At 46.3% G+C, this 113,281-nt stretch carries 118 protein-coding genes and 6 tRNA genes (2 of these 124 cut by a window edge); 77 read left to right on the plus strand and 47 right to left on the minus strand.

Annotated elements, in window-relative coordinates; genetic code table 11:
- Positions 1-233, plus strand: the final stretch of a protein-coding gene (arsB, locus tag ICN27_RS03565; RefSeq protein WP_216269001.1) for an ACR3 family arsenite efflux transporter. 817 nt of this gene lie to the left of the window's left edge; 233 of the gene's 1,050 nt are visible here — the last part of the coding sequence; its start codon lies off the left edge, out of view; the stop codon is at positions 231-233.
- A 34-nt stretch (positions 234-267) separates the two neighbouring features.
- On the opposite strand, the gene ICN27_RS03570 is transcribed toward arsB, so the two are convergent.
- The 3 genes from ICN27_RS03570 to ICN27_RS03580 all read right to left on the minus strand — a co-directional run bounded on the left by ICN27_RS03570 (position 268) and on the right by ICN27_RS03580 (position 1,899).
- On the minus strand, positions 268-504 hold the full coding sequence (locus ICN27_RS03570) for a hypothetical protein (protein ID WP_215309728.1): 237 nt from the start codon (positions 502-504) through the stop codon (positions 268-270).
- A gap of 71 nt (positions 505-575) precedes the next feature.
- A complete protein-coding gene (locus tag ICN27_RS03575) occupies positions 576-1,001 on the minus strand; it encodes a universal stress protein (protein WP_216269002.1) in 426 nt (141 codons plus the stop codon).
- Between the two features lie 124 nt (positions 1,002-1,125).
- Positions 1,126-1,899, minus strand: a complete 774-nt coding sequence (locus ICN27_RS03580) for a TSUP family transporter (RefSeq protein ID WP_216269003.1) — start codon at positions 1,897-1,899, stop codon at positions 1,126-1,128.
- A 115-nt stretch (positions 1,900-2,014) separates the two neighbouring features.
- Between ICN27_RS03580 and ICN27_RS03585 the strand changes: the two genes are divergently transcribed.
- From ICN27_RS03585 to ICN27_RS03595, 3 genes are all read left to right on the plus strand, one after another.
- Complete coding sequence (locus tag ICN27_RS03585; protein WP_216269004.1) at positions 2,015-2,926, plus strand: pseudouridine synthase; 912 nt, start codon at positions 2,015-2,017, stop codon at positions 2,924-2,926.
- Positions 2,916-3,998: a tRNA dihydrouridine(20/20a) synthase DusA gene (gene dusA / locus ICN27_RS03590; protein ID WP_216269005.1), complete on the plus strand. Its 1,083-nt coding sequence runs from the start codon at positions 2,916-2,918 to the stop codon at positions 3,996-3,998. Before ICN27_RS03585 ends, dusA begins: the two co-directional genes overlap by 11 nt.
- A gap of 64 nt (positions 3,999-4,062) precedes the next feature.
- Positions 4,063-4,138: transfer RNA gene (locus ICN27_RS03595), tRNA-His, on the plus strand.
- A gap of 65 nt (positions 4,139-4,203) precedes the next feature.
- Here the strand turns inward: ICN27_RS03595 and ICN27_RS03600 are convergent.
- From ICN27_RS03600 to ICN27_RS03615, 4 genes are all read right to left on the minus strand, one after another.
- Positions 4,204-5,223 carry a tyrosine-type recombinase/integrase gene (locus ICN27_RS03600; RefSeq protein ID WP_216269006.1) on the minus strand — a complete coding sequence of 340 codons (1,020 nt, stop codon included), beginning with the start codon at positions 5,221-5,223 and terminating at the stop codon, positions 4,204-4,206.
- A gap of 207 nt (positions 5,224-5,430) precedes the next feature.
- Complete coding sequence (locus ICN27_RS03605; protein WP_216269007.1) at positions 5,431-6,549, minus strand: hypothetical protein; 1,119 nt, start codon at positions 6,547-6,549, stop codon at positions 5,431-5,433.
- 79 nt (positions 6,550-6,628) lie between these two features.
- Entirely contained in the window at positions 6,629-6,874 is a 246-nt protein-coding gene (locus ICN27_RS03610) for a hypothetical protein (protein WP_216269008.1), read from the minus strand.
- Complete coding sequence (locus ICN27_RS03615) at positions 6,871-7,143, minus strand: hypothetical protein (protein WP_216269009.1); 273 nt, start codon at positions 7,141-7,143, stop codon at positions 6,871-6,873. Before ICN27_RS03615 ends, ICN27_RS03610 begins: the two co-directional genes overlap by 4 nt.
- Positions 7,144-7,221: 78 nt before the next feature.
- On the opposite strand from ICN27_RS03615, the gene ICN27_RS03620 reads away from it, so the two are divergent.
- Positions 7,222-7,467, plus strand: a complete 246-nt coding sequence (locus tag ICN27_RS03620; RefSeq protein WP_216269010.1) for a helix-turn-helix domain-containing protein — start codon at positions 7,222-7,224, stop codon at positions 7,465-7,467.
- Here the strand turns inward: ICN27_RS03620 and ICN27_RS03625 are convergent.
- The 9 genes from ICN27_RS03625 to ICN27_RS03670 form a co-directional block, all read right to left on the minus strand.
- Positions 7,464-7,664 carry a hypothetical protein gene (locus tag ICN27_RS03625; protein WP_216269011.1) on the minus strand — a complete coding sequence of 67 codons (201 nt, stop codon included), beginning with the start codon at positions 7,662-7,664 and terminating at the stop codon, positions 7,464-7,466. The two genes, ICN27_RS03620 and ICN27_RS03625, sit on opposite strands and share 4 nt — an antisense overlap.
- Positions 7,665-7,700: 36 nt before the next feature.
- The gene (locus ICN27_RS03630; RefSeq protein ID WP_216269012.1) at positions 7,701-8,066 is read right to left on the minus strand and encodes a hypothetical protein; all 366 of its coding nucleotides are present in this window, start codon (positions 8,064-8,066) and stop codon (positions 7,701-7,703) included.
- A 19-nt stretch (positions 8,067-8,085) separates the two neighbouring features.
- Entirely contained in the window at positions 8,086-8,259 is a 174-nt protein-coding gene (locus tag ICN27_RS03635) for a sigma factor-like helix-turn-helix DNA-binding protein (protein ID WP_216269013.1), read from the minus strand.
- Between the two features lie 148 nt (positions 8,260-8,407).
- Positions 8,408-8,734 (minus strand): DUF1810 domain-containing protein, encoded by a 327-nt coding sequence (locus tag ICN27_RS03640; RefSeq protein ID WP_216269014.1) that lies wholly within the window; start codon positions 8,732-8,734, stop codon positions 8,408-8,410.
- 2 nt (positions 8,735-8,736) lie between these two features.
- Positions 8,737-9,303 carry a hypothetical protein gene (locus tag ICN27_RS03645; RefSeq protein WP_216269015.1) on the minus strand — a complete coding sequence of 189 codons (567 nt, stop codon included), beginning with the start codon at positions 9,301-9,303 and terminating at the stop codon, positions 8,737-8,739.
- A 5-nt stretch (positions 9,304-9,308) separates the two neighbouring features.
- Positions 9,309-9,650, minus strand: coding sequence for a hypothetical protein (locus ICN27_RS03650; protein WP_216269016.1), 342 nt, complete (start codon positions 9,648-9,650; stop codon positions 9,309-9,311).
- A complete protein-coding gene (locus tag ICN27_RS03655; protein WP_216269017.1) occupies positions 9,643-9,885 on the minus strand; it encodes a hypothetical protein in 243 nt (80 codons plus the stop codon). Before ICN27_RS03655 ends, ICN27_RS03650 begins: the two co-directional genes overlap by 8 nt.
- Before the next feature lie 17 nt (positions 9,886-9,902).
- Positions 9,903-11,237: a primase-helicase family protein gene (locus ICN27_RS03660; RefSeq protein WP_216269018.1), complete on the minus strand. Its 1,335-nt coding sequence runs from the start codon at positions 11,235-11,237 to the stop codon at positions 9,903-9,905.
- A gap of 739 nt (positions 11,238-11,976) precedes the next feature.
- Positions 11,977-13,005 carry a tripartite tricarboxylate transporter substrate binding protein gene (locus tag ICN27_RS03670; protein WP_215309737.1) on the minus strand — a complete coding sequence of 343 codons (1,029 nt, stop codon included), beginning with the start codon at positions 13,003-13,005 and terminating at the stop codon, positions 11,977-11,979.
- Between the two features lie 158 nt (positions 13,006-13,163).
- Here ICN27_RS03670 and araD point away from each other — a divergent pair, with 158 nt between their 5' ends.
- The 5 genes from araD to ICN27_RS03695 all read left to right on the plus strand — a co-directional run bounded on the left by araD (position 13,164) and on the right by ICN27_RS03695 (position 17,826).
- Complete coding sequence (araD, locus tag ICN27_RS03675) at positions 13,164-14,903, plus strand: L-arabinonate dehydratase (protein ID WP_216269020.1); 1,740 nt, start codon at positions 13,164-13,166, stop codon at positions 14,901-14,903.
- A gap of 169 nt (positions 14,904-15,072) precedes the next feature.
- Positions 15,073-15,858, plus strand: coding sequence for an SUMF1/EgtB/PvdO family nonheme iron enzyme (locus tag ICN27_RS03680; protein ID WP_215309741.1), 786 nt, complete (start codon positions 15,073-15,075; stop codon positions 15,856-15,858).
- 3 nt (positions 15,859-15,861) lie between these two features.
- Positions 15,862-17,187, plus strand: a complete 1,326-nt coding sequence (locus ICN27_RS10460; protein WP_215309743.1) for an ATP-dependent RecD-like DNA helicase — start codon at positions 15,862-15,864, stop codon at positions 17,185-17,187.
- A 52-nt stretch (positions 17,188-17,239) separates the two neighbouring features.
- Positions 17,240-17,500 (plus strand): AbrB/MazE/SpoVT family DNA-binding domain-containing protein, encoded by a 261-nt coding sequence (locus ICN27_RS03690; RefSeq protein WP_255534970.1) that lies wholly within the window; start codon positions 17,240-17,242, stop codon positions 17,498-17,500.
- Positions 17,488-17,826 (plus strand): type II toxin-antitoxin system PemK/MazF family toxin, encoded by a 339-nt coding sequence (locus tag ICN27_RS03695; protein WP_255534971.1) that lies wholly within the window; start codon positions 17,488-17,490, stop codon positions 17,824-17,826. The genes ICN27_RS03690 and ICN27_RS03695 overlap by 13 nt, the downstream gene beginning before the upstream one ends.
- Positions 17,827-17,833: 7 nt before the next feature.
- On the opposite strand, the gene ICN27_RS03700 is transcribed toward ICN27_RS03695, so the two are convergent.
- Both ICN27_RS03700 and ICN27_RS03705 read right to left on the minus strand, forming a co-directional pair.
- Positions 17,834-19,423, minus strand: coding sequence for a gamma-glutamyltransferase family protein (locus ICN27_RS03700; RefSeq protein ID WP_216269021.1), 1,590 nt, complete (start codon positions 19,421-19,423; stop codon positions 17,834-17,836).
- Positions 19,424-19,470: 47 nt separating this feature from the next.
- Positions 19,471-20,460, minus strand: coding sequence for a tripartite tricarboxylate transporter substrate binding protein (locus ICN27_RS03705; RefSeq protein ID WP_216269022.1), 990 nt, complete (start codon positions 20,458-20,460; stop codon positions 19,471-19,473).
- A gap of 89 nt (positions 20,461-20,549) precedes the next feature.
- Here ICN27_RS03705 and ICN27_RS03710 point away from each other — a divergent pair, with 89 nt between their 5' ends.
- Complete coding sequence (locus ICN27_RS03710; RefSeq protein ID WP_216269023.1) at positions 20,550-21,899, plus strand: aminotransferase class III-fold pyridoxal phosphate-dependent enzyme; 1,350 nt, start codon at positions 20,550-20,552, stop codon at positions 21,897-21,899.
- A 20-nt stretch (positions 21,900-21,919) separates the two neighbouring features.
- Here ICN27_RS03710 and ICN27_RS03715 read toward each other — a convergent pair whose 3' ends face one another.
- Together ICN27_RS03715 and ICN27_RS03720 are read right to left on the minus strand one after the other, a co-directional pair.
- Complete coding sequence (locus ICN27_RS03715; protein ID WP_216269024.1) at positions 21,920-22,645, minus strand: LrgB family protein; 726 nt, start codon at positions 22,643-22,645, stop codon at positions 21,920-21,922.
- A complete protein-coding gene (locus tag ICN27_RS03720) occupies positions 22,642-22,995 on the minus strand; it encodes a CidA/LrgA family protein (RefSeq protein ID WP_215309752.1) in 354 nt (117 codons plus the stop codon). The genes ICN27_RS03715 and ICN27_RS03720 overlap by 4 nt, the downstream gene beginning before the upstream one ends.
- Positions 22,996-23,127: 132 nt before the next feature.
- On the opposite strand from ICN27_RS03720, the gene ICN27_RS03725 reads away from it, so the two are divergent.
- Genes ICN27_RS03725 through soxA form a run of 6 tightly spaced genes read left to right on the plus strand, consistent with a single transcriptional unit; the run spans position 23,128 to position 27,898 of the window.
- Positions 23,128-23,577 carry a (2Fe-2S)-binding protein gene (locus tag ICN27_RS03725; protein ID WP_215309754.1) on the plus strand — a complete coding sequence of 150 codons (450 nt, stop codon included), beginning with the start codon at positions 23,128-23,130 and terminating at the stop codon, positions 23,575-23,577.
- A gap of 9 nt (positions 23,578-23,586) precedes the next feature.
- On the plus strand, positions 23,587-25,827 hold the full coding sequence (locus ICN27_RS03730; protein WP_216269025.1) for a xanthine dehydrogenase family protein molybdopterin-binding subunit: 2,241 nt from the start codon (positions 23,587-23,589) through the stop codon (positions 25,825-25,827).
- A gap of 19 nt (positions 25,828-25,846) precedes the next feature.
- Positions 25,847-26,281, plus strand: a complete 435-nt coding sequence (gene soxX / locus ICN27_RS03735; RefSeq protein ID WP_216269026.1) for a sulfur oxidation c-type cytochrome SoxX — start codon at positions 25,847-25,849, stop codon at positions 26,279-26,281.
- Between the two features lie 23 nt (positions 26,282-26,304).
- Positions 26,305-26,790, plus strand: coding sequence for a SoxY-related AACIE arm protein (locus tag ICN27_RS03740; protein WP_216269027.1), 486 nt, complete (start codon positions 26,305-26,307; stop codon positions 26,788-26,790).
- Entirely contained in the window at positions 26,787-27,116 is a 330-nt protein-coding gene (locus ICN27_RS03745) for a thiosulfate oxidation carrier complex protein SoxZ (RefSeq protein WP_216269028.1), read from the plus strand. Before ICN27_RS03740 ends, ICN27_RS03745 begins: the two co-directional genes overlap by 4 nt.
- Positions 27,113-27,898, plus strand: coding sequence for a sulfur oxidation c-type cytochrome SoxA (soxA, locus tag ICN27_RS03750; RefSeq protein WP_370624469.1), 786 nt, complete (start codon positions 27,113-27,115; stop codon positions 27,896-27,898). Before ICN27_RS03745 ends, soxA begins: the two co-directional genes overlap by 4 nt.
- A gap of 7 nt (positions 27,899-27,905) precedes the next feature.
- Here the strand turns inward: soxA and purU are convergent, their stop codons facing one another.
- From purU to ICN27_RS03770, 4 genes are all read right to left on the minus strand, one after another.
- On the minus strand, positions 27,906-28,760 hold the full coding sequence (gene purU / locus ICN27_RS03755) for a formyltetrahydrofolate deformylase (RefSeq protein ID WP_216269029.1): 855 nt from the start codon (positions 28,758-28,760) through the stop codon (positions 27,906-27,908).
- A 48-nt stretch (positions 28,761-28,808) separates the two neighbouring features.
- Complete coding sequence (locus tag ICN27_RS03760) at positions 28,809-29,216, minus strand: hypothetical protein (RefSeq protein ID WP_216269030.1); 408 nt, start codon at positions 29,214-29,216, stop codon at positions 28,809-28,811.
- Positions 29,197-29,604: a surface-adhesin E family protein gene (locus tag ICN27_RS03765; RefSeq protein ID WP_216269031.1), complete on the minus strand. Its 408-nt coding sequence runs from the start codon at positions 29,602-29,604 to the stop codon at positions 29,197-29,199. Before ICN27_RS03765 ends, ICN27_RS03760 begins: the two co-directional genes overlap by 20 nt.
- 71 nt (positions 29,605-29,675) lie before the next feature.
- A complete protein-coding gene (locus tag ICN27_RS03770) occupies positions 29,676-32,141 on the minus strand; it encodes a penicillin acylase family protein (RefSeq protein ID WP_216269032.1) in 2,466 nt (821 codons plus the stop codon).
- 133 nt (positions 32,142-32,274) lie between these two features.
- Here ICN27_RS03770 and ICN27_RS03775 point away from each other — a divergent pair.
- Positions 32,275-32,363: transfer RNA gene (locus ICN27_RS03775), tRNA-Leu, on the plus strand.
- Positions 32,364-32,384: 21 nt separating this feature from the next.
- Positions 32,385-32,831, plus strand: a complete 447-nt coding sequence (locus ICN27_RS03780) for a hypothetical protein (RefSeq protein WP_216269033.1) — start codon at positions 32,385-32,387, stop codon at positions 32,829-32,831.
- On the opposite strand, the gene ICN27_RS03785 is transcribed toward ICN27_RS03780, so the two are convergent.
- Genes ICN27_RS03785 through ICN27_RS03805 form a run of 5 tightly spaced genes read right to left on the minus strand, consistent with a single transcriptional unit; the run spans position 32,828 to position 37,017 of the window.
- Complete coding sequence (locus ICN27_RS03785) at positions 32,828-33,241, minus strand: biopolymer transporter ExbD (protein WP_216269034.1); 414 nt, start codon at positions 33,239-33,241, stop codon at positions 32,828-32,830. The genes ICN27_RS03780 and ICN27_RS03785 overlap by 4 nt on opposite strands.
- Before the next feature lie 2 nt (positions 33,242-33,243).
- Positions 33,244-33,936, minus strand: a complete 693-nt coding sequence (locus ICN27_RS03790) for a MotA/TolQ/ExbB proton channel family protein (RefSeq protein ID WP_215309774.1) — start codon at positions 33,934-33,936, stop codon at positions 33,244-33,246.
- Positions 33,937-33,940: 4 nt separating this feature from the next.
- Positions 33,941-34,633 carry an energy transducer TonB gene (locus ICN27_RS03795; RefSeq protein ID WP_216269035.1) on the minus strand — a complete coding sequence of 231 codons (693 nt, stop codon included), beginning with the start codon at positions 34,631-34,633 and terminating at the stop codon, positions 33,941-33,943.
- Positions 34,630-35,436 carry a glutamate racemase gene (gene murI / locus ICN27_RS03800; protein WP_216269036.1) on the minus strand — a complete coding sequence of 269 codons (807 nt, stop codon included), beginning with the start codon at positions 35,434-35,436 and terminating at the stop codon, positions 34,630-34,632. Before murI ends, ICN27_RS03795 begins: the two co-directional genes overlap by 4 nt.
- Positions 35,437-35,493: 57 nt before the next feature.
- Positions 35,494-37,017, minus strand: coding sequence for a fumarate hydratase (locus ICN27_RS03805; protein WP_216269037.1), 1,524 nt, complete (start codon positions 37,015-37,017; stop codon positions 35,494-35,496).
- Positions 37,018-37,183: 166 nt separating this feature from the next.
- On the opposite strand from ICN27_RS03805, the gene acs reads away from it, so the two are divergent.
- The 4 genes from acs to ICN27_RS03825 all read left to right on the plus strand — a co-directional run bounded on the left by acs (position 37,184) and on the right by ICN27_RS03825 (position 40,516).
- Positions 37,184-39,157, plus strand: a complete 1,974-nt coding sequence (acs, locus tag ICN27_RS03810) for an acetate--CoA ligase (RefSeq protein ID WP_216269038.1) — start codon at positions 37,184-37,186, stop codon at positions 39,155-39,157.
- 60 nt (positions 39,158-39,217) lie between these two features.
- Positions 39,218-39,308, plus strand: a tRNA-Ser gene (locus tag ICN27_RS03815).
- Positions 39,309-39,543: 235 nt separating this feature from the next.
- The gene (locus ICN27_RS03820; protein WP_215309834.1) at positions 39,544-40,116 is read left to right on the plus strand and encodes a phasin family protein; all 573 of its coding nucleotides are present in this window, start codon (positions 39,544-39,546) and stop codon (positions 40,114-40,116) included.
- 97 nt (positions 40,117-40,213) lie between these two features.
- A complete protein-coding gene (locus tag ICN27_RS03825) occupies positions 40,214-40,516 on the plus strand; it encodes a YciI family protein (protein WP_215309836.1) in 303 nt (100 codons plus the stop codon).
- Between the two features lie 58 nt (positions 40,517-40,574).
- On the opposite strand, the gene ICN27_RS03830 is transcribed toward ICN27_RS03825, so the two are convergent.
- Positions 40,575-41,171, minus strand: coding sequence for a DUF1080 domain-containing protein (locus ICN27_RS03830; protein ID WP_251370904.1), 597 nt, complete (start codon positions 41,169-41,171; stop codon positions 40,575-40,577).
- 126 nt (positions 41,172-41,297) lie between these two features.
- Here ICN27_RS03830 and ICN27_RS03835 point away from each other — a divergent pair, with 126 nt between their 5' ends.
- The 4 genes from ICN27_RS03835 to nadB all read left to right on the plus strand — a co-directional run bounded on the left by ICN27_RS03835 (position 41,298) and on the right by nadB (position 48,214).
- The gene (locus ICN27_RS03835; protein ID WP_215309838.1) at positions 41,298-41,522 is read left to right on the plus strand and encodes a hypothetical protein; all 225 of its coding nucleotides are present in this window, start codon (positions 41,298-41,300) and stop codon (positions 41,520-41,522) included.
- 198 nt (positions 41,523-41,720) lie between these two features.
- Positions 41,721-43,523, plus strand: a complete 1,803-nt coding sequence (locus tag ICN27_RS03840; protein WP_216269039.1) for an NAD(P)H-dependent oxidoreductase subunit E — start codon at positions 41,721-41,723, stop codon at positions 43,521-43,523.
- 37 nt (positions 43,524-43,560) lie between these two features.
- Positions 43,561-46,455, plus strand: coding sequence for a formate dehydrogenase subunit alpha (gene fdhF, locus ICN27_RS03845; RefSeq protein WP_216269040.1), 2,895 nt, complete (start codon positions 43,561-43,563; stop codon positions 46,453-46,455).
- A 97-nt stretch (positions 46,456-46,552) separates the two neighbouring features.
- Entirely contained in the window at positions 46,553-48,214 is a 1,662-nt protein-coding gene (nadB, locus tag ICN27_RS03850) for an L-aspartate oxidase (RefSeq protein WP_216269041.1), read from the plus strand.
- Positions 48,215-48,224: 10 nt separating this feature from the next.
- Here nadB and nadC read toward each other — a convergent pair whose 3' ends face one another.
- The 6 genes from nadC to pgi all read right to left on the minus strand — a co-directional run bounded on the left by nadC (position 48,225) and on the right by pgi (position 53,915).
- A complete protein-coding gene (gene nadC / locus ICN27_RS03855; RefSeq protein ID WP_216269042.1) occupies positions 48,225-49,082 on the minus strand; it encodes a carboxylating nicotinate-nucleotide diphosphorylase in 858 nt (285 codons plus the stop codon).
- Positions 49,083-49,127: 45 nt separating this feature from the next.
- Positions 49,128-50,255, minus strand: coding sequence for a quinolinate synthase NadA (nadA, locus tag ICN27_RS03860; RefSeq protein ID WP_216269043.1), 1,128 nt, complete (start codon positions 50,253-50,255; stop codon positions 49,128-49,130).
- A 50-nt stretch (positions 50,256-50,305) separates the two neighbouring features.
- Positions 50,306-51,691 (minus strand): phosphomannomutase/phosphoglucomutase, encoded by a 1,386-nt coding sequence (locus ICN27_RS03865; protein ID WP_216269044.1) that lies wholly within the window; start codon positions 51,689-51,691, stop codon positions 50,306-50,308.
- Positions 51,692-51,708: 17 nt separating this feature from the next.
- On the minus strand, positions 51,709-52,077 hold the full coding sequence (locus ICN27_RS03870) for a type II toxin-antitoxin system PemK/MazF family toxin (protein WP_216269045.1): 369 nt from the start codon (positions 52,075-52,077) through the stop codon (positions 51,709-51,711).
- Positions 52,077-52,337 carry a PbsX family transcriptional regulator gene (locus tag ICN27_RS03875; protein WP_215329646.1) on the minus strand — a complete coding sequence of 87 codons (261 nt, stop codon included), beginning with the start codon at positions 52,335-52,337 and terminating at the stop codon, positions 52,077-52,079. The genes ICN27_RS03870 and ICN27_RS03875 overlap by 1 nt, the downstream gene beginning before the upstream one ends.
- 87 nt (positions 52,338-52,424) lie before the next feature.
- Complete coding sequence (gene pgi, locus ICN27_RS03880) at positions 52,425-53,915, minus strand: glucose-6-phosphate isomerase (RefSeq protein WP_216269046.1); 1,491 nt, start codon at positions 53,913-53,915, stop codon at positions 52,425-52,427.
- A 139-nt stretch (positions 53,916-54,054) separates the two neighbouring features.
- On the opposite strand from pgi, the gene ICN27_RS03885 reads away from it, so the two are divergent.
- The 6 genes from ICN27_RS03885 to ICN27_RS03910 all read left to right on the plus strand — a co-directional run bounded on the left by ICN27_RS03885 (position 54,055) and on the right by ICN27_RS03910 (position 60,198).
- A complete protein-coding gene (locus ICN27_RS03885; protein WP_215309852.1) occupies positions 54,055-55,191 on the plus strand; it encodes an NAD(P)/FAD-dependent oxidoreductase in 1,137 nt (378 codons plus the stop codon).
- A gap of 20 nt (positions 55,192-55,211) precedes the next feature.
- Positions 55,212-55,301: transfer RNA gene (locus tag ICN27_RS03890), tRNA-Ser, on the plus strand.
- A 291-nt stretch (positions 55,302-55,592) separates the two neighbouring features.
- Positions 55,593-56,393, plus strand: coding sequence for a hypothetical protein (locus ICN27_RS03895; protein WP_216269047.1), 801 nt, complete (start codon positions 55,593-55,595; stop codon positions 56,391-56,393).
- Positions 56,394-56,411: 18 nt separating this feature from the next.
- Positions 56,412-57,242, plus strand: a complete 831-nt coding sequence (locus ICN27_RS03900) for a hypothetical protein (protein WP_216269048.1) — start codon at positions 56,412-56,414, stop codon at positions 57,240-57,242.
- 46 nt (positions 57,243-57,288) lie between these two features.
- Positions 57,289-58,410, plus strand: a complete 1,122-nt coding sequence (locus ICN27_RS03905; RefSeq protein ID WP_216269049.1) for a choloylglycine hydrolase family protein — start codon at positions 57,289-57,291, stop codon at positions 58,408-58,410.
- Between the two features lie 99 nt (positions 58,411-58,509).
- Positions 58,510-60,198 carry an amidohydrolase gene (locus ICN27_RS03910; RefSeq protein ID WP_216269050.1) on the plus strand — a complete coding sequence of 563 codons (1,689 nt, stop codon included), beginning with the start codon at positions 58,510-58,512 and terminating at the stop codon, positions 60,196-60,198.
- A gap of 131 nt (positions 60,199-60,329) precedes the next feature.
- On the opposite strand, the gene ICN27_RS03915 is transcribed toward ICN27_RS03910, so the two are convergent.
- Positions 60,330-60,911, minus strand: a complete 582-nt coding sequence (locus ICN27_RS03915) for a hypothetical protein (RefSeq protein ID WP_215309884.1) — start codon at positions 60,909-60,911, stop codon at positions 60,330-60,332.
- A gap of 237 nt (positions 60,912-61,148) precedes the next feature.
- Between ICN27_RS03915 and ICN27_RS03920 the strand changes: the two genes are divergently transcribed.
- The 5 genes from ICN27_RS03920 to ICN27_RS03940 all read left to right on the plus strand — a co-directional run bounded on the left by ICN27_RS03920 (position 61,149) and on the right by ICN27_RS03940 (position 66,364).
- Positions 61,149-61,532 (plus strand): DUF1924 domain-containing protein, encoded by a 384-nt coding sequence (locus tag ICN27_RS03920; protein ID WP_255534973.1) that lies wholly within the window; start codon positions 61,149-61,151, stop codon positions 61,530-61,532.
- Between the two features lie 11 nt (positions 61,533-61,543).
- Positions 61,544-62,005, plus strand: coding sequence for a diheme cytochrome c (locus tag ICN27_RS03925; RefSeq protein WP_255534974.1), 462 nt, complete (start codon positions 61,544-61,546; stop codon positions 62,003-62,005).
- The gene (locus tag ICN27_RS03930) at positions 62,002-62,676 is read left to right on the plus strand and encodes a cytochrome b/b6 domain-containing protein (protein ID WP_216269052.1); all 675 of its coding nucleotides are present in this window, start codon (positions 62,002-62,004) and stop codon (positions 62,674-62,676) included. The genes ICN27_RS03925 and ICN27_RS03930 overlap by 4 nt, the downstream gene beginning before the upstream one ends.
- Before the next feature lie 47 nt (positions 62,677-62,723).
- On the plus strand, positions 62,724-64,166 hold the full coding sequence (locus tag ICN27_RS03935; protein WP_216269053.1) for a sensor histidine kinase: 1,443 nt from the start codon (positions 62,724-62,726) through the stop codon (positions 64,164-64,166).
- A 95-nt stretch (positions 64,167-64,261) separates the two neighbouring features.
- Positions 64,262-66,364 carry an alkyl/aryl-sulfatase gene (locus tag ICN27_RS03940; RefSeq protein WP_216269054.1) on the plus strand — a complete coding sequence of 701 codons (2,103 nt, stop codon included), beginning with the start codon at positions 64,262-64,264 and terminating at the stop codon, positions 66,362-66,364.
- A 71-nt stretch (positions 66,365-66,435) separates the two neighbouring features.
- On the opposite strand, the gene ICN27_RS03945 is transcribed toward ICN27_RS03940, so the two are convergent.
- Positions 66,436-67,650: a CaiB/BaiF CoA transferase family protein gene (locus ICN27_RS03945; protein WP_370624480.1), complete on the minus strand. Its 1,215-nt coding sequence runs from the start codon at positions 67,648-67,650 to the stop codon at positions 66,436-66,438.
- An 80-nt stretch (positions 67,651-67,730) separates the two neighbouring features.
- Here ICN27_RS03945 and ICN27_RS03950 point away from each other — a divergent pair, with 80 nt between their 5' ends.
- Positions 67,731-68,729 carry a tripartite tricarboxylate transporter substrate binding protein gene (locus ICN27_RS03950; RefSeq protein ID WP_216269056.1) on the plus strand — a complete coding sequence of 333 codons (999 nt, stop codon included), beginning with the start codon at positions 67,731-67,733 and terminating at the stop codon, positions 68,727-68,729.
- A gap of 94 nt (positions 68,730-68,823) precedes the next feature.
- Positions 68,824-69,627 carry an enoyl-CoA hydratase/isomerase family protein gene (locus ICN27_RS03955; protein WP_216269057.1) on the plus strand — a complete coding sequence of 268 codons (804 nt, stop codon included), beginning with the start codon at positions 68,824-68,826 and terminating at the stop codon, positions 69,625-69,627.
- 28 nt (positions 69,628-69,655) lie between these two features.
- On the opposite strand, the gene hemW is transcribed toward ICN27_RS03955, so the two are convergent.
- The 3 genes from hemW to rph are packed head-to-tail and all read right to left on the minus strand — an operon-like array spanning position 69,656 to position 72,178.
- Complete coding sequence (gene hemW / locus ICN27_RS03960) at positions 69,656-70,873, minus strand: radical SAM family heme chaperone HemW (protein WP_370624470.1); 1,218 nt, start codon at positions 70,871-70,873, stop codon at positions 69,656-69,658.
- Positions 70,830-71,429 (minus strand): RdgB/HAM1 family non-canonical purine NTP pyrophosphatase, encoded by a 600-nt coding sequence (gene rdgB, locus ICN27_RS03965; RefSeq protein WP_216269260.1) that lies wholly within the window; start codon positions 71,427-71,429, stop codon positions 70,830-70,832. Before rdgB ends, hemW begins: the two co-directional genes overlap by 44 nt.
- Before the next feature lie 17 nt (positions 71,430-71,446).
- Entirely contained in the window at positions 71,447-72,178 is a 732-nt protein-coding gene (gene rph, locus ICN27_RS03970; RefSeq protein WP_216269058.1) for a ribonuclease PH, read from the minus strand.
- Positions 72,179-72,210: 32 nt separating this feature from the next.
- On the opposite strand from rph, the gene ICN27_RS03975 reads away from it, so the two are divergent.
- From ICN27_RS03975 to ICN27_RS03990, 4 genes are all read left to right on the plus strand, one after another.
- Positions 72,211-73,152: a YicC/YloC family endoribonuclease gene (locus ICN27_RS03975; RefSeq protein ID WP_215309902.1), complete on the plus strand. Its 942-nt coding sequence runs from the start codon at positions 72,211-72,213 to the stop codon at positions 73,150-73,152.
- A 20-nt stretch (positions 73,153-73,172) separates the two neighbouring features.
- Entirely contained in the window at positions 73,173-73,823 is a 651-nt protein-coding gene (gene gmk / locus ICN27_RS03980) for a guanylate kinase (protein WP_215309903.1), read from the plus strand.
- A gap of 45 nt (positions 73,824-73,868) precedes the next feature.
- Entirely contained in the window at positions 73,869-74,072 is a 204-nt protein-coding gene (rpoZ, locus tag ICN27_RS03985; RefSeq protein ID WP_011902918.1) for a DNA-directed RNA polymerase subunit omega, read from the plus strand.
- A gap of 63 nt (positions 74,073-74,135) precedes the next feature.
- Positions 74,136-76,433, plus strand: a complete 2,298-nt coding sequence (locus tag ICN27_RS03990) for a bifunctional (p)ppGpp synthetase/guanosine-3',5'-bis(diphosphate) 3'-pyrophosphohydrolase (RefSeq protein WP_370624481.1) — start codon at positions 74,136-74,138, stop codon at positions 76,431-76,433.
- Between the two features lie 17 nt (positions 76,434-76,450).
- On the opposite strand, the gene greB is transcribed toward ICN27_RS03990, so the two are convergent.
- A complete protein-coding gene (greB, locus tag ICN27_RS03995) occupies positions 76,451-76,951 on the minus strand; it encodes a transcription elongation factor GreB (protein WP_215309907.1) in 501 nt (166 codons plus the stop codon).
- An 18-nt stretch (positions 76,952-76,969) separates the two neighbouring features.
- On the opposite strand from greB, the gene ICN27_RS04000 reads away from it, so the two are divergent.
- From ICN27_RS04000 to ICN27_RS04030, 7 genes are all read left to right on the plus strand, one after another.
- A tRNA-Arg gene (locus tag ICN27_RS04000) sits at positions 76,970-77,046 on the plus strand.
- An 89-nt stretch (positions 77,047-77,135) separates the two neighbouring features.
- Positions 77,136-78,308, plus strand: coding sequence for an ABC transporter permease (locus tag ICN27_RS04005; protein ID WP_216269060.1), 1,173 nt, complete (start codon positions 77,136-77,138; stop codon positions 78,306-78,308).
- The gene (locus ICN27_RS04010; RefSeq protein ID WP_216269061.1) at positions 78,308-79,075 is read left to right on the plus strand and encodes an ABC transporter ATP-binding protein; all 768 of its coding nucleotides are present in this window, start codon (positions 78,308-78,310) and stop codon (positions 79,073-79,075) included. The genes ICN27_RS04005 and ICN27_RS04010 overlap by 1 nt, the downstream gene beginning before the upstream one ends.
- Positions 79,072-79,986 (plus strand): MlaD family protein, encoded by a 915-nt coding sequence (locus tag ICN27_RS04015; protein ID WP_216269062.1) that lies wholly within the window; start codon positions 79,072-79,074, stop codon positions 79,984-79,986. Before ICN27_RS04010 ends, ICN27_RS04015 begins: the two co-directional genes overlap by 4 nt.
- An 8-nt stretch (positions 79,987-79,994) precedes the next feature.
- Positions 79,995-80,639 (plus strand): membrane integrity-associated transporter subunit PqiC, encoded by a 645-nt coding sequence (locus ICN27_RS04020; RefSeq protein ID WP_216269063.1) that lies wholly within the window; start codon positions 79,995-79,997, stop codon positions 80,637-80,639.
- A gap of 42 nt (positions 80,640-80,681) precedes the next feature.
- Complete coding sequence (locus tag ICN27_RS04025; protein ID WP_216269064.1) at positions 80,682-81,467, plus strand: SDR family oxidoreductase; 786 nt, start codon at positions 80,682-80,684, stop codon at positions 81,465-81,467.
- Positions 81,468-81,471: 4 nt separating this feature from the next.
- Entirely contained in the window at positions 81,472-83,949 is a 2,478-nt protein-coding gene (locus ICN27_RS04030) for an ABC transporter permease (RefSeq protein WP_370624471.1), read from the plus strand.
- A gap of 23 nt (positions 83,950-83,972) precedes the next feature.
- Here ICN27_RS04030 and ICN27_RS04035 read toward each other — a convergent pair whose 3' ends face one another.
- Genes ICN27_RS04035 through ICN27_RS04050 form a run of 4 tightly spaced genes read right to left on the minus strand, consistent with a single transcriptional unit; the run spans position 83,973 to position 86,204 of the window.
- The gene (locus tag ICN27_RS04035) at positions 83,973-84,512 is read right to left on the minus strand and encodes an RDD family protein (RefSeq protein WP_370624472.1); all 540 of its coding nucleotides are present in this window, start codon (positions 84,510-84,512) and stop codon (positions 83,973-83,975) included.
- Positions 84,513-84,515: 3 nt separating this feature from the next.
- Positions 84,516-85,127: a DUF3106 domain-containing protein gene (locus ICN27_RS04040; protein ID WP_255534975.1), complete on the minus strand. Its 612-nt coding sequence runs from the start codon at positions 85,125-85,127 to the stop codon at positions 84,516-84,518.
- 46 nt (positions 85,128-85,173) lie between these two features.
- Complete coding sequence (locus ICN27_RS04045) at positions 85,174-85,638, minus strand: DUF3619 family protein (protein WP_216269067.1); 465 nt, start codon at positions 85,636-85,638, stop codon at positions 85,174-85,176.
- On the minus strand, positions 85,635-86,204 hold the full coding sequence (locus tag ICN27_RS04050) for an RNA polymerase sigma factor (protein ID WP_215309932.1): 570 nt from the start codon (positions 86,202-86,204) through the stop codon (positions 85,635-85,637). The genes ICN27_RS04045 and ICN27_RS04050 overlap by 4 nt, the downstream gene beginning before the upstream one ends.
- 193 nt (positions 86,205-86,397) lie before the next feature.
- Between ICN27_RS04050 and ICN27_RS04055 the strand changes: the two genes are divergently transcribed.
- The 6 genes from ICN27_RS04055 to ICN27_RS04080 all read left to right on the plus strand — a co-directional run bounded on the left by ICN27_RS04055 (position 86,398) and on the right by ICN27_RS04080 (position 93,105).
- Entirely contained in the window at positions 86,398-88,185 is a 1,788-nt protein-coding gene (locus ICN27_RS04055) for an acetolactate synthase 3 catalytic subunit (protein ID WP_216269068.1), read from the plus strand.
- Positions 88,185-88,676, plus strand: coding sequence for an acetolactate synthase small subunit (ilvN, locus tag ICN27_RS04060; RefSeq protein WP_216269069.1), 492 nt, complete (start codon positions 88,185-88,187; stop codon positions 88,674-88,676). Before ICN27_RS04055 ends, ilvN begins: the two co-directional genes overlap by 1 nt.
- 50 nt (positions 88,677-88,726) lie before the next feature.
- Positions 88,727-89,743 carry a ketol-acid reductoisomerase gene (ilvC, locus tag ICN27_RS04065; RefSeq protein ID WP_215309936.1) on the plus strand — a complete coding sequence of 339 codons (1,017 nt, stop codon included), beginning with the start codon at positions 88,727-88,729 and terminating at the stop codon, positions 89,741-89,743.
- A 32-nt stretch (positions 89,744-89,775) separates the two neighbouring features.
- Positions 89,776-90,423: a phosphatidylserine decarboxylase gene (locus ICN27_RS04070; protein WP_215309938.1), complete on the plus strand. Its 648-nt coding sequence runs from the start codon at positions 89,776-89,778 to the stop codon at positions 90,421-90,423.
- Between the two features lie 27 nt (positions 90,424-90,450).
- On the plus strand, positions 90,451-91,314 hold the full coding sequence (pssA, locus tag ICN27_RS04075) for a CDP-diacylglycerol--serine O-phosphatidyltransferase (RefSeq protein ID WP_216269070.1): 864 nt from the start codon (positions 90,451-90,453) through the stop codon (positions 91,312-91,314).
- A gap of 243 nt (positions 91,315-91,557) precedes the next feature.
- Complete coding sequence (locus tag ICN27_RS04080) at positions 91,558-93,105, plus strand: 2-isopropylmalate synthase (RefSeq protein WP_216269071.1); 1,548 nt, start codon at positions 91,558-91,560, stop codon at positions 93,103-93,105.
- Positions 93,106-93,145: 40 nt separating this feature from the next.
- Here the strand turns inward: ICN27_RS04080 and ICN27_RS04085 are convergent, their stop codons facing one another.
- Positions 93,146-93,739 carry a YSC84-related protein gene (locus ICN27_RS04085; RefSeq protein ID WP_215309943.1) on the minus strand — a complete coding sequence of 198 codons (594 nt, stop codon included), beginning with the start codon at positions 93,737-93,739 and terminating at the stop codon, positions 93,146-93,148.
- Between the two features lie 85 nt (positions 93,740-93,824).
- On the opposite strand from ICN27_RS04085, the gene ICN27_RS04090 reads away from it, so the two are divergent.
- From ICN27_RS04090 to ICN27_RS04185, 20 genes are all read left to right on the plus strand, one after another.
- Positions 93,825-95,030, plus strand: a complete 1,206-nt coding sequence (locus ICN27_RS04090) for a patatin-like phospholipase family protein (protein ID WP_216269072.1) — start codon at positions 93,825-93,827, stop codon at positions 95,028-95,030.
- Between the two features lie 226 nt (positions 95,031-95,256).
- Complete coding sequence (gene rpsO / locus ICN27_RS04095) at positions 95,257-95,526, plus strand: 30S ribosomal protein S15 (RefSeq protein WP_112204355.1); 270 nt, start codon at positions 95,257-95,259, stop codon at positions 95,524-95,526.
- Between the two features lie 271 nt (positions 95,527-95,797).
- A complete protein-coding gene (pnp, locus tag ICN27_RS04100) occupies positions 95,798-97,951 on the plus strand; it encodes a polyribonucleotide nucleotidyltransferase (RefSeq protein ID WP_215309947.1) in 2,154 nt (717 codons plus the stop codon).
- Positions 97,952-97,978: 27 nt separating this feature from the next.
- Positions 97,979-98,977 carry an NAD(P)H-quinone oxidoreductase gene (locus ICN27_RS04105; RefSeq protein WP_216269073.1) on the plus strand — a complete coding sequence of 333 codons (999 nt, stop codon included), beginning with the start codon at positions 97,979-97,981 and terminating at the stop codon, positions 98,975-98,977.
- 17 nt (positions 98,978-98,994) lie between these two features.
- On the plus strand, positions 98,995-99,753 hold the full coding sequence (gene tpiA / locus ICN27_RS04110; protein ID WP_215309950.1) for a triose-phosphate isomerase: 759 nt from the start codon (positions 98,995-98,997) through the stop codon (positions 99,751-99,753).
- A 22-nt stretch (positions 99,754-99,775) separates the two neighbouring features.
- On the plus strand, positions 99,776-100,123 hold the full coding sequence (gene secG, locus ICN27_RS04115; RefSeq protein ID WP_216269074.1) for a preprotein translocase subunit SecG: 348 nt from the start codon (positions 99,776-99,778) through the stop codon (positions 100,121-100,123).
- An 85-nt stretch (positions 100,124-100,208) separates the two neighbouring features.
- Positions 100,209-100,293, plus strand: a tRNA-Leu gene (locus ICN27_RS04120).
- 110 nt (positions 100,294-100,403) lie between these two features.
- On the plus strand, positions 100,404-100,763 hold the full coding sequence (locus tag ICN27_RS04125) for an NADH-quinone oxidoreductase subunit A (protein ID WP_011902892.1): 360 nt from the start codon (positions 100,404-100,406) through the stop codon (positions 100,761-100,763).
- A gap of 5 nt (positions 100,764-100,768) precedes the next feature.
- The gene (locus ICN27_RS04130) at positions 100,769-101,251 is read left to right on the plus strand and encodes an NADH-quinone oxidoreductase subunit B family protein (RefSeq protein ID WP_011902891.1); all 483 of its coding nucleotides are present in this window, start codon (positions 100,769-100,771) and stop codon (positions 101,249-101,251) included.
- Between the two features lie 3 nt (positions 101,252-101,254).
- The gene (locus ICN27_RS04135) at positions 101,255-101,854 is read left to right on the plus strand and encodes an NADH-quinone oxidoreductase subunit C (protein ID WP_216269075.1); all 600 of its coding nucleotides are present in this window, start codon (positions 101,255-101,257) and stop codon (positions 101,852-101,854) included.
- 3 nt (positions 101,855-101,857) lie between these two features.
- Complete coding sequence (locus ICN27_RS04140; RefSeq protein ID WP_215309955.1) at positions 101,858-103,111, plus strand: NADH-quinone oxidoreductase subunit D; 1,254 nt, start codon at positions 101,858-101,860, stop codon at positions 103,109-103,111.
- Positions 103,112-103,134: 23 nt separating this feature from the next.
- On the plus strand, positions 103,135-103,641 hold the full coding sequence (gene nuoE, locus ICN27_RS04145) for an NADH-quinone oxidoreductase subunit NuoE (RefSeq protein WP_216269076.1): 507 nt from the start codon (positions 103,135-103,137) through the stop codon (positions 103,639-103,641).
- Complete coding sequence (gene nuoF, locus ICN27_RS04150) at positions 103,638-104,936, plus strand: NADH-quinone oxidoreductase subunit NuoF (protein ID WP_215309959.1); 1,299 nt, start codon at positions 103,638-103,640, stop codon at positions 104,934-104,936. The genes nuoE and nuoF overlap by 4 nt, the downstream gene beginning before the upstream one ends.
- A 31-nt stretch (positions 104,937-104,967) precedes the next feature.
- Entirely contained in the window at positions 104,968-107,283 is a 2,316-nt protein-coding gene (gene nuoG / locus ICN27_RS04155) for an NADH-quinone oxidoreductase subunit NuoG (protein ID WP_216269077.1), read from the plus strand.
- A gap of 8 nt (positions 107,284-107,291) precedes the next feature.
- Positions 107,292-108,365 carry an NADH-quinone oxidoreductase subunit NuoH gene (gene nuoH / locus ICN27_RS04160; RefSeq protein WP_216269078.1) on the plus strand — a complete coding sequence of 358 codons (1,074 nt, stop codon included), beginning with the start codon at positions 107,292-107,294 and terminating at the stop codon, positions 108,363-108,365.
- A gap of 11 nt (positions 108,366-108,376) precedes the next feature.
- The gene (nuoI, locus tag ICN27_RS04165; protein ID WP_215306593.1) at positions 108,377-108,868 is read left to right on the plus strand and encodes an NADH-quinone oxidoreductase subunit NuoI; all 492 of its coding nucleotides are present in this window, start codon (positions 108,377-108,379) and stop codon (positions 108,866-108,868) included.
- A 21-nt stretch (positions 108,869-108,889) separates the two neighbouring features.
- Positions 108,890-109,537: an NADH-quinone oxidoreductase subunit J gene (locus tag ICN27_RS04170; protein WP_216269079.1), complete on the plus strand. Its 648-nt coding sequence runs from the start codon at positions 108,890-108,892 to the stop codon at positions 109,535-109,537.
- Positions 109,534-109,842, plus strand: a complete 309-nt coding sequence (nuoK, locus tag ICN27_RS04175) for an NADH-quinone oxidoreductase subunit NuoK (RefSeq protein WP_015420930.1) — start codon at positions 109,534-109,536, stop codon at positions 109,840-109,842. The genes ICN27_RS04170 and nuoK overlap by 4 nt, the downstream gene beginning before the upstream one ends.
- Before the next feature lie 2 nt (positions 109,843-109,844).
- Positions 109,845-111,905, plus strand: a complete 2,061-nt coding sequence (gene nuoL, locus ICN27_RS04180) for an NADH-quinone oxidoreductase subunit L (RefSeq protein ID WP_216269080.1) — start codon at positions 109,845-109,847, stop codon at positions 111,903-111,905.
- 24 nt (positions 111,906-111,929) lie between these two features.
- Positions 111,930-113,281 carry the 5' portion of an NADH-quinone oxidoreductase subunit M gene (locus ICN27_RS04185; protein ID WP_216269081.1) on the plus strand. The gene runs 115 nt beyond the window's last position, so the window shows 1,352 of its 1,467 coding nt (coding positions 1-1,352); the start codon lies at positions 111,930-111,932; the stop codon falls past the right edge of the window.

The raw sequence follows: 113,281 nt of genomic DNA on the forward strand, positions 1-113,281 counted from the left end.
TCTTTGTCACTGGCAAGATGGGGATCGATTACCAGCGTTGCTGCACGCTCTCATTTACTGCTTCGAGTAATAACTTTGAATTGGCGATTGCTGTAGCGATTGCGGTATTTGGAATTAATTCTGGAGCAGCCTTTGCAGCGGTCATAGGGCCCTTAGTAGAGGTGCCCATCATGATTGGCTTAGTGACTGTGGCCTTATGGTTTAAAGAGCGCTATTTCTCAAGAAGCGTTTAAGTTGCAGGATTCGCAGACCTCATTCGGCATGCTTTTATGCCCTATAAGGTCTGACTAGATTCTCTAAACCAAAGGCATCATTTGCATGCCTGAGTTGGTCAATGGACTCTCTCAGCGCTTTTACTTCTTTGCATTTGAGTTTTTGAAGTTTCTGACGATCCATGCCGTAGGTATCGACTAGGTAGCGAATTCTAGATAAGCATATTTGTAGACGAATAAGCCAGTAGATGGCAAATATCCCCGGTGCGAATAAGAGCAGCAAAATACTCATTGAAGAATCCATAAAAAAGACCGTCACTTAGACGGCCTATTGAAAATAATCTAGCGATGCACTTTTTAAGCTTACTTGACTAATAAAACAGCTTGCTTGGCTGTATTGCTGACTCTCTGAGCAACAGAACCCATCATGGTATCGACAATACCACTACGACCTTTTGAGCCCATGACGATCAGATCAAACTTTTCTTTATTGGCAAGTGCAATGATCTCGTTGGCAATATTGCCGCGCTTAATGACCATACTATGTTTTACGCCAGCCGAATCTAATATCTTCTGGGATCCCTTGAGTTCTTTCTCACTCACTTCGCGCAGGTAGTCATCAATGACGCTATTTGCCACAAATTGTTTCACATGACCAAGGCCAATATCATCATGAACGCTAATTAATGTCACCGTGCACTTGCTGCGCAAATCTTTTGCTAATTTCACAACATACTTAGCTGCATTAAGTGAAGATTTGGAGCCGTCAACCGGCAATAGAATTTTCATAACACCCTTATTTTTATAGTAAACAAATTAGAACCTCATGGATTCAATTTACTCTCTATATCCTCGTAAATCCACAAAGCTTTTTAATACCCTACTAATTTATGCATCTATTTCTTGAAAAGATTTATTTCAAAAAGGCATCGTAGAAGGTTTTGATAATGAGAATGGTGACCAAAATGAAGAAGCCTTTACGAATAAAGGAGTTGCCATGCTTGATCGCAATCCTAGTGCCAATTTGACCGCCTACCAGATTGGCGCTGGCCATGAGTAAGCCGAGTTTCCAGTCAAAGTAACCTAGATAGAAAAATACGCAGAGCGCACCTAGATTGGAAGCAATATTGAGAAACTTGGCAGGCGCTGCAGAGCGCAAAAAATCAAATCCTAAAACACGGGTGTAAAAGAGTTTGTAAAAGGCGCCAGCTCCAGGCCCTAGGAAGCCATCATAAAAACCAATGATGCCGGCGCCTGTTGAGGCAATGGCTTTTTGTTTATGGTGATGATGCTTGGGAGCGTGAACCAGACCAGCGCTCGATTTGATATTAAAGATCAGTAGTGCTAGCAATAAAAAAGGCAGGGCGCCTCTGAGCCATTCGGTTGGTAGGCGAGTCACGAGGTAGGCCCCTGCAACTGAGGCAAAAAAGGCAAAAGTAGAAGAGATGATCACAAGGCCCCAAGGGCTTTTATTGACTCGGCTGTACTGAATGGCTGAGCCAATCGTACCTACGATAGAACCAAACTTATTGACTGAGAGTAGCGTGGCTGGTGGAAAGCCCGGTAGGGCTGCAAACAGTGCTGGAACCTGAATCATCCCCCCGCCACCAATAATGGAGTCGACCAATCCCGCAAATAATGCGAAGGCAAACAATAAGCCAAGGTCGAATACGGAGAGTTCAAGCATGCTGTCTATTCATTTTCTAGTTCTAATGGGCGCTACTACCCCATTTTAGAGGGTTTCATTTGGGTGTACTTGGATTGCCTTGCCTAGCTTGGTGGGAGTGGATAATCTAGTGCAAATGAAAGTCAATTCTGAAGGAGTCTCCTCTTCAAGGGTGTATTTACCTGCTGGGCAGAGCCATGCTTCATTGCTGGATTTTTTCACAAGTAATTTCCCGCATATCGATAGAGCTGAATGGGAATCTCGTTTTGCAGAGGGTCTCATCATGACTACGGAGGGAGAGGCACTTGCAGCTAGTGATGCTTACCTACCTAATACCCATTTACTGTATTTCAGGCGCTTAGCTCGTGAACCAGAAATTCCTTTCGAAGAAGTCATCCTCTTTCAAGATGAGCATATTTTGGTTGCTGATAAACCCCATTTTTTACCAGTGACTCCAAGCGGTCTTTATCTTCATCAAACCCTATTGAATCGCCTAAAGAAAAAAACAGGCATTCAAGACTTAAGTCCTATTCATCGTATTGATCGCGATACTGCAGGACTAGTCATTTTTTCAGTCAAACCTCAAGAGCGGGCTCAATATCAAAATCTGTTTAGAGACCGAGAAGTCAAGAAAGTATACGAAGCCATAGCACCGTATTCAGAAGAGTTGATCAAAAAACTGCCAATGACTTATGAGAGCAATATCAAAGAGTCAGAACATTTCTTGCAAATGGAGGAAGTCGGGGGCATAGCAAATACAGATACCTACATTGAACTGATTGAAGTAAATATGCCTTGGGCTAAATATCGCTTAACTCCGGGTAGTGGCAAGAAGCATCAATTACGCTGCCACCTTAATGCCCTCGGGGTTCCAATACGTCATGATCAGATCTATCCAATCCTGACCCCTTATCAAGAGTATGATTTGGACTTTTCTAAACCCCTACAGCTCTTAGCAAAAGAGATTCATTTCAAAGACCCGGTAACGGGGCATGAACGATTTTTCATGAGTGAAAGAGTATTAGCTTTAATTCCGTATGACTGTTAAGCCCGCCAAACGATTAGCTGTAGCCCCAATGATGGAATGGACTGACCGTCATTGCCGCTCTTTTCATCGCTCGCTCACTAAGGATGCTGTTCTCTATACCGAGATGGTGACGACAGGCGCTCTGATTCATGGAGATGTACCCCGACATTTAGATTATTCGCAGGATCAGCATCCAGTCGTATTGCAACTTGGTGGCTCTGAGCCTTCTGATCTAGCAAAAGCTTCAGAATTAGCCCGGCAGTGGGGCTACGACGAGATTGATCTTAATTGTGGTTGCCCATCTGAGCGCGTGCAACGTGGGGCATTTGGTGCTTGTTTAATGGCTGAGCCACAACTGGTTTCCGATTGTGTCAAAGCCATGAAAGCTGCTGTTGATATCCCGATCACAGTAAAGCATCGCTTGGGCTTAGATTCGATGGATGCTGCAAACTCTGAGAAAGATTATCAATTTGCTTTGAACTTTATTCTTGCGGTAGCGGATGCGGGTGCTAGCCAAGTTACCATTCATGCTCGCAATGCTGTTCTCAAGGGTTTATCCCCAAAAGAGAATCGTAGTAAACCACCATTGCATTATGAAGTCGCCGCAAAACTTCGTCTAGATGCGCAAAAACAATTTCCTAATCTCAAAGTCCTGCTCAATGGTGGCCTAGAAACTAATGAGCAAATTGCTGGCCATTGGGATGACTTTGATGGCTTTATGGTGGGTAGGGTGGCATATCATTTTCCGGCGATGTTGCTTGGTTGGGATGATTTGATTAAGACTAATGGTGAAGCTGCTGGATATCTATTTAGTGAGACCGAGTGGCATCGCATACAGATTGCATTAGTGAGGCAGGTGCAGGCATGGTTTGACGAGTGCCAATCTAAAGGCAAACCGTTTTATATCGGCGCATTTACAAGACATATTCTTGGTCTAGCCCATGGTAGAGCGGGATCGCGTTATTGGCGCCAGCGCCTTTCTGATCACCATGCCTTGGCTAAAGTACAGAGTAAGGCAGCTATTTTGGACTTCTTTATCGATGCTAGCCTCACCTTGGGGGATTGGGCTGCCTTTGAGTTTGATGAGGCTTAAATCACTTATCTAAGCCATTTTTGACAGGGTTTTGTCTCAAAAGCTATAATCTATGTCTTCAGTGGCGGACGTAGCTCAGTTGGTAGAGTCCCAGATTGTGATTCTGGTTGTCGCGGGTTCGAGCCCCGTCGTTCGCCCCACCGAATAAACGGCAAATTGCTGCTTAGTGATTCGAGACCCTCATAAATTGCCATCTTGGCAATTCTCATAAAGAATTCCTTTTAAATTCCTTGCTGCGGTCATAGACCCTCGCTGTTGTCTCAGGGTTGGCATGAAGATTTGGTAGCAGTCCAGTGGTTTGCCTATGTTTTGTGGCGTAGTAGGCTCTTAGATCATGAAACGTGGCATTAAAGTCTACCCCAACTATTTTGGCTTCAGTTTTCAGCTTCCCCCAAAAACCTTTGAAGCCACTTGATGTGTACGGCATCTTGCGTTCAGTTGGGAATACGTAAATCTCATTTGTATTTGTAGATCTGATCGTTTGAAGTAATTCTCGGAGCTGAGGGCTGATACTCACTACATCGATAACCATGCCTTTCTTATTTCCTCGTTGTTTGGCTCTGATCATCTTGATGGAGCCAGATTCCATGTCTACCTGTTGCCAGGTGAGATTAAGAAATTCGATTCTTCGACCGCCAGAAAAGGCGCAGAATTCTGCCATTTGAGCGACTGCCAATCTTCGACCACCTTGATTTTTTAGCCAGCCAATAAATGCATCAAAACTCTCCGTATTTGGGCTTTGTGTTCTAGGCTGCTCTTTATTTCGTCTCACCTCTCGGCATGGGTTTGTATGAGCTTCACCTCTGCGAATGGCTAGGTCTATTAAATTTGAGAGTAGGGATTTTTCACGATTTGCCCTGATTAGTGCAGTTGATCTAGTATGGGTGATGTACCCATAGATCATTGGCGCTGTTATTAGTGCGGCAGGAGTAGAGCCAAATGCCTCCAGAAGAGGCTTAGCACATTGCTTGTAATCAGATTGGGTTCCTAGAGCCAACCCTTTAAAGTCAGCGCTGCCTATGTATATATCCCATAGTGTCGATAACTTTCCGATGTTGGAATGGCTTTGGGTTAGCCCTAATACTTTTTTTATTGCCTCATTAAGATCGGTGCCAAGAGGAATTGGGGCTCCTTTTTTGGGGATGTATCGATATGAGACTTTGAGGCCATTCTTCCATGCCCGTGCCTGCATTCTTGGCAGCAATCCATCTCGTTTATTCCCCATGTACCTAACTCTTAAATAGTATTGGGTGACCAAGAAAATCTATCACCTATATAAGCCCTTGAAGGGTTTATCTACAGCATCAAGTAAAGGGGTGGGCTGGTATGGGGGCTGGACAGATGGGCTCATGCTACCGGGGGTATCTTTAGGTATGCCGTGTAGAGCGCCCATTAAAAAAGATGCATACACACGTTCATGAATCTCAGATTCTCAGTGAAGACTAGAGGCCTTATATGCGCAGTATCTTGCAATTAGATCTAGGAGATCCGGTCCAAAACTCTCGCCGAGTGTCTCACTTGTAGTCTCAAGCATTGCATTTGGCAGTCTCTTGTCGTTAGATCTTAGATTAATTACCGCATGTGTTGTATACAGCGCAATACAACCAATCAAGTGGATTCCAAATGCATTGATATCTTCTTGGGAAATCTCAACAGAGTCATTTGATCGTTTTTCGCTCAAAAGCATTGAGTAGGTGTGATCAAAAACTTTATCGATGAGGTTAATTAAGTCTGCTCCAAACACCTTCTGATCCTCTTCAGAGATGTAATTTCTATAGAGGGTATCGTTTTCATGGACTGTGTGTACATCGATCTTAGATTGAAGAAGATGATTGAGACCAAGATCTCTGCAGTATGAATGAAAGGAGTCATCAAAGTTAAGCTCTAGCCTAAGATTTTTCCCCAACAAGCCATCATTTATCCCATCATCAAGAGTACTCTTTAAGGCTGCATCATGGACGGTGAAGCAGTAAGCTGAAAATAAAGTTTGATCTGATTGAATACTCATGTACCGTAATGCCATTTCTGTTACGGCATCCATATCCTTATGCTCAAGGTTCGGAAACTGAGTTTTTTCTGAAAGATAGCTGTTAAAACACAAGATGAGGCGGACTGCCATTTCAACTGCGGTTTTATTTAGGCCACTCTCTGTCTTATCAGGAATAACCTCATAGAGTGATTCAAAATCATAAGAAGTAGAAGTTCCAGGCCAAATAATGTCTCCATTACCCTCATTGCGAAATGTATTAATTGCACTTTTAATCATCATGTCGTCAACCTGAGATCCAGTGGCATATGGATTTTTTATCCGCTCCCAATATGAGTTTTTAAAAGGCGGCTGTATACGAAGATTATCGCAAGCTAATGCTACAAAATTCATTTGAACCACTCTTGATTCTTGGTTCAATTCAGACAAAATAGATTCCTTGCTTAGTTTTCCATATCGAGCACTTGAAATAATTTTGGTAATCTCATCCGCGATCATTACTTTAGTTGAATGACCAGAATTTTCCATTACATAGCTACCCATGATTGCATTGATTGCTGCCATGGATTTATCCCATCCAGTCAAAATCCCAAGTAAGCTCATTATTTTACCTTTTGCTTAACTTAGTCTGAGCTGCCATAGATTACTTACATCTATATGTAAGAACCCTTACAGGTAGATCGACATCAGCCATAAATTGCTCTTTGTCAACGATCTCAAAACCAGCTGGGCAAGACTCCTTGGCTTTTGCATAGCAGGTATTCCATGAGTTTGCAGATCCTACACATCGAATCTGCAAAGCAGTCTTCCCATCAGCCGTGACTACACTTTTTGGAGCAAGACCACATCCAAATAAAAAGAAGCATGAAAGTAACAATAAGTATTTCATTGTTGGCACTCGATAATTAAACTTCTGTTAACAATTGGTCCGTGAGCAGTAGGTGTAGATGTATCGCTCTTATCAATCACTTTATATTTCCCACCGCATGCTTGGGTTGAATTTGAATAGCAAGATGCCCATGTTTCAGTACCTCCGTTACATGAGACAAAGAAACCTTTTTTGTTATCAGGTGTGGTGATTGGCTGTATGGATGCCGCACAGCCAGTTAATAAGGCTTGGCTTGTCATAAGAATTGCCAGCAGAAATTTTTTCATCATTAATCCATTAGTTATAAATCTTATATTGGGTATCTTATCCCGTGGTATTAAAAAGGTCTATAGGCAAAGATCATGCCTATGGCAAAACCTTCTCCTACCTATGCAGGATCTAAAGAATTAAAGGTGATTGGGGCTGCAATCCGCAAAATGAGAAAAGACCAAGGCTTTTCCCAAGAGGCATTTGCTGATGAGGTTGGGATTGATCGCAGCTACATGGGCGGGATAGAGCGGGGTGAGCACAACCTTGCATTGATGAATCTCCTTAAAATTTCAAAAGCCCTTAAATTGCCGCTTAGTCAGTTGCTTGCAGTCGCAAAACTTTAATCAGCGGCTTTACCAAACAATTTACTTATTGACCCGCTGGGCGTAAATCTACAAATAATTTTTTCTGGCTTGTATGTCCCATCTGTAATTTTTGCCTGAGTAATAGCATTTAATATGGCTCGTCGAGCTGTAAATCTTGCTGATAGAGTAGGAATGTTCTCTATGTACTCTGAGGCTGTTTGATAGGATTTATTCATTTTTACTTCCTTTGTTGGTTATGAATTGGCGGCTAATTATTTGGATTCGTACTGCTCAAGAATTGCAACCAAACGATCTCGCCTCTTTTGAGGAAGCCCAAGCGACCCGCAGATGTCATTGTTTATCTGTAATCTGGCGGCAATAGTGTCGTCAAAAATTAAGGCGCCCGATTTGTCTACGTATGAATCACCGTAGCCTTGCAATAGCTCAAGCAGAGTTATTAAGCGTAAATCCAGTAAGCTGATTAGCCTCGCCTTATCTTCCTTGCTCGGAATCTGCTCAAGGGCATCTAGGGCTAGTTTTTGGTATTGCCCCTGACTTTCCATGATGTTTTCAATGGAGAAAAACTCATCAAAAGCATCCCATGAAAATACGTTGACTTGATTGGCATGGTTATTCATTAATTTGATTCCAATAAGGTCAGAGAATGTGGTTAATGCGTCCAATGTTTCGAGTGTTTAGCTTTTTGCGTAATTCGATAAGTGCTTTAGCTTCGATCTGACGAACTCGCTCACGAGTGACGCCCATAACCTCTCCAACTTCTTTGAGTGTTAAGCCATCGGATAGGGGTGTTAGTTTGATCTGGTGTTCCATATGCCAGGCAGATTCCTAAGTGCTTATAAAAATTATCTCTATAACCAGCATACGCTATCTTCATTTCACTATATGAGATAGAGAATAAACTTATCAATAGGCCTCACATCGCTAGCCGTAGAGAGGTGTAGTAAGGATTGCGGAGTTTTTAACCCATAAATTGGCTAAATAGAGCTTTGCAGCTTCGGTATTTCAATGCATCAATCGGGCTAAATATTAGCTCTGGAGCTTTCCCACTTTGCTCCACTAGATTGAAGCATTCCCGAAGGCGGTTCCCAAGGATAGGGTGATTCCAATACTCGTTAGCTTGTAACTCATCTTGTATTGCATAACGGATTGATATGGGGCTAGTGCCCAAGCCTTTTAATTGGGGGAAGATAAACCACATCCAGTGTGTTTTCTTATATCCATTGCGTAGCTCCTCAAGAACCTGGTCATAAATTGGATTTTGGGCTTCTATGAAGTGATCTAACATCTTTAAATATATTCCTCATTATGACAATAGTACTGGAGAAGTGTTTCAATAAGGCTATTGATATCATCGAGATAGATTACTAAAGCTGGGGCTAGAGCTTTTAACCGATTTTTATTGCAACCCTTTTTACTTGGATATAAATTTTCTATCTGTCCAACAGTTGAATAAAATTCTAAGTTCCTTTGTCGCCATGTAGCTCCGATAACTGGATCTATATTTTCAAGTGTTTTAATTGCAGCGTTCATCTGTCTCCCAATAAAAATAGGCGCATTTTTAAAAATGCCATACCTTTCCTGATCATTGATTCCCACCCCCATATTTATTCCATTTGCAGATCCCTTAAATTGCCAGGTTCTGATATCGCTTTTAGCCTTATTTAATTGATGTTCGGCAGCGATGATTTGCCCTTCAATGGGCAGATGATCCATTTGGTAAGAAGGTAAATCTCCACTATCGATTCCGGTCTTTCGATCATATCGGTCGCTAAGTGGCAGATTGTTAAGTGTTATGCCTTCCATTCTCGCTGCAACTCTATGCTTGGTGATCTGTGCCTGTGTATTTTTTGACATAATTATCATTCTGATCCTTTAAATTTCCAGTAGCGGCGGTTGTATGAGCTGGCGACCCAAGACCTCTTGGACTCAAAACCATGTTTTCTGAGTAGTTGAGCTACCTCTTGCAGTGCGGGATTGCTTCGATGCCTACCTGTGAGCGAGGCTAGCTTGATGACTTCTTTGGTCGTGTAAGGTTTTTTTATCTGCGCTGGTGAGAGCAAAGAAATCCAATCCAGGAGGCGTTGTTCCAGTGTTGGTAATGCTGGCTTTTCAAGCCTTGTACTTTTTCTTGCTTGATCCTTTAGGCGCCGGATCTGCTGATATAGTGGCTCATCAACTGGTGGCGGCAATGAATTATTCATTTTCAAATCCTTTAGTAGCCGTGTTTGCCCGGTTTGACCAGTTTTGCCAGCCGCCAAATAGAAGGTTATTAACAATCCTCATGGCAAAAGTAATCTTGAAGAGTATTAATTGCCATGAGGTATTTAATATTTTTCCTAAAAGAGGGTGGGTTGAGTGGTCGAGCTGGTTAAAGCCATCAGCGGATTGGTCTAGCGGATGACCGGCGTAACTCTGTTGGCGGTCAATTTGGATCAAGGGTCTAAATCCCTGCATCATTCACTCCAATCAATTTTGTCACCCAAGGTTTCTTCAAATTCTCGTCTTGCCGTTTCAAGGCTTGGAAGTAAATAGCCACGAGATCGGGATTTATCTTTATCTCTTCCTTGTGAGCTCGATTTACACCACCTATTCATCAGATGTTTTGCCTGGGCTGCCGAGCTAACTCCAAATCTTCTTCCAGATCTTTGCCTGTAGTCCTCAATTTTTCTTTCGATATTTTGTGTCTTGATAAAGTCAGGCCACCTGTCATTGCTGATGCCAGCAATGTAGCCATCTTGAAGGCATTCAAGCCACCATGTTTCATCAGGGGATAGGCTATTAATCTTTTGATTAGTTAATTCATTAGTATTGGGCTTGTTAAAAACAATAAAATTACTAAGATCCCTATGTGCTAGTTCATGCATGAATGCGCAGATTTCAAGAGGAATTGAGTTATTTAATATCTCCCAGTAATCGTGGTCACCTTTCTTCTTATCTGACACCTTTAACGTCAGGTCTCTGCGGTCATCAAAATCACGATTCCCCACATGTAATTGGTTTGTGGCCGATAAAATTCTATGCAGACTTGGAATTACCCGTTGAGGTTGATTCTTCGGATTGATGCTGACTGTACGTTCAGTGACTACAGACTTTAGTGCCTCAGAAGCTTGTCTATCACCGGCAAATTGAGCCTCATCCAAGAGTACCCAGTAGGATCCCTCCAATGGAGAATTAAAGTCCCCAGTTACATCCTTAATGCGGTTTGTTTTATAAGTAGTTGCCGACCATATAAGTTCTATGATGGTCATCAAGGTACCTTTACCAACACCTTGGCCGCCCAGGAGGGTGATCATTACCCCAGGTTTTTGTTCCGGCTTTTGGAGGGCATGGGCAAGAAAATTAACTAGGTATTCGTATACAGCTCTATTGCCGCAACATATTATCTCTAGTAAAAAATTGTGAATCTGATGCCAGGTTCCCGGTATAGGAATAAGTGTCGGCTCAACCCAAAGATTTAGGCAGCCGGACTTTGGTTTTGATGGAGAAAAATCTACCCCGATATACACACTGGTGTTTTTCTCTATCAGAAATTTTTTAATAACTGCTTTTGCGTCAGCCCCACTAAAGTTTTCTGAAAGATATCTCTCTAGTAAGATCTTTCCACTTGCCATTTGCATGACTTTTAATCGGTGGTATGCAGGTATATCCGCATTGCCTAGGGCTCTCTTATCAATAATGCCTAGAGCAGAGCTTTGGTAGAGGGCAAAGTTCTTCTGTAAATTTTCCAGTGGGTCTGGAATATCTGCGAAAAATGTGCCTTCACTTGATGGGGTAGTTATTACGCTCATAAAACCTCCATGTTTCTGGAGTCTTGAGCTGCCCGCTCTAAAAAATTTTCAATGTCTGCTCTGCGCCAGAGGGCAGTGCCTCCGATACGTATTGGCTTTGGCCATAAATGAAGCTTGATCCACCTATCAAGCGTTGACTTTGAGATTCCAAATTCGGAACGGATGTCAGATTTACTGATTAAAGAAAACAAAAGGCTCATATTGGGCTTTCACAAAAATGTCTGTAAAAACCCAGTCTGGAAGCGCCCCACTAGCTAGGCTAGCTGCATCTATGCTCAGTCACTGGTTTCGAGGGATCAGATCAATACCTATGTTCTCGGATCAAGAGGCGCTGCATTAAGACCCGTACATAACCAACTCGGCTGATACTGCTCTAACTACTGCCTATATTTTATGAGAATGATTCAAAATGCGCAAGTTTATTCATATAAATCAATAGGTTAACGTGCGTATGGTGTGTATATCCAGTTGCATATAAATTCTAAATATCCGCATCCATCTATTTAAAGTTTTTTCAGGTAAGAAGTAAAACTCATGGCAATATTAGATCTGGAGACCATTGTTTTATATAGCTTTTTAATAACTTATAGATTGCCAGGATAAGCCTCTTGTCCGCTGTAGCATTTGATTGCTGTCCCAGATTGTGATTCTGGTTGTCGCGGGTTCGAGCCCCGTCGTTCGCCCCACTTAGCGCTAGATCCTAAATTTTTATTGTCGAATAGCTGAAAATCTTAATGCGCTACTCTGGCTTGATACCAGACTTCTTAATCAAATTTGTCCAAAGCTCAATTTCAGATTTCAAGAAATTGTTATAAGCGTTAGTACCCAAAGGCGGAATCACAAAGCCGACGGACTCAATACGTTGTCGAACTTCTGGTGTTTGCAAAGCTTGAATCATGGCAGCTTCTAACTTATCCACAATAGGCTTAGGAGTTCCCTTAGGGGCGCTAATGCCGGCCCAAGATAGCGCCTGAAATCCTGGATAGCCACTTTCTGCCACAGTCGGAATGGTTGGGTAGAGCGGATTGCGCTGCAAACTGCTCACCGCAATCGGACGCAATTTACCAGCCGCAACATAAGGTAGTGCCGCATCTTGATTGATAAAGATCATCGGGATTTCATTGGCGAGAATAGCGTTCATAAGTGGGCCACCGCCACGATAGGGTATGCCAACAATCGGGAGTGGATTGCAATTGGTTTTGTTCTTCACATCTTTACAGGTGTTGGTTGCTTGTCGCAGAAGCTCCATCGCCATGTGGCCTGAAGAGGCATAGGTATATCCATAGTCAAGTTTGCCAGGATCTTTGCGCGCAAAATCCACAATATCTTTTAGGGTTTTAAATGGGCGCTCTGGGTTCACTACTAATACGTTGGGGCCTAAATCAATTAAAGAGATATGGGCAAAGTCTTTCATGGAATCGTATTTAAGATTGGGATCTAAACCATGAGCCACCGCATTCTGACCAACACCTGTCATCACTAAAGTGTAGCCATCAGCTTGCGCACCAGCAGCTCGCTCAGCACCAATGACACCACCACCACCGCTAATGTTTTCAATCACAAAAGCCTGCTTAAATATTTTGGTTAACTGTTCTGCAGAAATACGTGCCATAAGATCCGTGGTTCCTCCAGGCGGGAAGGGCACAATGATTTTGACGGGCTTGCTTGGATAATCGGACTGGGCTAATACTGGAAGATGACTTGCGTAACAGAGGGCGCTAATCAGAAATATCTTAGTGAGCTGAGTGAAGAAAGAAAGCCTAGTCATGTATCGATTCCTATTAACAAATTCTGAAGGTAATAAATGCCTAAAGTAAGGTTAAATGTAAGGGTAATTAAATAAGAATCAGAAAACAAGTGCAGGTATACCCTTTCCTGCATATCAAGCATTAATATAGGGATATTCACAGTTGCACCTAATTTACTATGCCCAAAAAGACTAAAGAATCTCTGCGAAGTGCCCGTTGGTTTGAGCCTGATGATCTCAGGTCATTTGGGCACCGATCTCGCGCCATGCAAATGGGCTACGGCCCTGATGATTGGTCTGGTAAACCTGTGATTGCTATTGTGAATACATGGTCAGACATTAACCCTTGTCATACACACTTTAAGCAACGTGTTGATGATGTGAAGCGTGGCGTATTACAAGCCGGTGGATTTCCAATTGAGTTACCAGCGATTTCGCTTGCAGAGCAATATGTCAAACCAACGACCATGCTCTATCGAAATATGCTCGCCATGGAAACCGAAGAGCTGATTCGTTCTCATCCAGTCGATGGCGCAGTTCTCATGGGTGGCTGCGATAAAACTACGCCAGGCCTAGTGATGGGCGCTCTTTCAGCTAGCCTGCCATTCGTATATTTACCCGCTGGCCCAATGCTGCGTGGTAACTGGAAAGGCAAGATTCTCGGCTCTGGTTCTGATGCTTGGAAGTATTGGGATGAACGCCGTGCTGGGAATATCTCTGAAGCCCAGTGGTTAGAGATGGAGGGTGGTATTGCGCGGAGCCACGGTACCTGTATGACCATGGGTACCGCCGCAACGATGATGGGCATCTCTGAAGCATTGGGTCTTACATTGCCAGGTGCATCAAGTATTCCGGCAGCAGATGCCAGCCATCCGCGCATGGCTGCAGCTTGCGGAAGAAGAATCGTCGAGATGGTTTGGGAGGACTTGACCCCCGCAAAGATTCTCAACAAGACTAGCTTCATCAATGCAATCCATGCTGCCATGGCCATGGGTTGTAGTACCAATGCCATCATTCACTTAATTGCCATGTCACGCCGTGCTGGAAAAGAATGCACGGTAACCTTAGAAGATTTTGATCTAGCGAGTAGGAAGGTACCCGTGATTGCCAATATCAGACCGAGTGGCGATCAATACTTAATGGAAGACTTCTATTATGCCGGCGGCATGCCTGCGCTACTCAAGCAGATGGGCGACCATCTGGACCCAAGTGCGCTGACCATCACCGGTAAAACGATTGGTGAGAACATTCAACACGCCGAAGTCAATAACGAAGATGTCATTAGGCCACTGCACAAAGCGATTTATAAAGAGGGTGCGCTAGCAGTACTCAAAGGCAATATTGCTCCAGGTGGAGCAGTGATTAAGCCAAGCGCCTGTGCTGATAAATTCTTAAAACACACTGGCCCAGCGCTGGTGTTTGATAGTTACCCAGAAATGAAAAAAGCCGTTGAAGATGAAAATCTGGATGTCACTGAAAATCATATTCTTGTATTAAGAAATGCGGGGCCTAAAGGTGGTCCAGGTATGCCAGAGTGGGGGATGTTGCCGATTCCGGTAAAGCTAGTCAAACAAGGTGTAAGAGATATGCTCCGCTTATCTGATGCACGTATGAGCGGTACGAGCTATGGCGCCTGCATTTTGCATGTATCGCCAGAATCCTATATCGGTGGACCACTAGCCCTTGTGAAGACAGGTGACCTCATCACAGTAGATGTGCCCAACAGAAAGATTCATCTAGAGATCAGTGATGAAGAGCTTGATCAAAGAAAAGCAGCATGGACGCCACCAGAACCTAAATACGAACGTGGTTATGGATGGATGTTTAGCAAACACATCTTGCAAGCAGAAGATGGTTGCGACTTTGACTTCCTAGAAACCAGCTTTGGGAAACCAGTGCCAGAGCCAGATATTTTTTAAAGATCAAGAGATGTTGGTGGGGTAGGGCGAGATTCGACCTCGCGACCAATGATTTAAAGTTGGTGAGCGCTGCTAGCCATATTTGCCGTTAGCAGTAATCTAATGCACAGTATTGATCTATTCATTAGAATTAGCTCACCTCATTTAATGCTTTAGCCCATCGCTATTTATGAAAAAATTCGACATTCTCCCAATCCTATTTGGTGTTTTGCTATCAGTCATTGCGCTGTATTTCATGTTGAGACCCTCAACTGCTGCTAGTGCGCCTGAGTCAACCATCCCCGTGGTTAAAGTGGGTAATGTATCTTGGGATCAAACTGAGATGACGATTGGCGATATGAAAACGTTTGCGACTGCTACAGGCTTTGTGAGCCAGGCTGAGAAAAATGGTGGCGGACTGAATTACGAATCTGGATTTGTCAAAAAGTCGGGCTGGACCTGGAAAACCCCCTACGGCGTTCCTGCAAAGGATACTGAGCCCGCAGTTCACCTCAATCAATCTGAAGCGGCATCTGCTTGTCGTTATTTCGGTAAACGTCTGCCTACTGAAGCTGAGTGGACTTCTGCAGCATTTGTAGAGCAACGGGCTAACCCACCTGCAGGCTTTGTCAAGGGTGAGCGTTATCCGTTCCCCGGTGGAAGCACGCCTGCGGTCTCTCATTGCTTAAGTGGCTGTGGTGACTACAAAGGTGTTGCTCCAGCAGGTGCATTAAACCGAGGTACTGGTCATGTCCCTGCGGGCACCACTAAGCCTGGAGTCAATGGTCTATTGGATATGGGCGGTAATGTTTGGGAGTGGACGGCTACTGAGCGCAATGGTGGCTTTATTACTCGTGGCGCTTCCTGGTGGTATGGCCCGGAGAGACAAAAAGAATCTGATGTGGAATCTAAGTCAGCAGATATTGGGGTGGTTTACATTGGATTTCGGTGTGTGGCTGATGCCGTGAAACAATAAGGAATGACCAATCTTGCAGTTGACCCGGCCGCCATTGAAATCACCCCTGAATACCAGGAGGTAATCGATGCCATCGAGCGTCACGACCCTTATATTTTTGTCAGTGGTAAAGCAGGTACTGGTAAAACTACTTTAATTGGCTATCTACGTGAGAACATTCACGGCAACGTAGTGGTCGTTGCACCAACTGGCGTTGCTGCATTGCAAGTGAAGGGTGTCACGATTCACTCCTTTTTTCGCTTGCCACCTCGCTTGATCTTCCCAGAAGAGGATATCAAGCCTCTCAAAGATAAGCGACTGTACAAAGATATTCGGCTCCTGATCATTGATGAGATCTCGATGGTCAGAGTAGATGTAGTAGATGCCATTGATCTATTCCTGCGCGCTAACGGACCTCAAAAGAGTGAACCCTTCGGCGGCATACAGGTGATGTTTGTAGGAGACTTGTTTCAGCTGCCGCCGGTGGTATCTCAAACGGATATGCAAGTGCTCTCAGAGCGCGGTTACGAAGGTCCTTACTTCTTTTGCGCTAATGCGCTGCACCGTAAAGATGTCACGATGGTAGAACTGTCTAAGATCTTCCGCCAAAAAGACGCGCACTTTGCTAGCTTACTTAATCAGATCCGCATCAATCAAGACATTGATGAAGCGCTCAGTACTTTAAATGCCGTCTGCTATGAAACCAAAAAAGAAATTGATGAGCAAACCATCACGCTAACCACCACTAACGCCCGTGCGGACCAAATTAATGGTGCAGGATTACGAGCACTTACAAGCGATGCCAAGGTCTATATGGGAAATAGCACTGGTAAGTTCAATGTGGATGATCGCAATCTACCATCACCCAATCAGCTCACTCTCAAGGTGGGTGCCAAGGTTATGTTTACGGCAACCGATAGCAATTTTCCGAAGCGCTGGGTGAACGGTACTATTGGTGTCGTGCGCGAACTACTACCCAACACTGTAAAAGTGATGGTGCAAAACGGTCCTTACTCCAATACGGTAGAGGTCAAGGGACATCAGTGGGAATCGTATCGCTATGACCATGACATGATGTCTGGCAAGATTTCACCAAACATCATTGGCACCTTTGTGCAGATTCCGCTAATGCTCGCTTGGGCTGTCACCATTCACAAGAGTCAGGGTAAGACTCTGGATAAGATCAAAGTAGATTTATCTTCAGGGGCTTTTGCCTCAGGGCAAGTTTATGTCGCCTTGAGTCGCTGCACATCCATCGAAGGTATTACTCTCGAGCGCCCCATACAACCCAAGGATGTCAGCTGTGACCAAGAGGTGAAGCGTTTCTATCTGAATTGCTTGCCAAGTTAGATTTTCTATCGGCTTGACTCCGCGTTAAAATAGTTATAACATTGTTATTACTATGAAAAAACAGTTGCACCTTCAAATCCGTCAAATAGGTAACTCTCGTGGAGTGGTTATTCCTAAGGCTATTCTTGAGCAGGTAGGTTTTGACGATCAGGCTGATTTGGTGATTGAGGGCGACAAACTCGTCTTAAGTAAACCCAAAAAAAATCCCCGTGAGGGTTGGGCTGAGGATTCAAAAGCAATTGCCGCGGCTGGTGAAGATGGGTTAGTGCTGGGCGACTTTATGAATGAGGGTGATGAGGATTGGGTTTGGTAAAAAGTGTCGTTTCTCGTGGAGATATTTGGCTAATTAACTTAGATCCAACCATAGGCAGTGAAATTAAAAAGACTCGACCATGTGTTGTTGTATCTCCACAGGAGATGCATGACTTTTTGCGAACCGTCATTATTGCGCCAATGACTACAAAAGGTAGGTCAGCATCCTATCGCGTGCCAATTACACATGATGGTAAAAAAGGTTTGGTACTTTTAGACCAGATTCGCACTATAGATAAAGCACGCCTAGTCAAGCGATTAGGTGCCGTTAGTAACAAAACATTGGGGGCTACCCTCGATATTCTCCAGGCAACTTTTGCCCCTTAGTGAAAAATTAAAAGCCAGCCGCCAAGCCATCCCGACGATGATCACTTCCGGCAATATAAGCATCCTGAGTTTGTTCACCTAATAGGGCAATCGCTTGAGCGCTTCCAAAGTCTAGGCTGTTCGCTGGCATGACAGTCACTTCATGTCCCATTGCTTTAAGTCCATCGACGACTGCTGTTGGCATGGATGCTTCAACAGTGAGCTTACCCACATCATCAATTCTCCAGCGCGGCGCATCTGAACAGGCCTGAGGATTGAGGTATTCATCTACAAAGCGCATCACAAACTGCAGATGTCCTTGTGGCTGCATATTGCCACCCATCACACCAAATGCCATAGTGGGTTGATTACCCTTGGTAAGGAATGCGGGGATGATGGTGTGAAAAGGACGCTTACCTGGTGCCACTTGATTCGGATGGCCATCGACCAAACTAAAGCTCATGCCACGGTTATGAAAGGCAATGCCACCCGGGGCAACGACACCAGAACCAAAGCCTTTGAAGTTCGACTGAATATAAGAAATCATCATGCCGCTCTCATCCGCAGCGCACAAGTAAACGGTGCCTCCAGCATGTGGATCTCCAGCGCCGTAGCTGCCTGCTTGATTGTGATTAATCAGAGCAGCACGGCTAGCCAAATAATCTCTGTCTAATAGGGCGCTCGCTGGCACTTTCATGGTGCTGGCATCGGATACATGAGCGTAAGCATCAGCAAAGGCGATACGCATGGCTTCTACTTGCAGGTGGATGCGCTGCGCAGAATTCGCTGGATATTGTTTTGCATTTGCCGCTTGTAAAATACCGAGTGCCATCTGGGCTGCAATGCCAGAACCATTGGGAGGAATCTCATGCAATGTGTAATCGCCATAATCAAACGCCAATGGCTCAACCCAGTCCGTTTGATTGGCAGCAAAATCTGCCATGGTGAAACAGCCGCCTGTGCTTTGAGCAAAGTCGACCATGCTTTGGGCTAATTTACCGGTGTAAAAAGATTCACCTTCAGTGTTGGCGATCTCACGCAAAGTATTGGCTTGGGCGGGGTAGCGCCAAAGTTGACCAGCAGTAGGTGCCTTGCCATCAATCAAAAAGGATTCACTAAAACCAGGTTCATTCTTCAAAATGGGAATGGCTTCGCGCCATTGACGAGCGATTACTGGTGAGACTGGAAAGCCATTTTCAGCATAGTCAATAGCGCGCTTGAAGAGTTGCGCAAAAGGCAGCTTGCCAAATTTACGAGATAACTCAATCCAACCCGAAACCATTCCAGGCACAGTTACGGTATTCCAGCCAATCAAATCCATGGCAGTTTTGCCAGAAAAATATTCCGGCGTCCAAGCAGCTGGGGCACGACCGGAGGCGTTCATACCATGGAGTTTTTTTCCATCCCAAATGAGAGCAAAGCCATCGCCACCAAGACCATTCATGGTGGGTTCAACTACGGTCAGTGTGATCGCGGTCGCTAGGGCTGCATCAACCGCATTGCCGCCGCTTTGCAAAGCTTCAATGCCCGCTTGTGTAGCCAATGGCTGTGAACTAGCAACTGCATTTTTAGCAAGGACTGGGGCACGGCCGCCACCAAAGGGAGGGGAAATTAACATGGATCTGATCTATTCAATAAGAAGGTGTGAGCAAAAGGAATGGGCAATTAGTCAATTTTAACGTTGGCTGCTTTCACTGCCTTCGCCCACTTGTCCTGCTCGCTTTGTGTGATCACAGTTAATTGCTCGGAGTTAGCAAATTGTGGATGAATACCTTGGGTTGCTAAGCGTGCTTTGAAGTCGGGGTTAGTCAGAATCTTACGGATCTCCCTTTCCAGCTTGGCAATGATTGCTGGAGAAGTGCCCTTGGGTACATAAACTGCATAAAAGTTTTCCACATCAAATTGCTTCATACCATCTTGTCCTAAGGTGGGGACATTGGGCATTAATGGTGAGCGCTCTGCTGCAGCAATAGCAATAGGACGTAACTTACCACTCTGAATATGTGGCAGTGATGCTGTCACGCTATCAAACATCATGAGCGTGTTACCAGCAATTAAATCAGGTAAGGCGAAAGAACTACCTTTGTAAGGAATATGTGTACCGGTGGCTCCGATACGTTGCATAAATAGAGTGGACTCTAAGTGAGAGAGACTGCCATTACCTTGAGACGCATAATTGAAGTCACCTTTTTTCGATTTAATGAAAGTAATTAACTCCGACAGGTTTTTAGCTGGAACTGTGGGATTGACAACAATCAGGTGAGGAATAGTACCAACGAGAGCAACAGGTGCAAAATCCTTTGTAAGGTCTGCTGGCGGATTTTTGAAGAGTGCTTGTGAAATAGACTGATTAGTCATTGCACTGAAGTGAATGGTGTAGCCATCTGGAGCGGCTTTGGCTGCTGCACCCAAGCCAATCATGCCACCTGCACCAGGTTTATTTTCAATCACAATCGCTTGTCCGAGAGCCTCGCCCAAGGGAGCCATAACGGCACGAGCAAATACGTCGGTAGAACCACCTGCAGGAAATGACAAAACTGCGACGATTGGTTTTTTAGGCCAATCCGTATCTGGTGCAGCTAGCACTTGTCCACACAAGCTTGAAATGATTGCAAGCCCGAGGAATGGTTTTGAAAAACGATTCAAGAAGTTCATGACATTGTCCAGTGAGTAAGTAGGTAATATAGTATTGGAAACCACCCAAGGGGTGTAAAGCGAATAATAAAAGTTAAATTGAGACAACTATGACTGCAGCACTTCAAACACCTTCAGCTATTGATATGTCGGCCTATTGGTTGCCATACACGCCAAATCGTTACTTTCATCAGCATCCAAAAGTAATGCAGTCAGCCAAAGGAGCTTACTACTTTGATGACCATGGTCGTAAGTTATTCGATGGATTATCGGGCTTGTGGTGCTCACCTTTGGGGCATGCTGATCCACGAATTGGTGCAGCCATTCAAAAGCAGTATGAAACCATGGACTATTGCCCTGCATTTCAAATGGCGAGTGAGGCTACTTTTACTTTGGCCAGTCGCATTGTTGATCTGGCGCCAACAGGCTTAGATAAAGTATTTTTTACCAACTCTGGATCTGAAGCCGTTGATACTGCACTCAAAATGGCGGTTGCCTATCATCGTTGCATGGGTAATGCCTCACGCTTTCGGATGATTGGGCGCGAGCGCGCTTATCACGGTGTTGGTATTGGTGGCATCTCCGTTGGCGGCATTGTGGCCAATCGCAAGGCATTTGCTGGAATGATGATGCCTGGAGTAGATCACCTACCGCACACATTCAATCTCTCACAAATGGCTTACTCAAAAGGGCAGCCTACGTGGGGGGCACACTTAGCTGATGAGCTAGAAAATATTGTCACTTTGCATGATGCCAACACGATTGCTGCAGTAATCCTAGAGCCAGTGCAGGGATCGACGGGGGTGATTGTGCCCCCACAAGGTTATTTACAGAAGATTCGGGATATTTGCACAAAGCACGGCATCTTGTTGATCTTTGATGAAGTCATTACGGGCTTCGGGCGCTTAGGAGCGAACTTTGGTGCAGATCGTTTTGGTGTGACGCCAGATATGATTACCTTTGCAAAAGCCATTACCAATGGTGTGATTCCGATGGGCGGTGTATTGGTGCGCGGAGATATTTACGATGCCATCATGTCGCAAGGCGGGCAAGAGCAAGCGATTGAATTCTTTCACGGCTACACTTACTCTGGCCATCCCATTCCTACAGCGGCTGCTCATGCTGTATTGGATATTTTTGAATCCGATGATTTAGTCAATCGCGCTAAAGCACTGGAACCGGTCTTAGAAAATTCCCTGCACGCCCTCAAGGGAAAAACAGGCTTACTGGATATTCGTAACTTTGGTCTTTCTGGCGCGGTCGATTTAGTGCCCATTGCTGGTAAGCCAGGACTACGAGCCATGAAGACTTTAGAGGCTTGTATTGAAAGAGGTGCCTTAGTGCGCATTACGAACGACACGATTGCAGTTGGCCCTCCATTTATTTCAACGCCAGCCGAAGTCGAGTTCTTAGTGAGCGTTCTGAGTGATGCGATTGATGATGCTATGAAGATCAGCTAATGACGAGAGCTTGCAGATTGCTAGTTAAATAAGTGATACAGAATGGGGATGGCTACCGCGCTAATGACCCCATTCATTCCCATAGCAAGACTGGCATAAGTTCCGGCCTCAGGATGAATGCTAAATGCACGCGAGGTGCCAATGCCGTGAGCGCCAATGCCAATAGCAAAACCACGCTGCCACCAAGCTTTCATTCCCAGCGCATTCAGAATAAAGGGGGCCAGAATAGCTCCGAGGATGCCGGTGGTCACGGCAAAGATGGCGGTTAAGGTCGGGGACACGCCGATACGCTCGGCGATACCCATAGCAATAGGTGCGGTAACTGATTTGGGATACATGGCACCCGTAATGCTGGAGTCGGCGCCGAGTAATTTAGCAATGTTTACTGCGCCCACAATGGATACCAAGCCACCCGCAATTAAAGAGGCCAACAAAGGAATAGATCGGCCCTTTAGGCTACTTAAACCTCTATAGATCGGTATGGCCAAAGAGACGGTTGCTGAGCCTAATAAGAAGTGAATAAATTGCGCACCTTCAAAGTAGGTGACATAGGGCATTTCAACAAATTGAATGATGCTGGCGACCAGAATGATCGCAATTGCTACTGGGTTGGCTAAGGGATTCTGTTTGGCAGCTTTATAAATCGAGAGACCTACTTGATAGGCCGCCAAAGTAATAAAGAGGGCGAATAAAGGGCTGCCCGAGAGATAAACCCAAATCTCCACAATCGAGTGTTTTTCGTTCATTGCCCTGTCTCTTTTGGCTTTGCGCTCAAAAAGCGGACCACTATCGCGCTCGTGGCAATGGTGAGAATCACGCTACCGACCAAGGCGCTGATGATTGCTAGGGCATTGGCCTTCAGTTGGGGTAAAAATAGCACCACCCCAACGGCCGCCGGAACAAATAAGAGGCCGAGGTATTGGCTAAAGCCATCGGCCACCAATGCGAGTTCATGATTAATCCCTTTGCGGAGCACCAGCCAAATAATCAGTAGCACCAAGCCAATCACGGGACCAGGGAGGGTGGGTAGGGCAAATTTGGAGACAAGCTCACCCAGGCTTTGAAAGAGAAGGATTTGGACAAGGCCCGAGATCATGACTTGATCTTACTGCTCTGCAATATATGTTGCAAAGCAATAAATTATTTCTTCGTTAAGATAATCACTACAACAAGAGGGTCTTTGTCTCTTGGATGAGGCTTGATATAAAAAACACTAAGGAGAATGGGCATGGCTGACTTAAACGTCAACGGTAAAAAGTACAAGGTGGATGTTGATCCAGAAACCCCTTTGTTGTGGGCGATTCGTGATCATGTTGGATTAACGGGTACTAAATATGGTTGCGGTGTGGGTCAGTGTGGTGCATGTACTGTTTTGTTTGATGGCCAAGCAATCCGCAGTTGCGCTATTCCGGTGAGTGCAGCCGTAGGTAAAAAGATTGAAACTATCGAGAGCCTAGAGAAAAATGGCCAGCTCTCTAAAGTGCAAAAAGCGTGGGTTGACAATCAGGTGCCGCAATGTGGCTACTGCCAGTCTGGCATGGTGATGGCAACTACGGCCTTGTTGCGCAATACCCCAAAACCAACTGATGCTCAGATTGATGCTGCGGTCACCAATATCTGCCGCTGCGGAACCTTCCAACAAGTGCGTGATGCTATTCATGCTGTGAGCAAGGCATAAGGAGCAATCATGACAAAAACGATTAATACAAACACTACCAACGCTACCAACACTTCACGTCGCCACTTTATTGTTGGATCAAGCGCTATCGCAACTGGCCTGGCAATTGGCTTTGACTTCTCCTTCATCTCATCAGCAAATGCTGCTATGGGTACTGGCACAACTGCTATGGCCCCACTCGCAACACCAGAGATTGGTGTTTGGGTGGTGATTAAGCCAAACGATGACATCGTTGTGCGTATCGTCCGCTCGGAGATGGGTCAGGGAACTATTACTGGCTTAGCCCAAATGGTTGCAGAAGAATTACAGTGCGACTGGAAAAAAGTATCTTACGAGTACCCATCGCCAGCTGAGAGTCTCAAGCGTAAGCAAGCATGGGGTAGTTACTCTACTGGTGGTAGTCGCGGTATTCGTACTTCTGAGCAGTATGTTCGTAAGGGTGGAGCAGCTGCTCGCATCATGTTGGTACAGGCTGCAGCTAATCAATGGAATGTCCCAGCGTCTGAGTGCGTAGCTAAAGATAGCGTTATTACACACACCCCATCTGGTCGCAAAACTACTTTTGGAAAAGTATCAGTTGCTGCATCTCAGTTAGAAGTGCCAAAGGAGATTGCTCTCAAAGATCCTAAAGAGTGGACTGTGATCGGCAAGTCATTGAATCGTATTGATGGCACGGCTGACAAGGTCACTGGTAAGCAAATCTATGCCATTGACCTCAAGTTGCCCGGCATGCTGGTTGCCACTATTAAAGAGTCTCCAGTATTTGGCGGTAAGGTCAAAAGCTACGATGCCACTAAGGCTAGCAGTATCAAAGGGGTGAAGAAGGTCATTCAAGTAAATGATTCTTCGATTGCCGTGATTGCTGATACTTTCTGGCAGGCAAAGACGGGTTTAGATGCTGTCAATATTGTTTGGGATAACGGTAGCAATGGGGATGTCTCTAGCGCATCGATTAAGAAAATGCTCGAAGAGGGGCTGACAGCTAACGATACTTTTGTAGGCAACTCCAATGGTGATGCCAAGGAAGCGATTGCTAAGGCATCTAAAAAGATTGAGGCAACCTATTTCTATCCATTCTTAAACCATGCAACGCTAGAGCCACAAACTGCAACGGCAAAGTGGACGCCAGATTCTTGCGAAGCTTGGGTTCCAACCCAAGATGGTGAAGCATCCTTGGCTGCGGTAATTGCTGCTTCAGGCTTGCCTTCAGAAAAATGTAATGTGTATAAGGTCAACCTCGGTGGTGGATTTGGTCGTCGCGGCGCCTTCCAGGATTACACAACTCAGGCTGTCAATATCGCCAAGCAAATGCCGGGCACACCAATCAAATTGATTTGGACTCGCGAAGAGGATATGACGCAGGGTCGTTATCACCCGGTGATGATGTGCAAAATGACTGCCGCGATTGACGATAAGAAAAATATTACTGGCCTAGATATGCGTTTGTCCGGCCAATCTATTTTGGCAACAGTGCGTCCAGCAGTAGTGGCGGCTAATAAGGGTAAGGATCCTGTAGTGTTTCAGGGATTAGATCCTGCGGGTGAGCACGGCATTACTTATAGCTTTCCGAATTTGATGGTTGACCATGCAATGCGAAATACCCATGTGCCACCAGGTTTCTGGCGTGGCGTGAACGTCAATCAAAATGCGGTCTTCCTGGAAACCTTTATGGATGAAATGGCTGAAGCTACCGGTGTTGACGCTGTGGAATTCCGTCGCAAGCATATGGAGAAATTCCCTCGTGCAATCGCCGTTCTCAATGCCGTAGCAGATGGCATTGGTTGGAATAAGCCAGCTAAGCCAGGTGTTTTCCGCGGTGTCGCCCAAATGCGCTCATTTGGAAGTTATGTAGCTGCCGCTTGCGAGTTATCAGTCACCAATGGGAATGAAGTAAAAATTCATCGCATTGTGGCTGCAACCGACCCTGGTTATGTAGTCAATCCAGCGCAAGTTGCTCGTCAAGTTTCTGGTTCGTTTGTGTACGGCTTATCCGCTCTCTTCGAAGAAGAAATTACGATCGAGAAGGGCGCGGTTGTGCAGAAGAACTTTGATACCTTCAATTCCATTCGCCTGTCTCAGATGCCTAAGGTAGAGACGATCATCATTCAAGGTGGTGGTAAGGATTGGGGTGGTGTTGGAGAGCCAACGATTGCCGTGGCAGCACCAGCGGTTCTCAATGCGATCTACCGTGCCACAGGCAAGCGCTTGCGCACAGTCCCATTGAAAAACAGCGGCATTAAGTTGGTTTAATGATGATAGGCAAGCAGGAATGAGACGAACGCTAGCAGCTTTATTGCTAGGGACCTCGACTCTTTTCCTGCCTTGCTTAGCGCACTCTCAAACCTGGGTGGGGGATTCGATTGTGAATCCCCTTACTTCTTCCCCGGGGGATGCTGTGAAGGGGCGTGCAATAGTAGCTAGTCGTCAAGTCGGTTTATGTTTGCTGTGCCATAGTGGACCATTTCCGGAAGAGCGCTTTCAGGGCAATCTAGCGCCGGACTTAATTGCTAGCGTCGGCCAATCCACTCCAGCTCAATTACGGGCTCGATTAGTTGATCCAAGCCGCTTGAACCCAGCAAGTATCATGCCGGCGTACTATCGTACTTCTGGTCTGAGTCGTGTGGCCCCCAAGTTTGCTGATCAGACCATTCTGACTGGCCAAGAGATAGAAGATGTTGTGGCTTTTTTAGTGAGCCTTCAATAACCAACTGAAATTATGAAATCAATATGACTGAGTTCAATCCGAGTTCAAACCCCATCAAACTGAGTCGGCGTATGTATTTGTCTGCGCTGGGTCTTTTAGGTCTATCCACTTGGATGGCTCCGAGTTTGACGATGGCTAAAAAGCCAGAGGCAATGGAAGCGATCGCAAAAATCGCTGGCTCGAACACTATTCGTGATGGCCGAGTGAAGTTGGTGATTCCGCCTTTGGTGGAGAGTGGCAACTTGGTGGTTCTCAAGCTCTCCATAGAAAGCCCCATGACAGCAAATGATTACGTTAAGGCGGTGCATGTGATTGCTGAAGAGAATCCATCCCCCAATATATTCACTGCGTATTTCACACCCCGATCCGGCCGCGCTGAGTTAACTACTCGGGTGAGGTTGGCTGACTCACAACGAGTATGGGCTATTGCACAAATGAGTGATGGTAGCTTTTGGCAGGGATATGCCGATACGCTAGTCACTCTTTCAGCTTGCACGGAGATGATATGAGTAAGACCTCCCGCACTGGTATCACAATGCCAGCCCAAGCAAAAAAAGGTGCCATTATTGAAATTCGGGCCATTGCTCAACATGATATGGAAACAGGCTATCGATATACAGAGGATGGAAAGCGGATCCCACGCGACATCATTCGCCTCTTTACCTGTCAATACAACGGCGAGGAAGTATTCAGAGCGGATTTTTATCCAGGCATCGGCGCTAACCCCCTTATTATTTTCACTACCGTAGCAGTAGCCTCTGGCACGTTCGTATTCAAATGGGTGGGGGATGGTGGTTATGAGGCAGTAAACCAGGCGCAAATTACCGTCTCGTGAATCTGTTCGTTTTCTGCCTTCGTGTATTACCGCTATTGCTCATTCTGATTGGAGTTGATTCTAGTCAGGCACTTGAAGTCTCAAAAGATACTCGGCAATCAAGCTATTACTTGATGACACCAGAAAATCGGGCAATGCAAGATGACGCTAATCTTAACCCCGCTTTATTTTGGGTCATGGATGGTCAGAGCCTCTGGAAAGAAAAGACCGGAAAAAAGAACATCGCTTGTGCATCCTGTCATGGTGATAGTGGGCAAAAAATGGCTGGTGTAGCCACACAGTTTCCTAAGATGCAGAAAGGCAAGTTACAGACCTTGGAGGGGCAAATTAATCAGTGTCGTACATCACGACAAGAGGCCCCGGTACTCGCTTATGAGAGTAAAGAACTCCTAGCCTTAACAACATGGGTAGCAAGCCAATCCAAGGGTATGCCAATCGCCGTTCAAGAAACGCCTCAGAATAAAAAAGATCTACAACAAGGCCGTCAGTTCTTTAATGAAAGAATGGGTCAACTCAATTTATCTTGCGCCCAATGTCATCAAGATCGCGCTGGCTTGAAATTAGGAGGAAGTCTCATTCCTCAGGGACACCCAACTGCCTACCCAATTTACCGAATTGAATGGCAGACCATGGGGTCTTTACAAAGACGTTTACGCAACTGTATGAGTGGGGTGCGCGCTCAGCAGTTTGAGTACGGCTCGCAAGAGATGGCTCAGTTAGAGTTGTTTCTGATGTGGCGGGCTAGAGGCATGCCCCTAGAAACTCCAGGGGTCCGGCCTTGAGCGCAGCTTAGTCTGAGAAGACGACTGAAGTTGCGCCATTAATCAAAACACGGTCATGCAAATAGTAGCGCAGGGCGCGTGAGAGTACGGTGCGCTCTAGATCTCGACCCTTGCGAACTAAGTCTTCAGGCGTATCGCCATGCGTGACACGAGTCACGTCTTGCTCAATGATTGGGCCTTCATCTAAATCACTGGTCACAAAGTGTGCGGTCGCGCCAATCAACTTGATGCCGCGAGCATGGGCTTGATGGTAAGGCTTGGCGCCTTTAAAGCTCGGCAAGAATGAGTGGTGAACGTTGATGCAGCGTCCAGATAATTTGGTGGATAAATCATCCGACAGAATTTGCATGTAGCGCGCCAAAATAACCATGTCGACTTTTGCATCAGCAACAATCTCAAGGAGCTTTGCTTCTTGCTTTGCCTTCGTCTCTGGCGTCACCGGTAAGTGATAAAACGGAATATCCGCAAAATCAATACTGGAGTAAACCTCACGCGGATGATTGGAAACAATTCCACTAATAATCATTGGCAACTCACCAATACGCCATCGATAGAGAAGATCTACCAAGCAATGATCAAGCTTGGATGCCATGATCAGCACTCGCTTTAAATCTTTTACAGCGCGCAAGTCCCAAGTGAGATCAAAGCGCTTAGCAATGTCTACAAAGCCAGCTTTGAGAGATTTGGTATCAGCGCCACAGCTAAAGCTCACGCGCATGAAGAAGCGTTTAGAAGCTTTGTCATCAAATTGCTGAGCTTCCTCAATATCACCACCTAATTCAAAGATGTAGGTTGAAACGGCTGCAACAATGCCCGGTCTATTAGGGCAAGTAAGTGTGAGGTAGTAGTTTTCTGTGGTCATGACTTTAAAAAGGGGAAAGATTGCTTATAGGACGTAATTTTAGACTGCTTATTTGGTGGTAGTGAGGCTATCTGCTGGACCTAGGTAGGGCTCGCTCATATCTTTAATTTTGGGAACGGGGATATCCGAACAAATCGGCTTTGGTCCTAAGGCATTCAGAAAATTGCAATCTTGCTTGGTTGCTGCGGAGGCGGCGTGTTCCAAAGGGGACTTGCCAGTGGTTACAGTAGAGATAGCACTAGCTGCAGTTGAAGGGTTGGCTACTGCTGCCGATACCGCTACTGAGCCTGCAGAGCTTGCAGCGGTAGTGGCAGATCCTCCTAAAGCCATTAATGGCGCTGCACAAGCACCCAAATTGAAGCAAAGAACGATGCATCCAAGAGCAGTCCAGCCCGATGGGTTTGGTCTGCTTTGACGGACATTCAAAATGGGACGTTTATTTGCGCTGGCAAACAACGTTGAACACTCCGGCTGCCCAAGACTCGCTTACTACAGGCTCAAATTCACTATTGGGAGTTTTGTTATCTGAAACCACCTTGCCGCTACCTTTATTGCCAGCGAACTCTTTGTATTCGATTGGTCGGTAGCTAATGGCTGGGCAGTCGTACTCATTGATACCGATGATTGAGCTAACAGGCTGTTTTGTTTTTGGGTTAACGCCAGGCTTCTTCAAGTCGAGCATAGACATGATTTGTGCTTTTTCGCCAGATGCGCTGACCGTATCAAGATCAACATACACCACCATCACCGCATTAGATCCTAATTCTTTCCATTCAGCGAAGCTGCTAGAAAACGGTAGTAAGGAGAGGGTAGTAAAAAGAGTTAGTAAATATATTTTTTTCATAATCAATAGCATTGTCAGTGAGTAGTTTGAGTCTCAACAGGGCTCTTAGGAATCATTCTAAACGCCCCAGCTTATTTTTCCTTAATACTCAGATCCAGTTGTCGGCTGATCTTTTGGGGTTTCATTTGTAAGGGAAGATATTCATTTCGAGCCCAAAGCGCGCTCATGTTACGGTACAGCTTATTCTGTACCCAGCCAGATTGTCCAGTTTGGTACACAAAGAGGGACTGCTCTAAGTCAGCGAGGTCATAGAGTGTGCGCAGACTGGGAGCCTGCTTAGTTTCAAAGGGATTGTCAGCTCTCAGCAGTTCGAGACGCCCCACATTGATGCTAAAGCTGTCGCCAGGAAACGGTTGCGTTAAATTGAAGAAATTCCCAAGCAGTGGCACCTTGCTTAAAGGGCGATGCTCGGAGACTGCAATATGCGCGTTACCCCATACCCAATTTTTAGGGTTGCTACCAAATTGGGAGCTCAGTTGCTCAAGTGCTTTATTAAACGCTGCATTCGAAGCATCTACACAACTCTCAATCTGTTCAGTTTTGGGGTCGTTACACCATGGGCTGTTGGGGTTTTGTAATTGCAATATCAGCGCATGTCTAAAGCTGCGCGTACCGTAATTCTCTGTGAATAAATAAGTTAAGCGTGAGAAGAGTTTGCGTGTGAGTTGGTCAGCCCAAGCATTAAATATGAGCGCACCACTACTATCAGTTTTCATATCCCCATCAAAGTTCTTGCTAAGCTCAATTGCTTGTTGGGCTAGTGGATGTGTTGACTGTACCGATCTAAATAATTCTAATAATGGGGTGGCACCCAAAGACAAGGTATCTGCTTGCATGGTTTTCATGGAGGCGAGGTCATGTGTTGACTTGCCCTGAATGAGATCCACAATTCTGTCATAGCGGGTTGGTAGATCCCAATCGCCGGTCAATGGATTTGGATCATTATTGGCTAATATTTTCTGGTTGGCCGTAGCGATCCAATGAGCCTCTGGGTTATTGCTGCTAGGCAGTTGCTCGAAGGGGACGTAGCCAGTCCAATCATATTGCTTCTCCCAGCCTAAGGCTGGGGCGACGCCATACAAACCTTGATGCAAGGTGCGTTTTGGGGCGACCCCAGTAGTTTGAAGCGAAATGTTCCCATCTACATCCGCCATCACCACGTTTTGCATGGGCGCATAGTTTTTGCGTAGCGCCTGCTTGAATGTATTTAAATCTTTGGCGTGATTCATATCCAGCAAACCGGCAACGGACTGGTTTTCAATATCCAGCGCTGTCCAGCGTAAAGACAAAACAAAGCGATCGGTATCGATGGCTCGTTTTGCACGTGCATAGGATTCAGAAATCACTGGACCATGCCTCGTCTCTTTGACTAAAAAGCGCACGGAGGGCTCGCCTTTAATGTCGATGATTTCTTGACGAACTTTAAAGGGTAGCGGGCCGTCTGGTCCTCGATACACTCCAGGATTTTTTGGATCTAGCTGCTCAATATATAAATCCTGAACATCTGGGCCGGTATTCGTAAAGCTCCAGGCAAACTTATCGGTCCTGCCCAGTACCACTGCCGGAATGCCAGGGAGGGTCGCACCAATGACATTGAGACCTGGCGCCTCTAAGTGAGCCATATACCAAATTGCTGGCGCCGATAAGCCTAGATGCGGATCGTTTGCCAGCAAGGGCTTTCCAGAGGCTGTCAGCTTTCCACTAAGCGCCCAGTTATTTGATCCAATACCTTCCTTGCCACCCGGCACTTCATTGATAGTCAATTCGGTTGCTGGTAGCTTTTTGGACTTTTGATCTCTTGTGAGTGGGTTTGGATTAAATACATCAATTTCTTGATACATTTTGGCAAAGTCAACGTTGCTCACAGGCTCACCAGGTGTATATGGTGGCATTACTTCCCATACTTGCTTAGTTGTTAAAAACTGCGATAGTTCGAGGCGTTGTAATTCTTTTTGCCAGTTACCGCCAAGATCGAGCGCCATCATGAGCATCCACGCCACGCTATCAGTAGGTGACCAATGCCCTGGTTTGGACCCAGTTAAAAAGTATTCAACTGGAAGGGCCCAGCCTAAGTGGGCATTACCAGCGTTAACTCCATCTGCATAAGACTGAAGTAATCTCTTGGTAGCAATAGGGTAGTGATCAAACTGTTTCTCAGCGGCACGCTTAATACCCAGCGTCCGAATAAAGCGATCAATTGCGAAGGTTTCTTTACCAAGAATTTCAGAGAGTCGCCCACTAGCTAGTCGGCGATTAATTTCCATTTGCCAGGAACGCTCACTAGCATGCAAATAGCCCAAGGCAAAGAGTGCATCAGTAGAACTCTTTGCTTGAATATGGGGAATGTCACTCTCATCAAAGGTAATCGAAACAGAATCCCCGAGAGACTTGATGATCCGCTTGCCAGAAGGATTAGTTTGAGCTGAGATGAGGTAGATTGTTCCAGCGGCGATGATCAAGACTAGGACTGCAGAACCAAGCCAAAAGATACCTTTGAGGGCTGATTTCAGGCCTGAACGTTGCGTGGGTATTTTCATGGGGATAGTTTAGTGGGTTTGCCTAAACTAGACCCTAAGCTTGATGAAAGCAGGCTTCCCACCTACGATAGGGCTCACATGCTAAAATTTTGCTTGTCTTGGTTTATTTAGTACGGCTTTATTGCTCGTGCGAGCCCGAGTGGTGAAATCGGTAGACACAGCAGATTTAAAATCTGCCGACTCAAAAAAGTCGTGCCGGTTCGATTCCGGCCTCGGGCACCAATCGATTGATTTCAGACATCCTTGAAATATCTTTACTTTCTCTCCCTACTTTTATTTGCCGCCCCTAGTTTGGCTGCAGATTCCTTGGTTTTTACTTGTGAGCGTTCGGAAAACAACTACACCGAAACTTATCAACTCAAAGTCACAGCGGCCTCAAAAAATCAGAAAGCCAAAGTCTTTGTTGATAACCGAGATTTAGATCGGGCTAGCGAGTTGGGTCGGCAAACCATCAGGAGTGTTCTTATTTCTGAATTTACAGTCCTCATTTCAATGGAAGCCCAGTTTCCCCCGGAAAATTATGATGGTGTTCAGTATGGTGCTGGCTCTGTCATCACGGTGATTGCGATTAATCGCCCAACAGGCCAGTTGAGAAAGGCGGAGACAGTAAAAGGGGGAATTCTCTCTGCAACCCTAGGTGAGGGTACCAAGACTTACCAAGAGCAATGTCAGGTTGCCAATAAGTCTTAATTAGGTTCAGTCACAAATCCTAGCTTCGTTAAGCCAGCACGACGTGAGGCTGCCAATACCTGAGCAACATATTCATACTTCACCGACTTATCAGCACGTAAATTGATTTCTGGTTGCGGCTCCTTCTGAGCAGCTTTTTCTGCATAGCCATCAAAAGTTTTTAAATCAATTGGTGTGCTATTCCAAAATATTTGACCCTGAGCATCAATCGAGAGTTGAACTGACTCTGGCTTGATTTCATTGCGTACGCTATTGGCTTTTGGCAACTCAACCTTCACCGCTTGCTGAATGACTGGCAGGGTAATGATGAAGATAATGAGGAGTACCAACATGACATCCACCATCGGAGTCATGTTGATTTCGGCCATGATGCCGCTTTCTTCTGGATCGTTCTGAAGATTAAAAGACATGTTTATTCTCCAGACTTCACGCGGGCACCAGTGACAAAGTAAGCGAGAAGATCATTGCCAAAGCGATTCAGATCAGCGACCAATAACTTGTTGGCACGATTAATCGCATTAAAGCCCAACACTGCTGGAATCGCTACAGCCAAGCCTAAAGCAGTCATGATGAGTGCTTCGCCAATGGGACCAGCAACCTGATCAATCTGCGCGCTACCTGAGCTGCTGATGGCGATCAAAGCATGGTAGATGCCCCACACCGTTCCGAACAAGCCAATAAACGGTGCAGTCGCGCCGGTCGAGCCAAGGAAGGTCAGTCCTTTTTGGAGTTGGGCTGCAACACCATCAATACTATTCTTAAGACTTCTCGCCATCCATTCGGAGTAGTTCAGCGTTTGCAAAAGTTCACGATGATTAGTAGATTGGCTTTGGTGATGGGTAGAGGCGCCATTTGCCGCTTTAGCAATCTGAAAGTAGGGATTACTTGCATGGCTGGTAAATGCATTCAGACCCTGGTCATAGGAGGTGGCGCGCCAAAACTGATCGAGCTCAGGTTGGAGTTTGCGTAAATTACGCAAATCCCAAAAACGGGAAAGCAAAATTACCCAAGTCACAATAGAGCAGATCAGAAGTGCGATGGCAACAAAGCGGGTAACTGCATCGCCCTCAAGCCATAAATTTGCTAAGCCAAATGGTGTATTCATAATATTAATTCTTTAAATTAAATTTAATTAAAAGGTTGGTAGAAATTCTTTGGGGCGAACCATTGACTAAAAATGGTTTAAAGCGATAACGACGACCAATCTCCGTTGCTGCTCTGTCTAATCTTGGAAATGAGCTAGAACGCAATAAGGCAACATCCTCAACACTACCTGATTCATCAATAATCAATCTCACCACTACCTCACCTTGTTCTCCAGATCTTTTAGAGAAGGAAGGGTAGTAAGCATCTGCATCTGGTTGATATACGACGACTAGTTTACCAATGTCAGTCTGAATCGGTGTGCCACTGGATCCCGAGGTTGTGGCTGGTGCAACTGTCGCATTGGGAGCCTGTGATTCACTTTTAGATGGATTTGCTGGCGGTGTCTGCGCCTGTTGTTGGGTTTGTGGTGGTGTTGGTGCCTGCGTGGATTTTTCATCCACAGTTTTCTTCTTTTGTTCTTGCTGAGGTTTTGGGGGAGGCGCGGCCGGGGCAGCCTGTGGTTGTTTGGCAGCCTCAGGACTTACCAGATTGGCCATCACTCGCGCATCATCTTGATTGTTATCGTTGTCAGGCTTCATGCCACTCTGAAAGCCAATCAGAAATAATAAATGCAAGGCAATAACAATGCCAATGATGATGCGTTCGGTCTTATCGAATGGTAGAAGCGCATTCATCCGATTTAAAAAGGTGCTCATGTGAATGAACTCACTAACTGAGATTCAATACTGTGTTTATCAAGATCTGATTGCATGAGCTCGTGTGCCATCTGCTGCAATTTCTGCGCATCTTTACTGCTGATGAATGTGATGGAGCCATATTCATCATGATCTAAGCGCCTACCCTGCGACTCTAGTTTTCGTTTGAGTTGGCGTACTACTGCCTCGCTGGTATCAATGAGATTGATTGAATCTCCCAATAATTTACGTATGGATTTTCGCAAGAAAGGATAGTGTGTGCATCCTAGAACAAGCGTATCTGCTCCCGCCTCCTGAATGGGCTCTAGATGTTCAGCAAGTAGCTCAAGCGTTTCTTCACCATGAGCTTGGCCCGCTTCAATCAGAGGCACTAAACCGGCACCCGCTTGTTTAACAAACTGACAATTCGGAAGGGTGGCTAGTAAAGCGCTAAATTTATCGCTCTTGAGCGTAGCCTCAGTTGCGAGTACTCCAACAATGCCATTACTTGACTGCATTGCTGCAGGCTTGATGCCTGGCTCTACGCCGATAATTGGAATATTGCTGAGCTCATGACGAATATCTGCAATGGCCTCGGCGGTAGCAGTATTACAGGCAACCATAATGGCATCACAACCTTGCGCTGCTAAGTATTGGCATAGCTCCATGCTGCGGGAAGCTATCCACTCGCTAGACTTTTCTCCATAAGGGGCATTGAGGGAGTCGGCTAGATATATGAAGTCATGCTCAGGAAGTTGGCGTAAAGCCTCATCCAAAATGGATAAGCCTCCAACGCCAGAATCAAAAACTCCGATGAGTGCCAAGTCAGGTCACTTAACTAAGGGCGGTTGATTCAATGAATAAATGACGCACTAATTGACTCAAGCAACCATGACTGGAATGCCGGCAATCTTTGCTTGCCACTCTTTGGGGCCTGTCTCATGCATAGAGATGCCGGCAGAACTGACCGCTACTGTTACTGGCATGTCTTTGACATCGAATTCATAAATCGCTTCCATGCCAAGGTCAGCAAAGCCCACTACCTTCGCTGTTTGAATTGCTTTAGAAACCAAGTAAGCAGCGCCACCAACGGCCATCAAGTAAGCAGACCGATGTTTTTTAATTGCTTCAATTGCAGTGGGGCCACGTTCCGCTTTGCCAATCATGGAGATCAATCCAGTTTGAGCCAGCATCATCTCGGTGAACTTATCCATACGGGTGGAGGTTGTTGGGCCTGCCGGACCAACTGCTTCGGCTCCCACTGGGTCTACTGGGCCAACGTAATAGATCACACGGTTCTTAAAGCTCACTGGCAATTCTTCGCCTTTCGCAAGCATGTCGGCAATGCGCTTATGTGCTGCATCGCGACCAGTCAAAATTTTGCCGTTCAGGAGAAGCGTCTCACCTTCTTTCCAGCCAGCTACTTCTTCAGCAGTTAAGGTATTCAAGTTCACACGCTTCGATTTTTTGGTGTCTGGAGTCCAAGTAACGTCTGGCCAATCGGATAGTGAGGGCGCCTCTAGTTTGGCAGGGCCATCACCATGCAGATGGAAATGAACGTGGCGGGTAGCAGCGCAGTTTGGAATCATGGCTACCGGCAATGAGGCTGCATGGGTTGGGTAGTCCATGATCTTGATGTCGAGCACAGTGGCTAAGCCACCAAGACCTTGTGCGCCAATGCCTAACTTATTTACTTTGTCGAAAATTTCTAAACGGAGTTCTTCAATGCGGTTTTGTGGGCCCCGAGCAATCAGCTCCTGAATATCTACTGGGCCCATCAAGGACTCTTTAGCCATCAACATGGCTTTCTCTGGGGTTCCGCCAATACCAATACCTAAGATACCGGGAGGGCACCAACCCGCACCCATCGTTGGGACTGTCTTGACTACCCAGTCAACGATTGAATCAGAGGGGTTGAGCATAACCATCTTGGCCTTGTTCTCAGAGCCACCACCTTTGGCCGCGCAAATGACTTCAACATCATCGCCAGGGACGATTTCATAATGAATCACCGCCGGGGTATTGTCACCCGTGTTCTTACGCTTACCCGCTGGATCAGTCAAAACAGACGCGCGTAGCGGGTTATCTGGGTTCATGTAGGCTCGACGAACACCTTCATTCACCATTTCAGTCACGCTCATGGTGGCATCACCCCACTGAACATTCATACCAATTTTGAGGAAAACGACTGCAATACCGGTGTCCTGGCACATGGGACGGTGACCTTCTGCGCACATCCGGCTATTGGTCAAAATCTGTGCAATGGCATCCTTTGCTGCGGCACCTTGCTCAAGCTCATAAGCCTTGCCCATGGCGGAGATAAAGTCTTTAGGGTGGTAGTAAGAGATGAATTGGAATGCATCTGCCACGCTCTGAATGAGGTCGTTTTGTTTGATATTTGTCATGTTTTGGGCTTAATTATGTAAGGTTTAATCTATTTTAAGGGTTTGCCATAGAGCAAATCTAGCGTGTTTTCACTTATCTTATTAGCTCTTGGGGATGCGTTTCCCTAACTCTGCGCTATTTTTGCAGAAAAAGACGACTGATTATTGAATAGAAGGGCTGTAAAGCATGGAACCATTGATGCAAGAAAACCGCGTATTTAACCCCCCTGCAGACTTCATAAAGTCCGCCGCCATTCCGGGAATGGAGGCTTACAACAAGCTCTGTGCTGAAGCTAACAGCGATTATGACGGTTTCTGGAGTCGTCTTGCTAAAGAAAATGTTTTCTGGAAAAAGCCCTTTACTAAAGTCCTTGATGAATCCAAAGCACCTTTTTACAAGTGGTTTGAAGATGGCACTACTAATGCTTCCTATAACTGCTTAGATCGCCAAGTTGAAAATGGCCTTGGCAAAAAGACTGCGATTATTTTTGAAGCGGATGATGGATCTGTTACCAACGTAAGCTATCAAGAGTTGCTGGAGCGTGTTTGCAAAATGGCAAATGCACTTCGCAAAATGGGTATTAAGTCTGGTGACCGCGTCATCATTTACATGGCGATGACTATTGAAGGCGTTGTTGCGATGCAAGCTTGTGCTCGTATCGGCGCAATACACTCTGTTGTGTTTGGCGGATTTTCTGCTCAAGCGCTGCGCGATCGCATCATTGACGTTGGTGCTGTTGCAGTCATTACTGCTGACGGACAGTTCCGCGGCGGCAAATCATTGCCCTTAAAGGCGATTTGCGATGAGGCCCTCTCAACAGGTGAGTGCGGCAATGTAAAGCATGTCATCGTGAGCAAACGCACCGGATCAGATGTCACTATGACACCGGGTCGTGATGTTTGGATGCAAGAAATCGTAGCTAATGAATCCACTACTTGCGAGCCAGAGTGGGTGAGTGCTGAGCACCCACTATTTATTCTGTATACCTCCGGCTCAACAGGCAAACCTAAGGGCGTTCAACACTCTACTGGTGGTTACCTCTTGTGGGCGATTCTCACAATGAAGTGGACCTTTGACATTAAGCCAAATGATGTCTTCTGGTGTACTGCCGATATCGGCTGGGTAACAGGTCATTCCTATATTACCTATGGCCCACTCGCAGTAGGTGCTACTGAGATTGTGTTTGAGGGTGTTCCAACCTACCCCAATGCGGGACGTTTTTGGGACATGATCCAAAAACACAAGGCAACGATTTTCTACACCGCTCCGACAGCGATACGTTCATTAATCAAAGCATCGAGCAATGATCAAGCAGTGCATCCCAAGAGTTACAACTTATCTTCTTTGCGTCTCTTAGGTTCAGTTGGTGAGCCGATTAATCCAGAAGCGTGGATGTGGTATTACGAGAATGTAGGCGGCTCACGTTGCCCAATCGCAGATACCTTCTGGCAAACCGAAACTGGTGGCCACATGATTTCACCATTGCCAGGTGCAACTCCTATGATTCCAGGCTCATGCACATTGCCATTGCCAGGTATTCAGGCGGCGATTGTGGATGAAGCAGGCGCAGACGTTCCAAATGGTCAAGGTGGTATTTTGGTTGTGAAACGTCCATGGCCCTCGATGATTCGTACGATCTGGGGTGATCCTGATCGTTTTGTGAAGTCTTACTTCCCAGAAGAGTTGGGCGGTACTTTATATCTGGCAGGTGACGGCGCAATCCGCAATAAAGATACTGGCTACTTCACGATTACGGGTCGTATCGACGACGTATTGAATGTCTCCGGTCACCGCATGGGTACGATGGAAATCGAATCATGCTTGGTTGCCAATCCATTGGTTGCTGAGGCTGCAGTAGTGGGTCGTCCTGATGAGCTGACTGGTGAAGCAATTTGTGTCTTCGTAGTTCTGAAGGGCGGACGCCCAACAGGCGACGAAGCGAAGAAGATTGCCACTGAGTTGCGGAACTGGGTAGGCAAGGAGATCGGCCCGATCGCCAAACCAAAGGACGTCCGTTTTGGTGATAACTTACCTAAAACTCGTTCCGGCAAGATCATGCGTCGCTTGTTGCGTGTGATCGCCAAGGGTGAAGAGGTGACTCAAGACACTTCCACTCTAGAAAATCCAGCGATTTTGGAGCAGCTCAAAGAGTCTGTGTAATTAGCCAATCATGCTTTTAGAGGTGAATCCTTCCGGCAAACGTATAATCAAGGGCTGTACGGAAGGGTGGATGAGCGGTTTAAGTCACACGCCTGGAAAGCGTGCGTAGGTTAATAGCCTACCGCGGGTTCGAATCCCGCCTCTTCCGCCAGTAGTTTGAAGCCACCTTCGGGTGGTTTTTTCTTTCTTTTTTCTTGCTTTTTACCTGAAATCACCACTTTCACCGGAATGATTTAGATACTCAACCCTCTGTTTTTAATCAAAAAAAAGGGGTTTTTGGTGTTTCTGTTGCATTGCCGCAAATAAATCTTGCACTGCAATAAAAAACTTTTTACAATGGTGCATCGCAATAAATTTTATCAATTTTAAAAAGTTAGGAAAACACCATGTTCCAGAATCAATTAAACGACCAACTCACACAAGCTCAAACTAAAGCTGTTGAAAATGCTAAGTTCTTGGCTCAAGTAGCTGTTGAAAGCGCAAAAGAATTAGCTGAAATCAACCAAGCTGCCGCTAAAGATGCTTTAGTAGTTGCTCAAGATGCAAGCGCTCAATTGTTGGCAATTAAAGATGCCCAACAGTTGGCAAAATTGGCTCAGCCTGAAACTGCACAAGAAGCTGCTAAGTACGCTGCTGCTTACCAAGCTAAGGTAAACAAAGTTGTGCGTAACAGCAACAAAGAAGTTGCTCATGTAGTTGATGCATCTATTGATGACGCACGTGCTGATATGGTGAAGTTTGTTAAAGAAGCTACTAAGACAGCTCCTGCTGGTTCTGAGGCATTTGTATCTGCATTCAAAACTGTATTTGAAACTTCACTCCAACAGTTTGACCAAGTTCGCGCTTCAGCAACTGATGCTTTCGCAAACTTTGAGAAAAGTGTTGATGCTGCAATGGCCAATTTTCAAGGCCAATACGCAGTAGCTAAGCCAGCTACCAAAAGCCGTAAAGCTGCTTAATTCGTTTTAATAGCATTGCACGAGAAACCGCCTTCGGGCGGTTTTTCTTTTTCTGCTTGCCGTAAGATGGATGTTTTAGAGCTAATGAGGAGTAAACATGATCTTTGCAATCCTTTTAATGGATCGTCCTGGTACTGCAGAATTGCGTATTCAAGTGCGACCAGAGCATCGCGCTTATTTGGGTCAGTTCGCAGATAAGATGGCCTTTGCTGGTCCACTTACATCAGAAGATGGCAAAACAACAGTGGGTAGTCTGTTGGCGATGGATTTTCCTAGTAAGGCAGATGTTGAAGCTTGGCTAGCAGATGAGCCATTCACTAAAGCAGGCGTCTATGAAAAGCCGGTCATTCATGTGTTTAATAATAGCTGGCAACAAAAGGTTGGGTTTCCACCTGCTTAGGTAAAAAAGAGCCACCTCATTTGAGGTGGCTACTTTGATGGATCTGTCTAGAGATGATCTAGATTGGCTTGATTTGTAGTTTCCTAAATTTGATGATGCCGCCAGCAGACTGAAGGGCAATGGGCCCCTCGGAGAACTTGCTATCCCTGGCATCTGTAACGGTAAGCACCCCATTCATCATTACTTTGAGCTGAGGTCCGTTGGCCGTAATTTCCATGGTGTTCCAGCGCCCACCTGCTTTGTGAATTGGGTTGACCTTGGCAATATCAACAATGGCTCCGGTGGAGTACTCCTGTCCCGGACGGGTATCCCAGATATTAATTTCATAAGCATTTCCAGCGGTGACTTTATTGGGATCTTGGCAGCGAATAAAAATTCCACTATTGGTGTTGGATTCAGCCCAAAATTCAGCGCGAATAATGAAGTTCCGATAACTTTTACTGCTCACCAGAAATCCGGACGGCTTATTACCCTCGACTATCCCTTTGCCAATGACCCAGTTCGCGCTGCCAATAATGTTCCAGCCGTCTAGGCTGACACCATCGATTAAATCGGTATAGCCATCTTGTGCTTGAGCATGGGTGTTGGCGGAAAGCAGGGCAATAGTCAGCGAAAAGGCAATTGCTAGAATTTGTTTCAAGGTTGTTTGCATCATGATCTCCAAAGGTATTTATCTCAATAGCTGCAATGTTGCTTCCATCCATTGTTGCTGACTTGGCTCCAATTCCACAAGTACTCACTTTCCCTTAACTTGGAATCAGGAATCCAGTAGACTTGAGGTATGAATTCAACTACATTGCGCCCCTTAGCTATCCTTGTTTCTGCTACCGCCATTGCCTTAACGGGATGCGGCTCCATAGAGTCAGCAGCCCAAGATGACTGCACTTCTATTGGCTGGCAAATCGGCAGCAAAGGCTACAACGATTGCTTTAAGGCGCGCGTTTACGAGCGCAAGCTAGATTACTCTCCGCCACCCGGCAGCAAGCCTTCCCCATCCGTTATTTAATAGGGTTTACCCTAGTTAAATTCACTTGAGCGCCGTCAAGGACTTGAGTGTGGAAATAACCCAAAATCACCCTTGATCTTGGGGATTTCCTATATAGAGCGAGATAAGTTGTTTCTTGCCAATACGGCCTTTCTCAAGCCTAGCTTCAGACATAAAAAATAGCATCATTAATGCGACTAGAAATTAGAGATTAAAACTATGAATCACCCAAAACCCTCGGCTGAAGTCAAAGCTGTTGCTGTAGCAACTGCAGATGATTTAAGGGAAACCATTCGTCGCAAGAGCAAACTCAAAGGGCGCCAAGCAGATGATGTGTCTTTGGCAGAGGTTCGCCAGTTAATCGGTGCTGCAGCTGATCGTCGTGATTTGCTAATTGAAAATTTACACAAGCTTAATGACGAATACCGTGCTTTGCATGATCGTCATTTGGTTGCTCTCGCAAAAGAAATGAATTTGCCGATGGCAGAAGTTTATGAGGTTGCTACTTTTTATCACCACTTTGAAGTAGTGCGTGGCAATGATCCGGTTGCAGATATCACTTTGCGTGTCTGTGATGGTATCGCCTGCGAGCTGGCCGGCGCGCAAAATCTATTAGCAAAGTTACCGGCAATTTTAGGTAATCCTAAGATTAAGGTAGAGGCTGCTCCATGCGTGGGTCGTTGTGAACAGGCTCCAGTAGCAGTTGTGCATCAGTACCCAGTATTGTTCGCAACAACGGATAAGGTTGCCGCCGCCGTCAAAAATAATCTGACTACCCAGCCTATGGCTAAGGACAGTGCGAGCTTTGATCCTGCAGCATTGGCTGAGAAGGGGGTATCCCCGCAGGGTGAGAATCAGGCAGTTTCACCAGACTATGTGGGCTACGAATCTTATCGCGCGCAGGGTGGCTATGCCTTAGCAAAAGAAATTGTTGAAGGTAAAAAAGACGGCGAGAGCATTGTCAAGATCATGGAAAGCTCGGGACTCCGCGGCCTAGGTGGCGCAGGCTTCCCAGCAGGGCGTAAGTGGCGCATTGTGAGAGATCAAGTCGCTCCAAAGTTGATGGCAGTGAACATTGACGAAGGTGAGCCAGGCACATTTAAGGACCGCACGTATTTGGAGCGCGATCCACATCGCTTCTTAGAGGGCATGTTAATTGCTGCCAATGTAGTGGGTATAGATGCTTGCTATATTTATCTGCGCGATGAGTACCATGGTTGCCGTGAATTACTCGAAGCGGAGTTGGCTAAACTCAAAGCAAACCCCCCATTTACATTGCCGCTGATCGAGTTACGTCGTGGCGCAGGTGCATACATTTGCGGCGAAGAGTCTGCCATGATTGAAAGTATCGAAGGGAAGCGCGGCGAGCCCCGTATGCGCCCTCCCTATATCGCTCAAGTTGGTTTGTTTGGTCGTCCAACGCTCGAACATAACTTTGAAACCCTCTACTGGGTGCGTGACATTGTTCAGCGTGGTCCAGAGTGGTTTAGTTCTTTTGGTCGTCATGATCGCAAAGGCTTGCGTAGCTTCAGTGTGAGCGGCCGAGTTAAAAACCCGGGTGTGAAACTCGCTCCAGCCGGCATTACGATTCAGGAGTTAATTGACGAATATTGTGGTGGCATGCAAGTTGGCCACAAGTTCTACGGCTATCTACCAGGTGGTGCTTCAGGCGGTATCTTGCCAGCAAGCATGAATGACATTCCGTTGGATTTCGATACCTTACAGCCCTATGGCTGTTTTATTGGCTCTGCTGCAGTGATGGTGTTTGGTGACAAAGATAAGGCGCGCGATATGGCGCTCAATGTCATGCACTTCTTTGAGCATGAGAGCTGCGGTCAATGCACGCCATGTCGTGTAGGTACTAGCAAAGCTGCCAAGTTAATGCAGTCGCCATCTTGGGATCAAGGCACTTTAGAAGACTTAGCAACTGTGATGGTTGACGCTTCAATATGCGGCTTAGGTCAAGCTGCACCCAATCCAATTCGCTGTATTGCAAAATATTTCCCAGCAGAAATTGCTTAATCAGCAAGCAAAAAACCAAGGGAAAAACGAGACAAATATGAACGCACCAGTAAATCCTAAAGAGCTTGAATTGCAAACCGTTGAGTTCAAGCTAGACGGTCAAACCATCGTTTCTTATGAAGGCGAGACTATTCTCAAGGCCGCTAAGCGTCACGGGATCGATATTCCCCATCTGTGTTTCAAAGATGGTTATCGCGCTGATGGTAATTGCCGCGCGTGTGTAGTGGAGATCAATGGTGAGCGTACATTGGCGCCAAGTTGCTGCAGAAGTGCTACGCCTGGTATGGAAGTGAAGGCTAATAGCGAGCGTGCACTGAAGAGTCAAAAACTCGTCCTAGAAATGTTGTTATCTGATATGCCCGACGAAGGATTTAAGTGGGTAGGAGACAGTAAGGAAGAAGAGCAAAAAAATCAACATGGTGAATTGAGCACCTGGGCTGCGCGCTTAGATGTCACAGTTCGACCTGAGCTCAAAGTATTGCGTCGTGAAAAAGTGAGTCATGACATATCCCATCCAGCGATGGCTGTGAACTTAGATGCTTGTATTCAATGTAATCGTTGCGTACGTGCTTGTCGCGAAGAGCAGGTTAATGATGTGATCGGCTACGCAATGCGCGGTGCTCACAGCGAGATCGTGTTTGATCTGAATGACCCAATGGGTGATAGTACTTGCGTTGCCTGTGGTGAGTGTGTGCAGGCTTGCCCAACGGGTGCATTAATGCCTAAGGGATTAATTGGCTCGCAGACGGTGGATCGCAAGGTGGATTCAGTATGTCCCTTCTGCGGCGTAGGTTGCCAGATTACTTATAGCGTTAAAGATGAAAAGATTGTCAGCGTAGAGGGTCGTGATGGTCCAGCTAACCACAATCGCCTCTGCGTTAAAGGTCGCTTTGGTATGGATTACATCCATAACCCACAACGCCTAACAAAGCCGCTGATTCGTAAGGCCGGTGTTGCTAAAGATGAGGCTTTATTAGAAGGCAAGCAAGACTGGTCTGAGATCTTCCGTGAAGCAACTTGGGAAGAAGCTTTGGAACTTGCGGGTGGTGGCCTCAAAAAGCTGAAAGATCAATACGGCAATAAGGTATTGGCTGGCTTTGGTTCTGCAAAAGGTAGCAACGAAGAGGCTTATTTATTCCAAAAACTCGTACGCACTGGTTTTGGCAGTAATAACGTCGACCATTGCACGCGCCTTTGCCATGCCTCTTCTGTAGCTGCATTATTAGAGGGTGTTGGCTCTGGTGCCGTTAGTAATCAAGTAAATGATGTTGAGCACTCAAGCCTTATTTTCTTGATCGGCTCAAATCCAACCGCAAATCATCCTGTTGCCGCTACTTGGTTTAAGAATGCTGCTAAACGAGGCGCAAAAATTGTATTGTGCGATCCACGTGCGACCGAAATCAGTAAACATGCCTGGCGTACGATGCAGTTCAAGCCGGATACTGATGTGGCAATGCTCAATGCCATGATCTTCACAGTAATTGAAGAGGGTTTAGTTGATCGGGACTTTATTGAGAACCGCTCTAATAATTTTGAGGCACTCAAAGAAAATATTAAGGGCTATAGCCCAGAAGCGATGGCACCAATCTGCGGCATCCCAGCGGAAACTTTGCGTGAGGTTGCCAGAGAATTTGCGACAACTAAATCCGCAATGATTTTGTGGGGTATGGGCATCAGTCAGCACGTTCACGGTACCGATAACGCCCGTTGTTTAATTGCTTTGGTCACCATTACCGGTCAAATTGGTAAGCCTGGCTCTGGCTTGCATCCACTACGCGGACAAAATAACGTGCAGGGTGCAAGTGATGCAGGATTAATTCCGATGATGTTCCCGAACTACCAACGCGTAGATAATCCAGAAGCGCATGCCTGGTTTGAGAAATTCTGGGATACCCCATTAGACAAGAAGCCTGGTTACACCGTAGTAGAGATCATGCATAAGATCACCGCACCGGACAGTGATCCCGATAAGATTCGTGGCATGTATGTCGAAGGTGAGAATCCTGCGATGAGTGATCCCGATTTGAATCATGCCCGTCATGCTTTAGCTTCTTTGGATCTATTGGTTGTACAAGATATTTTTATGACCGAGACTGCCCTCCTAGCAGACGTGGTATTGCCAGCAAGCGCATGGCCTGAGAAAGTCGGTACTGCCAGCAATACCGACCGTATGGTTCAGATGGGTAAGAAAGCCATTAACCCTCCGGGAGATGCCAAGCCTGATCTGTGGATCATTCAGCAAATTGCTAAACGCATGGGCCTGAACTGGAATTACCAGGGTGCTGACGACGGCGTTGCTGAGGTGTATGACGAGATGCGTCAAGCAATGCATGCAGCTATCAATGGCATTACGTGGGAGCGTCTAGAAAAAGAGTCTAGCGTGACTTACCCATGTTTATCCGCTGAAGATCCAGGTCGCCCCATTGTGTTTGATGATAAGTTTGATACTAAAGATGGCAGAGTGAAGTTGGTGCCAGCAGATATCATTCCCGCAAATGAGCGCCCAGATGCGGAGTATCCATTTGTCTTGATTACAGGGCGTCAGTTAGAGCATTGGCATACTGGCAGTATGACGCGCCGTGCAACCGTCTTGGATGCGATTGAGCCAATGGCTACTGTGTCGATGCATGGTGAAGATATGACTCAGCTAGGCGTTTCTGCTGGCGATGTGATCACTGTTCAGTCCCGTCGTGGCGAAGTAGCTATCCACGTGCGTCGAGATGATGGCACTCCGCGTGGTGTAATCTTTATTCCATTTGCATACTATGAGGCTGCAGCCAACCTGATTACCAACTCTGCCCTAGATCCATTTGGAAAGATTCCGGAGTTTAAGTACTGCGCAGTCAAACTCGCTAAAGGCGGTCAGGCTGCTTCAGTGATGGGTTATGGAACTAATGACCCTAGTAGGCAGCAGTCTGAGCTCACTTCCTAAGCTATTTAGTAAGATCTAATAAAGCCCCCTTATCAGGGGCTTTGTTCGTTTAAATCTCTTAAAATATATTTTTAGCGATTGCCCTTTAGAATTAGTCATGGCTAGTTCAAAACCCCAAACCCCACCATCTGATACCAAAGCAGAATTACCCGTCCTGATTATTGGAGCGGGTCTAGCAGGCCTCACCGTTGCTCTACATATGGCAGAGACGCAACCAGTTATTGTGATGGCCAAGCGCGGTCTGGGTGAGGCTGCCACTGCATGGGCTCAAGGTGGCATCGTCGGAGTAGTCGATAAAGTACACGACAGTGTTGATTCTCATGTGGCTGATACCTTAGATGCTGGCGCAGGACTCGTGGTGGAGTCTACTGCTCGATATATTGCTGAAGAAAGCGCTGAAGCCATTCGTTGGCTGGTTGAACAGGGCGTTCCGTTTACCGCCGACGAGACTGGTCCTATGGGTTTGCATCTGACTCGTGAAGGTGGCCATAGTCAGCGTCGGATCGCGCACGTTGCTGATGCTACGGGTAAGGCCATTCATGAGGTCTTATTAGATAAAGCACGAGATCATAAAAATATTCAATTGCTAGAGCACTGGATTGCTTTAGATCTGATTACCAATCGGCACTTGGATGCGAAGACGCAACGCGCTAAGCCGAATCGTTGCTATGGTGTATATGCCCTTGATATTAAAAATAATCGTGTAGAAACAATTGAGGCCAAGTCGGTGGTATTAGCTACCGGCGGTGTTGGCAAGGTATATAAGTACACCAGTAATCCGGACACTGCGACAGGTGATGGTATTGCTATGGCCTGGCGTGCAGGTTGCCGTGTCGGTAATATGGAATTTATTCAGTTTCACCCAACATGTTTATATCACCCGAGCGATAGAACCTTTTTAATTACTGAGGCGATGCGTGGTGAAGGTGGCCTGCTCAAGCTCCCCAATGGCAATCGCTTTATGTCAGAGCATGATGAGCGTAATGAGTTGGCTCCTCGTGACATTGTTGCTAGGGCAATCGACTTTGAAATGAAAAAGCATGGTCTCGATTACGTACATCTCGATGCCACCCATTTAGGTGAAGCTTTTATTCAAGAGCATTTTCCAATGATCTATGCGCGCTGTATGAGTTTGGGATTGGACATTACTAAAGAGCCAATACCTGTAGTACCAGCAGCGCACTATACCTGTGGTGGAGTTGTTACTGACCTCAAAGGGCGTACTGATTTACCTGGTCTATATGCGGTAGGCGAAGCTACTTATACAGGCTTGCATGGCGCCAATCGTTTGGCAAGCAACTCATTATTGGAGTGCATTGTTATTGGTAAAGCTGCTGCTGCAGATATTTCTGCATTAAAAACACCAGCAATGCCAAAGCTCCCGCTCTGGGATGAGAGTCAAGTAGAGGATGCAGATGAGCAAGTGGTGATTGCCCACAATTGGGATGAGTTGCGTTCATTGATGTGGAACTATGTCGGCATCGTGAGAACCAATCGACGCTTAGAGCGAGCATTACATCGCATCAAACTACTCAGATATGAAGTGCAAGAATATTACGCTAACTTTAAGGTAACACGCGACTTAATTGAGCTTCGCAATCTGTTGGAGTGTGCGGAACTCATTGTGAGATCAGCTTTAATGCGTAGAGAGAGTAGGGGGCTGCATTACAGCCGTGATTACCCGGGCACTTGGGCAGTTTCTTATCCAACTATTTTGACGCCCCAGGCTGAGGGCAATTCCGAAAACGCTGCAAGCTAGAGATGGATTGCTATGCGGATATTCTCATTGAGAAATCCACTGCCTTAATATCTTTCGTCAGTTTTCCAAGAGAGATCCGATCAACGCCAGTGGCTGCAATTGCCCTCATCTGATCCAAGTCGATACCACCAGAAGCCTCTAGTAAGGCGCGACCATGAGTAAAGGCGACCGCTTCTTTCATTTGCTCGGTAGTAAAGTTATCGATCAAGATATTTTTGGCGCCAGCATCTAAAGCTTCTTTCAGTTCAGTGAAGTTTTCTACTTCCACCTGAATATCCACCCCAGCATTTAAAGCTTGTGCAGCTTTCACGGCAGCAGCAACGCCACCTGCGGCAGCAATATGATTTTCTTTAATTAAGATGCCATGCCAAAGTGCAAGACGTTGATTTTGACCACCACCGACGCGAACTGCGTATTTCTGGGCTTGACGTAATCCCGGAATGGTCTTGCGAGTATCGAGTACAGCACAACCCTTTGGGTTTGGACTGACTCCTGCAATCGCATCAACATGCTGACGCGCACTACTGGCAGTCCAAGATAGTGTTTGTAAAAAATTAATACAGGGACGCTCAGCCGAGAGTAGGGCACGAGAATTTGCATCAATATCGCACACTTGGGTATCAGGCTTCATCAAGTCACCCTCTTGGTAATGCCAAGTGACTTTTGCTGCTGGATCTAATGTTTTAAGGGTGCCTTCAAACCAATCTATCCCACAGAGCACAGCCTCTTGGCGCACGATCAGTTGCGCATGTACAGGCTTGCTAGGAACCAGTTGCGCAGTCCAATCGCACTGACCAATATCTTCCATCAGCGCATCAGCAATATTGCGTTGGCGGGCTTGCTCTACAGTTTCGTTGTAATCAAACATGCATATTCAGTCAAAAATACTATCCAGAAAAATATCTAAATTAGCTTAGGCAGCGCCAATATTCTTTACAAAGCCATGTTGAGCCTTGGCCAGAAGATCGGGATGATTTTTTGTGAAATCTAACATTCGCTCAATACAACCCAATGCTTTGGCTCGAATATCTTCTTTGATAAAAATTTCACCAGAGGCGTTCTCAAGGCAATTGAGAATGCCTTGCAAACCATTCATCGCCATCCAGGGACAGTGGGCGCAGCTCTTGCAGGTAGCGCTATTGCCAGCAGTGGGGGCCTCAATCAATACTTTATTAGGAGCCAATTGGCGCATGCGATGCAAGATGCCATTATCGGTAGCTACAATGTATTCAGAAGCGGAGCCTTCAACCACAGCTTTAATCATGGCAGATGTGGAGCCAACGACATCTGCTAAATCTACAACCGCTTGTGGAGACTCGGGGTGAACTAGAACCATGGCATTGGGATGTGCTGCCATTAACATTTCTAATTCAACCGCTTTAAATTCATCATGAACAATGCATGCGCCATTCCATAGCAACATATCAGCGCCAGTCTGCTCTTGAATGTAGCGACCTAGATGACGATCAGGTGCCCATAAGATTTTTTTACCTTCAATCTTGAGTTGATGAACGATAGCTAAAGCACAAGAGCTTGTTACCATCCAATCAGCCTGGGCTTTAACAGCTGCACTCGTATTGGCATAGACAACTACAGTGCGATCCGGATGCAGTGCTCTAAAGGCGCCAAAGTCAGCAGCATCACAACCTAAGTCTAAAGAGCAGCTCGCCTCCAAGTCTGGCATAAAGACGCGCTTTTCTGGACTTAGAATCTTGGCAGATTCACCCATAAAGCGCACGCCAGCAACAATCAAGTTTTTGGCAGAGTGGTTTTTGCCAAAGCGTGCCATTTCTAAAGAATCGGCAACAAAGCCACCAGTTTCTATTGCAAGATCTTGAATATCACCATCGACGTAGTAATGAGCAACTAAAGCAGCATCTTTCTCAATCAGCAATTGCTTGATACGGGCTAGTACAGCAGTTTTTTCAGTGCCATGTAGTTGGGGAGGTGTCTTCGCCCAAGCTTGAGCTGTACATGAAGCCCCGGCAGCATTCTGCTGGGGGTAATCAAAAGCTATAGAAGTGCTAACAGTGGAAGTCATAGGTAATTTTATCTCTATTACGCGAGCTAGCGATAGCTGACCTCAATTACTTAAAACGGTAGCTTTGCTTCTGGCTTTGCGGCTAACAATACCGCCTTAAACTCGGCCTGTATACGCTGGATAGCCTCTTCACTATCTGCCTCAAAGCGCATCACCACAACTGGTGTTGTGTTGGAAGGTCGGGCCAGACCAAAGCCATCCGCGTATTCGACTCGCACACCATCAATCGTATTGATTGACTCCGATGTTGGGAACTTTGCATTGGCTTTGATTGTTTCTAGTAGGGCGAAAGGTTCACCTTCGGCGCAAGCGAGTTGCAATTCTGGGGTGCAGATTGCATTTGGTAAGCCGTTGAGAGTATCACTTGGATTTTTCTCTTTGCTAAGAATTTCTAGCAAGCGTGCGCCGGTGTAAAGACCATCATCAAAACCAAACCAACGATCCTTAAAGAAGATGTGACCACTCATCTCGCCAGCCAACGGGGCGCCAGTTTCTTTGAGCTTCGCTTTGACTAAAGAGTGGCCTGTTTTCCACATGATGGGTTCGCCACCATGTTCCTTAACGTAGGTGGCTAAGTTGCGAGTGCACTTCACGTCGTAAATAATTTGACCGCCAGGATTGCGGGAGAGTACATCTTTTGCAAAGAGCATCATTTGGCGGTCTGGGAAAATGACTTGACCATCTTTAGTGACTACGCCTAAACGATCGGCATCTCCATCAAAGGCAAGGCCTAATTCATTATCGGTAGTTTGGAGGTTCTTGATGAGGTCTTGCAGGTTTTCAATATGGGCTGGATCCGGATGGTGATTGGGAAAATGTCCATCGACTTCGCAGAACAATTCTTGAACTTCGCAACCTAAAGCTCTAAACAGTTTGCCAGCAAAAGCGCCACCAACGCCATTGCCACAATCCACTGCAATCTTCATGGGGCGAGCCAGCTTCACATCGCCAACAATATAGTTGAGGTACATCGGGAAAATATCAAAGGTACTACGTGTTCCTTGGCCAACAGTAAATTCCTTGGCTTCAATGCGTTTACGTAAGTCCTGAATCTGCTCGCCATAAATAGCCGCTGTACCCAAGACCATTTTGAAGCCGTTGTAGTTCGGGGGATTATGGCTACCAGTAATCATGATCCCGGATTTCGGTGTTTTTCCATTGATGGTGTGATTGGCAGCAAAGTACACCATTGGAGTAGCCACCATACCTAAATCGATCACATTGATGCCGGTAGAGAGCAGGCCTGCTGTTAATGCTTCAATTAAGCTAGGACCAGAAAGACGACCATCACGACCAATAACAATATCGGTTTCACCAAGCTCACGCATTTCAGTGCCAAAGGCTTGGCCAATCAATTTGGCGATAGAGGGATCTAAGGTCTCATCAATAATGCCGCGGATGTCATACGCTTTAAAAATTGAAGGGGATAGTTTCACTTTGATTCCTGGTGGTATTAATGAGCAATTTCGATGATTGAGTTTAGACCCTCACAAGCCTCCTGAAAGAGGGCGGGCGGCAGATTCTTCCATGGATGGGGTCTTGCAGAGCGCAGGCGCCAGTCAAAAGATTTTGGCTGATGTGTCAAGATAAAGACGGGCTCACTGCGACCAATAGAAAATTTGATTGCAAATGGATTGGTTTCATTAGACTTTGCGTGCGTCATGGGGAGCCCAATAACAAGGCCAGTTTTTTCATTAAATGCTTTAGGTGAGAGGACGAGCATGGGATGCTCATCTTTCATTTCTTTTCCCAATTGGGGATTAAAGTTAATCCAAATCATGTCCCTACGCTCAGGAACCCAAGCCCTCAATTTTTCTGCCATTAAATAATTTCTTTCCCAATGGGTGTTGATGTCATTACTTCGCCACCATGTGTCTCTGGATCAAAGGCTTTTAGCTTTTGAGAGAGGCTCAGTTTAGGCTTGCCAACCACCCGGAGTAAAACACCATCCTTAACAACCTCAACTGAGATAGGGACTCCTTGAGAGAAATGGGCAGCCTTAGCCACTGGTGAGGTGATTCGAACACCAAGACCATTCCCCCATTCTTGAATGGTTTGCTGTACCTTTAATGCTGGAGCCATAGGCACCCCCCCTAGATAAGTGTTTATATAAGTTTAAACAATATGCCTGGCAATGTCAATTTGATCAGACTTAGGTGGATTGGTACTCTATGAATTTAATAAATTAATACGAGCGGCAGTCACAGCATCAATATCTGCACTGGCAGCGATATCATTCTGATGACTTGCAAGTGCTTTCTCGATTGGCTTGGCTAGTACTTTGCCGTATTCAACGCCAGGTTGATCAAAGCTATTGATATTCCACAGGGCACCTAAAGTTGCAGTACGGTTTTCGTATAAAGCGAGTAGAGCGCCAAGATAAAACGCATTGAGTTTAGGTAGCAACAAGAGATTGCTTGGGCGCTTACCAGGATAGACATCATTTGGATTTGCAGCAGACTTACCATTTGCCAATGCCTGAGCTTGCGCTAAACAGTTCGAAAGTAGAATGCGATGATGCGCAATAGCCTCAGGTCGATCACTCATGGGTTCACGCACAGCAATGAAATCAATCGGAATGATTTCTGTACCTTGATGAAAGAGCTGAAAGTATGAGTGTTGCGCATTACTACCCGCGCTGCCAAATACCACTGGTGAAGAATGCTTAACTGCCTTGCCATCCCGATCCACGCTCTTGCCGTTACTTTCCATGTCCAGTTGCTGCAGCCACTTTGGAAACCAATCTAAAGCATCTGCATACGGTATAGCAGCATACGCTTTAATCTGATGATTCTCTTGCTGGTGGAGCAAAGAGAGTGCCATGATGACGGGGAGATTTTCTTCAAGAGGTGCGTTCTTAAAATGCAAATCCATCGCTTCGGCACCAGCTAAAAATTGTTTGAATGTCTCAAAGCCATATTGCAAAGCAATCGGTAGACCTACTGCCGACCATACAGAGTAGCGGCCACCCACCCAATCCCAGAAAGGAAAGATATTATCTTGGCTTACGCCAAAGTCTTTGGCGGCAGGGATGTTGGCAGTGACTGCATATAAAGAATCAGTAATTTGGTTGGCAGTACAGCCACTGTCTTTAAGCCAGGCAACAACGGCTTTGGCATTCATGGAAGTTTCAAGAGTCGTGAATGACTTCGAGACCACGATGACACGAGTGCTATGCGCTTGAGCGCGAGCAAGGATACGCGCTAACTCAGCAGTATCAATATTAGCCAAAAAATGCATCCGCATACCGCAGCTTGTAATCCCAGGAACATGGGCGAGCGCTTCAATTGCTAAGCGAGGGCCAAAGTCTGATCCGCCTATGCCAATATGAATAACATCGGTGACGCCAACCCAGGTATTACACAGCGCATCAATGCGATGCCAAACTTCAGAAACCGCGGGCATGACATCTTTGCCATCAATCATGACCGGCGTTTTGCTTAAGTTACGCAGCGCAGAGTGAAGAGCGGGGCGATCTTCACTATTGTTAATGTGCTTACCAGCAAACATATCTGCAATAAATTGCTCTAGATGACTCTGGCGAGCAGAGGTAAAAAGCTTTTTCCAGTGAGCAGTATCAATTCCTTGATAGGCGGTATCGAGCACCACATCAAGGGCAGAGTGAATATTTTGGTTAGCTAATTCGGCGTGCACAGACATGGCTAGATTTTATCAATAAGGACATCAAAATCCCCTTAAAACGCTGAAAATGTTACGATTTCACCAATAACAAGGCTTTATCTTAGGCAAAAGTCATTACAAAATTGAGACATATCTGAAATCAAGTCAGGAATAGCGGATGGAGCAGGTTGATTGCGTGGTGGTAGGCGCTGGAGTAGTTGGTTTGGCAGTTGCTCGCGAGATGGCATTGCAGGGCCGAGAAACGATTTTGCTCGAGCGTGAGGATTCTTTTGGAACCATTAGTAGTGCACGCAATAGTGAAGTGATTCACGCAGGGATTTATTACCCTAAGGACTCTCTAAAGGCTAAGCTCTGTGTAGAAGGCAATCGTCTCTTGTATGAATACTGCCGAAGTCATCAAGTGAGCACGCAAGCCTACGGTAAGTTAATTGTTGCTGCAGACGCTAGTCAGTTAGATGACCTGCAGGCAATTCTCTATAAGGCTCAAAATAACCAAGTGCCTGATATCAAGATGATTTCAGGTGCGCAGGCGAAAGCGCTGGAGCCGCAGTTGCGATGTGAGGCAGCAGTGCTCTCAAGTTCAACGGGTGTAGTAGACAGTCACGGATTAATGCTGTCATTGCTAGGCGGATTTGAGGATGCAGGAGGCATGGTTGCCTATCAATCCCCTTTGCTCAGCGCTAAGCCGATTGGCAATAATGCCCAGGGTGGCTTTGAGCTCATGATTGGTGGCGTTGACGGTATGACCATTCAGACGAAATTGCTGATGAATTGTGCGGGACTAAGTGCGCCAGCGCTAGCCCAAAAAATTGAAGGCCTCTCGAAAGACCGAATACCCAAAGCCTACTTCGCAAAAGGCAATTACTTCTCCTTATCAGGTAAATCTCCATTCAGTCATTTGATCTATCCAATACCTGAACCGGGTGGACTAGGTGTTCATCTGACTCTCGACATGGGTGGGCAGGCGAAGTTTGGTCCAGACGTGGAATGGCTGGATATCGATGAAGAGAGCCAGATTAATTACACGGTTGACCCGCAGCGAGGAGAAGCTTTTTATGCAGCAGTTAGGCAGTACTGGCCAGGCTTAAAGGATGGTGCTTTACAAGCAGATTACTCAGGTGTCAGAGCCAAAATCGTCCCGCCAAATGCCCCAGCAGGAGACTTTTACTTTGAAGGACCCCAACAGCATCAACTGAACGGCTTATTTAACCTGTATGGCTTTGAGTCCCCAGGGCTTACCTCTTGCTTGGCAATTGCTCAGCATTTGGAGGCACAAATCAAAAGTTCTCTATAATCTAGGACTTAAATCGCAAAGGAAGAGTGGCAGAGCGGTTGAATGCACCAGTCTTGAAAACTGGCGAGGATGAAAGTCCTCCGTGAGTTCGAATCTCACCTCTTCCGCCAAATAAATAGGTATTACAAGGATTTGTGGCAATACAACACCCTTGTTACCAAAATCGTTACCAAAGCCATCCTACGGGGTGGCTTTTCTTTTGGCACTGAGGGGCCGCTATCGGCCAATTAGAGACGCTTGTAAGAAATAAGTCCGCGCCTTTCTAAGGAGTAGGTCGCACGTTCGAATCGTGCTGGGCAGGCCATAAACTTCAAAAATATTGACAACTACGTCCTAGACAGTACTAAAGTACTTACTATATCTAATAACTGTAACTAATACATAAATTCAAAGGGGTAGGGATGCCAATATTCTTAAAAAGAACACTGGTCGGTTTTTTATCGACTTTAATCGTAGCTACACCAGCGTTTGCTCAAGATAGTAATACATCAAATCCACTACCAAAAGTCTCGCAAGAATGGCGCTTTGAAGTTACTCCTTATGTATGGGCGCCTGCAATTAAAGGCACTATAAATTTTGATAATGGCCTTGCGAAAACTGCTGATTTTTCTTCGAGCAATGTCCTTAGCAATCTGAAGTCTGGCGCAATGATGGCTGCTGAAGCACATAAGGGTAACTGGGGCATTATGGGCGATCTTGTTTCAGCTACGTTGCAACATTCAGGATCAGTTCCCATATATGGCGGCGCTGCCACCGTAGCAGACAAAATTACGCTGCAGCAAACGGTTTTAACTGGTGCCGCAACTTATACGCTTGCTAATACACGGGACGTATATGTTGACGCCTTGCTGGGAGCTCGGGCAATTGATATTACAGCTACCTTAAACGGCAATTTAATTGGTACCGCTGAAAAAGAAACGATTTCAAAGAAAACCTCGACGGTCGATCCTATCATCGGCGCTAAAGGTCGTTACCGTATCGCTGACTCAAGTTGGTATCTGCCTGCCTATGCCGATATTGGCAGTGGTGGTGGTACTACGAATTTGACATGGCAGGTAATGGCTGGCATTGGTAAATCATTTGGCAGCTTGATTGATGCGTCATTGACGTATCGCGCGTTGTATTACGACATGAAGGCTGGTGGTGTTTTGCAAAAGACCACGATGCAAGGTCCGCAAGCTGCCATTACTTTTAAATTTTGATTCTGAATCACTGATCCCATGAAAACATTCAAACATATTCTTGTCGTTATCGCAGCGACTACATTGTCTAGTCTAGTAGCTGCTCAAAGCAGTAGCGCCCCTGATGGGGGTGTGGATAAGGTCGGCATTGCTAAAAAACTAGCCAACCCGATTGCCAATATGATTTCGGTGCCACTGCAATACGAATTTAGTCGTGGTGTTGGTAAAAATCAGGGGGGTTCAGAGCAGACCTTGCTCTTTCAGCCGGTAACTCCATTTGATCTTGGTGGCGGAGATACTTTTATTGTTCGTCCGATTGTTGCCGGTGTGAGAGAGGTCAGTGTTCAGGCTGCGAATGGACAATCATTTTCGGGTTATGGCATTGCTAGCGTTACGGTGGAATCGTTCTATGCACCCAACACTAATTCATCGTGGATCTGGGGTATGGGTCCCTATGCTGTATCTCCCTCGGGCAATAGCGGCAAGTTTGGCTCACAACAAACAGGTGCTGGTGTGACGGGTGTAATTCTCAATCGTCATGGTCCCTGGACTTATGGATTGCTAGGTTATCAGTCTTGGAGTGTAGGTGGCAATCCAAGCTTTGGCACGCAAAACAATTTATATGGCCAACCGTTTGTCGCTTTCACCAACAAGGACGCATTTACTTATACCGTGAATATGGAGGCGCAATATAACTACGATACGCATCGTACTTCCAACCCCTTATATGCCGGCGTATCGAAATTAATGGTATTTGATGGCGTACCTTTGCAGTTTGCCGCTGGCCCTATGTATTACATTAGCAATACTCCAGGTGGTCCGTCAGGATGGGGCGCTCGTGCCACAGCAACTTTGGTCATTTTGAAATAAACAAAAGCGTTTGAAGGCTGACACCAGACTTTATATAAGGACTCATATGAAACAAATCATCACTCATAAAATTGTTGCTACATCACTCTCGCTAACCTTAGTATTTGCTCCCTTTTTGAGTGAGGCATGTACTGCTGTGAATATCACTGCAAAAGATGGCTCTGTTGTTGCGGGTAGAACAATGGAGTGGGCTTTTGATATGAAGTGGCAGTTAACCGTCAATCCCAAAGGTACAGCTATCGCGTTAACTGCGCCTAGTTCAATGAAATTATCTGCAAGCAGTTTGTCGAGTAAATATGGATTTGCAGGTATCTCACCAGCCATCCTACCAGGACCACCTGCCTACTTAGAAGGTCAAAATGAAGCTGGTCTAGCGATTAGTGGAAACTTCTTGCCAGGCTTTACTGAATACCAGACAGTCAGCCCGCAAGATAAAAACTACGTTTCGATTCTTAATTTAGGCGGCTTTATTTTGGGGATGTTTGCTACAGTCAAAGAGCTGCGTAATGAATTACCAAAATATAAAGTTTGGTTTGATCCAAGTGAAGTAAAGGGTTTACCAACCCCGCCATGGTTGCATTTTGTTTTAACTGATCGAAGTGGCGAGAGTATCGTGATTGAGTTTGTAAAAGGCCAAATGGTCATCCACAATAATCTAGCAGGCGTCTTAACCAATGCCCCAACCTATGACTGGCACCTGAATAACGTACGAAACTATTTGTCACTCACAGCAACTGCTACCCCCTCTGTGACTGTTGGCAACGTTAATGTAACTGAGTTAGGGCAGGGCGGTGGTTTGATTGGCTTGCCAGCGGATTACACTCCACCATCGCGTTTTGTCAGAGCCACTTATCTCAGGCAGCTTGCCTATCAGCCTAGTAATAGCATTGATGCTGTTGCGTTAACTGGTCATATTTTAGATAATGTGGACATTCCTATGGGGGTTGCAAGATCTACTGATGGCAAGCAGATAGTCTCTGATTACACGCAGTGGATCAATCTGAAGGATTTAAAAAATAACAAGATGAAGATTGCTAATTATGCAAGTCGCACCAACTTTATCGAGATTGATTTGAACCAAATGTTTAAATCTGGAAAAACAAAAAGCTGGTTAGTGGATAAATTGCCTTACCCAAAAAACGATTTGACAACAGAACTCTTAAAATAAATTAGTAGATAAACCGCCTTCGGGTGGTTTATTTTTTAGTGCATCAAACTAGGTTTATTTGTTCATGAAAATTTCAAAACCTTAATACATCGGCCATTTATGCGTATCCTCAAAATTATTTTCTCTGCAGTTTTTCTTTCGCTAGCCACCCCGGTCTTTGCCGACAATGCAGTGATTTATTTCAATGGTGACATCCTGACGATGGAGGGTGATAAGCCACAGTATGTTGAAGCAGTCGTAGTTAAGGGTAAGAAGATTACTTATGTTGGTAATCTGCGAGATGCTTTAAATGGAGCCGGTGCCAATCCAGTAATGCAGGATTTAAAAGGTCAAACTTTATTGCCAGGCTTTATTGATGCCTGGGGCCACTTTACCCTGATTGCTCAGAACACTCTCGCTGTCAATCTGGGGTACTTTTCCAAAAATCCGCCGAAAACTACTAAGCAGCTAATAGACCGCTTGAAAGCAGAAGCAAAGCCGTTTAATGGTTGGGTTATTGGCGCAGAGTATGCAGACGCTTTTCTTACCGACGGTCCTTTAACCATTGCTCAGTTAGATGCAGCATTTCCTAATCAACCAGTATTTGTCAATAACATTTCTACCTTGACTGGGATTGTGAATACTACGGGACTAAAAAAGCTAGGATTTACCAAAGCCACTAAAGTGACACAAGGCATGCTGCCCGTTGATCCAAAGACAGGAAAACTTACTGGTGAGTTGATTGGTGATCCAAATTTCGAGGCAACAGCGAAGGTATTCGGTAAGTATTCCCAAGATTTAACGATGGAAACTTATCGCAAAGCCGAACAGATCTATGTCTCAAATGGATACACTACTGCGCAAAGCTATGAAACTACGATTCAAGATATTAGCAATATGCGCCAAGCAGTTGATCGTAATGTGATCAGCTTAGACCTGATTGCGTTGCCCACCTATGATGTGGTTGATCAATTGCTTGCAACCAATAAAAATTATCCATTTGGGGTCTATACCAAGGGCGCTGGCGGCTTCAAGGTTGCTGGAATATTGGTTTCTACAGATGGCGCGCCACAATTACGTTTGGCCTATTTCACGAAGCCTTACACTGATACCACAGGTTTTTCAAAAGATTGGCGCGGGATGGCTGTTGCTTCCCAGGATTTGGTTGATAAGTATGCCAAGTTAGCCTACGAAAAAAATATCCAGTATTTCGGTTACTCCAATGGGGATGCCGGCATTGATATGGCGCTTTCAGGAATTACCAAGGCAATAAAAGAAACGGGTATTACTGAAGACCGCAGATCAGTAATCTCACATTCCTTCTTTGTTCGTGATGATCAACTCGACCAATACAAGGCCAATAAAATCTTGCCCCAATTTATGCCTAACCACATCTGGATGTATGGGGACGTGTACAAACGGATTCTGGGGGACGAGAGAGCTAACAATATGGTTCCACTCAATTTGGCTAAAGCAAAAGGTGTGCAATTTGGACTTCATAATGACACGCCATCATCAGGGCCAAGCGCATTGTTTACGATTTGGACCGCGGTTAATCGCAAGACCTATGGAGAAGCTACTTTAGGACCTGATCAACGCATAGATCCATATACCGCTCTGCGCGGCTTTACAGCTGTGCCTGCATATCAGTACAAAGAAGAGGTATCAAAGGGCACTATTACAGCTGGAAAACTTGCGGATATGGTGATTCTTGATCGCAATCCAATGAAAGTAGACCCAATGGAAATTAAGGATATTCAGATTGTGAAGACCATTAAGAATGGTAAAGATCTTTATGGTCGCCCCTAGTTGGGTAGATTAGTACTCATGGTTGATAGACTCCTTTGTGCTGTTGCGGAGGTAGGCTCCATCAAATAAAAAACCCCAGCAATCACTAGCTGGGGTTTTATCTTTCTAGTAACTAGAAAATTTTTATTGCATTACTTCTTAGCAGCCGGAGCGCTGACAACTGCAGCAATCGCTTCTGTGTAAACCACTTTAACTTGGTCGTTTACAGCAATATCTTTCATTAAGTCAGGATTCTGAACTTTAACTTTGAAGATGTTTCCTTGAGGACCTTTTAAAGAAACGATGTTCTTAGCCGCATCAATTGCTTCAATATTAGCAGTAGCAGTAATAGTGTTAGTAGTGATCATGCCTGGCTTATCACCTTGTGGGGCAGTAGTAGTGGCAGTAGTAACTTGCTCACCAGTTGTACCTGGGTTTTTCACCTTAACCAACTCAATAGCAACAGCGAGTTCATATACAACGTCAAAACGATCACCCACTTTAATCTCAGCGAAGTTCTTTACTTCAGGGCCGGCAACGATAGTTGATTCGCCATCTTGATTCTTGAGAGTCACTGTACGGGTTGCAGCATCAATCTTGATGACTTCACCGTCATAAATGAGGGCGCTCTCTTGAGCAGCTACGGCAGCAACTGGAGCTTTTGGTTGGTTAAGAACAAAGTATGCGCCGATAGCGATAGCAGCAAGAACGACAACGATGAGTATTTTTTTCATAACAGCATTAATCCTTAATAAATTGAATCACATTACCTGTGAGTGATAGTGGGGTAATTGATAAATATGGTTGTTTTAACAATTATGGAGATTGTATTACTCATGCAATTAATCAGAATGAATTTTCAGAGCGAATTCGGCTAAAAAGGGCCTAATTTCACACTTTTTATTGATCTATCGCAATCTTCAGTCTTTTAAAAGGCACATACTTAGTAAATGGTGTCAACAGGAGCGGATATGTTTTTGAAGTTACTTTCTGGGTTTGTACTCATGGGTATGGCCTTTGCGGTTAGCGCAGTAACGCCGCAAGATTTGCTGAAATCCTATGAAGCTCAGTCTGGGAAAGCAAATTCAGCTCGCGGAGAGCAGTTCTTTAACATTCAGCATGGCAAGGAATGGAGCTGTGCATCCTGCCATGAAAATCCCCCCAATCACGACACTAAACATATTGTTACTGGAAAGCTTATTAAGCCGTTGGCACCTAGCGCTAATCCAGCACGCTTTACTGATGAAGCCAAAGCAGAGAAATGGTTTAAGCGCAATTGCAACGATGTAGTCGGAAGAGACTGTACTGCGCAAGAAAAAGCAGATGTTCTCTCTTGGCTGATGACTGTTAAATGAACCCCATCAAAATGAAAAAAACTATATTCATTAGCGCCTCTTTGCTATTGATATCTTCGCCTACGTTCGCGGGCAAAATGGCAATGCCTACCGATATGCCGGCTTCTTATGAGGCAGAGTGCGCAAGTTGTCATATGGCATATCCGCCAGCACTCTTAAGTCAGCAGAGTTGGAGGAATGTCATGTCTGGTCTATCAAAGCACTTCGGTACCGATGCTAGCGTGGATCCTAAGACCCAGACTGAGCTGACTAACTGGCTAGTGAAGAATGCGACTACTAGATCAAAGTACAGCGAGACCGCCCCAGAAAACCGCATCACCAAAACATCCTGGTTTATTCGTAAGCATGATGAGGTGAGGCCTGAGGTTTGGAAGCGCGCAAGTATTAAGAGCCCAGCGAATTGTGGCGCTTGCCATATTGATGCTGCCAATGGCGTCTTTAGTGAGAAAAATATTAAGGTCCCAGCGAAATGAATCATCCCCTGAATGACGCAGTTGGCGCTACAGGCAAAGTAAGGCAATCCATTCTGGTGTGGGATATGCCGGTGAGGGTGTTTCATTGCTTGCTGGTAATTTGTTTTACAGGTGCGTGGCTTAGCTCAGAGAGTGAGCGCTGGGCCATGATTCACTATGCCTTTGGATATACCGCATGCCTGCTAGTTCTCATTCGACTGGTATGGGGCGTCATTGGCACACGTTACGCCAGATTTAGTCAGTTCCTCAAAAGTCCTAAGGCAGTCATTGCGCACTTTATGGCAATGTTACATGGTCATCCTCATCATGATGTTGGCCACAATCCAGCGGGTGGTTTGGTCATGTTTGCGCTGATGTTACTCATATTGTTGATTGGCTTTACTGGCTATCTATCGGTTAAAGAATTTTTAGGTAACTTTGTATCAGAGGCTCATGAAGCAGTTGCCAGTTTGGCGCTTGGCTTAGTCATCATCCACATCATTGCGGCCATTGGCATGAGTCTGATCGAAAGACAGAATCTGGTCAGATCCATGGTAAATGGTAAAAAACAGGGTATGCCAGAGCAGGGGATTCGGTATCCACAATACCTGATTGGCTCCTTGATCTTTATCAGTACGCTTTACTTCTTCTATCTGATCCTGAGTGGCGGCTTGCCTAGTCTGACTCAGTAGATCGAGTCATTCTTGTCTGGGTTGATGATCGTTGTACGATAGATAGTATGAAGCTGCTGATCGCCCTTTATTTCTTCATTCTTGCAACGATTCAGCTCGGCTTGTTATTGGGTGTGTATCACTATCACCGATCTCAAAGTGATCTGAGGCCTAATCCATATTGGATGGGATCCTTAGTGGTGAGCGTTATCGCCTTATTTATTTTTGGTGGCGGGATTCTCGTTCTCAAGGATATAGAAAAGCCTGAATTTAATTTTACAGTTGCCAACTCCCTGTTTTATGTGGCGACTATTTTTCAGCTGCTATTTTGTAAATCCCTTAATGGCCCAATTAGCAAGCCCATGCAATATGGCTTTGTACTTTCTGCGCTTATTTTTGTGCCAGCTTTCGAATTTCTTCGTTTATACGGAAATTATGAACTTCGGACAGCCTTTATGTGCACCCTTGGCATCATATTTTTCTCGTGGCAGATCACTATGCTAAGACGCAAGAGGGGGGCAAGTCCCTCTCGGCAGTTGATGTATTTGCAGTACGCTACGGCCATCGAGTTAATCTTTGCTATAGCCCGTTTAGCAGTATTGGCTTCGAATACTTTTACTATTCGTCAAGTTGAGCAGATTCCACAATTGCTTATTCTTTTGACTATTGCGCAATTGGTCGTCAATACACTGTCCTATATTGCGCTTGGTGGCTATTGGGCCGAAAAGGTTGCGCTAGCGAATGCAAGATCGCAAAGCGAGAATGATGAAATTAGGTCCCTTCTGATTGAGCGTGAGAACTTAATTACCAGTCTGCTGAAGGCAAACAAGACAGCAGCAACAGGTGCCTTATCGGCCTCTATTGCACATGAATTGAATCAGCCCCTAGGCGCATCTCAGCTCAATATCCAGTTTCTACAAAAGAAGTTGTCGGATGGAAATTTGACTACTCAGCAAAATCAAGAGGTATTGACTGCATTACTAGCAGATAATCGGCGGGCAAGCAGCATTATCCAATCGCTTCGATCCATGTTTTCAGATGGGAAGATTGGGGTGGAGCGTATTGATATTGTGGAGCTGATTGAGTCCGTTCTCAAAATTACCAAGCCAGAAATTCAGGCGAAGACTATTCAAGTTGTTCTAGATCTTGGCTCACATTCTTTAATCAATGTGAATCGCGGTGAGATTCAGCAGGTGCTTCTGAATCTGATTAATAACGCCATCCAGGCTCTGAGTGAATCCACTCGATCTCCCCGAACGCTACGCATTGAAAGTCGGGATGTCCCTGGCGGAGTAAACCTACTCGTTGCGGATAGTGGCAGCGGTATCCCTGCTGCTGTTCAAGACCATCTATTTGAATTGCTCTCGAGCAGTAATAAGCGCTCCGGTATGGGCTTGGGTTTGTGGCTTTGCCAGCATATTGTCACTCGTCATGGTGGCTACATTCGTTATGAAGACTCAGCTAGTGGCGGCGCACAATTTACTGTCTTCTTGCCATCTATTCAGGGCTAAGATATTAGCTCTATAGCTAATTGCCCAAAGGCAGACCTATCTTTACATTCGCAGAATAGCTTCTCTATCAATTTCCGCTTCAATCCAAGGCTTTTATGAAAACAAAACTATCGCTTCTTGCCCTAACTATTGTCCTGATTACTGGCAATTCCGCTATTGCTGCGGGAGGCGGTGGAGTCGTTGCTGACCCGGGTGCAATGCAAGGAAAGCATTTTGATCCTAAGGGCAAAGCGCCCTCCACATTTACTGTTGAATTGCAAAACGGTTTACGTAAAACACTGCCTTTCGAAGATAAGCGCGACTTCGAAGAGTCTAAGAGGGGATTCATTGCGGCTCCTAGCTATAAAACCATCATGGCAGATGCCGGCAATGTCGCTTGGGATATGGGTAGTTATGACTTCCTCTTGCAAGGTAAGGACTTTGATAGTGTTCACCCATCGTTACAGCGTCAAGCGATTCTGAATATGGGCTACGGTCTCTATGAAGTCGTGCCAGGAAAGATTTATCAAGTTCGCGGTTTTGACTTATCCAACATCAGCTTTGTTAAAACAAATACCGGCTGGATTGTCTTTGATCCCTTAACTTCAAAAGAAACTGCTAGGGCAGCTTTAGAGTTAGTTAATGAGAAGTTAGGTAAGCGCCCAGTAGTTGCAGTGGTCTACTCCCATTCCCATGCCGATCACTTTGGTGGTGTGCGCGGCGTAGTGGATGAAGCAGACGTTAAGAGTGGCAAAGTGAAGATTATTGCTCCAGCTGGTTTTATGGATCACGCCGTAGCAGAGAACGTCTATGCGGGTAATGCCATGACACGTCGCTTGTATTTTCAGTACGGCGTTTTATTGCCACGTAGTCCATTCGGTCACGTTGACCAATCGATTGGTAAAAATACTGCAGCCGGTAACCTTGGTCTAATTGAGCCAACCATTCTGATTAATGAGCCATTCGAAAAAATGACGGTGGATGGCATAGAGATGGAATTCCAAAACACGCCCGGTACCGAAGCGCCTGCTGAGATGAATACCTATTTCCCGCAGCTCAAAGCATTCTGGGCTGCTGAAAATATTACGGGGACTATTCATAACATTTATACCTTGCGTGGCGCTTTAGTACGTGATGCTTTGGCTTGGTCCAAGAACATCAACAATGCCTTATATCGTTATGGCAATGAGGCACAAGTGATGTTTGCTTCTCATTCGTGGCCGCGCTGGGGTAATGATCGCGTGCAAGAAGTGATGCGTACGCAACGTGATAGCTATGCACATCTGAATAATGAGGTTCTTCATTTAGCAAACAACGGTGTGACCATCAATGAAGTACATAACGTCTACAAGCAGCCTGATAGCCTAAAGTCTCAATGGGCTGCACACAGCTACCATGGCTCAGAGGAGCACAATAGCCGCGCTGTTATTAATCGTTACTTGGGTTACTGGGATGCGAATCCTGCTACCTTGATCCCCTTGTCGCCAAAAGATTCTGCGCCACTCTACGTAGAGATGATGGGTGGTTCAGGCAAGATCATGGCCAAGGGCAGGCAACTCTATCAGCAGGGCAAATACCGTGAAGCAATGGAGATCGTAAATAAGTTGGTTTATGCAGAGCCAAACAATGCTGCCGCTAAAGATTTGCTAGCGGATATCTTTGAACAAATTGGCTATCAAAAAGAAAGCCCAAGCGTACGTAATAGTTTCTTAGGTGCCGCCTATGAATTGCGTCATGGCATGCCTTCTGGCGCATCACCAAAGACCAATGGCCCTGACATGATCAAGGCAATGACTACAGAGCTTTGGCTAAATGCCTTAGCCATCAGTATGGACAGTAAAAAAGCGGCCGGTATGAGGTTCACTATCAACCTCAGTACGCCAGATAACGGTGAAAAGTTTGTCGTCGAGATGAGTAATTCTGCGCTAAGTAATATCAAAGGCTATCAGGATAAAAATCCCAATTTGACTATTACCGTAAATCGTAGCGACTTAGAAAAAGTCATGGGTGGGCAAGCTACTTTTGAAAAACTATTGGCTGAAGGTAAAGCGAAGTTTGAAGGTGATCGCAAAGCATTTGAGCAACTGCGAAGCACGATGACTACCCTTACTCCAGATTTTGAATTGATGCCCGGCACAAAAGCTAAAAAGGCGCCTCCTGCCAAACCGAATAAAGATCCGTTTGAAGCTCCACCAATCGCTAATTCAGATGGAGCTTAAGTTGGGTCTTAAGTAAATATAAAAAATGGGCTCTTAGGAGCCCATTTCATTTTCCGGAAACAGTAAATACCTCAGGCCGCGAAAGCGCCACCATCTGCCAGTGCTTTGAGTTCTTGTCCTGTAATACCCAATTCCTTAAGTACCTCATTGGTGTGTTCACCGAGCAAAGGAGGGTGACGAGAAACCTGTTGAGGAGTGCCCATCATCTTCACTGCAAAGCCAATATTGGGAACCTTGCCTTCAATCGGGTGATCAATTTCCATACGCATCTGGCGATGCTGCCCATGCTCACTATCAAATGCTTGGGGGTAGGTATTAATCGGCCCAGCTGGAATGCCTGCTGCCAATAGGAGATCCACCCACTCTTCACTAGTTTTGGTGATAAATGTCTTCTCTAGCTCAGCAGCCAATATCAAGCGATTGGCGAGACGTAATGGATTGGTTCTAAAAAGTGGGTCTTCAAATAATTCTGGCCGATCAATCTTGTCGCAAAGAAGTTTCCAGAGTTTTTGATTGGTGGCGCCCATGACAAAATAACCATCAGCGGCTTTCATAGCCTGATAGGGTGCGCTCATATGGTTGGCTGTGCCCAACTTATAGGGCTCAACACCGGTGCCCCAGTATTGCGCTGTATCCCAGATCGAAAACGCCAAAGCAGAATCAAATAGGGAGGCATCAATAAATTGCCCTTCACCCGATTTAGTCTTACCAATATAGGCTGACAAAATTCCATAGACCGCAAAAAGGGCGCAACCAATATCTGCCACTGGAACACCCGCTTTCACAGGAGGACCATCTGGGTAACCTGTAACGCTCATAACGCCAGACATAGCTTGTGCCATCAGGTCAAAGCCAGGGCGATCCGCCCATGGGCCTGTTTGTCCGAATCCCGAGATGCTGGCATAGACCAGTCCTGGATTGAGATCTTTCAGGGAAAGGTAATCGATACCCAGTTTTTTCATCACGCCGGGACGATAGTTCTCGACCAAAATATCAGCGGTCTTCACAAGCTCAAAAAATACTTTTTTCCCAGCATCTGTTTTGAGATTGAGCGTTACGCTACGCTTGTTGCGATTCATATTTAGAAAGCCCATACTGTCTGAGCCCTTCATCTTGAATCCCATGGCCCCGCGAGTTTGATCTCCAGTGCCGGGCGGTTCAATTTTGATGACATCAGCACCTAAGTCCGCCAACAACATGCAGCAGTAAGGGCCGGCCATTACTTGACTTACGTCAAGAACTCGAACGCCAGCCAAGGGCAAAGGCTTGCTGATAGGTGTTTTCATCATTGTCTCAATAGTTTTTATATGTTTATATTGCAAAGTTCATTTACAGCATTGAATATAAAACAAAAAATGGAGACCGTATGATCAATCAAGCCCCCAAACGGATTTTGCGCAGATTCGCTTTCTTGGCACTGGGTATCTGTAGCACTTTGTCATTGACTGCTCATGCTCAGCAGGCCTTCCCAACCAAGCCCATTCGCTTAATTGTCGGCTTTGCTCCTGGTGGTGGCACGGATATTGTGGCTCGAGCTATTGCTCCCAAGATGAGTGAAATCTTAGGCCAAAGCGTTGTGATTGAAAATAAATCGGGTGCAGCCGGAACGATTGGTGCAGACCTCGTCGCCAAATCTAGTCCAGATGGTCACACCTTACTCATGGGCCACTCTAACTCGAATGCGATTTCTCCATTTGTTCTGAAGAATGTACCTTACAACCCAGCAACTGATTTCACGCCAATCACCTATTTAGGTTATGTACCAAACGTGTTGGTAGTTAAATCTTCTCTGCCAGTGAACTCGGTGGCGCAATTGATTTCTTTGGCCAAGCAAAACCCAGGTCAGATGACTTATGGCTCCTCAGGAATCGGTAGTACCCAGCATCTAGCGGGCGCTTTATTCTCGAAGATTGCCGGCGTAGAAATGAATCACGTGCCCTATAAAGGGAGCGGTCAGGCGATTGTGGATTTATTGGGCGGTCAAATCACAATGAACTTTGATACCTTGCCGCCAAACTTGCAGCAGATTCGTCAAGGTAATTTGAAAGCTTTGGCAATCTCTACCCCGAAACGCTTAGCCTTATTGCCGAACGTTCCTACATTTAATGAAGTGGGTATTGTTGGCTTTGATGTGACAAACTGGTATTCCGTGATGGGGCCCAAAGGCATGGATCCTGCAGTGGTCAATAAGATTGATTTAGCCGTAAAAGCAGCTACCAATGATCCGGAGATCAAGAAAACATTGGATGCTCAAGGCTTACAACCAGAAGGTCCAGCAACGCCAGCAGCCTTTAATTTGTTCCTCGCAGGTGAGTTGGCAAAGTATCAGCGCTTGGTCAAGAGCTTGAATATCAAGGCTGAATAATTGTTTTCCTGTTTTTTTATCAAACTAGCTTAGCTAATTGGGCTATAGTATTCATCAAACCCTCTCTCTTGAATGAGGGAGGGTTTTTTATTCCATGACAACAGCCATAGACTCCACCCCAGATCGTATTGCCGAAGTGCGTTTAGAGCTTCGCAATCACATTGCATATATTACTTTTGATCATATTGCTGCTCGCAATGCAATGACAGTGGGAATGTATCAAAGCCTGAAATCGATTTGCGAGGATTTGGCTAAGAGCTCTTCGGCCAGAGTTGCCATTTTGAGAGGTGCTGGCGGTAAGTCTTTTGTCTCGGGAAGTGATATCGCCCAGTTCTCTAGTTTTAGTTCTGGTGAAGATGGTATTCGTTATGAAAAGGGCATTGATACTTATCTCGCACCTTTAGCCATGTTGCCTATTCCAACGATTGCAGTTATTGATGGGATGGCGGTTGGTGGGGGTCTTGCAATTGCTAGTTGCTGCGATTTCAGAATCTCTACACCCGATGCGCGTTTCGGAGTGCCGATTGCCAAAACACTAGGTAACTGTTTATCTGCTAGCAACGTTGCCTGGCTCGTTGCGCACTTGGGTATCAATATCGTGAAGCGCATGCTCTTATTAGCAGAGTTGGTAACTGCACCCGAGCTACTTAAACAAGGTTATCTCTTGGCAACCCATCCCGCTCAAGCCCTTGAGAATGAGTCAAATCAGCTGGCTGAGCGCTTAATGAGTTTGGCGCCAATCACGCAAAAATCTAGCAAGCAAACTCTTGCACGAATCATCAAAAATAATTTACCCGATTGCAGCGATCTCATTCATGAGTGCTATGGCAGTGACGATTTTAAGAATGGCGTTGCTGCATTTTTGGATGGTAAGCCGCCCACCTGGACTGGCAAGTAATTTAAATTTCCAGACAAGCATCCAGTTTTTACAAAAACAGCTCTTGTAAGTTGTTGAGATAGCGCAATCCTTGTTCGGTTGCTTTGAGCTTGTTGGGATTGGGATCTAATAAACCTTTTTTACTCGCCTCATCCAACCCTTTTGAGACTACATTGAGTGGCAAGCCGGTACGCTCTTCAAATGTAACGGTGTCTACGCCATCAGTCAGGCGTAAGGTATTGAGCATGAATTCAAAAGGGAGATCTTTGGCCGAAATCTCTCTCGCTTCGATCAAGGCATTGCCCTTGGTCTCCATCGCTTGCATATACGTTTCTGGATGACGTTCTCGTACCTGCCGTGTAATTTTGTCGGGGAAGGAAATCTTCCCGTGTGCGCCTGCGCCAATTCCGATGTAATCACCAAAGCGCCAGTAATTGAGATTATGTTTGCACTCCTGATCTTTTTTGGCATAAGCAGACACTTCATAGCGTCGATAGCCTGAAGCCTCAAGAAGTTTCAAGTTCTGCTCAAAGATCGCATCAATCTCATCTTCACTGGGAAGCTTTGGAGGGAAGCTTGCGAAGTACGTATTTGGTTCTAGTGTTAAGTTATAAAAGGATAGATGCGGAGTCTTAAACGAGAGGGCAATTTCCATATCAGATCTTGCGGCTTCTAGACTTTGATTGGGTAAGCCAAACATGAGATCGAGATTAACGGATTTAAAGTGTTGTAGAGCAATCGCAATAGCGTGTTTGGCTTCTTCGCCATTATGGATACGTCCTAAGGCTTTAAGTTGCGCATCCTGAAAGCTCTGAATGCCTAAAGAGACGCGATTAATTCCTGCTTGAGCAAAGCCAGCAAACTTATCGGTCTCCACTGAGCCTGGATTGGCTTCCATCGTAATCTCGCAATCGGGCTCTAGGTTCACCCGTGCCCGAATGGCCGAAAGGAGTTCATTCATGCCATTGGCAGATAACAAGCTTGGCGTGCCGCCGCCAATAAAGATGCTATGCACTTGACGACCCCAGATGCGAGGGAGCTCAGCCTCTAGATCAGTAATGAGGGCCTTGATATAACGCGCTTCATCAAAGCCTTGCTTGCCATCTTTAATTTGATGTGAGTTGAAATCGCAGTAAGGACATTTCTTTTCACACCATGGAAAGTGAATGTACAAAGACAGCGGGGGTAGGGCAGTGAGTTTTGGCTGCGTAGCCAAAACAGATTTAAGCGTATTGAGCACGGATTTGGAGTTGAGTAATGAGCTCACGCAAGGCTTGGCCACGATGACTAATCTGGTTTTTCTCAGAAGGCTCTAATTGGGCAACAGTTTTGCCCAGCTCTGGTATAAAAAAGTGGGGGTCATAACCAAAGCCACGATCACCCTGAGCATTGTCAATTACTTGCCCATACCAGCGGGCTTGCACAATGAGTGGCTCTGGATCCTTGGCGCTATTGACCATCACAAGAGCACAAACATAGTGCGCTCCACGATCAGATTTGCCCTGTAAGGCTGCAACTAACTTTTGATTATTAGCCGCATTATCGCCATCAAGCCCTGCATAACGCGCTGAATGCACTCCAGGCGCTCCATCTAATGCATGGGCACAAATACCGGAGTCATCCGCGAGTGCGGGTAAGCCACTCGCAGCGCTGGCATGGCGGGCCTTAGCAAGCGCATTCTCAATAAACGTGTAGTGCGGCTCTTCCGCCGCCGGAATGCCCAACTCACCTTGAGGAATGACCTGAAAATGGAAGGGCGCCAGGAGTTCCTGAAATTCGCGGACCTTGCCAGCATTGTTAGAGGCGAGAACGAGCTTTTGCACCATCGACCTTTAAGCTTTTATTTGAAGGCTTCTTTTTGTAGCTGAGTTAAATCACGGATACCTTCTTCGGCCAGATCTAACAAAGCACTTAATTCGGTGCGGGAGAAAGCAGGACCTTCAGCAGTACCTTGCACTTCAATCATGCCGCCTTTGCCTGTCATGACTACATTCATATCGGTATCGCAAGAGGAGTCCTCTGGATAATCCAAATCCAGGACGGGAACTCCATGGTAGATGCCAACAGAAATCGCAGCAACACTATCGATGATGGGGTCAGCTTTCAGAGCACCACTTTCAAGGAGGGTGTTGATCGCATCACGAGCTGCAACATAAGCACCGGTAATCGATGCAGTTCGTGTTCCACCGTCGGCCTGTAAGACATCGCAATCTAAATGGATTGTTCTTTCACCTAACACTTTCAAATCAAAGACACTGCGCATCGCACGGCCGATCAAACGCTGAATCTCTTGTGTGCGACCAGATTGTTTGCCACGAGCGGCTTCACGGTCACTGCGAGTGTGGGTGGAGCGGGGGAGCATGCCGTACTCAGCAGTAACCCAACCTTCACCAGAGCCTTTTTTATGGGGAGGCACCTTTTCCAGGACGCTGGCTGTGCAGAGTACCTTCGTATCGCCAAATGCAATCAATACAGAGCCTTCCGCATGCTTGGTAAAAGCACGGCTGATGCTCACAGGGCGCAATTGGGATGGGGTGCGGCCACTGGGGCGGGTGATGTTGGGCTGAGTCATGGGGTGTTGTCCTAAAGATCTACAATGTCCCTATGATATCGAGCATGACTGGTTATGGCAGCGCTTCTCGCCAAGTCTCCCTAGGAGCTGGCGTAGTGGCTGATCTGCAAGTGGAATGTCGGGCTGTAAATAGCCGCTTTCTGGATTTGGGCTTTCGTCTTCCGGACGAGTGTCGCGGGGCCGAGCCTGCCTTACGAGAACTCGCTACGCAAAGCCTTTCTCGAGGTAAGGTTGAGTTTAGGGCTGCTTGGCGTGTTAATTCGGGTGCCGCTGGAGCAGCTAAAGCAAACCCCCATGCCTTGGGCGCCTTAAATAAAGACCGTCTAGATGCGCTGTATACCCTGCAAGAACATGCTCAAGTAGCCTTTCCGAATGCAGAAGCGTTGCGTATCGCTGATATTTTGCGTTGGCCCGGAATTGTTTCCGAGCCGAGGGGTGAGGAAGAAGGCTGGATTACCGCTACCGTTGAAGCTGGGCGCGCTGCTCTAGCTGCCCTAATGGATAGTCGCCATGCCGAAGGTAAGGCTTTGACTACAGTACTAAGCAATATCACTAGCAAGATGCGGGAGATTGTGAAGGTGCTTGAGCCAAAGCTTCCCCTTTACGTTTCCCAGTATCAAGAAAAACTCACCGAGCGTCTATCTGAGGCCTTAGCTGCCCAAGAGCAAGGAAAGGGTAATGGCGGGTCTGGCACTGAGCTGATGGAGCGTATCCGTCAAGAGGTTGTGCTCTATGCAGTCCGTATCGATGTGGCAGAAGAGTTTGCGCGCTTAAAGACCCATCTTCAAGTAGTAGACACCGCTTTAGCAGGCAAAGGTCCGGTAGGCAAGCGTTTGGATTTCTTGATGCAGGAATTAAACCGTGAAGCCAATACCTTGAGCTCCAAATCCGTTTCAGAGGAATGTACGCAAGCTGCTTTAGAGCTCAAGCTGTTGATTGAGCAGATGCGTGAACAAGTGCAAAATTTAGAGTAATTGATATTTAAATAATCACTATGGCTAGCCCGAAAACTAAACCCAATCTCTCGCCCGCCTATCAAGGCAGTATGCTGATGATCGTTGCGCCTTCTGGCGCTGGTAAGTCTTCTCTAGTCAATGCTCTATTGCAAGAAGACGCAGCCCTTAAGCTTTCACTTTCAACAACAACTCGCGCACCAAGACCGGGTGAAGTGGATGGCAAGGACTATCGCTTTATCAAGAGGGCTGAGTTTATTGCGGAGCGTGACCAAGGTCATTTTTTAGAACACGCTGAAGTGCACGGTAATTTTTACGGTACTTCCAAAGCCTGGATTGAGACTCAGATGAAAACCGGGCGCGATGTGATGTTAGAAATCGACTGGCAGGGCGCACAGCAGATTCGTCAAATCATTCCTGAAGTGCAGTGGATCTTTATCTTCCCACCTTCATTTGAAGCTCTAGAGGAGCGCCTGCGCAAACGGGGCCAGGATGATGAGGCCACCATTCAGAGAAGATTGGCTGCAGCGCATTTAGAGCTCCAGCATGCTCATGAAGCTGATTTCATCGTGATCAACGATGATTTTGAGCGGGCATTAATTGATTTGCGGCATGTGGTTGCAGCTAGCCGCCTGCGCTCAGGGCCGATTATGGCGCGTAACCCTGCGCTTTTGAAGCGCCTCGGAGTCTAATCAGTTATCCTATGGGTATTAAAGCTAAATTTAAGTGAGTCCAGCATGGCCCGTATTACTGTAGAAGATTGTCTAAAAACTATCCCCAATCGTTTTGAGCTGGTATTGGCCGCGACTTATCGCGCACGTCAATTAGTTCAAGGTCACTCCCCACGTGTTGAGTCCAGAGATAAAGCAACTGTAGTTGCGTTGCGTGAAGTTGCTGCTGGTGTAACCGACCGTGACATGTTGACCAAAGTACCTTTGTAATTCAGGGGTTCCGTTGTGGAGCTCCCCTTAGGCGACCCAAACACATCGGAACTCAAAGGTCAGATCTCGCCTCAAGAGATCGCTCATAGCGAAAACTCTTCCATCATCGCGACTTTGTTGGCTCAGTCGAGTCGACACCTTTTTGGCCCAACTTCTGCGCCTACCTTACCCTTAAAGCATCAAGTTGTTTCGATTGATGGATTGATTTCTAAACTGGGCTATCTCAAGCCTGATGAAGTGGCCTTGATTAAGCAAGCCTTTCATTTTGCTGATGCGGCTCACCTTGGACAGTACCGCCATAGTGGTGAGCCTTACATTACCCATCCTGTAGCAGTTGCTGAACTGTGTGCTACTTGGCGATTGGACGCATCTTCCATCATGGCAGCCTTAATGCATGATGTGATTGAGGATACGGGTTGTACTCAAGCAGACCTAGTTGGTAAGTTTGGTAGCAAAGTGGCTGAACTCGTAGAGGGCCTAACTAAGCTCGATAAGCTGGAATTCCAAAGTCACGCTGAGGCACAAGCTGAAAGCTTTCGCAAGATGTTTATGGCCATGGCGCGCGATGTTCGGGTCATTTTGGTCAAGCTTGCTGATCGTACGCACAATATGCGCACGCTTGATGCCGTCCCAATGGAAAAGCGTCGCCGAGTGGCTGCTGAGACAATTGAGATCTACGCTCCGATTGCGCACCGCTTAGGTCTCAATATCATTTACCGTGACTTACAGGACTTGAGTTTCCGTTACTCCATGCCAATGCGCTTTAGGGTGATTGAGGATGCAGTGAAGCGGGCGCGTGGTAATCGTAAAGAGATGGTAGAGAAGATTTTGCAGAACGCTCGAATGGCCTTTGCAAAAGTGAATCTCGAAGTTGATTTACAAGGTCGAGAAAAAACACTTTTTAGTATTTACAACAAAATGCGCAACAAGCAATTGAGCTTTTCTCAAGTGCTCGATGTGTATGCCTTCAGGGTCACTGTCCATTCGATTGATGAGTGCTATCGTGCGCTCGGCATATTGCATGCACTCTATAAGCCGATGCCTGGGAAGTTTAAGGATTACATTGCGATTCCTAAACTCAATGGTTATCAGTCTTTGCATACGACGCTATTGGGTCCATCCGGAGTACCAGTAGAGTTTCAGATACGTACTGGCGATATGCATGCGGTTGCTGAAGCGGGTGTTGCTGCGCACTGGGCCTATAAAGATGGTGGTCCCGATATGAGCGAGGTGCAAAACCGTGCACATCAATGGTTGCAATCTTTGATTGATATTCAGGATAGTAGTGGTGATTCTCAAGAATTCTTGGAGCACGTCAAAATTGATCTGTTCCCAGATGCGGTGTATGTCTTTACGCCGAAAGGGCAGATTAGAGCCTTGCCACGTGGCGCTACTGCTCTCGATTTTGCTTATTCCATTCATAGTGATGTAGGTAATACCTGCGTAGCAGTCAAGATTAATGGCATGCAGTTGCCCTTACGTAGCGAGCTAAAGAACAGCGATATTGTTGAGGTAGTGACATCTGCGAACTCCCAACCTAACCCAGGTTGGCTAGCATTTGTGAGGACGGGTAAAGCCCGTGCCTCGATTCGTCATTCACTCAAAACCAAGCACTATGCCGAGTCTTTGCAGTTAGGTGAACGTCTTTTGGCTAGCGCATTACGTCAGCAGGGAGTTGATGCTGGGCTACTATCGCCAGAGCTTTGGGAAAAGTTATTGCATTGGACTGGCGATAAAACGCGAGAAGAAGCTTGTGTCAACATTGCCTTGGGCCGTAGATCCTCTCAAGAGCTGGCAATTCGCTTGAAGATTTTGATTGATGATGAGGGTGGCTCTGATCAAATGCGCTTGGGCGCGGCAGATTGGGTCTCACCTCAACAAGAGATGGCTTCACACCACCATCAGCGTCAGGCTATTTTGGTGGATGGTCGCGAAGGTAATTCAATTAGCTTTCAAACTTGCTGCCATCCGATTCCGGGCGACAACATTATTGGCTATCTTGGTAAGGGTGAGGGTTTACAGGTCCACACCAATGACTGCCAAGTAGCCCTCAGAATGCTCTCCAAGGATAGTGATAAGTGGGTTGAGGTCGAGTGGGGCAAAGAGGTTAATCGGGAGTTTGAGGTGGACCTCGCGATTGATACACGCCAAGGTAAAGGCGTATTGGCTAGAGTAGCAAGTAGTGTGACTGCTGCAGACTCCAACATCATGAATGTATCCATGGATGATCGCTACAAAGAAGATGCCGTCACAATTCGTTTCACTATTCAAGTATCAGACCGTCTGCACCTCTCTAAAGTCATGCGTAGTTTGCGTGCAAACCACGATGTGATGCGTGTGACCCGCGTACGGGTTAGCTAGGCTCCTGTAAATATCTATTATCTGTACTGAATTTCCAGGATTTCAATCTCAGTTGGGCCGGTTGGCGTCTGAATTTTGACGCAATCACCTAGGCGCGACTTGATTAAGGCTTTGGCTATCGGCGATACCCAGCTAACGTGACCCAAATCTAAATTAACCTCATCGACGCCTACAATCGTGATGCTTGTCTTTTTGCCAGCATCTGCACCTTCCAAGTTCTCATAAGTAACGGTAGCCCCAAAAAAGACCTGATCGGCATCTGCTTCACCCGATTTTCGAGCCTGGTTATCGACAACTACAGCAAATTCAAGGCGCTGGTTAAGGAAGCGAATCCGGCGATCTATCTCCCGAAGTCGCTTTTTTCCATAAATATAGTCACCATTCTCGGAGCGGTCACCATTAGAGGCGGCCCAGTGGACAACCTTGACAACCTCTGGCCGATCCAGGTTTAAGAGCTGTAAAAGCTCACTTTTAATGCGCTCGTGACCGGCGGGGGTGATGTAGTTCTTCTCTTCCATGGCATAATTATGGCTGTTGCGGCTGTAGCTCAGCTGGATAGAGTACTTGGCTACGAACCAAGGGGTCGTGGGTTCAATTCCTGCCAGCCGCACCAACCCTTACAGGGCCTAGTTGAAAAACTGGGCCCTTTTTCTTTTATAGGCATTTCATCGTGGTTTTATGTAGATCCCTTATAGTTTGTCTATGAGCATTTCGGGCCCTAATTCTTTAAATTCACTCACTCCAGTGGCAGTTTGGTCGCAAGTGGATGCAACTCATGCTCAAGTTAGCTTGAGTGGTGCAGTCAATGTGTATTCCTTAGCTGGTGTGTGGAGTGAGGTTCGGAACAAGCAAAATCAGTGGTTAGGGCAAGGAAATACACAAACGTACTCATTGATTTTTGATGCATCACAAGTCAGATCTTTAGATGGATCAGCATTTGCATTTTTGATTGACGTGCAAGAAGCGCAGAACAAAGCAGGTGGACAGTTTGATATTCAAGGTTTAGATCCTAAGTATCAGCCGCTCTTACGTGAATTTGATCCTATTAATAAATTATTTCCAGCAACTTCTGTAAAACAAAAAAGAAATTTTGTTGTGAGTACTGGTATGGCTGCGCAGAATTTAATGGATGATGCCCGTGGCCTAGTGATATTTACTGGCCACCTATCAGCAGATTTAGTTTGGTCAATACGTAATGTCAGACAAGTTCGCTGGGGTGATTTTGTAAACGCTGCTGTAGAGGCGGGCATTTCCGCATTACCGATTGTTGGCCTAGTGGCATTTTTGATTGGCGTCATTCTGTCCTTTCAGGCTGCGATTGGTATGCAGCAATTCGGCGCCGTCTCATTTGTTGGGCCACTCGCTGCGCTAGGCATCGTTAGAGAGATGGGGCCACTGATTACTGCGATCTTGCTTGCAGGCCGCTCATCAGCAGCATTTGCAGCCGAGATTGGTACGATGACCGTAAACAGTGAAGTGGATGCTTTAGTTACTGGCGGCTTAAGCCCTATCCGATTTCTGGTTGTACCAAGAGTACTGGCCGGAATATTAGTAGCGCCAATATTGACCTTGTATGCCGATATTGTCAGCATTTTTTCTTCGATGCTGACAATGCAAATTTATGGCATTCCCTTTATTAATTTCTACAACGGCATGTTAGCTGCTGTCGATGTTGAGGATGTACTCTCTGGTCTTGTTAAGGCCACTCTCTTCGGTGTGGTTATCTCCGCAATGGGTTGTTTACGGGGCATGCAAACTGGTACTGGTGCGGCGGCTGTAGGCATCTCCGCAACCCGAGCAGTGGTGAGTAGTATTGTCATGATCGTATTAGTAGACGGTATCTTTGCCTACATCTCTTACAGGACAGGTTTCTGATGGATGCACTGGGTAAAGCGATTGATGTGCAAAACCTCACCGTAGGCTATGGCTCAAAAGTGCTGTTACAGAACCTGAACTTCTCTGTCAAGAGTGGTGAGATCTTTGTGATTTTGGGTGGATCAGGTTGCGGTAAATCAAGCCTCTTAAAGAATTTATTCGGCCTATATCAACCACTTGCTGGAGATGTGTTGATCGAGGGTCAAAATATCACTACCGCCCAAGGCGCTGAGCGCCAAAAAATCATGACGAGCTTTGGGGTGATGTATCAGCAGGGCGCTTTATTCGGTTCCATGAGTTTATTGGATAACGTGACTCTCTTTATGGAAGAGTACACCCAACTGACTAGAGAGCAGATGAATTTATTAGCCCGATGCAAACTGGACTTGGTAGGCTTGCTTCCATACGAAACGTATATGCCTAGCGAAATTAGCGGTGGCATGCAAAAGCGGGCTGCAATTGCCCGTGCGATGGCTTTGGATCCTAAAATATTATTTTTGGATGAGCCTTCAGCGGGTCTTGATCCGATTACGTCGGCTGATCTCGATAGTACGATTTTAGATCTTTCAAAAAACTTAGGATTTACTTTTGTGATTGTTTCTCACGAGTTAGCTAGTATTTATTCTATTGCCGACAAAGTCATCATGTTGGATAAAGATGCTAAAGGCATTATTGCCGAGGGAGATCCTAATGCATTAAGAGACAGCAGCAAAGATCCTCGGGTACACCAATTTTTTAATCGCATCATGAGCAAGGACGCAGCATGAGTAATAACTCCAACCCAAATTACTTCCGTCTTGGCATTTTTGTTCTCGCAGCAATCGGTGCATTGCTCTCCATTATCTTGATCTTTGGCTCAGGACAATTTTTTAAAAAATCATTTGTAGTTGAAACTTATGTCAAGCAATCAGTGACTGGCTTGGATGCTGGTGCGGCAGTACGCTTTAGGGGCGTCAAGATTGGACAGGTAACATTGATTGCTTTATCGGGTGACTTGTATGAGAAAGAAGTCCCGATGATTCAGAAGCAAGAGTATGTTGTGGTGAGAATGCAGATCTATGGTGATGCTATTGAGAAAAGTCACCTAGAAACATTCATTAAAGATAATTTACGTGCACGTATACGGTCAATGGGTATTACTGGCGTTAATTATGTTGAGCTAGATTTCTATCCCGGTGCTGCTCAATACTCTCCTTTGTCTTACCCTTGGACGCCCGAATATGCGGTGGTCCCTTCAATGCCCAACCAAGCGGATGAAATTATTTCCGGAATTCAAAAGTTGATTAGTTCACTCAATGGTATGGACATCGATGGAACTCAGAAGAAGTTTGATGCCTTACTGGGCAATCTAAATCAATTGATGGCTGGTGACGGCAAAAATAATGCGGGTCTGATCAATACGGTTCAAGATCTTAATGTTTTATTGGATCGAATTGCAAAAGTCACCGATAAAGATCAGCTTAATATTCTGATGCGTGAATTGGTGGCGACTATGGTTTCTTTGCGTCAAACCGTCACTAGTGTTCAGGGTGATACCACTGCAACCCTAGAGAATCTGCGTCAGGCCAGTGAGCAATTAAATGAATTTACCCGAGTCGTAAGTCAATCGCCATCTACTCTGATTTGGGGTGAGCCACCTGCGCGTATTACGCCTCCAATGAATGGAGTCCAAAAATGAAAATTCAGATGACTACAAATTTTCGCTGGATTCAGTTTGCCGCCTTTGTATTAATGGCAGCCGTATTAAGTGCATGCTCATTACCGAAAAGACCCGCATTAGAGATCAGTAGTTGGATGGTTGCCCCAGAGCGTACTGCCGCCCCCTATAAGCCGCGAAGTGATTTATGGCTCAAGATGGGTTCATCATCCACAACACCACCTTTTGACGGCAAGTCTTTGGTTTATCGCTTGGGTGATCAGCGCTATGAAAAGGATTTTTATAATACCTATTCTGCTTTACCCAATGAGATGGTTGGTAATGCGACACGTCAGTGGTTGAATAATGCCCAGATCTTCTCTATGACCGTAGGTCAGGGCAATAGCTTCTTTCCGTATTACATCTTGCAGACATCGATAGAGGAGTTTTATGGTGATTACCGTGTTCGACCAGAGGCTGTGGTAACGATAGAATTTTTCCTGACTGCAACTGATCCCCAAAAGCGCAATCCAGTGATTGGTAAAAATCGCTATACCAAGAGAGTCGTGCTGAAAGATAACACCCCCCAGGCATTGGTGCTGGGCCAGCAGGAAGCCCTGGCGCAGATTTTGAAAGAGTATGAGGTGGTACTTTATAAGTACGCTGGCAATCTGCCTCCACCTCTAGGGCAGTAGGCAATTTAGAATGACAACATCTATAAAAATATTGGAGAAGACATGGATTTAGGACTCAAAGGTAAGGTTGCTTTGGTGATGGCATCTAGCCGAGGTTTAGGTCAGGCGATGGCGGTTTCTTTGGCGCGTGAGGGTGTCAAAGTGGCAGTGACTGGCCGCAATCCCGGGGGATTAAAAAAATCAGTTGAAATGATTGAAGCTGCCGGTGGAACAGCTTTAGCTCTGAGCTGGGATCTTTCTGATGCATCCCTGATCGATAGCTTGGTGAGTAAGGTGGAGAAAGAACTGGGCCCGATTGATATCTTGGTAAACAACACCGGTGGACCTCCCCCGACGTTAGCGGTAGGGCAAGATCCCGCTTTGTGGCAAAAGAGTTTTAACGATATGGTTCTATCACTCATCAGCATCACCGATCGAGTTCTACCAGGAATGCGTCAGCGTAAATGGGGTCGCATTATTACCAGCACCACTTCAGGTGCTATTGCCCCCATTAAGAATCTCGCTATCTCCAATACTTTGCGTGCTGCATTGCTGGCTTGGTCTAAAACCTTATCTGCAGAAGTAGCGGCTGATGGAATTACCGTGAATGTGATCATGCCAGGTCGCGTAGCAACTGATCGTTTGCGTCAGTTAGATGAAGCACGTGCCCAACGTGAAAATGTGAGCTATGAATCTGTTGTGCAAGCTAGCTTGAAGCAAATTCCGATGGATCGTTACGGTGATCCGCAGGAGTATGGAGATACCGCGGCGTTTTTGGCTAGTCAAAATGCCTCCTACATTACTGGCTCAGTGATTCGTGTAGATGGTGGCCAGATTCAGGCGATCTAAAGTAGTGTTAACCAGCTTTCTGCGGGCTACTCAGCGAGACCTTCGATCTAATGAACTAGTCGCACTATTGGTCGCACTGACGCTCTCGGTGGCCGCCTTATCCAGCGTGAGTTTCTTGGCTGACCGGATGCAGCGAGCCTTTCAGTTCGATGCACGCCAGCTGCTTGCTGCGGATCTATTAATCGTTTCTGATCAGCCACTGCCCGAGCGCTTCATTCAGGAAGCCAAGGGGCGACGGCTGAGCTTGGCCCAAACCATTGTCTTTCCGAGTATGGCCACAGTAGGGGCGCAAAGTAAGTTGGCTTCCCTTAAGGCTGTGAGTTCTGCCTACCCCTTACGCGGTAGCTTGCAGGTGTCACCTTCATCAGTCGGCGCAACTCCAGCAGTGGGTTCGGTCTGGGTGGATCCCGCAATGCTCAATTCGCTAAAGGCAAATGTTGGTGACCAGATGCTATTGGGTGATAAGACATTTCTTATTAGCGGCATTTTGGAACGCGAGCTCGATCGGGGTGCTGGCTTTATGAACTTCGCGCCACGCGTGATGATGTCGCTAGATGATTTACCAGCCACAGGTCTGATTGGTCTCGGTAGTCGCGTAAGCTATCGACTTCTTCTGGCAGGCAATGATTCGTCTATCTCTGATTATGCGCAGTGGGCAACGCAATCGATTGCATCCGAAAGTCTGCGAGGATTGCGGATTGAGACCTTGGAAAATGCGCAGCCTGTCATGCGTAAAACCCTCGAGCGGGCTGAGCGCTTTTTAGCCTTGGTTGCTTTACTAACAGCCATGGTAGCTGCGGTTGCGATTGCCTTGTCAGCACGTCGTTATGTTTTAAAGCAGGCCGATGTTTGCGCGGTCATGAAATGCCTTGGCGCAAGCCAAAAGACGATTCTAGTGAATCAAGTCAAGATATTGGGCGCTCTGTGTATATTGGCTGCTGTGATGGGCGCTACGATTGCTTATGGCGTTCAAGAGATATTGATTGGGATCTTGGGTAATCTAATATTGGCTAATTTACCCGCACTCTCACTCTGGCCTTTGGTCTGGAGCATTTTGTTTTCCTCCTGTCTGCTAGTTGGCTTTGCTGGGCCACCTTTATTGAGTTTGGTCACGATTTCACCGGTGCGACTGATTCGCAAAGAGTTGGGTTCGGTGAACATCAAGGTGCTGTGGGTTGCGCTCTTTGGGTTGAGTACTTGCCTTATCTTGATTGCGCTTGCAGCTCAAGATTGGAAGCTAGCCTCTTGGGTTGCCGCTAGTTTTGGCTTAGCCCTTGTACTCTTTGCTGCAGTTTCTTGGTCATGTCTAGTTTTACTGAAGCTCCTGTTCTCTAGGTGGAGCAATCATCACTTCGCGCTACGCTTTGCACTTACAGTTCAAGCACGTCGCTCTGGCTTTGCAGTCATGCAAATTACGGCGCTAGGTATTGCCTTGATGGCCTTATTGCTCATTCTCTTGCTCCGACAAGATTTATTGGCTACTTGGCAGGGCAATATCCCAGTCGATGCACCCAATCGCTTCATGATTAATGTTCAGGAAGATCAAAAGTCTAGTATCACTCGCTCACTACTGGATGCGGGAGTAGCAAAGCCGAGTTTTAGCCCCATGGTTCGTGCGCGCTTAGTTGAGGTGAATGGAAAGACCATTGGACCCAATGACTACATTGATGACAATGCGCGCCGCTTAGTTGATCGAGAATTCAATCTCTCGTATACCGAGCAGTTGCCTGAGGGTAATCGGATTACTTCCGGTAAATGGCTTGAAGGCAGCGCGCCGCAAGTTTCTTTAGAGGCGGGGATTGCGAAGACTTTGAAGTTAAAGCTGGGTGATCAAATGACCTTTGAGCTTGCTGGTGAAAAAGTTACTGCGCCTATTACCTCTTTGCGTAAGTTGGATTGGGGTTCGATGAAGGTGAATTTCTTTGTCATCATGCCGCCCGCAGCGCTCGCAGAAATGCCCCAGTCTTGGATTACTTCGTATTATCAAAGTACTGCAATTGAAGGTTTGGATTATCAACTTGTGCAGGCCTATCCCAATCTCACCATCGTGGATGTCGGAGCATCGCTAAAACAAATCCAGGATGTGCTGGATAGACTGTCTTCTGTATTAGGCCTCTTGTTCGCTTTCACTATTGCGGCGGCAATTTTAGTTTTAGTGGCTGCGATAGCGGCAACCCAAGATGAACGTTTCAGGAGCGCAGCCTTGTTAAAAGCAGTAGGTGCATCGCGCTATCTACTGGGGAAGATTGCATTAGCCGAGCTCCTGATTATTGGAGTGCTTGCAGGAACTTTGGCTGGACTCGCTGCTGGAATTGCAGCATGGGCACTTGGCCGTTTTGTATTGGAGATTGAATTCAATGCGTTTGTGCAGTCATTGGCGATGGGTATCGGCTTTGGGGTAATTGCCTGCCTATTGGCGGGTTATCGCTTTCAGAGAAGAATTCAAACCGCTACTGCAATGGAATGTTTGCGTGAGATCTAACTCGACTGAGAGTCTAGGTCTACTTAATTGAGCTTAACTAAGTTCTTCGGTAATTCCACTAAACGCGTTCCACTTAAACGGTCTGGCAGACTTTGACGTAGTAGAGGTTTAACACGATCTAAGTAAATACTGAGTGGCCACAGAAATAAAGCAACTGCAAATAGCATTTCAATAATCTGCCATTTTTGCAGCTCGAACAACCACTGCAAAAGTACGCAAGGCACTAGCCACAAGGATCCAAAAAAATAACGCCAAATCGCTTGCTTGCGAGTCAGGTTGTATCCGCCTGGGCCAATCATGCGTACTCGCCATGTTTGCATCGCTAGTGTCTGTCCTGACTTAGTCCAATACCAAGCAAAGTAAATGCCCAGAACGGCATAGAGATAGAGAAAGGTGAGCCAGCTTGGCAGAGATGCGCCAAACACAATGCCTAATCCTAAATTAGGAAGGAGAAAGGTAAGGGCAATGACGCCTAATAAAACCAATTGCTCATAAAGAATACAAGAGACCCGTCGCCAAAATTGTGGAGCTGGGAGCAGGTTTAATTCAGCGGGGCTAATCACGACTTAGGGATTATTTGAGCCGCTATCAGTGCTCGTGTTTGTTGCTGGAGACTCTGAGGCTGGAGTGCTACCGGCTGCTGGAGGTGGCGCTAAGTTCGATTTTTGTTTAATCGGATGCTGCTGCAAGGTTGGTGCGTTTGCAGCTGTCGGCTTTTTCTTATTAACCTCTGCTTGGGCTAACTTCTTCTTTTGCTCATCACTCAGTTTTTGATATGCACTCCAAGCTTCTGCTTTTTTCTCAGCAGGGAACTTGAGACTACTTAAGTAGTTTTCACGTGCAAGCCGGCGTTCTTTTTGTGAGAGCTTAGACCATCCGTTCATGCGGGCTTGCAGTCGCTGTTGATCAGTCTCACTCATTTTGGGATATAGATTGGCAACCTGTATCCATTTTTTGCGGCTGTCTGGGAGCATGTAATCCCAATCATCTTCCAGTGGAGCTAGGATTTTTTGTTGTTCTGGTTTAAGGTTTTCCCAAGTGCCATCCGGTTTTTTCTCTGGGATGCCAGTAGTTTTTCCATGGGCAGCTGCCGATGTTTGAGCAAATACGTCTGAGCTTTGTACCGACCCTAGGGCGCCAATCACCAGCATCATGCTGATGCTCAGTGAGGCGCTCAAGGACCGTCGATTTTTTAGCATGCGCTAACTGAGCTCGCTATGTCACTTACGATGGAGTCTTAACTGAGCTAAGACTATCTTGATCTGATTCCGATAAAGGACCATTTTTGAGGAAGCCCAAAAAGCCGCTATCAGCATACGCATCTGGAGGGACATCATCAGTTAGGAGGGCGACATCTAGCTCGGCAATGTCATTGATACGGGAATCCTGCTGCCATTGGGCGATACCAATGAGGCCAAATACTAATACGACTAGTGGGGCAACCCAACCCACGTTATCCCAGAATGAACGTGAGCCAGAAGACCAGCTTCCGCTAGAACTCGCTAAAACATGCTGAGCAATGCGTACTTTTTCTGGTTTTTTGACAGAAAGGGCTTTGATGCGCGCTGCATATAGACGATCTTTGACTCCAGCTGGCAGGGATTGGGATCCTTGGCGGAGCAGGGCGGCGGCAGTCAGACCAAATTGATCTGCTTCTCTTGTGCTGAGAGTGTCTTCGTTGCGGTTCACAGGGTAATTCCTTTTAATTTCAATGCTTTAGCTAGAGCCTGAGTGGCTCTTGAGCAGTGGGTTTTGACGCTTCCCTCGCTACAACTCATCGCTAGGGCAGTTTCAGTAATACTCAGCTCATCCCAATAACGCATCAGGAAGGCTTCTCGTTGACGGGCAGGCAATTTTGATATTTCCGACTCTAGAGCCTGTAATAGCTGACTACGTTCAAGCTTAAATGCACCATCTTGGTGAATTTCACTATCATCCGGAGCTGAGAGGGACTCTAGGGGGTCAAAATCATCGCTTTCATCCGATTTCTTGCCCATATTCGAGAATAGGGTGACCCAGGTATTGCGAACTTTTTGACGTCTAAACCAGTCGTGAATACGGTTTTGCAGGATTCTAGTGAAAACCAGAGGTAATTCCGCTGCAGGGCGGTCGCCATATTTTTCTGCCAACTTAATCATGGCGTCTTGAACAATGTCTAAGGCCGCATCGTCATCTCGCACAGCATAGACCGCTTGCTTGAAAGCGCGCTGCTCAACACTGCTCAGAAAGTCAGAAAGTTCTTGGGGTGAAGCCATTCAGTAGATTAGACCTGAATCAGAGGGAATTCGTCTATTTTAGGGGATTGCTATAGAATATAGGGCTTACTACCTAGAATCTCATTCAAGAAGTGGTTTTTTCCGGTAGCAGCGCCGTTCGAACTCAGGCCACAAGCAAGAGACAGAACAGACCAAACAATTTTTTGCCGAAAATTGCAAAGGACGAAAGAAAATGAATACAAGCAGCGCCGAATTTTTAGCTACTAAAGCTAACCAAGACACAGCAAATGCAAATCCCGTAGCGACTCCGCCAGAAATGATTGGTGCTGAGATGCTGGTGCAAGCTTTGCACAAAGAGGGTGTTGAATACGTTTGGGGTTACCCAGGCGGTTCTGTTCTCTTTATTTACGATGAAATTTTTAAGCAGGACAAGTTTGAGCACATTCTTGTTCGCCATGAGCAAGCAGCAGTTCATGCGGCCGATGGCTATGCGCGCGCAACCGGTAAGGTTGGTGTTGCCTTAGTAACTTCAGGCCCAGGCGTAACCAATGCGGTTACCGGAATTGCGACTGCTTACACTGATTCGATCCCGATGGTGGTCATCAGCGGCAACGTACCAACCTATGCGATTGGTGAAGATGCTTTCCAAGAGGCTGATACCGTAGGTATTACTCGCCCAGTGGTCAAGCACAACTTCTTGGTAAAGGACGTGAAAGATCTCCCTTTAGTAATTAAGAAGGCTTTCCATATTGCGCAGACTGGCCGTCCAGGTCCAGTATTGATTGATATCCCTAAGGATGTATCTGCAGCTAAAGGACCCTTCGTCTACCCAGAAACATTGGAGATGCGTTCATACAACCCAGTAGTCAAGGGTCATAGTGGGCAAATTCGTAAAGCCGTTTCTTTATTGCAAGAAGCTGAGCGCCCATTTATCTATACCGGTGGTGGCGTGATCTTGGCTGATGCCGCTCCAGAATTAAAAGAGTTTGCTGACTTGCTGGGCTATCCCGTAACCAATACCTTAATGGGTCTTGGTGGTTTCCCAGGCACTAGCCCTCAGTTTGTGGGCATGCTTGGTATGCACGGTACGTATGAAGCCAATATGGCGATGCAGCACAGTGATGTGTTGATTGCAGTTGGCGCACGTTTTGATGATCGTGTGATTGGTAATACCGCTCACTTCGCAAGTCATCCGCGTAAGATTATTCATATTGATATTGATCCATCCGTAATTTCCAAGCGGGTGAAAGTGGATGTACCTATCGTTGGCAATCTCAAGGAAGTGTTACAAGAGATGACGGCTCAGCTGAAGGCTGCTGGCCCACGTAAGAATGATGCTAAGCTGGCGGCATGGTGGGCACAGATTAATGAGTGGCGTAAAAAAGATTGCCTGAAATACGACGAGGCATCGCAAATCGTCAAACCTCAGTACGTAGTTCAAAAATTGTGGGAACTCACTGGTGGTGATGCATTCATTACTTCTGACGTTGGTCAGCATCAAATGTGGGCTGCGCAGTTCTATAAGTTCGATAAGCCACGTCGTTGGATTAACTCTGGCGGTCTTGGCACTATGGGTGTTGGTTTGCCATATGCCATGGGTATTAAGAAAGCATTCCCAGATCAAGATGTATTTGCCATCACTGGTGAAGGCTCTATTCAGATGTGCATTCAAGAGCTATCCACTTGCAAGCAATACAACACGCCCGTGAAGATCGTCTCTTTGAATAATCGTTACCTTGGCATGGTTCGTCAATGGCAAGAGTTAACTTATAACAAGCGCTATTCCAGTTCTTATATGGATTCATTGCCTGATTTTGTGAAGTTGGCAGAAGCCTTTGGACATGTGGGTATGCGCATTGAGAAGAAGTCTGATGTTGAAGGCGCTCTCAAAGAAGCAATTCGTTTAAAAGATCGCACAGTATTTATGGATTTCCAGACAGACCCAGAGGAAAACGTTTGGCCGATGGTTCAAGCGGGCAAGGGTATTACTGAAATGCTTTTGGGTAGCGAGGACCTCTAATGCGACATATTATTTCTATATTGATAGAGAATGAGCCGGGGGCATTATCCCGTGTGGTTGGCTTATTTTCTGCGCGAGGTTACAACATTGAAACTTTAAGCGTTGCACCTACCGAAGATCCATCTTTATCACGCATGACGATTGTCACGATTGGCTCTGAGGATGTCATCGAGCAAATTACGAAACACTTAAATCGCTTAGTTGAGGTGGTGAAGGTTTTTGATTTGACTGAAGGCCCTCATATCGAGCGTGAGCTCATGATGATCAAAGTGCGCGCAGTAGGTAAAGAGCGTGAAGAATTGAAACGTACAACGGATATTTTCCGTGGTCGCATCATCGATGTGACTGATAAGAGTTACACCATTGAATTAACTGGTGATGGCGCCAAATTGGATGCCTTCATTGATTCGATTGATCGTGCATCGATATTGGAAACCGTCCGTTCGGGTGGTTCTGGTATTGGGCGCGGTGAACGCATTCTGAAGGTTTAATTTTTTAACTAATTACTGCATTAACTACATTTTCAAAACAAGGAAAGAGCATGAAAGTTTTTTACGATAAAGACGCCGATTTGTCCCTCATTAAAGGCAAAAAAGTAACCATCATTGGTTACGGTTCACAGGGTCACGCACACGCATTGAATCTCAAGGATTCAGGCTGTAATGTGACTGTTGGTTTGCGTAAGGGTGGCGCTTCTTGGAGTAAGGCTGCAAATGCTGGCTTGACAGTAAAAGAAGTTGGCGAAGCAGTTAAAGATGCTGACGTAGTCATGATGCTTTTGCCTGATGAGCAAATCGCTGATGTATATAGCAAAGAAGTTCACGGCAACATCAAGCAGGGCGCTGCACTGGCATTCGCTCACGGCTTTAACGTTCACTACGGTCAAGTTCAGCCACGCGCTGACTTAGACGTGATCATGATTGCTCCTAAAGCACCAGGTCACACTGTGCGCGGTACTTACTCTCAAGGCGGCGGTGTTCCTCATTTGATCGCTGTGTATCAAGATAAATCAGGTTCAGCTCGTGATGTTGCTTTGTCATATGCAACAGCGAATGGTGGCGGTCGTGCTGGCATTATTGAAACGAACTTCCGCGAAGAAACTGAAACTGACTTGTTTGGTGAGCAGGCTGTTCTTTGTGGTGGCGCAGTAGAGTTGATTAAAGCTGGCTTTGAGACTTTAGTCGAGGCTGGTTATGCTCCTGAGATGGCTTACTTCGAGTGCTTGCATGAGCTCAAGTTGATTGTTGACTTGATCTACGAAGGTGGTATCGCCAACATGAACTACTCAATCTCCAACAACGCTGAGTACGGTGAGTATGTCACTGGCCCACGTGTTGTGACTGAAGATACTAAGAACGCAATGCGTCAGTGCTTGAAAGATATTCAGACTGGTGAGTATGCAAAGAGCTTCATTCTGGAAAATAAAGCAGGTGCACCTACTTTGATTTCACGTCGTCGCTTGAATGCTGAGCATGACATCGAGGTCGTTGGTGCAAAGTTACGCGCCATGATGCCTTGGATTGCCAAGAACAAATTGGTTGACCAGACTAAGAACTAATCAGCAGTAACTTAAAAAGGCTCAGAACAAAGATGATGTATCCGCACCCCATTATTGCGAAAGAAGGTTGGCCGTATTTGGCATTAGTGGGGGCTGTTACTTTGCTAGTCCACTATCTTGGTGGCATTGCATGGTCATGGCCTTTGTGGATCATCTTCGTCTTTGTTCTGCAGTTCTTCCGCGATCCGCAGCGTATTGCTGCCTTAGGTCGTGATCTCGTGTTATCTCCTGCCGATGGCCGTATCGTCGTAGTTGAAAAAGCGAATGATCCTTATGCGGGTCGTGAAGCTTTGAAGATTAGTGTTTTTATGAACGTATTTAACGTTCACTCCAACCGTAGCGCAGTCAATGGTGCGGTAAAAGAGATTCAGTATTTCCCTGGCAAGTTTGTCAATGCCGATTTAGATAAAGCCTCTACCGAGAACGAGCGTAACGCTGTTGTGATCGATGCCAACGGTCAAATCGTGACACTAGTTCAGGTTGCAGGTCTGATTGCTCGTCGCATTCTTTGTTATATCCACGTTGGCGATAGACTAAAAGCGGGTGAGCGTTATGGCTTTATTCGCTTTGGTTCCCGTGTCGATGTATATTTACCATTAACGGCTGAGCCTTTAGTCAGCGTTGGCGATAAAGTTTTTGCTACGAACACTGCATTAGCTCGCGTACCTGGCTTAGATTAATTAAGCCGTTTTAACTAGGAACATTCTTTGCCTACATTTCGCCGTCGTGGCCGTATCGATCGTAGTCGCTTAGTCAACTCTCGTACTGATCGCACTCAAGATGAGTGGGCAGAGGACTTGGGTGATGGGATTGATTTTGAAGTGGAAGAGTTGCACGTAGACAAGCCACGTAAACGTAGCAAAGGCATTTACTTGCTTCCCAATGCTTTTACTACCGCAGCCTTATTTTGCGGTTTCTTTGCCATCGTCAATGCGATGAACCACCAGTTTGAAATGGCCGCTATTGCCATCTTTGCATCTTTAGTTTTGGATGGTATGGACGGTCGCGTTGCTCGCATGACGAATACCCAAAGTGCCTTCGGTGAACAGTACGACTCTTTGGCTGATATGGTGTCTTTTGGTGTGGCGCCAGCCTTAGTTGCTTACGAATGGGCTTTAAAAGACTTGGGTAAGTGGGGTTGGTTAGCTGCTTTTACCTACTGTGCGGGAGCAGCCTTGCGTCTAGCGCGCTTTAACGTCAATACTGGTGTAGTGGACAAGAAATTCTTCCAAGGTTTGCCTAGTCCTGCCGCTGGCTCCTTAATAGCTGGTTTTATTTGGCTGGCTGATGACAATAAGATCCCGGTGCGCGACAGTGCCATCCCTTGGATTACTTTCTTTTTAGCTGTTTATGCTGGCTTGACCATGGTATCTAATGCCCGTTTTTACAGTGGTAAGGCTTTGGATGTGCGCTACCGCGTACCTTTTGGCGTCATGGTTCTGATGATTCTGACCTTTGTTCTGATTTCGTCCAACCCGCCCTTAACCTTGTTCGGCCTCTTTGTGGTGTATTCCATCTCGGGATATGTCATTTGGGCTTGGGAGCACCTGAGCGGCCGTCGTTTTAGCTAATTTGGAATATTTAGGTTATATTTAATCCATGTTGATGAATTTCTCACTTCCTAACTTGCTTCTACTAGCACTAAGCCTACAGCTTGGGGCAGGTAAGGCCTGAGTTAATGAGATTAAAGTAATTCATTAGCCACGACATACCAGCCCCAGCAAATTGCTGGGGTTTTTGTTTTTAGGATTAGTCATTAGTAAACATGAATCAGCAGTAAGCATAATGAAGCAATATTGAACCGGAGAGTAGTGATGAGCGACAAAGTAATCATTTTTGATACCACCTTACGTGATGGTGAACAATCACCTGGCGCCTCCATGACTAAGGACGAGAAGGTGCGCATTGCTCGTCAGCTGGAACGTCTTAAGGTTGATGTGATTGAAGCTGGTTTCGCGGCGAGCTCTGAAGGTGATTTTCAGGCAATCTCTGCAGTAGCAGCAGCTGTGAAGGATTCGATTGTCTGCTCACTCGCACGCGCTAACGATAAAGATATTACTCGGGCTGCTGATGCATTGAAGGCTGCTAATGCAAAACGGATTCATGCATTTTTGGCAACTAGCCCATTACATATGGCAGTGAAGTTGCGCATGTCTCCAGAAGAGGTTTTGGAGCAGGCTAAACGTTCCATCCGTTTTGCAAGAAATTTGGCTGAGGATGTGGAGTTCTCAGCAGAGGACGGCTATCGCTCAGAAATGGATTTCTTATGCAGAGTCGTTGAAGGAGTGATTAACGAGGGTGCTACCACCATCAATATTCCGGATACCGTAGGCTACGCCACTCCAGAGTTATATGGTGAATTCATCAAGACCTTGCGCACCCGAGTGCCCAACTCGGATAAAGCGGTATGGTCGGTGCATTGTCACAATGACTTGGGTATGGCAGTTGCCAACTCCTTGGCTGGCGTCAAAATTGGGGGTGCACGTCAAATTGAGTGCACCGTTAACGGCTTGGGTGAGCGTGCAGGCAATACAGCATTAGAAGAAATTGTCATGGCCTTGCGTACGCGTAAGGATTATTTCGACATGGTGTGCGGTATCGATGCCACTCAAATTGTTCCTGCATCGAAGTTGGTCTCGCAAATTACTGGCTTCGTTGTTCAGCCGAACAAGGCAGTTGTTGGTGCCAACGCGTTTGCACATACTTCAGGAATTCATCAAGATGGCATCTTAAAGAATCGTGACACCTACGAGATCATGCGTGCGGAAGATGTGGGTTGGTCTGCCAATAAGATCGTGCTCGGCAAGTTGTCTGGCCGCAATGCTTTCAAGCAGCGCTTACAAGAATTGGGTATTGCAATTGAAGCCGAAGCGGATTTGAACGAGGCTTTTGTTCGCTTCAAGTCATTAGCCGATCAAAAATCAGAAATCTTTGATGAGGATATTATTGCCATCATGTCGGATTCTGCTGCAGCTGAAGAAGGTGAATTTTATAAATTTATTTCCTTAAGTCAGCATTCTGAAACAGGTGAGCGACCAAAGTCTAAAGTGACTTTTCGGGTTGGCGACAAAGAGGCAAGCTCCGAGGCTGAAGGTAATGGCCCAGTGGATGCGAGTTTGAATGCCATTGAACAGATCGTGAAGAGCGGGGCAGAGCAATTGCTTTACTCTGTCAATGCCATCACCTCAGGCACTCAATCCCAGGGCGAGGTTACTGTCAGACTTGCAAAGGGTGGACGTATCGTGAATGGCGTTGGAACTGATCCGGACATCATTGCAGCTTCAGCCAAAGCCTACTTGTCAGCGCTGAATAAATTGCATGATCCTAGTCAAGCTAAGCTCAATGCGCAGATGACGCCTTAAGAAATTCTCGGCGACATCGGTGGCTTTTGCATCGCGCCTCTTATTTATTAAGGTCTGTGCTCTTGTAGTACTTAGTGCCTTTGCCAGTAATTTCTGCCGCAATGCCTGAGTCTGTGAGCTGGTACATCAATACCCCTGGCGCCACTGTAGTGGCATCTTGGTATGCGCCACCATTTGCCTCATACTTGGCTGCAGCAGTAACTTGACCGCCAAATGTCCATCCAGAATTGACGAAGTCATTCAGTGCGGCCTGTGTTTGAAAAACAAAAATATTTTGGAAGGACTTAATTCCAAGGCCCAAGCCAGCCTGAACCTCTGCCATATTCATATAGATCGGCTTAGCACCATCTTTTTGGATAACGACACCGCTACCTGTGCCTCCACCAGCAATCAATATCTTCATGCCGAAGTTGCTGAAGGTCGCGTAGCCAACGGATTTCTCAATTAACTCTTTTGCCTTAGGTTGGGCTTGATACAGAGCCTTTAAGATCTCCTCTCTCTTATTGAGGATCTCTTGGCGTTGCTGGGCTACAGTTTTATCGGCAGCAAATGGATTGGAAAACTGTGCGTAGACCAGTGTGGGCAATAGGGCTAATAGACCACAGGCTAATGCTTGGACAAATTTAGTGCGCATGGATTTTTTCCTTTGCTGCATTTTCGCAATGAATGAATTCCATCTTTATACTCCTACAAGCCCTCTTGTCCAATAAGTACCCAATATGACTCTGTTCACTCGCTGCTTCTTTGTTCTCCTCATACTTTCATTGCTAGGCTGTGGCAGTTTGCAGCGCAAAGCAGCAGTGCCATCGCAGCAGATGGGTCAAGCACACATTGCGGGTCTGACTGGTGTGCGCTATATGGTGGCCAGTCAATCCAGCGTGGATCAGATGGCTGTGGATATTCAGGCGGGATTTAAGGTGAGGGATGAAAAAACCTTAAATACACCTGCGAATTATTTATCGCTCTCTGGTGGCGGTGATGATGGTGCATATGGCGCTGGACTATTAATAGGGTGGGCGGAGCGCGGCGATCGCCCGCAATTTAATTTAGTCACTGGCATCAGTACTGGCGCATTAATTGCCCCATTTGCATTTATGGGGAAAGAGTATGACCCAGTCTTACGTGATGTTTATACAAAATATGGCCCACAGGATATCTTCATTGAGCGTGGGTTGATCTCTGGCATTTTGAGTGATGGCCTATCTGATACGACCCCCTTATTTCAACTCATTTCAAAATACATTGATCAAGATTTTCTGAAGAAGGTGGCAAATGAGTACACCACCAAAAACCGCTGGCTTTTGATTGGGACAACGAACTTAGATGCAGGCGTACCCGTAGTTTGGAACATGGGCAAGATTGCCAGTATTGGCACTCCAGAGGCCTTAGAGCTTTTTAGAAAAGTCATGCTGGCATCCGCATCGATACCAGGGGCATTTTCACCAGTCATGTTCGATTTTGAGGTTTCTGGGCAAAGCTTTCAGGAGATGCATGTGGACGGTGGTGCCATTACTCAGGTGTTCCTCTATCCCAGCGCCTTATCTCAGCGTGCTCAAGATTTGAAACTGAAGCTACAGAAACAACGAAATGCCTACATTATTCGCAATGCCCGTTTGGATCCTGAGTGGCGCGAGACCGAGCGGGGCACCCTGAGCATCATTCAGCGGGCAATTTCTAGCATGATTCAGACTCAGGGTATCGGGGATTTGTACCGCATTTATCACACCACTCAGCTTGATGGAGTCAGCTTCAACCTGGCTTTTATTGGGCCAGACTTCAAATTTCCGCACAAGACTGAGTTTGACACTGCCTATATGCAGGCTCTTTTTGAATACGGCTACAAACAAGGCCTTGGTGGCAAGGAGTGGCAAAAGTACCCACCAGGCTATAAGAGGGGATTTGATGGGGAATTGCCTAAAAAATAGGCATTTATAGTGATTTTTATCATCTTTTTCATATAAATCAAGGGCTTGCCTTGATCTCTGCTGCCCAGCCCTGGTTTGAGTGCCTAGCTCTAGAGCTAGGGATTTAAGGCGGATCTGCTACAATTCGAGGGCTTTGATTTGTAAAGCTTTTTTGTTTTATTTGATTAATAAATGCACGACACAAATTGGGTGAAAGCTCAGGTGATCGCAAGTAAGGAGTATGAAAATGGCAGTTGCTGATATTAAAACGGCGGAAATCGTCAAAGATAACGCGCGCAGCGCAAACGATACGGGTAGCCCTGAAGTTCAAGTTTCATTGCTAACAGCCCGAATCAATGAATTAACCCCCCATTTCAAAGCTAACGCTAAAGATCATCACAGCCGTCGTGGCTTGTTGAAGATGGTCTCACGCCGTCGCCGCCTTTTGGATTACCTCAAAGGCAAGGATTTGGGTCGCTATCGCGCATTGATCGAGAAATTAGGTCTCCGTAAGTAATTCTTATCGGTATTGCAATGCCATCTATCTTAGGGTTGTTTCGTCACAGAATCAGTCTTAAGCAGATGGCATGTTTTTTGAGCGCTTCAAGATTATTTGTGTAGGGGATCGTGTCATTCCAATGAGTTTCTGGGTTGAAGAACCTAGTGCCTCCCTGGAATGGCATCCCTTGTGATCTTCAAACGCTCCAGTGTTGTCGTGACACTGCTTTATCCCACGACAAGCGTGAAATCCATGTGGCTTTTACGTGAACAATTTGGAGAAGATCAGAATGACTATGTTTAAAAAAGCAGTAAAGACGTTTCAATGGGGTAATCATCAGGTAACAATGGAAACAGGCGAGATTGCTCGTCAAGCTGGTGGTGCTGTAATCGTTAACGTGGATGACACAGTAGTAATGGGTACAGTAGTTGCCTCTAAATCAGCTAAGCCTGGACAGTCATTTTTCCCATTGACTGTTGACTACTTAGAAAAAACTTACGCAGCAGGAAAAATTCCTGGTGGCTTCTTCCGTCGTGAAGGTCGTCCATCAGAGGGCGAGACATTGATCTCCCGTTTGATCGATCGCCCATTGCGCCCATTGTTTCCAGAAGGCTTCTTGAACGAAGTTCAGGTAGTAGTTCATGTGTTGTCGATCAACCCCGACGTTCCTGCAGATATTCCTGCATTGATCGCTGCATCTGCAGCTTTGGCTGTTTCAGGTATTCCATTTGCTGGTCCAGTTGGCGCGGCACGTGTTGGTTACGCTAATGGTCAATACCTCTTGAACCCAACTCGTACAGAGCAAGCTACTAGCGAAATGGATTTAATTGTTGCTGGTACACAAGCTGCGGTGTTGATGGTTGAGTCAGAAGCCAATCAGTTGTCAGAGGAAGTGATGTTGGGCGCCGTTGTTTACGGTCATGACCAAATGCAAACCGCGATCAACGCAATTAACGATTTAGTGCGCGAAGCTGGCAAGCCAGAGTGGGATTGGACTGCTGCACCTAAAGATGAGCCATTCATCGCTAAAGTCACAGCCTTGGCTGAAGCACCATTGCGTGAGGCTTATCAGATTCGTCAAAAAGGCGCTCGTTCAGACAAGCTCAAAGAGATCTCCAAAACAGTTCTAGCTAAGCTAGCTGAAGAGGGTGATGTTGATGCGGTTGCTGTTAGCGACATCATGTTTGAAATCGAAGCGAAGATTGTTCGTAGCCAAATTTTGAATGGTGAACCTCGTATTGATGGTCGTGACACACGCACTGTGCGTCCGATTGAAATTCGTAACGGGGTATTGCCACGCACACACGGTTCAGCATTGTTTACTCGTGGTGAAACACAAGCCCTCGTAGTAGCTACTTTAGGTACTGCACGCGATGAGCAGATCATTGATGCGCTCGAAGGTGAGTACCGTGATCGCTTTATGTTCCACTACAACATGCCTCCGTTCGCTACTGGCGAAACAGGTCGTGTAGGTAGCCCGAAGCGTCGTGAAATTGGTCACGGTCGTTTGGCTAAACGTGCATTGATTCCCGTATTGCCAAGTGCAGAAGATTTTGCCTATAGCATTCGTGTGGTTTCAGAAATCACTGAGTCCAATGGCTCTTCATCCATGGCTTCCGTTTGCGGTGGCTGTTTAGCAATGATGGATGCTGGCGTTCCTGTTAAGGCCCACGTTGCTGGTGTTGCAATGGGATTGATTTTGGATGGCAACCGTTTTGCTGTGTTGACAGACATCTTGGGTGATGAAGATCACTTGGGCGATATGGACTTTAAAGTGGCAGGTACTGCTAACGGTATTACTGCTCTGCAAATGGATATTAAAGTTCAAGGTATTACTAAAGAAATTATGCAGGTTGCATTAGCTCAAGCGAAAGAAGGTCGTTTGCATATTTTGAGCAAGATGCAAGAAGCGATGGGTTCAGTTCGCACTGAATTGTCTGCACATGCCCCACGCATGGTTTCTTTCAAGATTCATCCAGATAAGATTCGTGAAGTGATTGGCAAGGGCGGCGCAACAATTCAAGCCTTGACTAAAGAAACTGGTTGCAGCATCGATATCAAAGATGACGGTACTGTAACTATTGCCTCTACTTCTGCTGAAGGCATGGCTGAAGCAAAAGCACGTATCGAAGGCATTACTGCCGAAGCTGAAGTAGGCAAGATCTACGAAGGCCCAGTAGTGAAGTTGCTTGAGTTCGGTGCTTTAGTAAACATTCTTCCAGGTAAAGATGGTCTCTTGCATATCTCTGAAATCTCTAATGAGCGCGTAAAAGAAGTTAAAGACTATTTAGCAGAAGGCCAAGTTGTTCGCGTGAAGTTGTTGGCTGCTGATGAGCGTGGTCGTTTACGTTTATCTCTCAAAGCTGCAATGGCGGATGAGGGTGGCACGATTGCTCCTTTGGCTGGTGCTGAAGCTGCTCCCGTATCTGGCGAAAACGCTTAAGTAGTTTAGTTAGCAAGCGGAATTCATATGCGCGTAATAGAAATCAAAGAATTTGGCGCACCAGAAATGCTGGTGTCTGGCACTCGTCCTGATCCAGTACTTCCTAGTGCTGGGTCTGGCGAGATTCTGATTCGTGTTTTGGCTGCTGGGATTAATCGTCCAGACGTTTTACAACGTAAGGGTCATTACCCTGTCCCGGCGGGCGCATCTGATATTCCTGGCCTTGAAGTAGCTGGTGAGATTATTGGTGGTGACTTAAATCATCCCGATAATCTGTTCGGACTGAAGATTGGCGATAAGGTATGCGCACTAGTGCAGGGTGGTGGTTACGCAGATTTGTGCATAGCCCCAATTGCCCAATGCTTGCCTTATCCAAAGGGATTTACCGATCAAGAGGCTGCCGCATTACCAGAGACGTTTTATACCGTGTGGAGTAATGTCTTCATGCGTGGCGAACTATCACAAGGCGAAACTTTATTGGTTCAAGGTGGCTCAAGCGGTATCGGTGTAACAGCTATTTTGATTGCGAAAGCCCTAGGTCATAAAGTATTTGTGACTGCAGGTACCGATGAGAAGTGTGCTGCTTGCGTAGCTTTAGGTGCCGACTTGGCGATCAATTACAAGACGCAAGACTTTGTCGAGGAAGTAAAGAAGGCTACAGACGGTAAGGGTGTCAATGTCATTCTGGACATGGTCACCGGCGCTTACGTACAAAAAGAAATCGATTGCCTGGCTGATGACGGTCGTATTGTCATCATTGCAATTCAGGGTGGATCAAAAGCGGAAGTGAGTACGAATCAAATTTTGCGTCGTCGCTTGACCATTACAGGTTCTACATTACGCCCACGCCCAGTGTCATTTAAGAAGCAAATTACCCAACAGTTGCATGCCCATATCTGGCCTTTGCTAGATGCAGGCAAGTTAAAGCCAGTGATCTATAAAACATTCACCTTAGACCAAGCGGCTGATGCCCATCGTTTGATGGAGTCATCTGAGCACGTTGGTAAGATTGTGTTGACCGTTTAAGTGTTGAGTTAGATTTCATGCGTCCAATCACTGTTATCGGCAACTGGAAAATGAATGGCAGCTTTGCAAGTAATGCAGACTGGATTAAGACTGTTTGCCGCGGCATGGAACAGGGAATGCCTGCGGGCCGTAAGTATGTAGTTTGTGCCCCAGCGCCTTATTTGTCGCAGTGCGGCGAGTTAATTCGTGACTGCTCTTTAGCCTTTTTAAGTTTAGGCGCTCAAGATGCATCAGCTTACCCGGCGGGAGCCTATACCGGCGATGTCGCAGCTTCTATGCTCAAAGAATTAGATTGCGCCTACGTTATTGTGGGGCATTCGGAGCGTCGCCAGTACCATCAGGAGGCTGATGAGCAGGTGGCAGAAAAAGCACTGCAGGTATTAGACAACGGCATGGTTCCTGTGATTTGTGTTGGTGAGTCTGCAGATGAGCGTAACTCTGGCCGTGAAGTTGAGGTAGTCAGAGGTCAAATCTCAAAGCAAGTGACGATTTTGCAAGACCGTTTGGCCGACTGTCTGATTGCCTATGAGCCTGTTTGGGCTATTGGTACAGGTAAGGTGGCCAGCGCTCAAATTGCTCAGGATATGCACAGAGCGATTCGATTGCAGTTGGCTGAGTTTGATGAAGATGTAGCTTCCCATGTGGGAATTTTGTATGGCGGCAGTGTCAAGCCTGATAATGCCGTTGAACTATTTGCAATGCCGGATATTGATGGTGGATTGATTGGGGGTGCTTCATTGAATCCTCAGGATTTTTTAGCCATTTGTCAGGCCTAGATTTTTTATTTGGAGATAAGCCATGGAATGGTTTAAGACTTTATTGATCGTTTTACAAATTATTTCAGCTTTAGCTGTGATTTTGCTCGTATTGCTTCAGCAGGGCAAAGGTGCCGATATGGGTGCTGCTTTTGGTTCTGGGTCCTCCGGCAGTCTTTTTGGTGCCAGCGGGTCAGCTAACTTCCTCTCCCATACAACGGCTATCTTTGCAGCAATCTTTTTTGTTTGCACTTTAGGCATTACATGGATCGGAAATAAAAAGGAAGTAAGCCCTGGAATTTTGTCTGGCACCGTGGCTCCCGTTGTAGCCCCCGTTGCTGAACCAGTAGCCCCAGTTCAAGATCCGACTAAGCCAGCTGTTCCAAAGTAAAAAATAGGGTTTTAAGTAGTTTCTAGCGCTATTTTTGAGGTAATTGAGTGGTGCAATGCAGTAGAATTGACAAGTTTTACAAGATGCCGACGTGGTGAAATTGGTAGACACGCTATCTTGAGGGGGTAGTGGCTTAGGCTGTGCGAGTTCGAGTCTCGCCGTCGGCACCAAATTGTAAAAATTGTAGGGCTTTATGCTCTAAATCAAGGTTTTTTGTAGTGGAGTAATTGATAATTTTGTAGCTTCTTAGGACTTACCAGACGAACGACTCAGGACCATTTTGAATCTCGCAAATTACTTTCCTGTTCTGCTTTTTATCCTTGTAGGTATTGGGGTTGGTTTAGTACCCATGTTCCTCGGAAAAATATTGGCTCCTTCGAAGCCAGACGCTGAAAAATTGTCGCCTTACGAGTGCGGCTTTGAGGCATTCGAAGATGCGCGCATGAAATTCGACGTACGCTACTACCTCATCGCCATCCTATTTATCTTATTTGACTTAGAAACTGCATTCCTGTTTCCCTGGGGTGTAGCTCTGCGGGATATTGGCTGGTTCGGTTATGCCTCTATGGTGATTTTCCTATTGGAATTTATTGTGGGCTTCGTATATATCTGGAAAAAGGGCGCTCTCGACTGGGAGTGATCGATATGGCATTAGAAGGCGTTCTCAAAGAAGGATTTGTTACCACTACTGCGGACCAGTTAATTAACTGGACTCGTAATGGTTCTTTATGGCCAATGACATTCGGCCTTGCTTGCTGTGCTGTAGAAATGATGCACGCAGGCGCTTCCCGTTATGACTTGGATCGCTTTGGAGTGGTGTTCCGCCCATCTCCTCGTCAATCAGATTTGATGATTGTGGCAGGCACTTTGTGTAACAAGATGGCACCGGCGCTCCGTAAGGTTTACGATCAAATGCCTGAGCCTCGCTGGGTCATCTCTATGGGCTCCTGTGCTAATGGCGGTGGTTACTACCATAACTCCTATTCAGTAGTTCGCGGCTGTGACCGCATTGTGCCAGTCGATATTTACGTGCCTGGTTGCCCTCCTACCGCGGAAGCGTTGATCTACGGAATTATTCAGTTGCAATCCAAGATCGCTCGCACCAGCACGATTGCACGGAAGGCTTAATCCATGTCAGATCGTTTAGTTCAGCTCGCCGCCAATCTAGAAAAAGTTTTAGGTAAGCACGCGCAATCTATTGAGATTGCCTTGGGCGAAGTCACCGTGGTACTTCATGCAAGCACCTACTTCGAATCTGCTATGTTATTGCGCGATGAGCCATCATTGGCCTTTGAGCAATTGATTGATTTGTGTGGCGTGGATTATCAGGACTACCGAGACGGGCAGTGGAGTGGTCAGCGTTTTGGCGTAGTGACTCATCTTTTATCTGTTGCTCATAACTGGCGTCTGCGTGTGCGCGTATTTGCAGCAGAAGATGCCTACCCAGTAGTTGCCTCTCTCACCCCAGTATGGGCTTCGGCTAATTGGTTTGAGCGTGAGGCATTTGACCTGTACGGTATTTTGTTTGATGGTCATGAAGACTTGCGCCGCATCTTGACTGATTATGGTTTCATCGGCCATCCATTTAGAAAAGATTTCCCAATCTCTGGCAACGTAGAAATGCGTTATGACCCAGAGTTAAAGCGTGTGGTGTATCAGCCAGTCACAATCGAAGCGCGTGAAATCACGCCACGTATCGTGCGCGAAGAGCAGTACGGAGGCCCGGTTTAAGTCATGGCACAAATCAAGAACTACACCCTCAACTTTGGACCTCAACATCCTGCCGCCCACGGCGTATTGCGTCTCGTGTTAGAGCTTGATGGAGAGGTGATCCAACGCGCTGATCCGCACATTGGTTTATTACACCGCGCTACAGAAAAATTAGCAGAGACTCGTACCTGGATTCAAAACGTTCCTTACATGGACCGTTTGGACTACGTATCCATGATGGCAAACGAGCATGCTTACGTAATGGCCATTGAGAAGTTGCTGCAAGTAGACGTGCCTTTGCGTGCGCAGTACATCCGGGTGATGTATGACGAGCTAACACGTTTGCTAAACCATCTCTTGTGGATTGGTTGTCATGGCCTAGACGTTGGTGCCATGGCCGTGTTCCTGTACGCCTTCCGCGATCGTGAAGATATTTTCGACATGTACGAAGCCGTATCCGGAGCGCGTATGCATGCTGCTTACTACCGTCCGGGCGGTGTCTATCGTGACCTGCCAACACAAATGGCGCAATACTCAAAGTCTAAGATTCGCAGCACCTCTGCCATTAAGCGTTTGAATGAAAACCGCAGCGGTACATTGCTTGATTTCATTGAGCAATTCTCCAATGGTTTTGATGCCAACGTGGACGAGTATTGCAATCTCTTAACTGACAACCGCATTTGGAAGCAGCGCTTGGTTGGTATTGGTGTTGTGACTCCTGAGCGCGCTTTGCAGCTTGGCTTCACTGGCCCTATGTTGCGTGGTTCCGGTATTGAGTGGGATTTGCGTAAAAAGCAGCCTTATGAAACTTACGACAAACTCGACTTTGATATTCCTGTTGGCGTTAATGGCGACTCTTATGATCGTTATTTAGTTCGCATGGAAGAGATGCGTCAATCGAACCGCATCATTAAACAGTGCGTAGCCTGGCTCAAGGCAAATGATGGCCCTGTCATGAGCGACAACCATAAGGTATCTCCGCCAAAGCGTGTGGATATGAAAACCAATATGGAAGAGTTGATTCACCATTTCAAACTCTTTACTGAAGGTATGCACGTTCCTGATGGTGAGGCTTACTCTGCTGTTGAGCATCCAAAAGGTGAGTTTGGTATTTACTTGATTTCTGATGGTGCGAATAAGCCCTACCGTATGAAGATTCGTGCACCAGGGTTTGTACATCTCTCAGCAATGGATGAGATGTCACGCGGCCACATGTTGGCTGATGCTGTAACTATTATTGGAACCCAAGATATCGTGTTCGGGGAGATTGACCGCTAATACAGCGTGCCAAGGATGAATTCATGACAACAACTCTTCAACTATCTGATAAAACGCTTGCAGATATTGCACGTAATATTGCGAAGTATCCTCCAGAGCAAAAACAATCTGCTGTGATGGCATCTTTAATTGCCGCTCAAACTGAAGTGGGTTGGGTTTCACCTGAGGTGATTGAAACAGTTGCCCAAATTTTAGAAATGCCAACTATTGCAGTAGATGAAGTAGCTACTTTCTATAATATGTATGACACCAAGCCGATTGGTAAGTACAAGCTGGTGATCTGCACAAACCTACCTTGCCAGCTATCGCATGGTGAGACTGCGGCAAGCTATTTAAAAGAAACGCTTGGCATTGGCTACAACGAGACAACGCCTTGTGGCACCTTCACTTTAAAAGAGGGTGAGTGCATGGGTGCTTGCGGTGATTCTCCAGTGCTGTTGGTGAACAACAAGCGCATGTGTAGCTTTATGAGTAAAGAAAAGATTGATGCGCTGTTAAGCGAACTTCGTGCAGAAGGGAAAGCAGTATGACTAGCTTGCACGATAGACACATTAAGCCTTTGATCCTAGCGGGATTGAATGGTGAAAACTGGCGTTTAAAAGATTACGAAAGCCGAGGCGGTTATCAACAACTGCGTCGCATCATCAATGACCAGCTTGCACCAGACGCCATTATTGCTGAATTAAAGGCATCTTCATTACGTGGTCGTGGAGGCGCAGGCTTCCCAACTGGGTTGAAGTGGAGCTTTATGCCCCGTCAGTTCCCTGGCCAAAAATATTTAGTTTGCAATAGTGACGAAGGTGAGCCGGGCACATTTAAAGACCGTGACATCATGCGTTACAACCCGCATGCCTTAATTGAGGGCATGATTATTGGTGCCTACACTATGGGTATCTCTGTAGGTTACAACTATATTCACGGTGAAATTTGGGAAGTCTATTCTCGCTTCGAGGAGGCTCTTGAAGAAGCCCGTGCTGCTGGGTATCTTGGCGATAAGATCATGGGAAGCGATTTCAACTTCCAATTACATGCTTCTCCGGGTTGGGGTGCCTATATCTGCGGTGAAGAAACTGCGCTCTTAGAGTCACTTGAGGGTAAGAAGGGTCAACCACGCTTTAAGCCGCCATTTCCTGCTAGCTTTGGTTTGTATGGCAAGCCAACTACTATTAATAACACTGAAACATTTGCTGCTGTGCCATTCATCATGGCAATCGGCGGTCCTGCGTATTTAGAGTTGGGTAAGCCGAATAATGGCGGTACAAAAATATTCTCCATCTCCGGAGATGTCACTTATCCAGGTAACTATGAGATTCCGTTGGGCACACCATTTGCTGAGCTATTAAAGCTTGCTGGTGGCATGCGTGATGGCATTCCATTGAAAGCTGTAATTCCTGGTGGATCGTCTGCCCCAGTGATTCCGGGTGCCGAGATGATGACCCTCACCATGGATTACGACAGTATTGCAAAGGCCGGTTCCATGTTGGGATCTGGCGCAGTCATCGTCATGAACGAAACGCGCTGTATGGTTCGCGCTTTAGAACGTCTGTCCTACTTCTATCACGAAGAGTCTTGTGGTCAGTGCACTCCTTGTCGTGAAGGTACTGGCTGGCTATGGCGCATTGTTCACCGCATTGAGCACGGCGAAGGTCGTCCAGAAGATTTAGATTTGTTAAATGATGTAGCAGCCAATATTCAAGGCCGTACGATTTGCGCTTTGGGTGATGCAGCCGCTATGCCTGTTCGTGGCATGTTGAAGCATTACATGGATGAATTTGTGTATCACGTAGAACATAAGCGCTGCTTAGATTCTGTTAAACCTTTATAAGACATTGAGCACGGGACATCTTAAAGTGAGCATGGTTGAAATCGAATTAGATGGTAAGTTGGTAGAGGTTCCGCAAGGTTCGATGGTGATGCACGCTGCGAATAAGCTTGATACGTATATTCCGCACTTCTGCTATCACAAGAAATTATCTATCGCCGCTAACTGCCGTATGTGTTTGGTAGAGGTAGAGAAAGCACCAAAACCGTTGCCAGCTTGTGCAACACCAGTGACGCAAGGTATGAAGGTGTTTACGCACTCAGCTAAAGCAGTAGAGGCGCAGCGCTCAGTGATGGAGTTTTTGCTGATTAACCATCCCTTGGATTGCCCAATTTGCGATCAGGGTGGTGAGTGCCAGCTACAAGATTTAGCGGTGGGTTACGGTAAATCAAATTCACGCTACGAAGAAGAGAAGCGTGTTGTATTCCATAAGAATGTAGGACCACTTATCTCCATGCAGGAGATGACCCGTTGTATTCACTGTACTCGTTGCGTGCGTTTTGGCCAAGAGGTGGCTGGCGTAATGGAATTGGGTATGGTCAATCGCGGTGAGCATTCTGAAATCACTACTTTTGCCGGTCAAACCATTGATTCAGAGTTATCTGGAAATATGATTGACATTTGCCCAGTAGGAGCCTTAACAAGCAAGCCATTCCGTTACGCAGCGCGTACTTGGGAATTGGGTCGCAAGCGTTCAGTAAGCCCGCATGACAGTCTAGGTGCCAACACTACGATTCAAACAAAATCTAATAAAGTCATGCGTGTCGTTGCTTTAGAGAATGATGCAATTAACGAATGCTGGATTAGCGATCGTGATCGCTTTGCTTATGAAGGTTTGAATAGTGCTGATCGTGTAACAACACCCATGGTGAAGCAGGGCGGTCAGTGGCTCGAGACTGATTGGCAGTCTGCAATGGATTATGTTGCTCACTCACTCAAAACTATTTCGTCTGAGAGTGGTCCTGAAGCAGTGGCTGCTCTAGCGCATCCAATCTCTAGTACTGAAGAGTTGTACCTTCTCCAAAAGATGATTCGTGGTTTGGGCTCCAATCAAGTCGAGACTCGCTTACGTCAAACTGATGTAAAGGGTTCTGCCTCTGCCCCATGGTTAGGTATGCCGATTAGCAAATTAAGTGAGTTAGACCGGGTTCTAGTAATCGGTAGCTTCTTGCGTAAGGAGCAGCCATTAATTGCTGCACGTTTACGTACTGCAGCTAAACGTAGTTTGCAAGTTTCACGTATAGATACAGGTGGCGATGATTGGTTGATTCCCGCCACTGCTATTGCCGCAACTCCAAGTGCATGGATCAATGCATTAGGCGAAGTTGCATTGGCAGTCGCTAAAGCTAAATCTGTTTCTGCTCCAACTGGTACACCTAACTTAATGGTGTCTGCTACTGCGCAAAAGATTGCGGATAGCTTGCTTTCTGGCACAGCTACTTCAGTATTGCTGGGCTCGGCCGCAATAGCCCATCCATATGCATCTGATTTACATGTACTGGCGCAATTCATTGCTGAGCAGACTGGCGCAACTTTAGGTTTCTTGCCAGTTGGTGGCAACGCTGTAGGTGCTAGCTTGGTAAACGCTAACGGCGCTGGCGTTGAATCCGTTTTATCTGGTGAGCGCCGCGCTGTGATCTTGATGAATATCGAGCCCGATGCGGATTTACCCAATCCTGCGCAAGCACGCGCTGCATTGGCTAAAGCGAATACAGTGATTGCTCTCAGTGCCTACAAGAGTGCCGATCTACTAGAGGTGGCTGATGTCATTCTGCCTATCGCCACATTTACAGAAACAGTATCCACTTTTATCAACGCAGAAGCTCGCACGCAAACTATTCAGCCAGCTGTAAAACCTTTGGGCGATTCTCGTCCAGCATGGAAGGTTCTCCGTGTTCTTGGCGGCTTATTGAATTTAGATGGTTTCCTCTACAACATGCCTGAAGAAGTATTGGGTGAAGCCCTAGGTGATAACTACTGCACGAAGCTTAGCAATCAATCTGTAGTCACTAGCCTGTCTAATGGCAAGGCAACTCCATCAGCAGGTTTAGAGCGCTTATCTGATGTGGGTATTTATGCCGGCGATCAAATCGTGCGTCGTTCATCTGCACTACAGTTAACACGTGATGCAAAGCGTGGCAATCAAGTTGGCTTGGGTCAAGCACTCTTCAATGAGTTGGGCTTGAAAGAGGGGGATGCTGTGCGAGTGACTCAAGGTAGTCAGTCTGCAGATTTGCCTGCCACATTAGAAGTGAACCTAGCCAAGGGTGCCGTCAGAATTTCTGCAGGCACTATGGCTAGCGCTCAATTGGGATCGATGTTTGGTCCCGTAACAGTTAGTAAGGCATAAGGGACGAGATGGATAATTTCTTGAACCTCGTTACCACCCAAGGTGAGGCTATCTTTGGCTCGCTATGGCCACTTGTTTGGGCTTTGCTACGCATTGTGATCATCGTATTGCCGATGTTTGCTGCCGTTGCTTACATGACTCTTTGGGAGCGTAAGCTAATCGGCTGGATGCATATCCGCCTTGGGCCAAACCGTGTTGGTCCTTTGGGATTGCTGCAACCGATTGCCGATGCCTTGAAATTATTGATGAAGGAGATCATTTCTCCAACCCAAGCAAGTAAAGTGCTGTATTTCATTGCACCAGTCATGGTGATCATGCCGGCCTTTGCTGCTTGGGCTGTGATTCCTTTTCAGGCCAAAATGGTCTTGGCTGATGTGAATGCTGGATTACTGTATGTGATGGCCATCTCATCCATTGGTGTTTATGGCGTAATCTTAGCCGGTTGGTCATCTAATTCTAAATATCCATTCCTTGGAGCCATGCGTGCTTCAGCTCAAATGATTTCTTATGAAATCGCTATGGGCTTTGCGCTAGTTACGGTCTTATTGACTTCCGGTTCTTTGAACTTAAGCACGATTGTGGCCTCACAAGAGCAGGGCTATTTCGCCAGCATGGGCTTGAACTTCCTCTCTTGGAACTGGTTGCCCTTGCTCCCGATGTTCCTGATTTACTTCATCTCTGGCGTTGCTGAAACGAATCGTCATCCATTTGACGTGGTTGAAGGTGAGTCTGAGATTGTTGCGGGCCACATGGTTGAGTATTCCGGTATGGCGTTTGCGATGTTCTTCTTGGCTGAATACGCCAACATGATCTTGATCGCTGCTCTAGCATCCACCATGTTCTTGGGTGGTTGGTTGCCGATTGTAGATTTACCAATCCTACGCGATATCCCTGGCTTCTTCTGGCTGTTTGCCAAAACTTTCTTCCTCTTGTCTTGCGTCATCTGGTTGCGTGCCACATTGCCACGCTATCGCTATGACCAGATTATGCGTTTGGGCTGGAAGATCTTTATTCCCATCTCCGTATTCTGGGTAGTTGTCGTTGGCGCATGGGTTGTATCTCCATTGAATATTTGGAAATAAGTTGATCAATCATGTTTAAGAAAATTTCCCAATTCCTCGATAGCTTGATGCTGAAAGATATTTTGGTCGGTATGTCGATTACCGGTCGCTATCTTTTTAAGCCAAAAATTACGATTCAATACCCTGAAGAGAAGACACCTCAGTCTGTTCGCTTCCGCGGTTTACATGCATTACGCCGTTATGAGAATGGTGAAGAGCGTTGTATTGGTTGCAAACTGTGTGAAGCAGTTTGTCCTGCTTACGCAATCACAATCGAAACAGCTGAGCGCGATGACGGTACGCGTCGCACCAGTCGCTATGACATTGATTTGACAAAGTGTATTTTCTGCGGCTTCTGTGAAGAAGCCTGTCCGGTTGATGCTATTGTCGAAACCAATATTTTCGAGTATTTCGGTGAGAAACGCGGCGACCTCTATTTCACTAAAGACATGCTCTTGGCAGTAGGCGATAAGTATGAAAAAGATATTGCCGCTAACCGCGCAGCTGATGCGCCTTATCGTTAATCGAATCGAGCACAAGAACATATGACATTCGATACTTCTACTTTATTCGCAGCATTCTTTTATGCTTTCGCTGGCCTTTTAGTGGTCTCAGCAGTGCGCGTGATTACTGCGCGCAATCCAGTCCATGCCGCACTCTTTTTGGTTCTTGCTTTCTTCTGCGCTTCTGGCCTGTGGATGCTACTGAAAGCGGAGTTCCTCAGCTTGGCCTTAATTTTGGTGTACGTTGGCGCTGTGATGGTGCTCTTCCTTTTCGTGGTCATGATGCTGGATCTGGATCTCGAGCATTTACGTCGCGATTTTAAGAAATTCCTTCCCGTAGCTTTTTTGATGGGTGCTGTCATCGTATTAGAGCTATCGATCGTCTTGATTCGCAGCTTTATCGGCACTAGCACTCCAGTACAGCCCATGCTTGAAGAGATGGCTACAAGTAATACACAAGCTTTAGGCATGTTGATCTTCGTTGACTATGTTTATGCCTTCGAGGTTGCTGGCGTGATTCTGTTAGTGGCCATCATTGCTGCTGTTGCATTGACCTTACGCAATCGCAAGGATTCGAAAGCCCAAAATATTCATGAGCAGGTGAGCGTAAATTCTGCTGATCGTATGCGCATCATCAAGATGGATTCTGATATGGCTGCAAAGCAAGATGCCCGTGGGGAGAAGAAATGACTATTACCCTCGCTCATTATTTAGTGCTCGGCGCAATCTTGTTTGCGACTAGCGTGATTGGTATTTTCTTAAACCGCAAGAACATCATCGTGCTTTTAATGGCTATTGAATTAATGCTCCTTTCGGTGAACATGAACTTTGTAGCCTTCTCTCACTATTTGGGTGATATGGCTGGTCAGGTATTCGTATTCTTTATTTTGACTGTGGCTGCTGCTGAGGCGGCAATCGGTTTGGCAATTTTGGTTGTTCTCTTCCGTAAGGTAGATACCATCAATGCTGAAGACCTTGACCACCTAAAAGGCTAGTCATGCAATTGACCTTAACTCTTCCTGTTCTCTGTGCAATTCCGCTGGCGCCATTATTTGGCTCAGCCATTGCTGGATTGTTCGGTACCAAATTAGGTGGTAACCGCATTGGTAACGGCGCCTGCCAGTTCGTAACTATCTTAGGTGTGATGATTGCTTTCGTTCTGTCTTGTTTTGTGCTCGTACAAGTCATGGATGGTTTCTATTTCAATGGCACTGTCTATCGCTGGATGCAGTTGGGTGAACTCAATCTGGATATTGGCTTCTTAATAGATCCATTAACTGCCACCATGATGTGTGTAGTGACCTTTGTCTCTTTGATGGTTCACATCTATACCATTGGTTATATGAAAGGTGAGGAGGGTTACAACCGCTTCTTCTCCTACATTTCACTCTTTACCTTTGCTATGTTGATGCTCGTAATGAGTAACAACCTCTTGCAACTCTTTTTCGGTTGGGAAGCGGTAGGCGTGGTTTCTTATTTGTTGATTGGCTTCTACTATGAGCGTCAATCTGCGGTATTTGCCAATATGAAGGCTTTCTTGGTCAACCGTGTTGGTGACTTTGGTTTCATTCTCGGTATCGGTTTACTTCTGGCCAGCACTGGATCCATGAACTACGACGTGATCTTTGCTCAGAACACTGCTTTGGCTGCACAAACCTTGCCTGGTACGAGCTGGAACTTGGTAACCGTAGCCTGTATCTGCCTCTTCATTGGCGCGATGGGTAAATCAGCTCAGTTCCCATTGCACGTATGGTTACCAGATTCCATGGAAGGCCCAACCCCAATATCTGCATTGATTCATGCGGCAACGATGGTTACAGCTGGTATCTTCATGGTCTCACGCATGTCACCTTTATTTGAGTTGTCTGATGCGGCGTTGAGCTTTATCTTAGTGATTGGCTCGATCACTGCGCTATTTATGGGTTTCTTGGGTATTGTTCAGACCGATATCAAGCGGGTAGTAGCGTACTCAACACTGTCTCAGTTGGGCTACATGACTGTTGCATTGGGCGTATCTGCTTATCCAATTGCCATCTTCCATCTGATGACGCATGCATTCTTCAAAGCGCTCTTATTCCTTGCGGCAGGTAGTGTGATATTGGGAATGCACCATGAACAAGATATGCGCAAGATGGGTGGTCTCTGGAAATACATGCCAATCACTTGTCTCATGATGTTGTTGGGTAACTTGGCACTAATTGGCACACCATTTTTCTCGGGCTTCTATTCAAAAGACTCCATTATTGAAGCGGTAGCAGCTAGCCATATTCCTGGATCTGGTTTTGCTTACTTCGCGGTCATGGCCAGCGTCTTTGTAACGGCTTTGTACTCATTCCGTTTGTACTTCTATGTGTTCCACGGTAAAGCCCGTTGGGGTCATGAAGATGCTCACGCGCACGATCACCATCATGATCACGCAGAGCAAGGGGATGATCATGCGCACCATGGCTTAGCCCCCGGTCAAAAACCACATGAGTCACCTTTTGTTGTTACTTTGCCGCTGATCTTGCTGGCAATTCCATCAGTCATCATTGGTTACTACACGATTACGCCTTTATTGTTTGGTACTTTCTTTGGCGACTCTATCTTTGTTGATATTGGCAAACATCCTGCCATGAAAGAACTTGCTGAAGAGTTCCATGGTCCGATTTCGATGTCAATACATTCATTGACTTCACCAGTGTTGCTATTGGTGGTGCTGGGTGTACTCACTGCGGCAATTGGCTACCTCTGGGCTCCGAAGTTGCCTGGTGTGGTGGCTCAAGCATTTGCGCCAATCAAGAAGTTGATGGATAACAAATACTATCTCGATGATCTCAACCAGGCGGTGTTTGCTAAAGGTTTGCTATGGATCGGTGGCATCTTGTGGCACCGCGGTGATCAGCAGGCTATCGATGGTTTCTTGGTTAACGGTAGTGCGCATGCAGTAGGGCGCTTATCTGCAGTGATTCGCCATTTGCAATCCGGTTATCTCTATCACTATGCCTTTGCAATGATTGCGGGCTTGGCGGTCTTGCTAGCTTGGGTTTTGTACGCTTACCTGCCTTTTGTTCGCTAGGCCTTTGTTACTTAAGTAGCCATCATGACTCTCTCTTTTGCCATCTGGATTCCGATTTTCTTCGGCATCATTATTTTGTTCTACGGTTCGGAGAAACCGACTGCCGGTGTTCGCTGGTTGGCTCTCGTGGGCTCTGTGCTTGGCTTCATCGCCACTCTGCCTTTGGTGATGGAATTTGATATTGCCAACCCTGGTATGCAGTTTGTTGAAAAGATGAGTTGGATTCCGCGTTACGACATTAACTATCACTTGGGTATCGACGGTATATCGGTTTGGTTTATTGTTTTGACCGCATTCATCAATATCTTCGTGGTGATCGCTGCTTGGGAAGTGATTGACAAGAAGGTTTCGCAATACATGGCCTCTTTCTTAATCCTTTCTGGATTGATGATTGGTGTATTTGCTGCCTTGGATGCTTTGTTGTTCTATGTATTCTTTGAAGCAACCCTCATTCCGATGTACATCATCATCGGGGTGTGGGGTGGTCACAACCGTATCTATGCGGCATTTAAGTTTTTCTTGTATACCTTGCTTGGCTCATTGCTGACCTTGATTGCCATGCTGTACTTGTATAACGCTACCAATACTTTTGATATCTTGGCTTGGCATAACGCCCGTCTAGATATCGTTGAGCAAATCCTACTGTTCTTTGCCTTCTTTATGGCGTTTGCTGTGAAGGTGCCAATGTGGCCTTTGCATACTTGGTTGCCAGACGTTCACGTTGAAGCGCCTACTGGTGGTTCCGTAGTCTTGGCTGCGATCATGTTGAAGCTTGGTGCTTATGGCTTCTTGCGTTTCTCATTACCAATTGCTCCAGACGCAAGTCAGTATCTTGGCCCCTTCATCATTTTCTTATCTTTAGTGGCTGTGATCTACGTAGGTGCAGTAGCGCTGGTTCAGAAAGACATGAAGAAGCTGGTGGCCTACTCATCAGTAGCGCATATGGGTTTTGTGACTCTCGGCTTTTTCCTCTTCAGTCCCCTCGGTATCGAGGGCGGTATCGTGCAGATGATTTCTCATGGCTTTGTTGCGGGTGCCATGTTCCTTTCAATTGGTGTGTTGTATGACCGCATGCATACCCGTCAAATCGCTGATTACGGTGGCGTTGTACACCGCATGCCTGCATTTACAGCCTTTGCAGTCTTGATGGCGATGGCGAACTGCGGATTACCTGCTACTTCGGGTTTCGTGGGCGAGTTCATGGTGATTCTGGCTGCCGTGGATTACGACTTTGTGATTGGTATCCTGGCAGCAACCGCCTTGATTTTAGGTGCTGCTTACTCTTTATGGATGGTCAAGCGTGTATTCTTCGGCACAATTACCAATCAGCATGTTGAGGAATTAAAAGATCTCAATGCGCGCGAGTATTTCATGAT

The sequence above is a fragment of the Polynucleobacter sp. Nonnen-W13 genome, from assembly GCF_018881735.1.
Classification (GTDB): Bacteria; Pseudomonadota; Gammaproteobacteria; order Burkholderiales; family Burkholderiaceae; genus Polynucleobacter.

What these genes read in the sequence shown, in the direction of transcription:
- ICN27_RS03570 (WP_215309728.1), bottom strand. Translation starts at nt 504, where the DNA reads ATGAGTATTTTGCTGCTCTTATTCGCACCGGGGATATTTGCCATCTAC.
- ICN27_RS03575 (WP_216269002.1), bottom strand. Translation starts at nt 1,001, where the DNA reads ATGAAAATTCTATTGCCGGTTGACGGCTCCAAATCTTCACTTAATGCA.
- ICN27_RS03580 (WP_216269003.1), bottom strand. Translation starts at nt 1,899, where the DNA reads ATGCTTGAACTCTCCGTATTCGACCTTGGCTTATTGTTTGCCTTCGCA.
- ICN27_RS03585 (WP_216269004.1), top strand. Translation starts at nt 2,015, where the DNA reads ATGAAAGTCAATTCTGAAGGAGTCTCCTCTTCAAGGGTGTATTTACCT.
- dusA (WP_216269005.1), top strand. Translation starts at nt 2,916, where the DNA reads ATGACTGTTAAGCCCGCCAAACGATTAGCTGTAGCCCCAATGATGGAA.
- ICN27_RS03600 (WP_216269006.1), bottom strand. Translation starts at nt 5,223, where the DNA reads ATGGGGAATAAACGAGATGGATTGCTGCCAAGAATGCAGGCACGGGCA.
- ICN27_RS03605 (WP_216269007.1), bottom strand. Translation starts at nt 6,549, where the DNA reads ATGGCAGCAATCAATGCAATCATGGGTAGCTATGTAATGGAAAATTCT.
- ICN27_RS03610 (WP_216269008.1), bottom strand. Translation starts at nt 6,874, where the DNA reads ATGAAATACTTATTGTTACTTTCATGCTTCTTTTTATTTGGATGTGGT.
- ICN27_RS03615 (WP_216269009.1), bottom strand. Translation starts at nt 7,143, where the DNA reads ATGATGAAAAAATTTCTGCTGGCAATTCTTATGACAAGCCAAGCCTTA.
- ICN27_RS03620 (WP_216269010.1), top strand. Translation starts at nt 7,222, where the DNA reads ATGGCAAAACCTTCTCCTACCTATGCAGGATCTAAAGAATTAAAGGTG.
- ICN27_RS03625 (WP_216269011.1), bottom strand. Translation starts at nt 7,664, where the DNA reads ATGAATAAATCCTATCAAACAGCCTCAGAGTACATAGAGAACATTCCT.
- ICN27_RS03630 (WP_216269012.1), bottom strand. Translation starts at nt 8,066, where the DNA reads ATGAATAACCATGCCAATCAAGTCAACGTATTTTCATGGGATGCTTTT.
- ICN27_RS03635 (WP_216269013.1), bottom strand. Translation starts at nt 8,259, where the DNA reads ATGGAACACCAGATCAAACTAACACCCCTATCCGATGGCTTAACACTC.
- ICN27_RS03640 (WP_216269014.1), bottom strand. Translation starts at nt 8,734, where the DNA reads ATGTTAGATCACTTCATAGAAGCCCAAAATCCAATTTATGACCAGGTT.
- ICN27_RS03645 (WP_216269015.1), bottom strand. Translation starts at nt 9,303, where the DNA reads ATGTCAAAAAATACACAGGCACAGATCACCAAGCATAGAGTTGCAGCG.
- ICN27_RS03650 (WP_216269016.1), bottom strand. Translation starts at nt 9,650, where the DNA reads ATGAATAATTCATTGCCGCCACCAGTTGATGAGCCACTATATCAGCAG.
- ICN27_RS03660 (WP_216269018.1), bottom strand. Translation starts at nt 11,237, where the DNA reads ATGAGCGTAATAACTACCCCATCAAGTGAAGGCACATTTTTCGCAGAT.
- ICN27_RS03670 (WP_215309737.1), bottom strand. Translation starts at nt 13,005, where the DNA reads ATGACTAGGCTTTCTTTCTTCACTCAGCTCACTAAGATATTTCTGATT.
- araD (WP_216269020.1), top strand. Translation starts at nt 13,164, where the DNA reads ATGCCCAAAAAGACTAAAGAATCTCTGCGAAGTGCCCGTTGGTTTGAG.
- ICN27_RS03680 (WP_215309741.1), top strand. Translation starts at nt 15,073, where the DNA reads ATGAAAAAATTCGACATTCTCCCAATCCTATTTGGTGTTTTGCTATCA.
- ICN27_RS10460 (WP_215309743.1), top strand. Translation starts at nt 15,862, where the DNA reads ATGACCAATCTTGCAGTTGACCCGGCCGCCATTGAAATCACCCCTGAA.
- ICN27_RS03690 (WP_255534970.1), top strand. Translation starts at nt 17,240, where the DNA reads ATGAAAAAACAGTTGCACCTTCAAATCCGTCAAATAGGTAACTCTCGT.
- ICN27_RS03700 (WP_216269021.1), bottom strand. Translation starts at nt 19,423, where the DNA reads ATGTTAATTTCCCCTCCCTTTGGTGGCGGCCGTGCCCCAGTCCTTGCT.
- ICN27_RS03705 (WP_216269022.1), bottom strand. Translation starts at nt 20,460, where the DNA reads ATGAACTTCTTGAATCGTTTTTCAAAACCATTCCTCGGGCTTGCAATC.
- ICN27_RS03710 (WP_216269023.1), top strand. Translation starts at nt 20,550, where the DNA reads ATGACTGCAGCACTTCAAACACCTTCAGCTATTGATATGTCGGCCTAT.
- ICN27_RS03715 (WP_216269024.1), bottom strand. Translation starts at nt 22,645, where the DNA reads ATGAACGAAAAACACTCGATTGTGGAGATTTGGGTTTATCTCTCGGGC.
- ICN27_RS03720 (WP_215309752.1), bottom strand. Translation starts at nt 22,995, where the DNA reads ATGATCTCGGGCCTTGTCCAAATCCTTCTCTTTCAAAGCCTGGGTGAG.
- ICN27_RS03725 (WP_215309754.1), top strand. Translation starts at nt 23,128, where the DNA reads ATGGCTGACTTAAACGTCAACGGTAAAAAGTACAAGGTGGATGTTGAT.
- ICN27_RS03730 (WP_216269025.1), top strand. Translation starts at nt 23,587, where the DNA reads ATGACAAAAACGATTAATACAAACACTACCAACGCTACCAACACTTCA.
- soxX (WP_216269026.1), top strand. Translation starts at nt 25,847, where the DNA reads ATGAGACGAACGCTAGCAGCTTTATTGCTAGGGACCTCGACTCTTTTC.
- ICN27_RS03740 (WP_216269027.1), top strand. Translation starts at nt 26,305, where the DNA reads ATGACTGAGTTCAATCCGAGTTCAAACCCCATCAAACTGAGTCGGCGT.
- ICN27_RS03745 (WP_216269028.1), top strand. Translation starts at nt 26,787, where the DNA reads ATGAGTAAGACCTCCCGCACTGGTATCACAATGCCAGCCCAAGCAAAA.
- purU (WP_216269029.1), bottom strand. Translation starts at nt 28,760, where the DNA reads ATGACCACAGAAAACTACTACCTCACACTTACTTGCCCTAATAGACCG.
- ICN27_RS03765 (WP_216269031.1), bottom strand. Translation starts at nt 29,604, where the DNA reads ATGAAAAAAATATATTTACTAACTCTTTTTACTACCCTCTCCTTACTA.
- ICN27_RS03770 (WP_216269032.1), bottom strand. Translation starts at nt 32,141, where the DNA reads ATGAAAATACCCACGCAACGTTCAGGCCTGAAATCAGCCCTCAAAGGT.
- ICN27_RS03785 (WP_216269034.1), bottom strand. Translation starts at nt 33,241, where the DNA reads ATGTCTTTTAATCTTCAGAACGATCCAGAAGAAAGCGGCATCATGGCC.
- ICN27_RS03790 (WP_215309774.1), bottom strand. Translation starts at nt 33,936, where the DNA reads ATGAATACACCATTTGGCTTAGCAAATTTATGGCTTGAGGGCGATGCA.
- ICN27_RS03795 (WP_216269035.1), bottom strand. Translation starts at nt 34,633, where the DNA reads ATGAGCACCTTTTTAAATCGGATGAATGCGCTTCTACCATTCGATAAG.
- ICN27_RS03805 (WP_216269037.1), bottom strand. Translation starts at nt 37,017, where the DNA reads ATGACAAATATCAAACAAAACGACCTCATTCAGAGCGTGGCAGATGCA.
- acs (WP_216269038.1), top strand. Translation starts at nt 37,184, where the DNA reads ATGGAACCATTGATGCAAGAAAACCGCGTATTTAACCCCCCTGCAGAC.
- ICN27_RS03820 (WP_215309834.1), top strand. Translation starts at nt 39,544, where the DNA reads ATGTTCCAGAATCAATTAAACGACCAACTCACACAAGCTCAAACTAAA.
- ICN27_RS03825 (WP_215309836.1), top strand. Translation starts at nt 40,214, where the DNA reads ATGATCTTTGCAATCCTTTTAATGGATCGTCCTGGTACTGCAGAATTG.
- ICN27_RS03830 (WP_251370904.1), bottom strand. Translation starts at nt 41,171, where the DNA reads ATGATGCAAACAACCTTGAAACAAATTCTAGCAATTGCCTTTTCGCTG.
- ICN27_RS03835 (WP_215309838.1), top strand. Translation starts at nt 41,298, where the DNA reads ATGAATTCAACTACATTGCGCCCCTTAGCTATCCTTGTTTCTGCTACC.
- ICN27_RS03840 (WP_216269039.1), top strand. Translation starts at nt 41,721, where the DNA reads ATGAATCACCCAAAACCCTCGGCTGAAGTCAAAGCTGTTGCTGTAGCA.
- fdhF (WP_216269040.1), top strand. Translation starts at nt 43,561, where the DNA reads ATGAACGCACCAGTAAATCCTAAAGAGCTTGAATTGCAAACCGTTGAG.
- nadB (WP_216269041.1), top strand. Translation starts at nt 46,553, where the DNA reads ATGGCTAGTTCAAAACCCCAAACCCCACCATCTGATACCAAAGCAGAA.
- nadC (WP_216269042.1), bottom strand. Translation starts at nt 49,082, where the DNA reads ATGTTTGATTACAACGAAACTGTAGAGCAAGCCCGCCAACGCAATATT.
- nadA (WP_216269043.1), bottom strand. Translation starts at nt 50,255, where the DNA reads ATGACTTCCACTGTTAGCACTTCTATAGCTTTTGATTACCCCCAGCAG.
- ICN27_RS03870 (WP_216269045.1), bottom strand. Translation starts at nt 52,077, where the DNA reads ATGGCAGAAAAATTGAGGGCTTGGGTTCCTGAGCGTAGGGACATGATT.
- ICN27_RS03875 (WP_215329646.1), bottom strand. Translation starts at nt 52,337, where the DNA reads ATGGCTCCAGCATTAAAGGTACAGCAAACCATTCAAGAATGGGGGAAT.
- pgi (WP_216269046.1), bottom strand. Translation starts at nt 53,915, where the DNA reads ATGTCTGTGCACGCCGAATTAGCTAACCAAAATATTCACTCTGCCCTT.
- ICN27_RS03885 (WP_215309852.1), top strand. Translation starts at nt 54,055, where the DNA reads ATGGAGCAGGTTGATTGCGTGGTGGTAGGCGCTGGAGTAGTTGGTTTG.
- ICN27_RS03895 (WP_216269047.1), top strand. Translation starts at nt 55,593, where the DNA reads ATGCCAATATTCTTAAAAAGAACACTGGTCGGTTTTTTATCGACTTTA.
- ICN27_RS03900 (WP_216269048.1), top strand. Translation starts at nt 56,412, where the DNA reads ATGAAAACATTCAAACATATTCTTGTCGTTATCGCAGCGACTACATTG.
- ICN27_RS03905 (WP_216269049.1), top strand. Translation starts at nt 57,289, where the DNA reads ATGAAACAAATCATCACTCATAAAATTGTTGCTACATCACTCTCGCTA.
- ICN27_RS03910 (WP_216269050.1), top strand. Translation starts at nt 58,510, where the DNA reads ATGCGTATCCTCAAAATTATTTTCTCTGCAGTTTTTCTTTCGCTAGCC.
- ICN27_RS03915 (WP_215309884.1), bottom strand. Translation starts at nt 60,911, where the DNA reads ATGAAAAAAATACTCATCGTTGTCGTTCTTGCTGCTATCGCTATCGGC.
- ICN27_RS03920 (WP_255534973.1), top strand. Translation starts at nt 61,149, where the DNA reads ATGTTTTTGAAGTTACTTTCTGGGTTTGTACTCATGGGTATGGCCTTT.
- ICN27_RS03925 (WP_255534974.1), top strand. Translation starts at nt 61,544, where the DNA reads ATGAAAAAAACTATATTCATTAGCGCCTCTTTGCTATTGATATCTTCG.
- ICN27_RS03930 (WP_216269052.1), top strand. Translation starts at nt 62,002, where the DNA reads ATGAATCATCCCCTGAATGACGCAGTTGGCGCTACAGGCAAAGTAAGG.
- ICN27_RS03935 (WP_216269053.1), top strand. Translation starts at nt 62,724, where the DNA reads ATGAAGCTGCTGATCGCCCTTTATTTCTTCATTCTTGCAACGATTCAG.
- ICN27_RS03940 (WP_216269054.1), top strand. Translation starts at nt 64,262, where the DNA reads ATGAAAACAAAACTATCGCTTCTTGCCCTAACTATTGTCCTGATTACT.
- ICN27_RS03945 (WP_370624480.1), bottom strand. Translation starts at nt 67,650, where the DNA reads ATGAAAACACCTATCAGCAAGCCTTTGCCCTTGGCTGGCGTTCGAGTT.
- ICN27_RS03950 (WP_216269056.1), top strand. Translation starts at nt 67,731, where the DNA reads ATGATCAATCAAGCCCCCAAACGGATTTTGCGCAGATTCGCTTTCTTG.
- ICN27_RS03955 (WP_216269057.1), top strand. Translation starts at nt 68,824, where the DNA reads ATGACAACAGCCATAGACTCCACCCCAGATCGTATTGCCGAAGTGCGT.
- rph (WP_216269058.1), bottom strand. Translation starts at nt 72,178, where the DNA reads ATGACTCAGCCCAACATCACCCGCCCCAGTGGCCGCACCCCATCCCAA.
- ICN27_RS03975 (WP_215309902.1), top strand. Translation starts at nt 72,211, where the DNA reads ATGATATCGAGCATGACTGGTTATGGCAGCGCTTCTCGCCAAGTCTCC.
- gmk (WP_215309903.1), top strand. Translation starts at nt 73,173, where the DNA reads ATGGCTAGCCCGAAAACTAAACCCAATCTCTCGCCCGCCTATCAAGGC.
- rpoZ (WP_011902918.1), top strand. Translation starts at nt 73,869, where the DNA reads ATGGCCCGTATTACTGTAGAAGATTGTCTAAAAACTATCCCCAATCGT.
- greB (WP_215309907.1), bottom strand. Translation starts at nt 76,951, where the DNA reads ATGGAAGAGAAGAACTACATCACCCCCGCCGGTCACGAGCGCATTAAA.
- ICN27_RS04005 (WP_216269060.1), top strand. Translation starts at nt 77,136, where the DNA reads ATGAGCATTTCGGGCCCTAATTCTTTAAATTCACTCACTCCAGTGGCA.
- ICN27_RS04010 (WP_216269061.1), top strand. Translation starts at nt 78,308, where the DNA reads ATGGATGCACTGGGTAAAGCGATTGATGTGCAAAACCTCACCGTAGGC.
- ICN27_RS04015 (WP_216269062.1), top strand. Translation starts at nt 79,072, where the DNA reads ATGAGTAATAACTCCAACCCAAATTACTTCCGTCTTGGCATTTTTGTT.
- ICN27_RS04020 (WP_216269063.1), top strand. Translation starts at nt 79,995, where the DNA reads ATGACTACAAATTTTCGCTGGATTCAGTTTGCCGCCTTTGTATTAATG.
- ICN27_RS04025 (WP_216269064.1), top strand. Translation starts at nt 80,682, where the DNA reads ATGGATTTAGGACTCAAAGGTAAGGTTGCTTTGGTGATGGCATCTAGC.
- ICN27_RS04050 (WP_215309932.1), bottom strand. Translation starts at nt 86,204, where the DNA reads ATGGCTTCACCCCAAGAACTTTCTGACTTTCTGAGCAGTGTTGAGCAG.
- ICN27_RS04055 (WP_216269068.1), top strand. Translation starts at nt 86,398, where the DNA reads ATGAATACAAGCAGCGCCGAATTTTTAGCTACTAAAGCTAACCAAGAC.
- ilvN (WP_216269069.1), top strand. Translation starts at nt 88,185, where the DNA reads ATGCGACATATTATTTCTATATTGATAGAGAATGAGCCGGGGGCATTA.
- ilvC (WP_215309936.1), top strand. Translation starts at nt 88,727, where the DNA reads ATGAAAGTTTTTTACGATAAAGACGCCGATTTGTCCCTCATTAAAGGC.
- ICN27_RS04070 (WP_215309938.1), top strand. Translation starts at nt 89,776, where the DNA reads ATGATGTATCCGCACCCCATTATTGCGAAAGAAGGTTGGCCGTATTTG.
- ICN27_RS04080 (WP_216269071.1), top strand. Translation starts at nt 91,558, where the DNA reads ATGAGCGACAAAGTAATCATTTTTGATACCACCTTACGTGATGGTGAA.
- ICN27_RS04085 (WP_215309943.1), bottom strand. Translation starts at nt 93,739, where the DNA reads ATGCGCACTAAATTTGTCCAAGCATTAGCCTGTGGTCTATTAGCCCTA.
- ICN27_RS04090 (WP_216269072.1), top strand. Translation starts at nt 93,825, where the DNA reads ATGACTCTGTTCACTCGCTGCTTCTTTGTTCTCCTCATACTTTCATTG.
- rpsO (WP_112204355.1), top strand. Translation starts at nt 95,257, where the DNA reads ATGGCAGTTGCTGATATTAAAACGGCGGAAATCGTCAAAGATAACGCG.
- pnp (WP_215309947.1), top strand. Translation starts at nt 95,798, where the DNA reads ATGACTATGTTTAAAAAAGCAGTAAAGACGTTTCAATGGGGTAATCAT.
- ICN27_RS04105 (WP_216269073.1), top strand. Translation starts at nt 97,979, where the DNA reads ATGCGCGTAATAGAAATCAAAGAATTTGGCGCACCAGAAATGCTGGTG.
- tpiA (WP_215309950.1), top strand. Translation starts at nt 98,995, where the DNA reads ATGCGTCCAATCACTGTTATCGGCAACTGGAAAATGAATGGCAGCTTT.
- secG (WP_216269074.1), top strand. Translation starts at nt 99,776, where the DNA reads ATGGAATGGTTTAAGACTTTATTGATCGTTTTACAAATTATTTCAGCT.
- ICN27_RS04130 (WP_011902891.1), top strand. Translation starts at nt 100,769, where the DNA reads ATGGCATTAGAAGGCGTTCTCAAAGAAGGATTTGTTACCACTACTGCG.
- ICN27_RS04135 (WP_216269075.1), top strand. Translation starts at nt 101,255, where the DNA reads ATGTCAGATCGTTTAGTTCAGCTCGCCGCCAATCTAGAAAAAGTTTTA.
- ICN27_RS04140 (WP_215309955.1), top strand. Translation starts at nt 101,858, where the DNA reads ATGGCACAAATCAAGAACTACACCCTCAACTTTGGACCTCAACATCCT.
- nuoE (WP_216269076.1), top strand. Translation starts at nt 103,135, where the DNA reads ATGACAACAACTCTTCAACTATCTGATAAAACGCTTGCAGATATTGCA.
- nuoF (WP_215309959.1), top strand. Translation starts at nt 103,638, where the DNA reads ATGACTAGCTTGCACGATAGACACATTAAGCCTTTGATCCTAGCGGGA.
- nuoG (WP_216269077.1), top strand. Translation starts at nt 104,968, where the DNA reads ATGGTTGAAATCGAATTAGATGGTAAGTTGGTAGAGGTTCCGCAAGGT.
- nuoH (WP_216269078.1), top strand. Translation starts at nt 107,292, where the DNA reads ATGGATAATTTCTTGAACCTCGTTACCACCCAAGGTGAGGCTATCTTT.
- nuoI (WP_215306593.1), top strand. Translation starts at nt 108,377, where the DNA reads ATGTTTAAGAAAATTTCCCAATTCCTCGATAGCTTGATGCTGAAAGAT.
- ICN27_RS04170 (WP_216269079.1), top strand. Translation starts at nt 108,890, where the DNA reads ATGACATTCGATACTTCTACTTTATTCGCAGCATTCTTTTATGCTTTC.
- nuoK (WP_015420930.1), top strand. Translation starts at nt 109,534, where the DNA reads ATGACTATTACCCTCGCTCATTATTTAGTGCTCGGCGCAATCTTGTTT.
- nuoL (WP_216269080.1), top strand. Translation starts at nt 109,845, where the DNA reads ATGCAATTGACCTTAACTCTTCCTGTTCTCTGTGCAATTCCGCTGGCG.